Consider the following 115,343-nt stretch of genomic DNA (forward strand, 5'->3'; position numbering starts at 1 on the left):
CAGCCGTGCTCGCTCGCGCCAGTTGGCCGTATCGGTCCCCGCGTGCAGCACTGGTTCTGTGGCAGGCGATTGCGCTGGCCGCCGTGCTCTCGGCATTCAGCTCAGGTCTCGCCATCGGCGGACTGCTCCTGGTTCCCGGCCCGGACGGTCGTCCCACCACAGCACCCACCGACGAGATCGACGCGCTCGGCCTTCCCCTGTGGATTCTGTACGTGGTCGTACTCGCGATCACGCTCGGCATCGGTGCCAAGTTGATGTTCTCGGTTGTTCAGGTGGCGGTCCGAACCCGACGTCGCCGCTCTCGGCACCGCATGCTCGTCGATCTACTGGATCGAAACAACTTGAACGAGAACCCCTTTCGTAGTCTGCGCGATGCGGATATTCGCGTGCTCGACGCTGCCGAGCCGATCGCGTATTGCCTGCCGGGTCTGCGTCAGAGGGTGGTGCTGAGTCGGGGAACACTCGCCAACCTCTGCGAGGCAGAGATCACCGCCATCCTCAGCCACGAACGGTCGCACCTTCGTGCCCGCCACGACTTGGTCCTCGAAGCATTCACCGCGGTCAACGAGGCATTCCCGAGAATCGTGCGAAGCAAGTCGGCCCTGGGCAGCGTGCAATTGCTGGTCGAGCTGTTGGCCGACGACTCGGCGGTCAAGGTCACCGGACCCACCCCGCTGGCTCGGGCGCTGGTCGCGTGCGCCGGGTCCACCGCCCCGCGAGGTGCCATGGCGGCAGGCGGACCACACACCCTCATCCGAGTTCAACGGTTGAGCGGCCCCGGGAGCGACGTCCGCATCGCAGCGGTTGCCTACGCGACCGCTGTGGTGATCCTCGTACTTCCGACGATCTATGTGGCGATGCCGTGGCTCGAGGAACTGAGCAAGCTGGTCGGGTGAGCGTGTGTGCGATCAGGGTCGCACAGGTCACATCGAGTCGGGGTGAACATTTCGGGGTTCGTCACGTACAGTAGAGCTCGGTCGCCATCGCGACCTAGCAATCGAAATGGCACAAACAGCCCCACTTTATGCAGTTCTTATCTGCATTCTGATGGCCAGGTGACAGTGCCCTGGCTCGTATCAATGTGTTCTGGCTGTTCTTCGTGTTCCCCGGCTCGTTCGGGTGCTCTCAGCTTCGGGCTTATTGGCGTGCCCGTAATCCGGAGAGGCTTTACTGCGTGACCCACGCTGTTTCCAACACACCCGTTTCCACCACTTCCGACACCACGGCAGTCCCGACGCCCGTAGCGGCACCGGCCTTCACCTTCGCCGAGCTCGGGCTGCCCGAGGCCGTCGTCGCCGCTTTGGCTCGCAACTCGATCACGGTGCCCTCCCCCATCCAGGAGAAGGCACTTCCCGACGCCATCGCCGGCAAGAACGTTCTCGGTCGCGCGCAGACAGGCTCGGGCAAGACCCTTGCCTTCGGCCTGCCGATTCTGCAGCGCCTCTCGCTGCACACCGATCGACCGGCCGCCAAGCGCCCGCGTTCGCTCGTACTGGTTCCGACCCGCGAACTCGCTTTCCAGGTCGTCGAATCTCTCGCTCCCTACGCCAACGCGCAGGGCCTTCGGGTCATGCCGGCCGTCGGCGGCACGCCGTTCAACAAGCAGGTCGAGCAGCTCCGACGCGGAGTCGACGTACTCGTCGCCACGCCCGGCCGCCTCGCCGATCACCTTCGTCAGGGCACCTGCATCCTCGATTCCATCGAGATCACCGCACTCGACGAGGCAGACCAGATGGCCGACATGGGCTTCCTGCCCGAGGTGCGTGCCGTCCTCGCCGGCACTCCGGCAGACGGACAGCGCATGCTGTTCTCGGCAACCCTCGACCGCGAGGTTCAGTCGCTGGTCCGCCAGTTCCTGCCCGACCACGTCGAGCACTCCACCCAGGACGGTAAGGCCAGCGTTCGGACCATGGACCATTACGTCCTCATGGTCGACCGGGGTCAGAAGGATCTGGTGCTCTCCGAGATCGGTGCCCGCGAAGGCGGTCGCACCATCATGTTCGCGCGTACAAAGCTGGGCTGCGACGGAATCACCGATCGCCTGCGTGCGCTCGGTATCGCCGCGGAGTCACTGCACGGTGGCAAGGCACAGAATCAGCGCACCCGCGTTCTCGAGCGCTTCAAGAACGGCCGCACCCCCGTCCTCGTCGCTACCGACGTTGCCGCTCGCGGAATCCATGTCGACGGTATCGACCTGGTCGTTCACGTCGATCCGCCCGCAGACCACAAGGACTACCTGCACCGCGCAGGACGTACGGCACGCGCTGGAGAAAAGGGCACCGTCGTCGCGATCGTGCTCCCCAACCAGCGTCGTCAGGTTCTGCGTCTGACCGGTATGGCCGGCGTCAAGGCCACTGCCGTCAACGTCTCGCCCGGTTCGGCCGAGCTGAACAGCATCACCGGCGCGAAGAAGCCCACCGGTGAGCCGTTGCGCGCCGAGTCCGCTCCGCGCGACCGTAACAGCCGTCCCGGCTACCAGGGCTCCAATCCCCGCAGTGGCGGCGGATACCAGGGCTCCAACCCGCGTTCCACCGGCGGATACCAGGGCTCCAATCCCCGCAGCAGCGGCGGATACCAGGGTTCGAACCCCCGTAGTGAAGGCGGCTACCAAGGTGACCGCCCCCGCACCGGCTACCAGGGCTCCAACCCGCGCAGCGAGGGCGGCTACCAGGGTGACCGCCCGCGTCGCACCGATTCGAGCTCGTACCGCGGCTCCGAGGGCCGTGGCTACGAAGGTCGCGGTGCCGACAACCGAGGCTCGGACAACCGTCGCCCGGCATCCGCTCCCCGCCAGGACGAGCACCGGTCGGGTGGCTTCCGCAGCCGCACGGACCGTCGCTCGTACGACGGTTTCGAAGGTCCGGCTCGCAGCCACTGATCGTTTCGTAACCGTGCGGTCGTGAACCGACCGAAACATATTTCGACGACACGAGGTGTCGCATTCTTCGCGAATGCGACACCTCGTGTCGTTGTGTACCGGCATGTTTGGGACTTGCTCGGGGGTTGGCTCGCGCTACGTGGCCCGGCAGGGAAAGCTGTCTGTATGACCTCAGCAGCAGAACCGACAGAACTGGCTCAGATCGGAGTCACCGGACTCGCCGTCATGGGCTCCAATATCGCACGCAACTTCGCTCATCACGGGCACACCGTCGCGTTGCACAACCGCAGTGTCGCCAAGACCGATGCGTTGATCGCCGAGCACGGCAGCGAGGGCAACTTCATCCGTACCGAAACCATCGAGGAGTTCGTCGCTGCGCTCGCGAAGCCGCGCCGGGTCCTCATCATGGTCAAGGCGGGCGACCCGACGGACGCGGTGATCGAGGAACTCGCGGGCGCGATGGAAGAGGGCGACATCATCATCGATGGTGGCAACGCGCTCTACACCGACACCATCCGCCGTGAGGCTGCCATGAAGGAGCGCGGCCTGCTCTTCGTCGGTGCTGGAATCTCCGGAGGCGAGGAGGGCGCTCTCAACGGCCCGTCGATCATGCCGGGCGGCCCGGCCGAGTCCTACAAGGCACTCGGTCCGCTGCTCGAGTCCATTGCGGCACAGGTGGACGGCACGCCGTGCTGCACTCACATCGGACCCGACGGCTCCGGCCACTTCGTGAAGATGGTGCACAACGGAATCGAATACGCCGATATGCAACTCATCGGCGAGGCATACAACCTGTTCCGCGACGCCCTCGGTTACACCCCGGCGCAGGTAGCCGACGTCTTCACCGAGTGGAACAACGGCGATTTGGAGAGCTATCTGGTGGAGATCACCGCCGAGGTGCTCCGCCAGGTCGACGCCAAGACAGGTCAGCCGTTGGTGGACGTGATCGTCGACGCCGCCGAGCAGAAGGGCACCGGCCGCTGGACTGTCAAGGCCGCACTCGATCTGGGTGTTCCCGTCACCGGTATCGCCGAAGCCGTCTTCGCCCGGGCGCTGTCGGGGTCGCGGGCGCAGCGTAAGGCGGCCGTCGGGCTGGCCTCCGGTGCCCTTGCGGACAAGCCCACCGACGCGGAGCAGTTTACGCACGACATCAGCCGGGCGCTGTACGCATCGAAGATCGTTGCCTACGCACAGGGCTTCGATCAGATTGCGGCAGGCAGCGCCGAGTACGACTGGAACCTCCATCCCGGTGACCTCGCCACCATCTGGCGCGGCGGTTGCATCATCCGCGCACGGTTCCTCGACCGCATCAAGGACGCGTACGACGACAACGCCGAGCTGCCCAGTTTGATCCTGGCACCGTACTTCCGTGACGCCATCGAGAACGCCATCGACAGCTGGCGTCGCGTCGTCATCACCGCGGCCTCGCTGGGCATTCCGGTCCCCGCGTTCGCGTCGTCACTCTCGTACTACGACGCGTTGCGAGCAGAGCGTCTGCCTGCAGCGTTGACTCAAGGGCAGCGTGACTTCTTCGGTGCCCACACCTACGAGCGAACCGACTCGGAAGGAAAGTTCCACACCCTCTGGAGTGGCGATCGCTCCGAGGTCGAGGCCTGACCCACCCTCGTCCACCGGTGGCGCTGCGTGCTCTCACGCAGCGCCACTGGCGTGTGGACGACTGCAATCAGTAGGCCAACGGTCCGAGCACCGGTTGGACCACCGTCGAGGGAATGCCCTCCCACGGCAACGAACCCTCGCAGTCCTTCCACACGGCTTGAACGGCGCTGAAGCACCCCCTGCCGTACACGTCCGATGCCGCGTGGAGAATGTCTGCGCAATCGGGTACATCGATGGTGAAGAGCTCGAATCCTGCTGCCCAACAGCCGATTCCAGCTTCGACTTCCAAAAGCCCCGAAGCAACGGAAGTGCCGAGCGCATTCAGTATTCGCGAGGACTCGTTCGGGTCGCGACCCGTCACGACGATCTCCGGACTTCCGAACCCGGTGAGACCGACGGTGTAGCAGAACGCCGGATGGATACCGTCCCGGTCGACCTCCGATTCGACGTACTGCAAGGCCCAGCCGAATCGATCCATGGCGCTCTTCACCTCTCCGATGTACTCGTCGACGCTGTAGCCCTCACACATCCTGCACATAGCTCCCCCACTCGGCGAGCGGTCGCCCCCACGGCAACCGCGATGTCGAACGCATTCGAACGTGCGTTCTACGACGGAGTGTTGCGCGCGGCACCGACAAGAAGATTCCATGCGCGCTCGACGCGGCGGTAAGGTCTCAGTTATGCCGGGTCAATCACCGAAGGGGCGTTCCGCAGGCTCCACTCCACCCGCTTCATCGTTCGCAGACCTGGGGCTCCCGGTGGTTCTCGTACATTCGCTGAAGAATGCGGGTGTGTCCCACCCCTTTCCGATCCAGGTTGCTGCAGTCCCCGACGCACTTGCCGGTCGTGACGTACTCGGACGCGCCCCGACCGGATCGGGAAAGACGCTCGCGTTCGGACTTCCACTGCTCGTACGGCTGGCAGGTCGTCGAAGCGAGCCGGCAGCACCGCGTGGACTCGTGCTCGCTCCGACGCGGGAACTCGCACTCCAGATCCACGAGGTCCTCGACCTACACGGTGCCACCTTCGGCCTACGCAGCGTCGGTCTCGTGGGCGGTGTCCCCCTCGAACGAAATGTTCGCGAGATTCAGCGCGGTGTCGACATCGTGGTCGCCACCCCCGGTCGTCTCAACGACCTGCTCGAGCGCCGTTCCATCGCGCTGAATCGTGTCGAGATGACCGTGATCGACGAAGCGGACCGAATGGTGGACATGGGGTTTCTGCCCCAGATCGAATCGCTTATGGCCGCGACGCCACCCGACGGCCAGCGGTTGTTGTTCTCGGCAACCCTCGACAAGGACACCGACCGCCTGGTCGAGAGGTTCATGGACGATCCGGCGGAGCACTCCACTGCCGAATCGGTGAGCGTGCCCGACATTGCGCACTACGTGTTCGAGGTCGATGCCGCGCGCAAGACCGAAGTAGCTGCTGCACTCGCCAACAGAGACGGACGAACGCTGTTGTTCGTCCGTACCACCCACGCGGTCGATCGACTCACCGACGAGTGTCGCCGACTGGGCGTGCCCGTATCGTCGTTGCACGGCAACAAGACTCAGGCGCACCGCACGCGTTCGCTGGCCGCCTTCGCGGACGGCAGCTCGGCCGCGCTGATCGCAACCGACGTCGCGGCTCGTGGTGTTCACGTCGACGACGTCACACTGGTGGTGCACGTCGACCCACCGATGGATTCCAAGGACTACGTGCACCGTGCAGGCCGAACCGCGCGAGCCGGGGCCAGCGGAACCGTCGTGACCTTGGCTACCGACGATCAGTTGGCGCGGGTGCGCGCCATGGCAGACGAAGCGGGAATCTCGGCCACCGTCGTCGATACCGAAGCGGACCCCGTCTCGTGGCGCCGCATGACCGGAGCTCGCACCCCCATCGGCAGACCACTGTCGAATTCGGCCGACACACCGGGATCCGCCCGCGGTGATCTGCCGGAGCGAGGGCCGCGGCGGGGGGCCGCACCCGCGCGAAACGAACGACGGGGCAGAACCGGAGGCAGTCGGGGCACCAGCCGAGGACGACGCGGGTGACGTCGCCCTGGTTGTCCGTTGTACTCGCCCTTGTTTCGGCATTCCTGTTCGCGTGCGCGGCGGTGGCGCAGCAGAGCGCCGCGGCGTCCGTTCCGGAGGGAACGTCGCTGGTGTCGGCTCTCGTTCGCAGTCCCCGATGGTGGATGGGCGTGGTCGGAGACGGGGGTGGCTATGCGGTACAGATCGCCGCGCTCTGGGTCGGTTCGGTCCTCGTCGTGCAGCCACTGCTCGTCACCGCCCTGCTGTTCGCATTACCGATGTCGGCGAAATTCGCGCGCCGCTCCCTGCCTGGGTCGACCTGGGCCCTCGCGTTTCTCCTCGCCGCCGCGCTCGCGGTCTTCATCGTGGTGGGTGACCCGAGCGAAGGCACAACCGACGCTCCTCTCGCAGCGTGGGTCGTGCCTCTGATCGTTGCCGCTGTCGTGATCGGCGGCGCGGCAGTGAGCGGTCTGGTGCTGGCCTCCCCCGGCCTGCGGGCTCTGCTTCTCGGAGCTGCGGGAGGTCTGTTGTTCGGACTTGCTGCAGCGCTCACCAAATTCGTGACCGATCTCGTCGACGCCGATCCAATTGCAGCTCTGACAGCGTGGCAGACCTACACCCTGATCGGATCCGGCGTTGTCGGGTTCTACTTGCAACAACGCGCGTTCCAGGTGGGGCCGCTGTCTGCATCGATGCCGGCCGTCACGATCTGCGAACCCCTCGGTGCTGCGTTCATCGGAGTGACGGTCCTGGACGAGAGAATCAGAACCGAGGGCGCAGCCCTGGCGACGATCGTGGTGGCGGTGGCCGTCATGATTGTCACCACCGTCCTTCTGTCGCGTACTCAGGCGGCGAACACTGCCGATTCGACGGCGGCAGACCGGGCGTCGAACACAGGAACTTCATCCGACCGGTAGTCTCGATCAACGTGCAGTTCCTCGATGGTCACCAGCCGCCCTACGATCTCACCTACGACGATGTCTTCCTCGTCCCCAACCGAACCGATGTCACCTCGCGTTTCGACGTCGACCTGAGCACGGTGGACGGTTCGGGAACGACCATTCCGATCGTGGTGTCGAACATGACGGCAGTATCGGGTCGGCGGATGGCCGAGACCGTCGCTCGCCGTGGTGCCATCGCCGTCATCCCGCAGGACTTGCCGACCGAGGCCGTCGCCGACACCGTCGCATTCGTCAAGAGCCGTGACCTGATCGCGGATACACCAGTCGTGCTCGGGCCCAACGCGTCCGTGTCCGACGCTTTGGCGCTGGTACACAAACGAGCTCACGGATCGGTCGTGATCGTCGAGCACGGCAAGCCCATCGGAGTCGTCACCGAGAGCGCCTGCACCGACGTCGACCGCTTCGCCCGGCTCAGTTCCGTGGCGTCTGCCGACTTCGTGCGCGTTCCCCGCCATGCGTCGCCCAAGGAAGTGTTCGAGAAGATCGAGGCGGCACATGCTCACCTTGCTGTCGTCGTCGAGGACGACGGCTCGCTGGCGGGTGTCGTGACGAGAACCGGCGCGGTTCGGACGGGCATCTACGCCCCTGCCGTGGACGCATCGGGGCGCCTGCGAATCGCCGCGGCTGTCGGCATCAACGGCAACGTGGCGGAGAAGGCGACCGCACTCGTCGAGGCCGGTGCCGACGTTCTGGTGATGGACACGGCCCACGGACATCAGGAGAAGATGCTCGACGCGCTCGCTGCAGTACGCGCTCTCGATCTTGGAGTACCCCTTGCTGCCGGGAACGTGGTGTCTGCGCAAGGTACGCGCGATCTGGTGCGGGCCGGCGCGGACATCGTCAAGGTCGGTGTCGGTCCCGGCGCGATGTGTACGACGCGGATTATGACCGGCGTCGGGCGCCCTCAGTTCTCGGCGGTGGCCGACTGTTCCGCTGCCGCAGCCGAGCTCGGAGCCTCGGTGTGGGCCGACGGCGGCGTGCGGCACCCCCGTGACGTTGCGCTCGCCCTGGCTGCAGGAGCCGCGAACGTCATGATCGGCTCGTGGTTCGCCGGAACGTACGAGTCTCCCGGCGACTTACGAGTGGACGCGTCGGGCAATCGCTACAAGGAGAGCTTCGGCATGGCGTCCAAGCGGGCGGTTGCCGCACGTACCGCTACCGACGGTGCGTTCGATCGGGCTCGCAAGGCCTTGTTCGAGGAGGGCATTTCCAGTTCTCGGATGCGCCTGGATCCCGACCGCCCCGGCGTCGAAGACCTGATCGATCATATCTGTGCCGGAGTTCGGAGCACCTGCACCTACGCAGGGGCCCGCAGTCTCCCGGAGTTGGCCGAACGCGCAGTTCTGGGAGTTCAGTCCGCAGCTGGATTCGCCGAGGGGCGCCCCCTGCCGTCCGGGTGGTGACCCTCGTTCCCGGTTAGACTCTCCAACAGCAGTCACAGTTGTCCGCGCTCGCTGTGTGCCCGAGGCCGATCACTCGTGCCTGGGTGCCGTCGAATCGTAGGTCCCGCACGGGTGGGGTCACAGCGCGGACCATACAGAAGGGAATCAGGTGCCCGAGGCACCCACTATTTCGGTTGCCGGTCCGGCAACTGCAGAGCAGCACGACGAGAGTTCCACTTCGGAGGGATCCTCTATCGAGCCGGGAGAGAAACCCGGCGACACCGATTTCAGCAGCCGCGCGCAGTCCGGCGGTGCGATGCTCTTGTCCCAGCTTCGACGGCCCCGGCTCGGACGGAGTTGAGACATGGCGACTCTTCTCACCATCGTCAGTCTTCTCGGCTTCGTCGCCTTGACGGCCGGTACCGCTTTGTTCGTCGCGGCCGAGTTCTCCCTCACTGCCTTGGAACGCAGTGCGGTCGAGTCTCAGGCCGAGAACGGCGACATGCGTTCGCGCCAGGTTCTGCACGCCCACAAGACCCTGTCGTTCCAACTCTCCGGTGCTCAGCTGGGCATCACCATCACAACTCTGATCACCGGTTATCTCGCCGAACCGGTATTGGCCGGCTTCATCCGTCCGGTGGCCGATGCGCTCGGCGCGTCCGAGACGCTCGCGTCGGGCATCTCACTTGCCGTGGCGCTGATCCTGGCCACCTCGTTCTCGATGATCTTCGGTGAGTTGGTCCCGAAGAACATTGCCATCGCGAAACCGATGTCGACGGCCCGCGTCACCGCAGGCGCGATGGCCGGGTTCTCGCTGGTCTTCAAGTGGGCGATCAACGGGCTCAACGGCTCTGCCAACTGGCTCGTTCGACGACTCGGAATCGAGCCGGCCGAGGAACTCAGATCGGCGCGGTCGCCACAGGAGCTGGGTTCGCTCGTGCGGACGTCGGCACGGCAGGGATCTATCGACGAGAACACGGCTCGACTGGTGGATCGGTCGTTGCAGTTCGGCGATCGCACAGCCGAGGAGCTGATGACACCACGAGTCAAGATCGAGACACTCGCCACCGACTCGACCGTGGCAGATCTGATAGAAACTGCGGCGCGTACCGGCTTTTCACGCTTCCCTGTGGTCGACGGCGATCTGGACGACACGGTCGGCGTCGTCCACATCAAGCATGCGTTCACCGTCGCCGGAGCGCTCCGGCGTTCGACAACGGTCGAGTCCCTGGCACGTGATGTTCCCGTCGTACCGTCGAGCCTCGACGGCGACGCGGTGATGGAACGGGTGCGGGCCGACGGCATGCAGGTGGCGCTCGTCGTCGACGAGTACGGCGGTACCGCAGGCATGGTGACAATGGAAGATCTCATCGAGGAGATCGTCGGTGACGTGCGCGACGAACACGACGAGCCGGAACTCGATGTCTCGCGTTCCGGCGAGGGATGGGACTGCGCCGGCCTACTACGTATCGACGAAGTCGCTTCGGCTACCGGCTATTCCGCGCCGGAGGGTGAGTACGAAACCATCGGTGGCCTGGTTCTCTCCGAGTTGGCACGCATCCCGAGCGAGGGGGACGCGGTTCTCCTGCCGCCGCCGTCGAGCGAGGATCCGCTCGACGGAGACGGCGGCTGGGTGGCACGGGTGATCCGCATGGACGGTCGTCGGATAGATCGGGTGTTGCTCTTGCCCGTCGACGCCGCAACGGTGGCTCGAATGAGATCGGAGGGAGAGATCGATGGGTGACCTGTTCGGAGTCGGCCTCGCTGTTCTCCTGCTGGCCGGCAATGCATTCTTCGTCGGAGCCGAGTTCGCTTTGATCTCCGCTCGGCGCGATCGACTCGAAGCGCTGCTCGCGCAGGGTAAGAAACGCGCACAGAGTGTCATCGAGGCCGGTCAGAATCTGTCGCAGATGCTCGCCGCTGCCCAGCTCGGCATCACGATCTGCTCGATTCTTCTGGGCCGGGTAGCCGAGCCGGCGGTGGCCCACCTGATCGAGGTCCCCCTCGACGCCGTCGGAATCCCCGAATCGTTCCTGCACCCGATCGCCTTCGCCATCGCGTTGACTCTCGTGGTCGTACTGCACATCCTGATCGGCGAGATGGTTCCCAAGAACATCGCGATCGCGGGTCCGGAGAGCACCGCCATGATTCTGGTGCCGATCCACCTCGTGTTCATCAAGGTCGCGCTTCCGCTGATCTCGTTCTACAACCTGTGCGCCAATCTCACGCTCAGGATGCTGCGTATCGAGCCCAAGGACGAGCTGAGTTCCTCGGTCTCGGCGGTGGAGTTGTCGCAGATGATCGGCGAGTCACGATCCGAAGGACTGATCGACGCCGAGGAGCACCGCAGACTGCGGCAGGCGCTCGAGACGTCCGGTCGGACGGTCGGCGAGGTGTTGATCCCTTCCCATCAGGTTCGCAGCATCGAGTTGTCCGGGCCCGATCACAACCTCGGACCCACACTGGGCTCCGTCGAACGCGCCGTCATCGAGACCGGTTTCTCGCGCTACCCGGTCCGCGACGCGGCCGGCGCGCTGGTCGGCTATCTACACCTCAAGGACGTTCTCGACGACATGGCCGACGAGTCGGCCGGACCGGACACGGTCATCCCGCGAAGTGACGTTCGGGCACTACCCGTCGTCTCCATCGACACGGTGCTCGACGACGCACTGACCAAATTGCGACGCGCCAGTAGCCACCTCGGGGCCGTGCACGACGCGACGGGGGCCACTGTCGGGATCGTTGCACTCGAAGACTTGGTCGAGGAATTCGTCGGTACCGTTCGAGACGGCACGCACCGCGTGGCCGGACCTCGGCCGGGTCAATCTGCATCGAATTCGTCGAGCGCTCCCCAGCGGAACGCGTAAATGTCCGGCCCGGCGTCGCTGATCGAAGCGGAGTGGACAACCAGACGGGATGCGCACACGGCGCGGGTCGAGAACCTCGTCGGTGATTATTTGACCGGCCGAGGACGTGGCAACACCCATCCGGTGCTGGATTTCCTGTTCACCTACTACAGTCACCGACCTGGTCAACTGCGCCGGTGGAATCCGGGTCACGGCATCGTTCTGACCGGTGACCGTGCAGGAGAATACGCCGAGTTCGCGTCCTACGAACAGGTGCAGACCGACTGGGGCGTCGGTTACCGGGTGCGGTCCGATCTCGTCGAGCGCCGCCGCTCGAGTATCGAATTCATCCTCGGACTGCTGACCGCCACGGCCGAGCGAGCACCCCTGCTCGGCTGCTTCGGGTTGCACGAGTGGGCGATGGTCTACCGCGGAGGAATCTCGGCGCAGCGGCACGAGCAGGTGCCACTGCGCCTCGGCCGTGACGGAACCGATGCTGTGGTCGATTCGATGACGTTGCGGTGCACCCACTACGACGCCTTCCGGTTTTTCACCCCCGACGCCACACCGCGCAACGCGCTGACGCTCTCCCCGGAGTCGCGCCTTGGGTCCGAGCAGCCCGGTTGCATTCACGCCTCCATGGATCTGTACAAGTGGTGCTACAAGCTGGGTCCGTTGATCGATTCGGAGTTTCTGACCGACTGTTTCGAGCTGGCGCTGCACGCGCGCACGATCGATATGCGGGCGAGTCCCTACGATCTGAGCGACTACGACCTCGAACCCATTCGGATCGAGACCGCGGCCGGGCGAGCAGAATACGTGCGCGCGCAGGGGGAACTGTCGACCGAAGCGGCACCTCTACGCTCGGCGTTGATGGCTCGGTGCCAGAATTTACTGATCGGCGGCGAGTTCGGAGACGGACTTACTGCCGAGTAACATCGACATCGTTGTCGTGGGGACACCGTCATCGGTGTCCGAGACCGGAAAGAGTGAGGAATTCATGACCGATCGTGTGCAGGCTGGTGGACTTCAGGTCGCCAAGGTCCTATTCGATTTCGTCGAGAAGGAGGCGCTGCCGGGTACCGATGTAGATTCCGACGCCTTCTGGGCCGGTGCCGCGTCGGTGATCGCCGATCTCGCTCCCAAGAACAAGTCTCTGCTGGCGGTTCGCGACGAGATTCAGGGCAAGGTCGACGCCTGGCACGGCGAACACGCGGGCCCGAACTACGACCGCGCCGCATACAAAGCATTCCTCAAAGAGATCGGCTACCTGTTGGACGAGCCGGCAGACTTCCAGATCACCACGGCTGGAGTGGACACCGAAATCACCACCACAGCCGGTCCGCAGCTCGTGGTGCCGGTGCTCAATGCCCGGTTTGCGATCAACGCGTCCAACGCGCGCTGGGGATCGCTCTACGACGCCCTCTACGGAACCGACGCCATTCCTGAAGCCGACGGCGCCGAGAAGGGATCGAGCTACAACAAGGTTCGCGGCGACAAGGTAATCGCCTTCGCTCGTGACTTCCTGGACGAGGCACTGCCGTTGAGCTCCGGCTCGCACGTCGGCACCACCGGCTACGTCGTCGACGCCGCATCGTTGACGGTGACACTGACGGACGGAAGCACGGTCGGTCTGAAAGACCCTTCGCAGTTGCTCGGCTACCACGGTGCCGCCGACGCACCATCGGCAATCCTGTTCGTGCACAACGGCTTGCATTTCGAGATTCAGATCGACCCCGAGAGCCCGATCGGCAAGACCGACGGAGCGGGCGTCAAGGACGTGCTCCTCGAGTCGGCGGTCACCACGATCATGGACTTCGAGGATTCGGTCGCCGCAGTCGACGCCGACGACAAGGTTCTGGGTTACCGCAACTGGCTCGGACTGATGAAGGGCGATCTCACCGAAGAGGTCTCCAAGGGCGGCAAGACATTCACCCGCGCGCTGAACAAGGACCGCACGTACACCTCGGTCGACGGTTCCGAACTGACGCTGCACGGTCGCTCACTGTTGTTCGTCCGCAACGTCGGTCATCTGATGACGTCCGACGCGATCCTCGACGCCGACGGCAACGAGGTCCCCGAGGGCATCCTCGACGCGCTGTTCACCTCGCTCGCAGGTCTGCATTCGCTGACCGCGGACAACGTGCTGTCCAACTCGCGCACGGGTTCGCTGTACATCGTCAAGCCGAAGATGCACGGACCGGACGAGGTCGCCTTCACCGCGGAGTTGTTCGGCCGTGTCGAGCAAGTTCTGGGACTGCCGACCAACACGCTCAAGGTCGGAATCATGGACGAGGAACGCCGCACGACGGTCAACCTGAAGGCGTGCATCCAGGCGGCGTCCGAGCGCGTCGTGTTCATCAACACCGGATTCCTCGACCGCACCGGCGACGAGATCCACACCTCGATGGAGGCAGGCCCGGTCGTCCGCAAGGGCGCGATGAAGGGCGAGAAGTGGATCGCCGCCTACGAGGACTTCAATGTCGACACCGGCCTGGCCGCCGGCCTCGAAGGCAAGGCGCAGATCGGTAAGGGTATGTGGGCCATGCCGGATTTGATGCACGACATGCTCGAGCAGAAGATCGGTCACCCGAAGGCCGGCGCCAATACGGCGTGGGTCCCCTCCCCCACGGCCGCGACGCTGCACGCATTGCACTATCACAAGGTCGATGTGTTCGCCCGTCAGCACGAGATCGCTCAGGCCAAGCGCGCCACCGTCGACGACATTCTCGAAATTCCTCTGGCTCCGTCCACCGACTGGAGCGACGAGGAGAAGCAGAACGAACTCGACAACAACTCGCAGTCGATTCTGGGCTACGTCGTGCGGTGGATCGACCACGGCGTCGGGTGCTCCAAGGTTCCCGACATCCACGACATCGCACTAATGGAAGACCGTGCGACGCTTCGCATTTCGAGCCAATTCATCGCCAACTGGCTGCGGCACGGCATCGTCACCGAGGAACAGGTGCGCGAGTCGCTGAAGCGGATGGCCCCGGTGGTCGACCGTCAGAACGAATCGGATCCGACGTACAAGCCGTTGGCTCCCGACTTCGACACCAACATCGCATTCCAGGCCGCAAGCGATCTGATCTTCCAGGGCACGAGCCAGCCCAACGGATACACCGAGCCGATCCTGCACCGCCGCCGACGGGAGTACAAGGCCGTCAACGCCTGACGGACTTGTCGATCACGTGGGTGAACATCGGAACACAGGGCGCGGGCGGTCCATAGCAGCGGGACCCGTGATCGTCGTGATCGCGATCGCGGTGATCGTCGCGGCCGTGTTCGGTTGGTTTCAGCTGCGAGATCGAATTTCCGATCAAGGTGTCGAAGCTGCGAGCCAGTGTGTGGAGGGGTCGGCGGTGCTCACTGTGGCCGCCGATCCCGACGTCTCCGGGCCTGTCGAACAATTGGCCGAGCGGTTCAACGCAACCGCTCCGGTGGTACGGGATCACTGTGTGAGAGTGCAGGTTCGAGCAACGGCCTCGGACGTGGTGCGGTCAGCTCTCAATTCCGGTATCGACTCCTGGGATGTCGGTGCGCTCGGTGACCGACCGGGCCTGTGGATACCTCAGTCCACGGCCGACGTCGAGGCCGTGACCGCGCGCGGATCCATCGACGGCACTCCGCGGTCGCTGGCGTCCAGCCCGGTGGTACTCGCGGCCCCGACCGCCGTAGCCGACGCCGTCACCGCTGCAGGCTCGAGCTGGGCCGACCTGGTCCGGCTGCAACGCGACCCACAGGCTCTCGGATTGGGTGAATGGGGCGGGCTCCGTCTCGCTGTCCCGACGGGTTCCGACACCGGCGCAACCACTCTCGCGGTAGCTGCGATCGCAGCCGGCATTCGGGGCGACCCGACCACGCCGCTGACCGTCGAGCAGGTGTCATCGAGAGAGCTGGTTTCGGCGATGTCGGAGCTGGCCGTCACCGATACGAAAGCCGCCGCGCTGTCCACGTCGACGACGTACGACGCCCTGGCGAGCCTCGAGAACGCGGCGGGCCCCGACGCCGCCGTCCATGCGGTTCCGGTGACCGAACAGCAACTGGCGTCGACCGATTCGTCGACATTGACCGCGGTTCGACCGCAGGGTCCGACGCCTGTCGCCGATCATCCAGCCGTCGTCCTCAGCGGCGACGAGACGTCCACCCGAGCCGCTGCGACATTCGTCGACTTCGTACGTCAGGCGGATGGCGCGCAGACACTCCGAGACGCCGGGTTCGACGTCGACGAGTCCGAGTACGCGGGGGTTGTCGCCCCACCTTCGGGACCAGTTGCCGATGCACTGCTCGCCGTGCTGCGCAATCCTGTCCTGCCACGACGCGCCACCGTTCTGCTCGACGTCTCCGAGTCGATGGGTACGGCAGAAGGCGGCGCGACAAGACTGCAGAACACCGTTCGCGCACTGGGCGAGCAGTTCGAGCGCGTGCCCGACTCCACCGAGCTGGGTCTGTGGAGCTTCAGCGAAAATCTGAACAACTCGCTGCCTTTCCGAGTGGACGTTCCGACCGGACCGATGGCGGTTCCGGTTGGAACGACTCCCAGACGTGCTGCACTCGATTCCACCGCGGCGGCGTTGACGCCGGCAACCGGGTCGTTCACGTATGCGTCCCTACTGGTCGCGTATCTGGACGCCGTGGCCGGATACGTTCCCGGCCGCGTCAATTCCGTCGTACTGATAACCGACGGATCGGATGACTCGTCCTTGTCCAAGGAGGAGTTGCTCACCGACCTGACCTCCGCGGCCGATCCGGCGCGTCCGGTGGCGGTGAACATCGTGCGTATCGGAGACAACTCCGATACCTCCTCGTTCGACGACATCGCAGCCCGCACCGGCGGCACTGTGGAAGCAGTGTCGACATCGGATTCACCCGACCTCATCGATCGACTCGGAAAGTTGCTGTACTAGAACATGTCTCGTGTAATTTTTGTCGGCGTCTTCCTGCTTCTCGTCACCCTCTTTCTGCATTGGCGGTTCCTGTACGTCACCAGGGCACCGACTCGGCTGAAGCGACCGGCGGATGTGGTGTTGCTACTGCTGTGGCTGTGTGCGCTGATCGGGTTCGGTAGCGGTGTCGTGTTCGATCCGTCCTGGGCTCGTGGCCCGGCGTTCGTCGGCCTCACCTGGCTCGCCGTGGTGCTGTATCTGTTCCTCGGAACGGTGCTCGTCGGGCTAGTCTGCACCGTCGTTCGAGTTGTCTTCGCGATGATGCGCCGCGATTCGGCCGCTGCACGGTTGCGGGTGTCGAGGGTCGGTTCAGCGATCACTGCGCTCGTCAGCGTCGTCGCAGTGGGGTATGGACTTGTCGAGGCCGCGACCCCGCGCGTGACGAACACCGACGTTGCGCTCGAGAGGCTACCGGCCGAATTCGACGGCGTGCGAGTGGCATTGGTGTCCGACATCCATGCCGGGCCCTCCCGCGGTGCGGACTTCGTGCGCAAGGTCGTCGATTCGGTCAACGCCCAGAAACCGGATCTCGTTCTGCTCGACGGCGATCTCATCGACGGCACAGTCGAGCTGGTCGGGCCCGATCTCGAACCCCTGCGCGACCTCGATGCCCCGTTGGGTGTGTTCGCGGTCAGCGGCAATCACGAGTTCTACGCGGGAGACGGCGGTGAATGGCTCGATCTGTGGTCGACGCTCGGAATCGACGTCCTACGCAACGAGCGCACAACCCTCACTCGCGGCGACGCCGCGATCGATCTCGCCGGCATCAACGACGCCACTGCCCCTGCGCCGTACGAACCAGATCTCGGTGCGGCATTGGAGGGGATCGATCCCGACCGCTTCGTGTTGCTGATGGCCCACCAGCCGTTGCAGGCGGTGGAGGCATCGGACTTCGGAGTCGACATGCAGGTCTCCGGGCATACACACGGGGGTCAGATATGGCCGATCCGGTACCTGGTGCCGCTACAGCAGCCGAGTGTCGAGGGCCTGGACACGATCGACAACACCACGTTGTACACCACCAGGGGTGCGGGCGCGTGGGGTCCTCCGGTCCGCGTCGCTGCTCCGCCCGAGATCGCGATGCTCGAACTCACCCGGGGCTGAACAATCGGGAGCGGACACAACAGAGCCCGCCACGGCGACGTGACGGGCTCTGTTCTCGGCTCAGGCGAACGCCTCGATCGGTGGGCACGAGCACACCAGATTGCGGTCACCGTGGGCACCGTCGATGCGTCGCACCGCGGGCCATACCTTCGGACGGTCGTAGCCCGCCGGGTAGGCAGCGAGTTCCCGTGAATACGGGTGATCCCACTCGGCAACCAGACTCCGAGCGGTGTGCGGTGCGCCTCGCAGCGGGTTGTCCTCGGCCGTCCATTCGCCCGATCCGACGCGATCGATCTCTCCCCTGATGGCGATCATCGCATCGCAGAACGCATCGATCTCCTCGAGGTTCTCGCTCTCGGTGGGTTCGACCATCAGAGTTCCCGGCACCGGGAAACTCATCGTAGGCGCATGGAACCCGTAGTCTGCCAACCGCTTCGCGACATCGTCGACGGTGACGCCGGTGTCCTTGGTCAGACCTCGCAGATCCAGAATGCACTCGTGCGCAACCATCCCGTTGTCGCCGGTGTAGAGCACCGGAAAGTACTCGTCGAGGCGGCGCGCGATGTAGTTGGCCGAGGCGATCGCCGTCAACGTCGCCTGCCGGAGGCCCGTCGCACCCATCATCGCGATGTAAGCCCAGGTGATCGTCAGGATCGATGCGCTGCCGTACGGAGCGCCGGACACCGTCGGTCCCGACCCGAGCTGAGGTGCCAACGGGTGTCCCGGCAAATGTGGCTGCAGGTGCGATCGAACACCGATGGGCCCGACCCCGGGACCGCCGCCGCCGTGCGGTATGCAGAACGTCTTGTGCAGGTTCAAATGGCTGACATCGCCGCCGAATCGGCCCGGGCGCGCGAGTCCGACGAGAGCGTTGAGGTTGGCACCGTCGACGTACACCTGGCCGCCGGCGTCGTGCACCGCCGCACAGATCTCGGAGATCTCGTGCTCGTAGACGCCGTGCGTGGACGGGTAGGTGATCATGATCGCGGCGAGGGTATCGGCGTGCTCTGCGATCTTGGCTCGAAGATCATCGACATCGACGTCGCCGTTGGGGCGGCAGGCAACGACCACGACGCGCATGCCCACCATCACGGCCGAGGCCGCGTTGGTGCCGTGGGCGCTCGACGGGATCAGACACACGACACGCTCGGCGTCGCCATTGGCGAGGTGGTACCGACGAATGGCCAGCAGCCCCGCGTACTCGCCCTGACTTCCCGCGTTCGGTTGCAGACTCACTGCGTCGTAGCCGGTGATGTCGACGAGCCACCGTTCGAGGTCGTCGATCACGCGCAGTAGGCCGGGCACGTCCGAAGACGGAGCGAAGGGGTGCTGGCGGGCGAACTGCGGCCAGGTGATCGATTCCATCTCTGCGGTAGCGTTCAGCTTCATCGTGCACGAGCCCAGCGGGATCATGCTTCGGTCGAGGGCAATGTCCTTGTCGGACAGTGCGCGCAGGTAACGAAGCATCGCCGTCTCGGTGCGGTACCGAGTGAAGGCCGGATGCGTGAGGTATTCCGACGTGCGAGCCAAGTTCGCCGGCACCGACTCGGCACCGGAGCCGGCGGGCTCGGCACCGAACGCAGAGAGCACGCGCGAGATCGCGTCGGACGACGTCGCCTCGTCGCACGCGACTGCGACGTGATCGGCATCGACCATTCGCACATTGATCCCGCGCTGCTTGGCATCGTCGGTGACGGCCTGCGCGCGACCGGGAACCGCCGCGAGGACGGTATCGAAGAAGTCGGTGTGCACCACCTCGACGCCTGCCTCCTGCAGGCCGGCGGCCAGGGATCGAGCGTGCATATTGACCCGAGTTGCTATGGCGCGCAATCCGTCTGCGCCGTGATAACTGGCGTACATTGCGGCGACAATGGCCAGCAGGACCTGAGCGGTACAGATGTTCGATGTCGCCTTCTCGCGGCGGATGTGTTGCTCACGGGTCTGCAGCGCCAATCGGTAGGCCCGGTGGCCGTCCGCGTCGAGCGACACCCCGACGAGTCGTCCGGGAAGCTGACGGGAATGACCGGAACGCACCGCCAGGTACCCGGCGTGCGGCCCGCCGTATCCCATCGGAACCCCGAACCTCTGGGTGGTGCCGAAGCAGACGTCCGCGCCGATCTCACCGGGTGGAGTCACCATGGTGGCTGCCAGCAGATCCACGCCGACGGCAACCAAGGCACCCCGCTCGTGCGCCGCCTCGATGGTGGCCGTGTGGTCGACCAGTCGGCCGGACGCACCGGGCAGCTGCGTCAACACCCCGAAGAACTCTCCGTCCGGCAGGCCGTCGGCGAGATCGGCGTAGACCAGCTCGATGCCCAGCGGATCGGCGCGAGTGGCGAGAACAGCGGCCGTCTGCGGGAAGATATCGGAATCGACGAGCAGCTGCGGCGACTTCGACGCTCTGTTCGCGCGTCGCATCAGAGTCATGGATTCGGCTGCCGCAGTGGACTCGTCGAGCATCGACGCATTGGCCACATCCATGCCCGTGAGATCGGCGACCATGGTCTGGAAGTTCAGCAACGCCTCGAGCCGGCCCTGGCTGATTTCGGGTTGGTACGGCGTGTACGCGGTGTACCAGGCAGGATTCTCCAAGATTCCTCGGGTCAACACCGGCGGAGTGAGTGTGTCGTAGTAACCCAGGCCGATCATGGACGTCGCGACGGTGTTCTGCCCGGCGAGGTCAGCCAACGCAGCCAGTACCTCGTGCTCACTCAGAGCCGGCGGGAGCGTCGCCAATCCGTCGGGCACGCCGTCGACCACGGTGTCGAGGATCGAGGAAGGCACTGCTTTGCGGGCCAGTTCGTCCAGGTTGTCGACGCCGATGGTGTGGAGGATGCGAACCAGTTCGGTCGCGTCGGGCCCGATGTGTCGATCGACGAAAGTGTGTGCGGACGAGGCAGTTCGGTAGGTCACGATGTTCTCCCAGGTGCCGAAAAGACGAGGCGTCGGACGACCGAGGCATACGCGCCGGCCGCTCCTCCCCCTCTGTCGTGTGCCCGCTGACGCGTGCGCCTGAGAGATTCGGTTGGACACGGCGCGTTTTTACGACTGCGCCGGCACCTTTCCCCTTGGGCGGGTGGGTACTCCCACCACTTTCCAGAGTTGTCGAAGCCCACACGGTCCGTGTGCCTGAGAGATTGACGGGGAGGTATTGCTCCTTCGGCGTCCGAGACTGGCTGCCTCGGAACTCTCCCGCACGGGCGCGACGAGGAAAGTCTAGCCGGTCTTGCGGCTCGCGCGATTCTTGCGGCGCGAGGCCAGCTCGTCTTCGGGACTCGGCTGGCTTTCACCGCCATCGGCTCGTTCGGCTGGGAAGTCGGCGATGGTGCCGGTGAGCTCGCGCATCGCGCCGTTCACCGCAATACCGAACACGCCCTGACCGCCCTGAAGTAGGTCGACCACCTCTTCGGCGGACGTGCACTCGTACACGGTCGTGCCGTCCGAGAACAGGGTGATGTTGGCGAGATCGCCTACTCCGCGCTGGCGTAGGTGATCGACGGCGACGCGGATGTTCTGCAACGAGATACCGGTATCGAGCAGCCGCTTGACGATCTTGAGAACCAGCATGTCCTTGAAGGAGTACAGCCGCTGACTGCCTGAGCCTGCTGCACCGCGAATGGACGGGACGACCAGCCCGGTGCGGGCCCAGTAGTCGAGCTGGCGGTAGGTGATGCCGGCGATCTGGCAGGCACTGGGCACTCGGTAACCCACGAGCTCGTCGGGTACCGAATCATCGGGGAACAATCCCGGCTGAAAGTCCTGAGGTGTGTCGACCCGGACGTTCGACGCCTGGTCGGGGGTGTCGACCCGAGCATCGGAGACGGACGCGTCCTCGGTCCGGCCTGCGGCTTCGGACTCTCGACTGCCGTCGTGCTGCTGCGGCTGATCTCCCACTGACTGCTCCCTCTCGGATGTCTCACTGCGTTCGGATCGAGTCAGTACTGCGATCCGTCCGGGGCACGTGAACGCCTCGGTGTACTCGCGTGAAGTCATACCGTGTACCAGGCCAGAGTACGCCTCGCCAGGTGCGCGAGAGGCGCGAAACTGCACCGAATCCGACCAGCGGCGGCGATGAACTTCACTGGCACGAACGTTATGGGGACGATCGCGCAGATTCAACGCAACGCGCCGTAAACCTGAACCTAAAGTTGAGGTTGAGACTCTTCTGTTACCCGTCGGTGGCCTTGAAGTCGTCCGGCGACACCGAATCGAGGAACTCCTTGAATTTCTCGACCTCGTCCTCACGCTCGTCGGGCATGATCAGGCCGGCCTCGGCCAGCACGGGTTCTTCGGCATAGATCGGTACCCCGGCGCGCAGTGCGATGGCGACGGAATCCGACGGCCGAGCAGACACTCGGACATCTTTGTCGAACACGAGATCGGCGTAGAAGGTGCCCTCTTGAAGGTCGACGATGCGCACTTCCTTGAGCTCGCGACCCAATGCCGAGATCAAATTCTTGACGAGATCATGGGTGAGCGGACGGGCAGGCTGGACACCTTGTTGCTCCAAAGCGATTGCAGCAGCCTCGGTTTGACCGATCCAGATCGGCAGGTACCTGTCACCATCGGCCTCACGCAGCAGCAGCACGGGCTGATTCTGCGGCTGTTCGACACGAATACCGACCACACGCATCTCACTCATCGTGTCTGCCTCTCACCTCATGAAATCCGGGCTGCACTTCGTTCGTTCAGCTCGTCGCAGCCGAGTCTATTGGAAGTCGGACAGACGCGAGCGAGCGTCACCGGTCGAGTGCACCGCGCACCGCCGCTTTGACCAGACAGGTGTGCAACGTCAACGATAACGCCGCGAGCTCTCGAATCATTTCTTCCGCGCGATCACGCGCACCGGCGTCGCGGCCCTTGGCGACCGGTCCGGCTATCTGTGCAACCAGACCCGCCTCGCGGTCCGCCGCGAGTTTGAAGGCACGGAGGTGGCGCACTTCGAGACCGAACTGCAACATCGCGTGTGCCGTACGTGCCAGCGTCACGGCACCGTCGTCGTAGAAGCCGGCCTGCCCGGGAGTGATCAACCCGCTCCGCAACAGCTCGGTCAGGAACGCATCGTCGATACCGGCCTGGGCCAGAAGGTCGGCCTTGCTGATCCGCACCTCACGGTCCGGCAAGAACTCCTCGGGCGACACCTCACCCGCGGCGAGCGTCAGAGACCGCGGCCGTTTGACCGATGCGTCGGCCCGCTCGACAGTTGCAACACCGTGATCGATAGCTTCGAGTTGCTCTTTGATCACCTTGAGCGGCAGGTACTGGTCGCGCTGGGCGGTCAGAACGAATCGCAGCCGTTCGCAGTCTGCAATGGAAAACCGTCGGTAGCCCGACGGAGTGCGTTCCGGGGAGATCAGACCCTCGGCTTCGAGGAATCTGATCTTCGAGATCGTCACATCCGGAAAGTCGGGCCGAAGTCGATCGAGGACGGAGCCAATCGACATCCCCCCGTTGGACTGCTGCCCGACGGCGGTCACTGGCTTCCTGCACCCGCAGACGTGTCGCCGACCTGAGATCCGTTGCCGCCCCGCGGTCCGGTCAGGAACACCAACCGGAACTTACCGATCTGCACCTCGTCGCCGTTGGCCAGAACTGCGGAGTCGACCGGCTCCCGATTGACGTAGGTGCCGTTGAGGCTGCCGACGTCGACGACCTGGAAATCGTCCTCGTCCTGCCGGAACTCGGCGTGCCGACGACTGACGGTGACGTCGTCCAGGAAGATGTCGCTGTCGGGATGCCGTCCGGCGGAGGTGGTCGGCTGGTCGAGCAGAAACCGCGATCCTGCATTGGGGCCGCGCTTGACGACGAGCAGAGCGGCACCGACAGGCAGCCCCTCGACACCCGAGACCGGAGCTTCGGTGCTCTGGGCGGCCGCGGAGTTGTCCAGCTCCTGGAGGAAATCTGCGCGGAAGACCGAGGTGGTCTCTGCCGGCGACTCCCCGTAGTTGCTGTCGTTGTCGTTCTGGCTCACCGTTACTCCTTCTCAGTCCGTTCACCCGGGCAGTACACGCCGCGGGTAACGCAGTACATGGTCTTCACATCTGGTGTTGCGTTGCGCCTGGTTCTATTTACGTCTGTACAGCTTGCTGGACCTTCGCCCCGACAGGGTATTCGCTCGGTGTCGACCGTACCCTGCGCAGTGTGGACCGTGTGGCCGGTTGGCAGGTGTCGACAGCCGGCCGATCACTCGGCCGTGATGAGAGCATATCCGGCAGCATCGAGCATCTGCGCCAGTGCCGCGTCCAACTCCTCCGGCGACGAAACCTCAAGGTCGATCAGCCAGCCCCCGGTGTACGGTCCCGAATTCACCTTCTCCGGTTCGGCGTCCAAATCCTGGTTCACGCCAATCACTTTCGCAGTCAACGGGCTGAACACGTCGGACACACTCTTGGTCGACTCGACTTCTCCGAGAGACTCACCCGCGGTGACGGTGTCGCCGACAGCCGGAAGCTGAACGAACACCACGTCCCCCAACTGAGACTGCGCGAAATCGGTGATACCGATTCGCACTGCCGCCGGGCCCGTGCGCTGCACCCACTCGTGCTCGGGCGTGTAGTACAGATCAGCTGGTGTGTCGATGTCGCTCAACGCGGCATTCCCTTCGATCGTGGCCCGGGCGATCGGGCGGTCAGTTACCGGGCTGAGCGTATTGACGCGGGCGCGGATCCCGCAAGGCGGAGACCGTGACCTGGTCCGACTGCGTGATCTTCGAGGACGCCCCGTTGCGAGTGACGGTGTCCACCACGCCCCCGGGGATGTTCAGCGCCGACGCCAGCGTGGGTGAGTCTCCGATTGCCGTGAACGTGTACGGGGCTCGCAATTCGCGGCCGTCGACCACCACCCGACCGGCAGGCCCCGCGATCCACGAATCGACGCCGATGCGGACGGCACTGTCGCCACCCTCGATCTGGAGAGCCTCGGCACCGGCGACACGCAACTCCTGCATGGCGTCGAGCAATACCTCGGACCCGACGCCCGAATTCGGGTCATCGACGACCACGGTCACACCCGGGCCCTGAGCAGCGACCGTACCGACTTGAATCGACAACGCGGACAATCGTTCCTGTGCCTCTGCCACTGCTGCCTCCGATCCCGAGCCGGACTGGCGCAGAGTCGCCAACGTGGCTTGCAGTGTGCTGATCTCGTCGCGAATCGACGCCTCGCGCCGGGTGAGGGTGTCCAGCACGACCAACAGGTCCTCCGGCCGGGAACTCTCCACATTGTCGGAGGTACTCGTCTCTCGCACCTGAGTGGCGATACCGATTCCGAGGATGCACAACAGGGCGAGCGCAAGAATGCCGAACGCCGTTCCGCGCCTGCGTCGATCTGTATCCAGGGCTCGAGCGCGCCGGCCGTGCCGCCCGGTCCGAGCCGTCATCTCCTACGCGCCGAACAGACGGCGGCGAAGAGCCGCTGCATTGCCGAAGATACGAATTCCCAGAACGACGACGATGGCCGTCGACAACTGCGTTCCCACTCCGAGCTGATCACCGAGCCACACGATCAAGGCGGCGACGAGGACGTTGAAGACGAAGGAGACGACGAACACCTTGGCGTCGAAGATTCCGTCGAGAAACGCACGCAGACCACCGAATACCGCATCGATCGCAGCGACGACGGCGATCGGCAGATAGGGCGCGACTACTGCGGGCACCTGCGGTCCGGCAACCGTGCCGATGACCACTCCAGCGATCAGGGCGGCGAGAGCGGCAATGGCGTACGCGCCGTGAGTGGTGGTGATCGGGGATTCCACGGTAGTGCCGGCGTCTGTTGCCTCGTCGTCCTGCTCGGCCGGTACGGCCGTCGTCGGGTCGTGCTCCGTCATCGTGGGCCTGCCTCCTCTGCCTCGAACGACTCTCTCACAGCGGCGGGACCGAGTTCGAGATCGGAGGCCGGACGCACCGAGAACCCGACACCGTACAACTGCGCCACAGTGCTCATCCGGAGATACGCGTCGCTGACGACGAATTGAACTTGGATACGCTGAGGGGGTCCGATCGCCTCGATGTCGTAGGGCGAGTCGATCGGGCGGTTGTCCAGCAACATGGCCCCTCCGGCCTGCCTGATGGTCACGTTCGGGCCAACTCGAATGCCGTCCACCGACACCGCCTCGGCGCCGCTGGCCCACAGCGAGTTGACAATTGCGGCGATATCTCGGTCGAGCACTGCAGCGCCCGAGCCCGTGCGAGCCGACGAACCGTTCGCACTCGTCGGCTCCGTGACAACGACGGACAGTCCCGGACCCGTCACCGTGTCGATACCCGCTGCGGATTCGACGGCACTCAATCGGTCCAGCAGCGCACTGCCCGCGGCATCGGACTGCAGCGCTCGATCGCGTTCGGTCGATACCTCCTCGGCCAGTTCGTCTCTCGTCGATTCCAGGTCGCCGCTTCGGCCCTGGGCAGCTCTGACGGCGGCCGACGCGTCGGCACCTGCGCGGTCGACCGCGGCAGCACCGGATGCCAACTGGGAGAGAGCGACACCGAATATCAGACCGACCACGACGGCACCGGTCAGCAACCACAAGGCTGCAGGTACTCGCGGCTTACGGGTGTGTTGCGCCGTGCGTTCGGCTGCCGCGGCTGCGTATCCCGGATCGAGGTGGTCGGTCAGCAACGAGGTCAGCAGTGACGGGACAGGATTCCTCTTGACCCGAGCCCCGGGTCGTTCCGCCGGCTCCACTCCTGCCCCCGGTCGTTCCGCAGGCTCCACCGTCAGTTGCCGGCCGCTGTCGGATCGACTGCCCTGGCCACTGCGATGGCCTTGCCGAGGTAGAGCAGACCCGTCCAGGAGTACAACACGGTGCCCCAGATGAGTAAGGCGTACCCCAGTGGTCCTGCCGCGTCGGCCACCGAACTGGTGCCCGCAGAGACCAGCAGCACCGGCAGCGCGATCATGACGACGAAGGTTGCGGCCTTGCCGAGGTAGATGACGTCCGGAGGAGGTAGAGATCGACGTCGGTAGACGAACATCGTCAATCCGAGCACAGCATCGCGCCCGATCAGTATCGCTGCCACCCACCACGGAATGATGCCGCGCAGAACGAAGGCGACCAGGGTACTGACGACGTAGAGCCGATCGACCAACGGATCGAGAACGGCACCCAACTTCGATGCCTGCCCGAGCATGCGAGCGAGTTTGCCGTCCAGCCAATCGGTTCCGCCGCTGACGAGCAGAATGACCAACGCCCATCCGTCGGCTTCCGGGCCGAGCAGGAGATACAGGAACAGGGGAACGCCGGCGAGCCGGATGGCACTGAGCAGGTTCGGAACGGTCGCGATGCGATCGGATACTTCGAGCTCATGGTTGTCCGTCACCGAACCGTCACCTCCTGTCGCTTCTGCTCGTCGTGCGTTCGGGCCGAGTCTGCGGCCACGTTAGCGCCACGCGAACACGGGCTGTTCGAAGTCGGCGACTCGGGTGTGTCGACCGTGTAGCGCCACCTCGCGAAACTGATGGACGATTGCGCCGGTCGGAGCATGGATCGCTCCGGTTCGGTACGGCCATCGAATCACCGGGCGGGAGGATTCGGGAATCGATACGAACTGCGCGTCGACGTCGAGTTCGTCGACGGTCACCTCGAAAACCTCGGATACCTCGTCCTCGTTGGGGCGCAACGTGGACGAGTAGTCACCCACCCACACGACGAACGGGGTGATGACGTAACCGGATCGGGTGACGTAGTCGTCCAGCCTGCCCAGTACGTCGGCCGCAACAGCACGAATGCCCAGCTCCTCGTGCAATTCCCGCAAGCACGCCTGCATCGCGGATTCACCTGGATCCACGCCGCCGCCCGGCAAGGCGTACTGGCCCGGGTGTGCGCGCAATCGACTCGGCCGCTTCGTCAGCAGCATGCGCCGGTCCCCCGGCGCTCCGCCGAGTGCGACGGCCACCGCAGCGGCGCGCAGGCCGTCGGCCTCGGCGGTGCGGTGGGTGAAACGTGCGAGTTCGCGCGCGACGGAACGCCGATCGAGCAGGTCCTCGGCCGACTCAGCGGAAGTATCGTCACTCACAGCACGAACACTAGAGCCCTGGCGATGTCGGCGGGCGGCGGGCGGCGGGCGGAAGCAGGTCGTCGGCGGCAACCGGCCAGCCGAGCGGGTCGTCGGCCAGAATCGACAATTGTTCCACTTGTGTTCGACACCAGGGTGATACGTCGACGGTTCCGTCGAGCACGCCGGCAGAGAATTCCGGCCACGACACCCACAGGGTTTCGTCCACCTCGAGCGGGTCGGGGTCGAGCCCCGCGCTCTCGTCCACCCGCACGCGATAGACGGGACAGATCTCGTTCTCCACGATGCCGTTGTCCATAACGGCCCGATACCGAAAGTGCGGAAGAACCAGTTCGGCCGTGCTTGCGTGCAGGCCCAACTCCTCGCCGATCCGGCGCAGCACCGCATCGGCGAGTTCTTCCCCGGGGGCCGGGTGACCACAACACGTGTTGGTCAGCACGCCGGGCCAGGTCGTCTTGCTCGACGCCCTACGCGTGAGCAGTACCGCCCCGTCCGATCCGACCACATAGCTCGAGAACGCCAGATGCAGCGGCGTCTGCAGCGTGTGCACGGTCGTCTTGTCCTGTGTGCCGACAGCTCGGCCTTCGTCGTCGAGCAACACCACGTGCTGCGCCGGTGATCGATCCATCGTTCCATGGTCCCACGGTCGAATTCACGGTCTACTGTCGAACCATGGGACGCACAGAGAACGCCGGCGACGAGACACCGACCGTCGACAAGAAATCGACCACGCCTGATTCGCCGAAGGGCGGCCGACCCGGACCGGTGGACGGCGGGGGCGGCGGCGGGATGGCGACGCGGGAGAACGCACCGGAAATTGCCGAAGATTCCGCCTGAACCCCTCCGCGCTGTTTGAAGAACAGAGTTTGCGTCAATACCCCCGATGTTCTCGCGCCGCGCGGGCACACGAACCTCCACGACCGGAAGGACCTCGATGAGCATCAACGACGACGACATCACCACCACAGGCGGAACCGCAGGTGAAGGCCCCGCTGACGGCGGATCGAACCCCGGCGGTCACGACGGCGGAGCAGATGGCACCGCAGGAGCCGGCGAAGGCCCAGCCGACGGCGGATCGAACCCCGACGGCCATGACGGCGGAGCAGACGGCACCGCAGGAGCAGGCGAAGGCCCAGCCGACGGCGGTTCCAACCCCAATGGGCACGACGGCGGTGCGGACGGTACCGCTTGAGCACCGAGTCGAGCGGCGAGCGCGGATCGGGTCACCGGTCCGCGCTCCGTCGTCTCACCGGTATCGACCTCGGAACGTTCGCAGACCGGTTCTGGGGCGTTGCTCCCAAGCTGACCAGATCCGCCGATCTTTCCGACTCCTTCGACGATCTGATGACGCTCGACGCGGTCGACGAACTGATCTCCGAACGCGGAGTACGCGCCCCATTCGTGCGGATGGCCAAAGATGGTCAGCTGCTGGACAAGTCGCAGTTCACGGCGTCCGGCGGGTTCGGTGCCGAGGTGACGGACCAGGTCGACTCCGCAGCGGTGCTGGGAGCCTTCGCGGCCGGAAATACGCTGGTTCTTCAAGGCCTGCATCGACTGTGGCCTCCCCTGATTCATTTCGTCGGTGATCTCGTTCGTGAGCTGGGCCATCCAGTGCAGGTGAATTCGTATGTCACACCAGCTGCGTCGCAAGGCTTTTCGCCGCACTACGACGTGCACGATGTGTTCGTCGTACAGATCGCAGGGACCAAGCGGTGGAGCATTCACTCGCCGGTGCACGTGCATCCGCTGAACAATCAACCGTGGTCGGACCGACGGTCGGCCGTCGAAGACCACGCATCGAACACTCCCGACCTGGACATCGTTCTCGAGCCCGGTGATGTGCTGTACCTGCCGCGCGGGTGGATCCACTCGGCGCAAGCGCTCGGCGACACCACCGTGCACCTGACCATCGGCGTCGCGTCGTACAACGACTACGACCTCGCCCACCACGTGCTGAAGACGCTCGGCGACGTCGAGAGTCTGCGTGCTCCCCTGCCCGCCGGCCTCGACCACTCCGACCCGGAGTCCATCGTTCCGCATGTACACCGAGTTCTGGACGCCATGCGCGCCGCGCTCGACGAACTCGACCGAAACCCCGACGCGGTACGTCGACTCGCCGAACGCGTCGCAGATCGTCACGACGACCTCGTCCGACCGGACCCGGTGCGCCCCCTGGCAAGCATCGGCGCGATGGGAGCGTTGCGGGGCGAGGATTCGATTCGATTGCGGCCCGGCATCTTCGCGCGGATCGCGCACACGAAGGACGGCGTCTCGATGGTGCTTCGGAACAAAACGGTCACGTTGCCGTCTCAGTGCGCCGACGCGATCGAGAGCCTGATGAAGGGCTCTTCGTGCCGCCTCGATTCGATGCCGGGCCTCGACCCCGACGATGCGCTGGTGGTTGCGCGCAGACTCATCCGCGAGGGGATTGCGGTGGCGGTAGCGCCGTAGCAGCCGTCAGGTGATCGTGACTCCACCGTCGACTGCGATGGTCTGACCCGTCACGTATCCCCCGGCGTCGGAGGCGAGCCAGATCGCGGTGGCGGCCAGTTCCTCGGGGTCACCCTTGCGGCCCAGGATCATTCGTGGTGCCATCGAATCGAGATACCCGGGCTGAAAGCTGTCGGTCATCTCGCTCTGGAAGAAACCCGGCGCAATCGCGTTGACCCTGATCCCCTTTCGTGCGCCCCACTGCTGCGCGAGGTCGCGGGTGAGCCCGACGATTGCGGCCTTGCTTGCGCTGTAGGCGGCCTGCGGTAGGCCCGCAGTAGTCAGCCCGAGCACGCTGGAGATGTTCACGATCGAACTGCCGGGTGCCATTACCCGTCCGCACGCCTGGGCTGCCCAGTACGACCCGTTCAGGTTGATGTCGATCACCGAGCGAAACTGCTCGGGAGTCTCGCGGGTCGCTGGGAAGGCTGTGCCGACTCCGGCGTTGTTGATCAGCACGTCCACCTTGCCGAACTCTGCCACTGCGGCGTCGACCATCGCGGTGCACTGGTCGGGATCGACCACATCGGTTGCGACGGAGATCGAACGTCCTCCGACACTGTCGATCAGCTGTGCGGTCTGCGCCAACTTGTCCACGCGGCGTGCGGCGAGCACGACGTCCGCCCCGGCCTCGGCAACTGCTTTCGCGAAGGCAACGCCCAGACCGGAGGATGCGCCCGTGACGATGACGACTCGGCCGTCGAGGCGGAACTTGTCCAAGATCGACATGTACGTGAATCTCCTTGTAGGTTGTGGTCAGAACCAGGCGGGTGACATATCGAGGGTGGTGCGGTCCAGTCGCGCCAGCAGGTCGAGCTGAGCCTTCACCTTCGGCAACTCGTAGACGTAGAAATACTGCGCTGCAGAACGCTTTCCGTCGTAGAAGTCTCCGGACTTCGCGCCGACAGCCAGTAGCTGTTCGAGCCACATCCAGGCGATGACGATGTGCCCCATGGCTTCGAGGTAGGCAGTGGAGTTCGCCAAGGCCAGAGCTGCGTCACCGGTCCCCCACACTGCCGCGGTGACCTCGACGATTCTCGCGAATTGGGTCTGCAATTCTGCGCCGTAGGTGGCAGCGTGACCGCCGGCGGCGTCCGCCCGCGCGACCGTCTCCGAGATCTGTTCACCGAGTAGCGCCAACCCCGCGCCGCCCTGCATCACGACCTTGCGCCCCAGCAGGTCCAACCCCTGAATACCGTGCGTGCCTTCGTGAATCGGATTGAGCCGGTTGTCGCGGTAGTGCTGTTCGACGTCGTAGTCGCGGGTGTATCCGTAGCCGCCGTGCACCTGGATGGCCAAACTGTTGGCCTCGAGGCACCACTGCGACGGCCAGCTCTTGGCGATGGGAGTCAGGACGTCGAGCAACAGGGTCGAGCGCGCCGCTTCGGCGTCGTCTGTCGCCGAGTCCTGGAGGTCCACCAGACGGGAGCAGTAGAGTCCGAGCGCGAGCGCACCTTCGACATACGACTTCTGGGCCAACAACATTCGGCGAACATCGGCATGTTCGATCAGCGCGACCGGAGGTGCTGCTGGATCCTTTGCGCCGAGCGGTCGCCCCTGGGTGCGCGTCTTCGCGTACTCCACCGATTTCAGGTAGCCGACGTACCCGAGCGCGATGGCCAGGAACCCGACACCGATACGGGCCTCGTTCATCATGTGGAACATGTAGGACAGTCCGCGGTTCTCCTCGGCGACCAGGAAACCGACCGCCCCGGGTTGCCCTGCGGGAGAATGGGTTCCGTCGCCGAACGCCAGGAGGGTGTTGGTGGTCCCGCGGTTGCCCATCTTGTGATTGAGGCCGGTCAACACGATGTCGTTTCGCTCACCGATACCGCCGTCTTCGTTCGGGAGGAATTTGGGAACGATGAACAGCGAGATCCCTTTTACCCCGGGAGGACCTCCCGGAGTTTTCGCGAGCACCAGGTGGACGATGTTCTCGGTCAGTTCGTGATCACCGCCGGAGATCCACATCTTGGTACCTGTGATGCGGAAGCTGCCATCGTCCTGCGGTATCGCTTTGGTCGTGATGTCCGCCAGCGATGATCCGGCCTGCGGCTCCGACAGACACATGGTTCCGAACCACCGACCGTCGAGCATGGGCCCTACGTACTCACGCACCTGATCCGGCGTGCCGTACGTCGCGATCAAATTGGCGTTGGCCATCGTAAGGAACGGGTACGAGGAGGTCCCGGCGTTGGCAGCCTGGAAGAATGCCATCGCGGCCCGAGAGACGGTCGCAGGCAGCTGCATCCCGCCGATCGACTCGTCGAACTGCCCGGCGATCAGACCTGCCGAGGCATACACGTCGAGTGCTTCCTTGACCTCGGGGATCAGCTCCACCGACCCGTCCGGATTCATGGTCGGCTCGTGCGCATCGGCCTTCTTGTTGTGCGGCGCAAAGTGCTTGCGGGCGATATCCGCGCTGAGGTCGAGTACTGCGTCGAAGGTCTCGCGCGAGTGTTCGGCGAAGCGGGGACGGGTGGTCAGGCCGGCCACGTCCAACCACTCGTACAGCAGAAAATCCAGGTCGCGGCGCGAGAGGACGTCCGACATTCACTTCTCCGATCGCGAGGGGTGACACGTGCGCACTACGGTGACGAGCACTGTGACGCACATGACTGTGGATTCACCATACAAGTCGCGATCTCGGGCGTTCACCGAGTACCCACGCACGCTGTCACGGCAGATCTGCATTCGCTATCCGGGCTCCAAAAACGCAGCCAGGCAGACTTTTACGACTTATCGGACTATGAGGAGCGTCACGATTGACGTAGCCCTCGACGGCATATACTTACCTTTGATAACGATATGAAGCGGACAATCGCGAGACGCCCCGGACTACCGGTGCGTGTCGTCGGAGGGAGTCGAGCATGACGCACACACTGGCCGTCGACAGCCGACAGGATCGAGAGAGCAGGCAACACAGTCGATTCCAGGAGTTGCACGAGTCCGACCAGGAGTTTCGAGCCGCCGAACCGGAGAGCTCGGTGGCGGACGCCGCCCAAGAGTTGTCGCCCAACCTGGCCCGCGTGGTTGCCGAGATCATGACGCGCTACTCGGACCGGCCGGCCCTGGGCAGCCGGGCTCGAGAAATCGCCCGGCTCGACGACGCAAACACCCTTCGCCTGCTCCCGCGCTTCGACACCATCACCTACGGGCAAGCCTGGAACGACGCCGGAGCACTGGCCTCGGCTCTGACTCACGACGCATTCGGAATCGCTCCCGGTGACTTCTTCGCAACCCTGGGATTCGCGAGTGCCGAGTATGTCATCGCGGAATTGGCCACGATTCGACTCGGCGCAATCGCCGTTCCGTTGCAGGCCGGCGCCACCGCGGGCCAGCTCTCGTCCATCGCCGCCGAAGTCGAGCCCGTCGTCCTCGCTGCCGATGTCGACAATCTGTCCGTCGCGGTCCAGGTTGCCACGCAGTGCCGGTCCATTCGGCGAATCGTCGTCCTCGACTACGACGCTGCACTCGACGTACACGCACGGATCATGAAGTCCGCGCACGAAAATGCCGAACAGGTCGGGATAGTCATCCGGCCCCTCACCGAGCTGGTTCGCGACGGCGGGCAGCTACCGGAGGTTCCACTACCCGATGCCGAGGATCCCGACCGACTCGCGACACTGATCTACACCTCCGGCAGCACCGGAACCCCCAAAGGGGCGATGCACACCGAACGAATCGTGTGCGGAGCCTGGACCGGAGCCTGGCACCACACCGGAGCTTCCTCCGAATCCGTGGACCGGCCTGCTTTCCCCGTGATCACACTCGACTATCTTCCGATGAGTCACCTGGCCGGCCGTGGCCTCGTCTTCTCGGCGCTCGCTGCCGGCGGGACGGTGCACTTCGCCGGAGCCAGCGACCTGTCCACACTGTTCGAGGACTTCGCGCTCGCTCGGCCCACGATGGCACTGTTGATCCCCCGAGTGTGCGAAATGATTCGACACAACGTTCTCGCCGAGATCGACCGAGAGGTCGAGCGCTCCGCTGGCGAAGACGAAGACCGTGTACGGCGAGATGTTCTGGAGCGCTTCAGGAACGACCAATTCGGCGGCCGCATCCTGGCGGCGATGGTCGGCACCGCACCGATCGCGACGGAGGTCAAGGATTTCGTCACCGAGCTGCTCGATATCCAGGTCCGCGACAACTACGGCTCCACCGAAGCCGGAATGGTGCTGCACGACGGCGTCATCGCGCGCCCCCCGGTGATCGAGTACAAGCTCGACGACGTACCCGAGCTCGGCTACTTCTCCACCGACACACCGCATCCGCGCGGCGAACTCCTACTCAAGACGTCGTCCATCATTCCCGGGTACTACAAGCGCCCGGACGTCACCGCGGACGTGTTCGATTCCGAGGGCTTCTATCGCACCGGAGACGTCGTCGCCGAGATCGAGCCGGACCGACTTGCCTATGTCGACCGCCGCAAGAACGTTCTGAAGCTGGCCCAGGGTGAGTTCGTGGCCCTGGCCCGTCTCGAAGCAGTGTTCGGTACCAGCGAACTCGTCGACCAGATATTCCTCTACGGCAACAGCCAACGCGCATATCTCCTGGCTGTCGTCGTCCCGGCTCAGCCGGATACGACCACCGCCTCGATCATCGAATCGCTACAAGAAATCGCTCGTACGGAATCGCTGAACTCGTACGAGATCCCTCGTGACGTGACGATCGAGCACCAGCCGTTCATGCAGGACAACGGGCTGCTCTCCGGTGCCGGGAAGCAACTACGGCCGAAACTCGTCGAACGGTACGGTGCCGATCTCGAGCGTCGTTACGCCGAACTCGAGTCGGGTCAGAACGAACGCCTACGTGAGCTTCGACGCAGCGGTGCCGACGCTCCGGTGTTGACCACCGTCGGCGATGCCGCACAGGCACTGCTGGGTTGCGACGGATCCGATGTCCGGCCCGACGCCCATTTCAGTGATCTCGGTGGAGACTCGTTGTCGGCGTTGACGTTCTCGACGCTCCTGCGGGACATCTACGGTGTCGACGTGCCGGTGGGAGTGATCACCGGGCCGGCCATGGATTTGTCCGCCCTAGCCGACTACATCACCTCGGCCCGGGACAACGATTCCGACACAGCAACATTCGCCTCGGTACACGGACGCGACGCCACCGTCGCGCACGCCTCCGACCTGCGCCTGTCTGCATTCCTGGACGAGACATTCATCGATGCCGCTCATCACGTTTCGGGCCCTCGCACCCGAACCGAGACGGTGTTACTGACCGGAGCCAATGGATACCTCGGCCGCTTCCTCTGCATGGAATGGCTCGAGCGTATGGCCGAGGTCGGCGGGACGGTGGTGTGCTTGGTTCGCGGGCGCTCCGATTCCGACGCGCGTTCTCGACTCGATGCAGCGTTCGACAGTGGTGACGAAGAACTGTCCGCTCACTACCGAGCTCTGGCAGACTCTGCCCTCGAGGTCGTGGCAGGAGATCTCGGCTCGCCTCGATTCGGCTTGGACCACGACGAGTTCGCGGCTCTGGCCGAGCGGGTCGATCGCATTGTTCACCCTGCTGCGCTCGTCAATCATGCTCTTCCGTACGAGCACCTGTTCGGTCCCAATGTCGTCGGTACGGCCGAGGTGATCCGGCTCGCGATGACCGACCACGTCAAGCCGGTGACCTACCTGTCGACGGTCGCCGTCGCTGTGGGCGTCGACAATTTCCGGGAGAACGGCGACATCCGCACCGACAGTCCCTCGCGCGCTGTCGACGATTCGTACGCCAACGGCTACGGCAACTCCAAGTGGGCCGGCGAAGTGTTGTTGCGCAACGCATTCGACGAATTCGGCCTGCCGGTGTCGGTCTTTCGCTCCGATATGATCCTGGCGCACAGCAGGTGGTCGGGTCAGCTCAACGTACCGGATGTGTTCACGCGTCTGATTCTCTCGGTCGTGGCAACCGGCCTGGCTCCTCGGACGTTCTACGCCACAGGAATCGGTGCGCCGACGGACGAAAGTGGGCGTCCCCTGGCCCATTACGACGGGCTTCCCGCCGACTTCAGCGCCGGTGCCATCACGACGATTGCCGGCGCCGACGTCTCGGGCTACCGAACCTTCGACATTCTCAACCCGCACGACGACAACATCTCGCTCGACACGTTCGTCGATTGGATCCGTGAGGCGGGTCGCGACATCGAGATCGTCGAGAACTACGACGAATGGTTCGAGCGTTTCAGCGCTGCTGTCGAGGCTCTTCCGGAGAAGCAGCGCTCGCACTCGCTGCTTCCCTTGATTCAGTCGTACGCACAACCGCAGCAGCCGTCGTCGGGTGCGATGTTGCCGGCGGACGAGTTCGCTTCGGCCGTCGGGGAAATTCCACACCTCGGACGTGAACTGATCGAGAAGTATCTGTCCGATCTCGTGGTCCTCGGACTCGTCAGCAAGCGTTGAAGCATCTCCCGATGCGGGCCGAGCCGCCCGCATCGGGATGTGGCCACTCGGACGGTAGAGTCGACACTCTATGTGGATTGGATGGATAGAATTCGACTTTCTTCTCGGCGACGTGCACTCACTCAAGGAGAAACGCTCCGTTGTTCGGCCGGTGATCTCCGAGTTGCACCGTAAGTTCGCTGTCTCGGTCGCAGAGACGGAGCATCGAGAGCTGCACAGACGAGCAGGCATCGGTGCGTCGGTCGTGGCAGGCGATCTGGATCATGTCACCGACGTTCTCGACCGAATCGAGCGCGTTGCGGCGTCACGGCCCGAGCTTCAACTCGTATCGGTTCGCCGGCGCACCATCCGAAGCGACGACATCTGAGGCCTGCCCGACGGACTAACGGCGGACGTCGAACACCTGCTTCTGAATTCCGTTTCCATAGACCTCGTGTTCTACCAAGTCGAGATGCGTGGTGTCCTTGTCTGCTGCACTGAACAGGCGTTTTCCCGCGCCGAGCAGAAGCGGGAACACCAGTAGGTGATACCGATCGACCAGCCCTGCGTCGGCCAGACTCCGGCCCAGCGTGGCGCTCCCGTGCACGGAGATGGGGCCACCGTCGGTGTTCCGGAGCTCGGCGACTTCGTCGATACTGCGCAAAATGGTTGCAGGCCAACGTGAATCGTCTTGCTCCAGCGTTGTGGACACCACGTATCTCGGCATGGCGTTGTATTCGGCGAAATCCTCCATCGTCGGCCAGATCGGCGCGAATGCCTCGTACGAGGTACGGCCGAGTAGCAGCGCCGACGCCTCGCTCTGCTCGCGACCCTTGATTTCGTACGCCGCCGGGTCGAACTCGATGTCCTTGAACGTCCACCCGGAGTTGCGGTAACCCACTTCGCCGCCGGGTCCTTCCATCACGCCGTCGAGCGAAACGAACGCGGTCACGATCAGAGTGCGCATCGGTGGTCCTCACAGTCAAGGATGTCGGGTGCCGGAATCGTAAACCATGCAGCACCGGTCGACGGATACCATCGTCGGCATGATCGGCACCGTCCCCATCGACATGTCCCGTCCGGCGTGGGATGACGATTCTGCGGTGTCCGGTTGGCGGGGCTTACCCACGTTGGACGGCGACTGCGCTGCTGACGTGTGCGTCGTCGGTCTCGGCGGTTCGGGCCTGGCTGCTGTCGCTGATCTGCTCGGCCGTGGCCTCGATGTCGTCGGGATCGATGCAGGGCGAGTCGCAGCCGGCGCTGCAGGTCGAAACGGCGGCTTTCTGCTGGGTGGCCCCGCGACGTTTCTGCACACCGCACTGTCGATGTGGGGGCCGTGCGCCGTCGATCTCTATCGTGCGACCCTCGCCGAGATCGATTCGTTGGAAGCACTCCTCGGATCGTCCGTTGTCCGCCGCACCGGTTCCATCAGGCTTGCGGGCATCCCGGATACGCAGGCCGACCCCGCCGATGTGCGGGACTGCGCGGATTTAACGAAGTGCCTGCGCGAGAACAACATTGCCGTCGAAGAGTATTCGGGCGAGCTGGGACACGGCATCTTCCTACCCGACGATGCGGTGATGAATCCTGCCCGTCGTGCAGTGGGGACGGCGGCAGCGCTGGCCGGTCGCGCCAGGCTCCACGAGTACACACCCGCTGTTGGCATCGAGCCCGGAGCGGTGACCACGCCGACCGGGGTGATCCGCTGTGATCTGATACTGGTTGCCGTAGACGGTCGCCTCGAACGCGTACTCCCCCAGCTCGACGGTCGAGTTCGGACGGCGCGCCTCCAGATGCTCGCCACCGCTCCTGTCTCGGCCGGTCGGTTGCCGTGCCCTGTGTACGGACGGTGGGGATACGACTATGCCCAGCAGGACGCGTCGGGACGCATGTACGTCGGGGGTGGCCGTGACCTGTTCGCCGAGGAAGAGTGGACCTTTTCCGGCGAACCGACAGCCCGAGTGCAGAATTACCTCGGCTTGCTCGCCGAGTTGTTTGCCGGTGAACCCGTCTCCGTGAACGCACGGTGGGCGGCGTCGGTCGGGTTCACCGCGGACGGGCGGCCGCTGTGCTGCTACGTCGATGACGGAGTGATCGCGTTCGGTGGCTACAACGGAACCGGCAATCTCGTCGGGCCGGTGGCCGCTCGCGCTGCTGTGGCCCTCGGATTGGACGCAATCGAAGTTCCGAAGTACCTGAGCAGCTGACCCATGGCAGTGTGGAGTCATGGCCGACGAACCAGAACGAACCGAGGACGGTCACTACGTCGTCATCAAGGGGCGACGTTGGCGCGCAACGGATCCTGACATCCCGGAGGAGCGCAACGCAGAATTGCGATCGATCCTGATGGCGTGGCGCAGGGACGTCAAGCGCACGTCCGGTGCCCCAGAATCTCGCGCGGGTGTGCAGGCCACCAAAGTCGCGCTCGGAGAACGGGGAACACCGTGGTGGGAGCAGTCCGACGACGAACGACGGGCTCGATGGGAGGCGGAGGTATCTCGACCCGGACCGACCGACCCCGAGAACTGATCTCCTCGATATTGTTGCCGCAATGGAAACTATCCATTACAGTTTCCATTATGGAAAACATCGGAAGGCCCACCTCGTCCGAAGCATCAGCCGCTCTCGAAGACATAGACCGTGTACAGCGCGCGGTGCGCGATACCCCGTGGCCGGTATGGCTCTATCCGGTCAACGCCGTTCTACTCGGATCGATGGCGCTCACGCCGCTCCTCGCCGACGTCGGCCGCATCATCGCTCTATTGACTTTGGCGGCGGTGACTCTGGCCGTCAACATGATCACCGGCTATCGCATGGGCACACCGTGGGCGCTTCCCACCAGCCGGGGGTTCCTCGCCGCGGTCGCAGTTTCGGTCGCATTCATCGTAGTCGCGCTGGCATTCGCCCAGCCGTCCCTTCCTGCATGGGCGCTGATTTTGCTCGCGATCGCGGCAGCAACTACCTACTCGATCGGCTCGTTCGTCCACTACCGCAGCACTCGCCGATGACGGACGATCTCGATCCGATCATTCACCCCGCGCATCGATTGCGAATCTGTGCCCTGCTGGCCGCGGCGACACCCCTAGAGCTCGCGATCGTCAAGGAGCACAGTGGACTCAGCGCATCTGCGCTCAGCAAACAGGTAGCTGCTCTGGTCGATGCGGGGTACGTCGAGCAACAGCGATCACACACCGACTCGCGTCGAGTGTGGTTGTCGCTGACGAAGGACGGCAAGGGCGCCTACAGACGTCATGTCCGCGCTCTGCGCGCACTGCTCGCGGACACCGACGCCTCGATCTGATCCTCTTCGGTGACTTTTCGTCGTAGCGCCGGTCTACCGTTCGACGGATGCCGTCGGTGCACATCAGCGAAAAGGAGCCTGCCATGTCCATTCTCAATCCGTATCTTTCGTTTCGAGACAACGCCCGCGAGGCCATGGAGTTCTACCGGTCAGTCTTCGGGGGCGAGCTCACCGTCACCACGCTCGGCGAGGCCCACGCCAGCGAGGATCCCGCCGATGAGAACAAGATCATGCACGGCCAGTTGACCACTCCCAACGGATTCACCTTGATGGGTGCGGACACGCCGTCCTCGATGGAACACACTCCCGGTAGCGCGATGAGCGTCTCTCTCAGCGGCGACGAAGAGGACGAATTGACGGGCTACTGGAACAAGCTGGCCGTCGATGCGCAATTCACGATGGGCCTCGACAAGGCTCCGTGGGGCGATACGTTCGGGATGCTGACAGACAAGTTCGGTGTGCAGTGGATGGTGAACATCGCGGGATCCACGCCCGGTAGCTGAGCGCCGGCACAACCGTCCCTAGCCGGCGAAGGTCTTCGGAGGGATCACCTGCCGGAGACCTTCGGGGCCCCAACCCCGGTCGAGCGCGATAAGCAATGCTGCACAGCCGATTCCGGACAACACCAGGGCAGAACCGAACATCGCTGTGTAGCCGAACAGGTCTCCCACCACACCGGCTGCGATTCCTGCCGCTCCTTGCGCGAAGACGACCGCACAGGCCATCAACGTGTAATCGCTTCCTGCGAAACGCTTCTCCGACGCGTCCATCATCAAAGCGAACACCGCGACCGTGGCCGCCCCGCCGAGCACGTGCTCGGTGATGTTCGCCGTGATCAGTAGTGGAAATCCACCGATGCCGAGGGACGCGATGACGTACAGCGCGAGGCTCATGGTCTGGCTCACTCCGCCGACCAGCAGCGCCCGGCGACGTCCGTGCCGGAAGGTCATCCACGCTCCGAGGGCAGCACCCCCGAGCGCTGCCACCGAGGAGAGTCCGCCCTCGACCAGCGCGATCTGTGGCAGCGACAGTCCACTGTCCGACAGGAACGGCCCCACCAGTGCCGATCCCATCGAGTTTCCGAATTTGAACCCGATGATCAGCAGTATGAACGCCACCATGCCGGGCCTGCGAAGCCTGGACCACCAGGCAACCGCAAGCCGAGCCGGCGATTCCGACTCGGCGCGCCGATCGGATGCGGCATCCGCCGCGTCGAGTTGCCTGCGCATCCACCACACCGGGACAGTCGTCAATACGATGAGCAACGCCATGGCGACGAACAGCACCTGCCACCCGGCAAAGGTGAACAGCCACAACAGCAGTCCACCGCCACACACCATTCCGATTCGGTAGGCACCGACTTGGAGACCGTTGCCCAGCCCTCGCTGCGCCGCGGTGAGCGTTCTGACCGCAATGCCGTCGGTCGCGATATCCTGCGTGGCCGAGAGAGCGTTCATGACGAAGATGCCGACGAACAACCAGCGCAACGTCGACGACAGGTCGAGGAACGACAACGCCAGAGCCACCACTGCAGCCGAACACTGCAGCGACAGCAGCCACCGCCGTCTGGATCCGTAGCGATCGACGTACGGCGCCCAGAGAAATTTCAGCGCCCAGGGCAGAAACAGCACACCGGTGGCACTGATCTTCACCAATGAGAATCCCGACTCCCGCAGCACAACCGGGAGTGCCTGCGTGAAGAATCCGAACGGCAGTCCCTGCGCAAAGTAGAGAGCCCCGAGCAAGGTGAGGGTTCCGGCGGTGAACGAAGCCGGACGCACCGCATTGGTCATGTCGGCCATCGTGTCAGAGCGCCGTCGACCCTGCTGAACGCACGACCGGTTGACGGAGAACGGTGCGGAGTTTCGCGGGCTCGACCCGGCGCGGATCGCTCAGGTAGATCTCGTGGTGCCGGCCGGTCATCGTCAATCCGGAATCGGGGATGTACCGATCGTGAAGTTCGGCCAGCACCGGCGTCTCGTCGTCGTAGGACCCGATATGCAGTGTCTGCACGCAGAGTCCCTCGTCCAGGGTCTCCAAACGAACGCTGGTGGACGCCTCGGACTTGCCTTTCGCGCCGGCGGACGCCACTACCGCCTCGAACATCGCTCGATCGATCCAGTTGGGCACCATGATCATGACGGTCCAGTTCCACTCGGCCTTGTTGCGGTCTGTGGTGAACGACGCCATGTCGTCGGCCCACCACAGAGCCTCGAGCGGCGGGACGACATAGTCGCGGTCGAGGTTCTCCTTGCTGGCGAACTTCAGCGCGTACGCCACGGGGTAGAGAGCGGCGAGCGCGTCCGCATACTCGGGCGCGGTGTTCGGGTCTCCGTGCCCGTCGATCATCAGATAACTCAGCGGCGGCACAACGAGACTGCGAAAGACGTTGCGCCGCGCGGAGTACGCGTCGAGCGTCTTCTTGAAATCGATCTTCATGGCACCCGTTCCGATTCGACTCTCGAGCAAGCGTAACGATGGAGACCGTTCGGGTACATCAATAGGTTGGCCATTCGCCCTCAGAACAGTCCGACCGGCCGGTAGTATCGCCGGATGCGAAAACTGATCCTGGCCGTCGTTCTCGCTGCTGCGTGGTCGACGACCGCGATCGTTCCTGCAGCAGCAGCACCGTCGACGACCGACGCGTCCTGGACCGGCCTGTACACGCTGGAGCGATTCGCAGCGACCAAGTCCGGCTCCAGCCTGGCTGCACGCCAGTCGGAGCCGGACTTCTCCGACGACTACACGTTCGTCTCTACGTGTATGGGTGGTCCCTGCGTGGCAACCGTGATCGGTGGCCCTCCTCCGAAGAATCCGACACTCCCCCAGCCTCCCCAGTACACCTGGGACGGAACGAGCTGGGTCCACGTGTACGACTGGATGTGGGATTGCTACCAGGGCCCGAATGTTCCGCGCCCGTTGGCACCGGCACACTCCGTTGCGACATACACACCCCAGCCCGATGGCACGTTCTCCGGTGTGTGGCGCACCGTCATCGACAGCGGACCGTGTGTGGGCGACGTGGTGATGAACGTCGCGGCCTACCCGGTGCAGGCTGCTCCTCTGCCGTTCGGCAGCAGTTAGGCCGGTCGGACACAGCTCCGAAAACTGCCCGTCAGACGAGCCACGCCCGTTCGTCGTCACTGAATCGGTTGACGGCTCCGCGGGTCGACATCGCCTTGTCGTACATTGCGGCCAAAGCGTCCAGCAGTGGCCTGTTCTGCGAATCCAGTTCGTTCTGGCGCGTCACGATCTCGTCGAGGCGCTCGGCGAGTTCGGCCAGTACTGCCGAACGATCGATCGTGGTGACCCGTCCGCCCTCGACCACGATGCGTCCGGCCACGATCACCGTGTCGATCGACGATCCGTTCTCGGAGTACACCAGTTGCCGATCGAGCTTCTGCCGAGGGGTGAACGCCATGGTCTCGAGGTCGAAGATCACCAGATCTGCTTGCATCCCGACCTCGACCGAACCGACGGTGTCCTGAGGGAGTGCACTGCGGGCACCTCCGACCGTGGCCGCATGCAGCACCTCGTCCACTCTCGGCCAGGTGGCGAAGTCTGGACTGGTGACCTTGTGCAGAAGCGCAGCTGATTTCACGACGTCGAGCATCCGTGGAGAATCACTGCTCGAGCACCCGTCGGTTCCGAGTCCGAGGTTCACGCCGGCGTTATGCAGTGCACGCCACGGGGCGATTCCAGACCCGAGCTTGAGATTCGAGATCGGATTGTGCGAAATCGATGTGCCCGCCGAAGCGATCATCGACATGTCATCCTCGGTCAGCCAAATACCATGCGCCAAAGTAGTATTCGGCGACAGAGCACCGATCCTGTCCATGTACGCCACCAGAGAGCCGCCGTACATCTCGGTTCCTGTAACCAACTGCGTCTTGGTTTCGAGCACGTGTACGTGGCATTCGGCGTCGAATTCCTTCGCCAACTGCGTAGCACCGACCAGAAGATCCTCGCCGCACCGTTGCGGTGCCGAGGGCGCGACCATGTACCGCAGACGTCCGTTGCCTCGACCGTGATACTGCTCGAATGCCTGCCTGCTGAAGGCGAGATACTCCCCCGTCGTGGGAACGGGATGTGACAGGATCTCGGCGGTGATCTCCTTCGGTAGGTAGTCAACGACGAACGGCACGGTGTCGACGAAGGGCTTGCTGATCACGTGTCCGGAAATATTGGCTCTGATGCCGATCTGCTCGTACGCGTCGAACACCGCCGACAGCTGCGCCCAATCCTGAGTCGGGTTCTCCAGAACGTCGTCGACGATCGTGGTCACGCCCGCTTCGAGAGATTCGATCGCGAACAACGTGCTGCGGAGACGAACCAGATCGGGTTCGACGCGACTGTCGCCGAGAATCGGATAGGCCATGGCCATCCACATCTCGAGAGGCAAGTTGTCGTATCTGCCCTTGTAGAACGTCTCCCAGGAATGGGTATGTGCGTTGACGAAACCCGGTGTCACCAGCCGGTCGCGCCCGTCGATGATCGTGTCGCCCTCACGGGGTTCGAGATCGCCGGCTATTGCGGTGACGACGTCGTTCTCGATCCGGATGCTGCGAACGATCGGCTCGGATCCGGTGTGCGCGTCCATGGTGATGACGTGCGCGTTTCTGATGAAGATTCCCATGTCTCTTTCCTTGACTGCGCGATGCGATGACGGCGAGGAGCTATTCGACCGGCTGAGGTGCCGGAGCCTGCTCTTCGGGCTTTTGCTGACGAATCAACCACCCGATGTGACTTTCGTGCGAGAAGGTAGTAGGTCACCGCTGCAGCACTACCGCCGACGAGCCACGAGATGTCGAGACCTCCGAGCGCCTGCGAACCGAACCCTTGCAATGCCGGTACGAGGCCGTTGAGGAACATCCAGGTGCCGAAAATCCCCACCGCGAACGCCACGAGCGCACGCCAGTTGACGTCCTGGATCCTCTTCGAACCCACCTCGTCGAACAGATAGTCGTAGCTGGTACTGGCGCGCTCGAAGACGTAGTAGTGCACCAGCATGATCGCGCCCCAAGTCGCTACCCAGCCCACTACTCCGACCAGCCAGGCGTCGAGAGTCTCGGCCGCATCCTCCTGGAACACGAAGAACACACTGGCGGCCAAGGCGAGAACACCGACGCACAGGTTCAGCGTCCGCCGACTCAGTTTGATATCTAGGGCCTGCGCCGTGACACCGAAGCTGTAGACGTTGAGGACGTTCGTGGCGATAGGGCCGTGCAGAACCAACAGCAACACCGGTACAGCGAGTGCACCGAAGTTCTCGACGATGAGCTTGCCCGGATCGACAGAGCCGTTGGTGGTGGCCAGCGTCGCGCCGAGCACACCGAGCCAGACGACGGGGATGAACTGTCCCAACGCACTGACCAGGTACAGCTTGCGTCGCGGAACGCTGGTGCTCACGAACCGGGAGTAGTCCGCAGCATAGGTCAACCACGTCAGGCCCCATCCGATTCCGATGGCCGTCATCACGGCTGACATGGCGACGATGCGCTCGGTGCCGGCCAGGGCAACACCGTTCGGGCCGGAATAGCTCCAGTCGATGTCGAGGTAGAACCAGGCCACGATAGACATCAGAACCAGGACGATGACGGTGGGCGGAACCGTCCAGCGCTCGAACGCCGCGATCGCCCGGTACCCGGCCATGGAGATACCGACCTGAATTGACATGATGGCAGCAGCGACCAGGACCTTCCATCCGACGTTCGCTGCATCCGGATCGACCCAGCCGAGTTCGCCGAACAATGCCATCACCAGGTCGAGGACGATCCATGTGTTCACCGCGCACCAGCCGACGACCACCACGGCCTGGACGGCGGAGGGAACATAGTTGCCTCGACGACCGAAGACCGAACGGCCCAACAGCATTCCGGTCGTTCCCGTTCGTTGTCCGAGCAGAACGAAGAATCCGAAGATCGCCATTCCGATGACGTTTCCGAGGACGAGCACTGTCAGGGTATCGGCCAGGCCGAGGCCCATGCTGATGCCGAGCGCGCCGAGCACCCAGTTGATCGGTGCGATGTTCGCACCCGCCCATATCCAGAACTGACCGGACAGCGCGGTGGTTCTCTGGCTCTCGGGAATCGGTTGCAGCGAATCCTCGACATCGTGGGAATGTGTGGTCACCGTGAGCTCCTCGGGATGCGGTCGACCGGCAGTTCGGTCGGCCTGGTGAGAAGCCTGGTGCCCGTGTGTTTCCCGAACCCTTACGTAATGTAAGCCACTCGTAACAGCGGGTGGACAAAATGTCACCTATGAATGTGCTCGACGCCTTCGACGACGTCTATCTGTCCGCGGCGCGACCCGAACTCGTCGCGGGAAGGCGCTCTTCGACGCGGTCTCTGCGGTGGGTTCATGCCAGCGAGCAACTCGACATCGCACCGCTCTTGCGCGGCGGGGAGCTGATTCTGATGGAAGGTGTGTACTTCGGTGCGTGCTCCGACGCCGATCTGGTGACGTACCTCGAGTCGGTGAATGCCGCGGGAGTCGTCGGAATCGCGGTGGAGACGGGGGGAACCCTCGACGTGATTCCGCCGCTTCTGGTCGAGCATGCCGAACGGATCGGCTTTCCAGTGGTGCATCTCCGACGCCGTGTGCCGTTCGTACAGGTATGCGAGAGCATCAACAGCCAACTTGCCGACTCCGCTCTGCGTCGGCTGCAGATGGCAAACCGTATGTCTCGGTTGCTGTCGGCCTCGATCGAAACGGACGGAGCGGTGGACGCCGTTCTCGATGTGCTCGGCGTCGAGACTCGTTCGTCGGTGACGCTGCATTCGGCCTCGGGAGATCTGATCGGGCAATCCGGACTCGTCACCGAGCCATCGGATTTCACCACATTCGAGGTGCCCGTCACCAGTGGCGGTCGGGACGTCGCGGTGTTGACCGTGGCTCCAGGCCCCGATGCCGACATCTACTCGATTAACGCCGGCTTGGAGAGAGCTCCGGAAATCCTGTCGATCGCGTTGCTCAGCGCACGCCCGGCCAGGGTGGAAGACCGACTGCGTACCCGCTTCTTCTCACTGTTGTCAGCGATGAATTACCCTGCCTCCGATGTCACCGACCATCTCGACGGCGTCGCCGAGCGCATGGGTATGCCGGAGTACGACGCCTACCTGACAGTGTCGGTCGAATTCGACGACGACCCGGCCGCGGACACGTTGCAGCGCACGCTGGGGTCGGTGTCACCGAACAACTGGTGTCAGAAGATCGGCGACCGACACGTCGCGGTTCTCGGTTTCGCCGGCCAGGAGATGCTCGACGCTCAACGGCCGGTTGTGCTGTCGATGTTGCAGGCGACGCAGTTGCGTATTCGGCGAGCAGGTGTCGGTCCGGGAGCCTCCGACCGCCACGGTCTGCGCCGGTGTTTCAGCACGGCCACAGCAGTGCTCGCGCTGGACCTCGGCCCTCACGACCGCATCCGCGATGCGCGCAATTTCGCGCTTGCCCTACTGGTGGAGTCGATGTCGGGGGAATCCACTGTCGAGAAGTTCGTCCACGATCAGATCGGAACACTGCTCGCACACGATCGAGAACGGCACGGAGAGCTGTTTGCGACCTTGCTGGCCTACATCACCCACTGGGGTAGTAAGACCGAGACCGCGAAAAGCCTTCGTATACAAAGGCAGACGCTCTACAAGCGGCTCGAGAAGTTGTTCGACGTTCTCGGTCCGCTACCGGCGGGGTCCCCTCGCTTTGCCGGAATCGCCACAGCGGTGTTTCTCGAACAGGCCCGCCGCCAAGGCCGTGTCGGCCTCGGCAGCTGACCCGTCGAACTCGGGAACTTCAGACCTCGGCGTCGACCTTGTTCGGCTCGCCCCGCCGCATGGCCATGTAGTCGGACAGTTCACGCTTGACGACCGGCAACAGCAGGTACAGGCCCGTGATGTTGACCAGCGCCAGCAAGAACAGGGTGGCGTCGGCGAAGTCGAGGACCGATCCGAGCGAGAGCACCGTCCCGATGACGGTGAACACGCAGAACATGATGTTGAAGAAGCTGCGCGAGAGGCGACTACGCCCGAACAGCGACGTCCAGGCCTGCAGTCCGTAGTACGCCCAGGTGATCGCTGTCGACAGAGCGAACAGCGCCACCGCCAGGGTCAGCACGTACGGGAACCACGGCAGCACGGTCTCGAAGGCGTCCGAGGTGAGCGTCACTCCGCCTGCCGGCAGTTCGCCGGTCTCGGCGACGATGGCACGCTGATCCTGCCAGGAGACGGTGTTGGCGATGACGATGGTCAGTGCGGTAGCGGTACAGATGACGACGGTGTCGATGAAGGGCTCGAGCATCGCCACGAAGCCCTCGGTGACCGGATGCCTGGTCTTGACGGCCGAGTGCGCGATGGCCGCCGAACCCAGTCCGGCCTCGTTCGAGAACGCGGCGCGCTGGAATCCGATGATCATGACGCCGAGTACGCCGCCGGCCACACCCTCGGGCGAGAACGCACCTTCGAAAATGGCGGTGAACGCCGTGGGGACAGAACGGAAGTTGACGGCGATGACGACGCCGCACGCGACGATGTAGATCAGCGCCATGGACGGTACGAGCTTGGCGGTCACCGCCGAGATCGACTTCATTCCGCCGATGATGACCAGTCCGATGATCAGCGCGACGACGATACCGAACACGGCCTTGGCTCCGTCGGAGCCGAGGAATCCGTCCTCGCCGCCGGTGACCGAACGGACCTGTGCGTACGTCTGATTGGCCTGAAACATGTTGCCGCCGCTGATGGCGAAGAACGTGATGACGATGGCGTAGAAGACGGCCATGACCTTGCCGACCTTGGCCAGTCCCCGCTCTGCGAGACCCTTGGTCAGGTATTTCATGGGCCCACCGGAGACGGTGCCGTCCTCGTTGATGTCTCGGTACTTCACACCGAGCGTGCACTCGACGAACTTCGATGCCATGCCCAACAGGCCTGCGAGGATCATCCAGAGGGTGGCACCCGGTCCACCGAGCGTCACTGCGACGGCGACACCGGCGATGTTGCCGAGTCCGACGGTTCCGGACACCGCGGCGGTGAGAGCTCTGAAGTGGCTGACTTCACCGGGCGCGTCCGCCTCGTCCTCCTTGCCGCTGACGAGAATCAACGCTCTCTTGATTCCGCGGACCTGGATGAACTTGAACGCCACCGTGAAGACGACGGCACCGACGATGAGCCAGAGGACGATCAGTGGAACGGCGGCTCCACCGATATTCACGGTGAAGAAGACGACATTCGACACGGCAGCGGAGATCGGATCGAAGGCATTGTTGATCGCCGTCTCGATGGAGCTGATCGTGCCTCCGTCCGCGGCCAGCACATCGGTTGCGAGGGGGTGGAAGCTCATGGCTTCGAGTGAACAGCACGTGGACGGCAGAGGACGCGATTTACCGAATTTCGAGCAATAATTTACGTGATCTTGACCAGAAGCCCGCGGGCTCACACCGCAGTTCTGGCGGGTATTCGTCTCAAAAGCACTGTTGCAGCATCCAGTACGACATGACGGTCGTAGGTGAGGCGGTAGTCGTACTTCGGGGTGCCGTCCTCGGCCATGCCTCGCTCCACCGCGATGAGCGCCACGCTCGACATCGGAGCCACGATCACGATCGAACGTTCCAGCGCCAATGGCTCGTCCGCGCCCACGACCACAGTCCGGAAGCCGGGGGCAGACGGCGCGGCGTGCGAATCGAAGACAGCCGTCAACGCGGTACGTGCGGCAAGGTCTTCGAAGATCGCCTGGCGCGCAGGCGTCAGGCCGGTGGACGCGCTCACTGTCGCCAGTACGACAGTCGAGGAACCGGTGCCGTAGGCACTGTGCAGCAAACTGTTCTCGATGGCGTCGAGCAGTGCCGAATCCGCTTGCCGGCGGGCACCGAGCGAATGGGTGAGCCCGTACGGAGTGACTGCCACGGGGGCACGCACGGTCACCGTTCCATCCAGATCGAGCGAACGGACCGGCTCGAGCACCTCCCCGAAATCCGGGAGAGCCTCCGGTGCGCCGTAGAGGTATCCCTGCCCCAGAAGCGCGCCCATGGCTCGCGCAGAATACTCGTGGTTCTCGGTTTCGATTCCCTCGGCGAGGACCAGGGCACCGGTGCGTTCGGCCTCTGCGGCAACGGCAGCAACGATGGCGGCGGTCTCGTTGCTCGACCGCCCCTGCACGAGTGCCATGTCCAGCTTGATCACGTCGGGACGCAGCAGTGGGATCAGCGCCAGGCTGGAGGAATCTGCCCCCACATCGTCGATGGCGACTCGCCACCCCAGGTTTCGAGCGTGCTCGGCCGCCCTCAGCAGACCGGCCGGATCACCCATCAGGTCTCGCTCGGTGATTTCGACGATGATGGACAGCCGCGACGCGTTCGCAAGAATCGGTAGGTAGTCCCGAGGAGGCGGTGCATCGAGGGCGATGGGTTCGGCATTGACGAACAGTGCGAGCTGGTCGGGATAGCCGGACTCGACGGCACCGTGCAGGGCGCTCGCTCTGCACCGCCAGTCGAAGTCGGTAGTCACACCCTGCTCTCGTGCGGCGCGCAGAAGTTCCTGCGGAGCAATGGACGGACCGTCGCCGCTGGTCCGCACGAGGGCCTCGTACCCCACCACGGCGCGGTCGTCCAGAGAGACTATCGGCTGGTAGGCCGACGTGATATCGATCGACATCGGCGAGATCTGCGCATTCGTCGATTGGGGACGCATGGGTAGGACCTTCCTCGACGCTTGCACGATCTGTCCCCCACCCGGTAGATCATCATGCCCGACAGAACGCAGTATCGAGAACGCACTGCACTCCGAACGACAATTGGTTGGCTATAAGGTGCTCGGAGTAGTCGACGAACGGCGGTGAATCACGATGGACGAGGATGCCCGTTCTCGCGCTGCTCAGGATCGCCTGTTCGCGGGTCGATATCGACTGGGCGCAGTTCTCGGGCGCGGCGCGATGGCCGACGTCGTTCACGCAGAAGACCAGGTCCTCGGCAGGTCGGTGGCAGTGAAGATATTCCGCCACGTCGATCCGGTGGACACGGTCCACCGGATCGACGCAGAGATTCGCACCCTGGCGTCGCTGTCGCACCCGGGCCTGGTCACGTTGTACGACGCAGGGACTGCGCAGGACGCCAGAGGAATTCCGTCGCCCTACCTGGTGATGGAATTGATCGACGGGCCGACGCTGAACAGCTTTCGGCTGAACAGGCCGATGCCCGCCGTCCACGTCGCGCGCATCGGAAGCGAGATGGCCGAGGCGCTCGCGTACATCCACGACCGGGGTGTGGTGCACCGAGACATCAAACCAGCCAACATCCTGATCGCGCACGCCCCGGACTCAGGTGCGGGGCAGTGCGTCAAACTGGCCGATTTCGGCATCGCCCGCGTTGTCGACTCCGAGCGACTCACCGAGCACGGCACCACAGTCGGAACCGCGCACTATCTCAGCCCGGAACAGGCGACGGGTACGTCTGCGGGTCCACCCACCGACATCTACACGCTCGGCCTCGTTCTCATCGAGTGCCTCACCGGCACAATGGTATTCGAGGGCAGCGCGGTGGCCGCCGCGGTGGCGCGACTACACCGTGATCCCGCCGTTCCCGAGGAGCTCGGGCCGGAGTGGCACTCGCTGCTGACGGCTATGACGTCTCGGCAGGCGGAGGATCGTCCGGACGCAGCTGCGGTCGCGCACCGACTGCGCAGGATCGTCCGAAGTGCGACCCCACTCCCCCCGACTGCCGTGATACCTGTCGAGCGCACGAACGTAGTTGCGGCCGTTGATCCGGTTGGCACCGCACGCCATCCTCGGCGTCGACGGTGGATCGTTCCTGGAGCGGCCGCGCTCGTCCTTGCGCTCGCAGCGGGGATCATCTGGATCGCGTCCAGCGTGAGCGACGACCCGGGTCAGGTGCCTGCTTCGACACCGACACCGACACCGAACGAGTCGACGATCGCCGTGCCCACGACACAGGTGCCGGAGCCTTCGGCAACCACCTTCTCGAACCCATCCGACGCCGAGATCACACCATCGTCGAATCCGGTGCTGATCCAACCCGCCGCACCACAGCAGAACGAAAGCCCCGGGACCGGTAACGGCAACAAAGGCAACGGCAACGGCAACTCCGGCAACGGCAATTCGGGTCCGGGAAACCCCGGTCGAGGAAACTGAGCAGGCCCACCACGTGATCGGAGCAGCTATGACCCATTTCGACACGATCGTGGTGGGAGCAGGAATATCCGGTGCTACCGCAGCCAGGATTCTGCACCGTGCGGGTCGGCGAGTCGTCGTTCTCGAGGCTCGCGATCGCGTGGGCGGTCGTGTGTGGACCGTGCGCGGCGACGGCGACACCCTCGACGTCGGTGCGTCCTGGATTCACGGGATCGACAACAACCCCCTCGCCGACGCCGTGCGCGCTTTCGGCATACGGACAGCCGAGTTCACCGTGGGCAGCTATCAACCGGATGGTCGACCCATCGCGTACTACTCCCCCACCGGTGCCAGATTGAGCGAGTCCGCGGCCGCACGGTTTGCCGCCGACGTTCACGACTTCGACGGTCTGTTCGCCAGGACCGTTGCCGAGTCTCCTCCACGGACATCGTTCGGTGATGCAGTGGAAAGAACTCTGACTCGACTGAATTGGGACAGCGACCGCTTGGACCGAGTGCGCGAATTCCTCGGCCACCGAGCCGAGGAACAGCTGGGGGTCGACCGGGGGGATCTCGACGCACACGGTTTGGACGACGACGCCATCGACGGCGACGAGGTGGTGTTTCCCGACGGCTACGACGAACTCGCGGTCCGTCTCACCGAGGGACTGGACATTCGACTCGAGCACGAGGTCACGCAGGTCAGCTGGCGCGAAGACGGAGTCGTCGTGACAACCGCAGCAGGCTCCTTCTCGGCTGATCGCGCTGTGGTGACAGTGCCGATCGGGGTACTCAAGTCGCCGAATTTCGGCGTCGAACCGCCACTACCAGAACCTGTTTCGGGTGCGCTGGACCGGCTCGCAATGAACGCCTTCGAGAAAGTGTTCCTCCAGTTCCCGGTCAAGTTCTGGGACGAGAACGTCTACGCCATACGGCAGCAGGGCGAGGCCGGTCGCTGGTGGCACTCGTGGTACGACGTGACACAGCCGGATGGCAGGCCCACTCTTCTGACCTTCGCAGCGGGGCCGTGTGGACAGGAGACCCGACGCTGGTCGGACGAACGTATCGGGGACTCGATCGTCCACACGTTGCGTGGCATCTACGGCGACCGCGTCGTCGCGCCGGACAGTGTGTATGTCACTCGGTGGCAGGACGATCCGTTCTCGTATGGTTCGTACTCCTACATGACCGTCGGTTCGCAGACGCGCGATCATGACGATCTCGCCACGCCGATCGGCGGTGTGCTGCATCTCGCGGGTGAGGCCACCTGGACCGAAGACCCGGCAACAGTCACCGCCGCAATGAAGTCAGGACATCGCGCTGCAGAACGAATCCTGGGCAGTACCGTTCCGTTCAGCGACCTCTGGACCTTGTCGGACGCGTGAGACGTCGTGCAACGATCGGGCGTTATGGGTCGTGCGCACCGAGTTGTCGGCCATCGAGAACCGAGTTCGGCCGATTCCACCCCCGAAACCGTGCACCGGGATTAGCATAGCGATTTCATCCAGGCGGATGACCCGTTCCAAGCGCTCGCCGCCATCCCCTGGTCGGTGCTGATGCGGCGTTGTAGTCCGCCTCGGCGGGCACGGGGGTAGGGCCATGGTTTCGGACGTCATCGACTGCAAGGTTGTGTTCGCACACGACGTCGAGCAGGTATGCGAGGTCTTGAGCGCGGTCGAGTTGTTCCCACGCTACTTCCCCGGTCTCGAATACTGCACACTGCGTGAAACCGCCACCGGGTATCGATGCGGCGTCGGCGGCGCCGAGCACAATCTCGAGCTCGTGGTGAACCGGCGCAATCAACCGATCATCACCATCGAGCACACCCAATCCGGCGGTTTCGTCAGATTCACCCTCAGCAGGCGATCGGCCGGTGAGACGAAGATCGATGTCACTGTGTTCAAGGCGGGTCTCGGCGGGGCCTACGCACCCCAGCCCGAACACAACCGCGCGGTCGTCGACTGGGTCATGGGAGGTCTTCGCAGACTGGAGAATTCTCTTTCCGGCACCGCTGACTCCATTGTGTCGAACAGCGGCGACTCCCGGTCGCTGCAATTGGCGATCCTGAAGACGATGGTGGGAACAGGCGTCGTCCGTGCCGCACGTCCCGATCGCGCGTATCGGCAGTTGAACTCGCTGGCGAAGTGGGGCTTCACATTGGGAGGCGGATTCGCGGCCGCTACGGCGAAGTCACCGGACGAGATAGCCGTTGTCGACGACCGAGGGACCCGTACGTTCGCGGAGATCCACCACCGGTCACACCGCATCGCAGCAGGTCTCGATGCATCGGGGATTCGTCCCGGGAGCACGGTCGGAATTCTGGCCCGCAACCATTCGGCCATGATCGAATGCACTGTGGCGTGCGGCATGCTCGGAGTCGAGGTCGTGCTTCTCAACACCGGTCTCGCGGCGCGTCAGATCGAGGCGATTGCCGCCCGCCACCAGCTCCGAATGCTGTTCGTGGACGACGAATTCGACTCGATGGTTCGATACCTACCGGACGACGTCACCCGAGTCAGTCTCTCCTCTCGTACCGCCATTCCGCGTCGGCGCACCCTCGAACATTTCGTCGCACCCCCGTCTGCCACATTCGTGCGGCCGGATCGCCCTGGGTCGGTCGTCGTGTTGACATCTGGGACCAGCGGGTCGCCGAAGGGCGCGCTCCGTCCCACCCCGAGGGGCTTCGGCACCATCGCCGCCATGTTGTCTCGGATGCCTCTCAAGACGAACGAGCGGATGCTCATCGCAGCACCTATGTTTCATAGCTGGGGGCTCGCAGCCCTGCAGATCAGCACTTCCTTGCGAGCCACGGTGGTGCTCCAGGATCGATTCGATGCCGAAGACTGCCTGCGTGCAGTCGAGGATAATCGATGCACCTCGTTGATAGCTGTACCGATCATGCTGCAACGAATCCTCGATCTGCCAGAGTCGGTGCGATCCCGTTACGACACCTCCAGTCTGCGCGTCGTCGCCTGCAGCGGTTCCGCGTTGACCGGGTCGACAGTCAGCCGATTCATGAACGTCTTCGGCGATATTCTCTACAACTTCTACGGTTCCACCGAGGTCTCGTGGGCCACGATCGCCACCCCCGACGACCTACGCGCGTCACCTGGCACCGCAGGACGTCCGCCGCTCGGCACGACGATCGCGGTGCTCGACGCCGAGGGCACCCCAGTGCCGGTGGGAAGCCTCGGCCGCATTTTCGTCGGAAACGACATGTTGTTCGACGGCTACACCAACGCCGAACCCCCGCCCACCGCGTCGGCTCGTGGAGCCGCGTTGATGGACACCGGAGATCTCGGGTACATCGACTGCAACGGGCGGTTGTTCGTGTGCGGCAGGGACGACGAGATGATCATTTCCGGAGGCGAGAACGTATTTCCGGGACCAGTCGAGGATGCAATCGCCAATCTCCCTCAGGTCGGCGAGGTCGCAGTTGTCGGTGTGCCCGACAGCGAGTACGGGCAACGTCTTGCAGCGTTCGTCGTCGGCCGCGGTGCGGCAGGTCTCGATGCAGACATGGTGCGCGCCTACATTCGAAACCGGCTGAGCCGCTTCTGCGTTCCCCGAGACATCACGTTCCTCGACGAACTCCCCCGTACTGCGACCGGCAAGGTCATCAAAAGGATGCTGATCGAACCCCCGACCGCCGCCGGAATGTGAACCGGGCGTCGTCCCTCACTCGACAGCCCGAGCTGCGATGTCCCACAGGCGCTCGGCTGCATCGGGATCGAGAGCGTACGAGGCCACGGAGTTGACCAGTTCGGCGATGTCGGTGGGCCTACGATCGACCCGACTCGCCTCCTGATTGTCGTTGAAATAGCGTCCACCGATGCCCGCGAGGTGCGGGTCGGTAGCGAGCAACACCGACGTCGACGCACCTTGCGCTGGAGTCTTCTGCATCTCGACGGGTGTCGCGAGTTTTCCACCGACATGGCGTTGCAGAGACGTCGCGATCGCTCCCGGATTCAATGTGTTGACGGTGATTCCGTCGTTCTCCCACCGCGCGGATGCGGCCACTCCGAACAGAACCACGGCAGTCTTCGATTGACCATAGGCCTGCACGGGATCGTAGGTGCGGAAGCGGAAGTTGATGTCGTCGAACACCACTGGCGAGAACAGGTGTCCCGACGACGACACCGACACCACGCGCGCGCCGTTCGCACGCGCCAAGGCGTGATGGAGGCCGGTCGTGAGTGCGAAATGACCGAGAAAATTCGTCGCGAACTGCTTCTCCCAGCCGCCGCCGTCGATGGTCAGTCCCGGAACGGCCATGACACCCGCGTTGTTGACGAGCACGTCGAGAGGCTCGTCCCATTCGTCGACGAACGTCCTCACCGATGGAATATCGGTCAATTCGAGGCGACGAACGTCGATCCTGGAATTTCCGGTTTCAGCGGTGATCTCGGCGGCTACCTTGTTTCCGGTCGAGATGTCACGGACCGCGATGGTGACGGCGGCTCCTCGTCGAGCGAGCGTCCTACTTGTCTCGATCCCGATGCCCGACGCCCCTCCCGTGACGATCGCTCGAGTGCCCGTCAGATCGACGCCTTCGCTGACCTCGTCAGCCGTGGCGTCTGCACCGAATGGCGTGACAATTCTGTTGCTCATGGATGCTCCTTGTCGTTCGAGCACGCCTAGTGCGGCTCCATTCCAGAGTCGTGGATATCGCCGCCGAATCACGGGCCCGCCTTATCCTGGGACTTCGCGGGCTAGTCTTCGGGTAGCGCTCGGTTCTACGGTGGTGGGATGGACAACCACCAGGCACTCGGTGAGTACCTCAGGGCGCGGCGTGCGCAACTGGCACCGGAGGACGTCGGGATCATCGGCGGCGGCCGGCGGCGTGTTCGCGGACTGCGCCGGGAAGAAGTCGCGATCCTCGCCGGGATCAGCGCCGACTACTGCATCCGACTCGAGCAGGGACGCAACCAAACCCCGTCATCTCAGGTGCTCGACGCGCTGGCGGCTGTGCTGCGACTCGACGCCGACAGCACCGCATATCTGCACACTCTCGCCGGTCCCCCGATCTCGGCCCGCCGTCCGGTCGGAAAGACCGAGCGAGTGCCCGCCGGAACCTTGCAATTCCTCGATGCGTTACCGATGCCAGCGCTGATTCACGATCGTCGGTTCACGGTACTCGCGTCGAATCGAATGGGAAAAGCGCTCTCTCCCAACAATTATGCCGGCACCAACTTGCTTCGTGCAGTATTTCTCGACGCCGACGAACGCCAATTGCACCGCGATTGGAGTCGCGTCACAACCGATGCGGTGGCGGGAATTCGGGCCGCCTCGGCCGCACAGTTCGACGATGGGTTCCTCGAGGACCTGGTCCGCGAACTGTCGGTCGAAAGCGAGGCCTTCCGTCGACTGTGGGCACGCCATGACGTACATCTGAGAACGGGCGGCACCAGCCTTCTCGACCATCCCGAGGTCGGCCCCCTGGACCTCCGCCACGAGAAGCTGACCATCTCAGGAACCGATGGACAGACCCTGGTGGCGTACCACGCCGAACCGGGCAGCCCATCCGCTGATGCGTTGCAGCTTCTCGGCAACCTCGCCGCCGCCGAACAGCGGTAGTCGAACGTTCTCCTCGACGCTTGGGTACTATCTCAGTTGTTTGACTATTCAGAATCTGAGACTGTTTGCCGTCAGCAATGATCTGAGTTCTCCGCACAGCCGATACGGGAGGGACGCGAATCGCCATGATTCAGCAATCCGAAGAGCCTGACGGAAAGAAATCCACCCAGGAACGCCACGAACACTCGTCCTTTCTCCAGCTGTTCCTCGAAGCCACTCGCGGGGAACAACCACCCGGCGACTACGCGTCCACGCACAACGACGCATCGACCGGTGGTCGCTGATCGGATCGGCAGCGTTCTCGAACTCGACAGATCCATAGCTGTTTGACAGCGGCGCGATGATGTCCGACGGTAGGGAGTACGGACGAACAGGGAGAGCAACTGTGGACACAGTATTGGTGCTCGTCGCCGTCGTCGCGATTCTTGTTGTTTTCGTCGCGATAGCGCGCTTACTTCGCTCGAGGATGCGGAGCGGACGCTTTCACGGCATCGAAAGCTCGGTCGGCGGTTCGGCGTTCATGGGAGCTACACGCAAACCGGGGATCGCCCCGCCCGATCGTGGCGATACACGTACGGACACAGGTCGACCCGAGGCGTCGCCGGAGTAGGTCACCCCCACGGGACGGACATCGTCGCCAGGGCCGACCCGAGGACAGTGGATGCACAAACAACAAGTGTGCGAACACGTTTCATGAAAGCAGCCTCCATAACTCCATTGAGCAAGCGTGTTCGATACTCCCCATTCATCGATAGGACAAGGTTCGCGGCCGAAACGAGACCTCGCGGATCTGTGCCTGACATGATCTGACGGCACCGAGCAGACGAGAGGAAGCAGCATGACCGACAACGAGTTCACGACTGAGGACAGAGGTCCGCGCTTCCAGGACGGACTCCAAGTTCGACAAGACGTGATGGGCGAAGAATTCGTCGAGCGGGCCTTTGCCAATGCCGAGCACACCGACTCCGCTGCACTGCAGGATTTCGTCACCGACACCGTGTGGGGAGGTGTGTGGACGCGCCCCGGACTCGATCACCGCAGCCGCAGTCTGCTCAATCTCGGAATCCTCATCGCGCTGCGCGCACACGAGGAACTCGCAGGCCACGTACGAGGAGCGCTTCGCAACGGACTCACCAGAACGGAAATCACCGAAACCGTCATTCACACAGCGGGCTACTGCGGAGCACCGGCCGCGCTGGCGGCGATGCGCGTGGTGCAGAAGGTGCTCGACGCCGAACTCGGACCGCTCGACACGGCGGGCGAGTCGAACGACCGATAACGGCACGGCGAGCGGTTCTGCCGGGTACTCGATCCCTTCGGCAACCTGATCGGTTTGAGGCAACCAACGGCAGGCAGCGAAAACCGAAGTGACACGGCCGGAACATGAATTGGCTCATGCGTCGGGTCCGCTGAGAATCCGGATGGTCGCCGCTCTGTTCCATGCAACTCGCCGGATCCCGCGTTCATCTGGCCTGCCGATCGTGCGTGGTGCGTCACCACTGACGCATACTGCTGACGAATTGGGTACACCGGATGTATGCCCGAACTACCCGAAGTCGAAAACGCCCGGCAGGTCGTCGAGAAAGCTCTCGGTCGCGTCATAGTCGACATCGATGACACCGACACGTTCGAGTGTCGACCACACATGCCGGGCGATATTTCCCGCGCACTGACGGGCGGCAAGCTCACCGAGGCCTGCCGACGAGGGAAGGCGATGTGGTGCGAAACAGTCACGGCCGACGGATCGAGCGGGCCGACGCTGGGCATTCACCTCGGAATGGGCGGACGCATCATCGTCACCGCTCCCGACGGCGAGCGGACGTCACAGTACGGCGGAGGCGACCCTCACGTCGGTGAGCGTGCAACAGACAAGCCGGAGTGGACACGCTTCTCCATGACGTTCGAAGACGGCGGCCAGCTTCGGCTCTTCGACAAGCGCCGCCTCGGCCGGGTTCGACTCGAGCCCGACATCGAAGCTCTCGGCCCGGATGCCGCGGAGATCACGCGCGATGAGTTTCGGCACCGAATCGGTTCCAGCGGTGCACCTCTCAAGGCACGGCTGCTTGACCAAGGGGCGATAGCGGGGGTCGGAAATCTGCTGGCCGACGAGGTGCTGTGGCAGAGCGAGCAATCACCGTCCAGACGCGCCAAAACGCTGACGACAGAAGAACTCGACGAGCTTCGGGTGATTCTGCGTCGCGCGATCAGATCGGCGATCAAAAAGGGTGGCGTGCACACCGGAGAGATCATTCCGTTCCGCAAAGCGGACGCGGCATGTCCTCGGTGTGGTGCGCCCATGACTCGCGGAACAGTCGGCGGACGTACCACCTGGTGGTGCTCACGCGAGCAGGCCTGAGCGGCACATACAGAAGGCCGGCCCCGAGGGGCCGGCCTTCATAGTCGATCGATCTCTGTCTCAGTCGATCAGGACGTAGCTTCCACTGCGAGACGAGCGAGAGTGTCGTTCAGTTGATCCTCGGTGACCAGCGGGAACTTGATCTGCTCGAGCAGTTTCTTGTCCGTGACCTTGGACCAGTCGTAGGTATGGCGCACCAACGTCTCGTTGGGACCCTGCGACTCCAACTCCCACAACCACTCCCAGCCGGGAGGCTCGTTGCCGGCGGGTGCTGTCTTCCAGGCGAGCAGCTTGTCCTTGATGTAGCCGCTCACCACGTTGTCGGTCTGGTACTCGCCGCCCATGTGATCGCCCTGCATGTTCATCGTGAACTTCTCGCCGACCTTCTGAATACGATCGGCGTGGTCCACGCTGCGTACGAAGCCTGATCCATCGAGCGCCTGATGCCGCTCGGGATTGGACAGGACGTCGAATACTGCGTCGACGGGTGCCTCGATGGTGCGTTCGACTGTGACCTTGGCATTGTCTGTCATGCCTACCGGGTGCCCACTGTTCGCCGTCCTCAATCATGACGTTCGTATAGAACTCAAACGGGTTGAACCAGCTGGACCGCCAACTGCGTGATCGATGGGTCGGTTGTTCTGCATCCTCCCGCGGGGTACGCCAAGGACGCGACCTCGGCTGCATTGGGCGAGTACACGTCAATTCCGGACATCGACGTGGGCTGACACGCTTCGGTCGAATAGTTCTGTGACCCGGTTGCCTTCACCAAAGACTCGACCGACGTACCGGGGATCGACGCAACCGGGTTCGACTCGGATCCAGATCGGACCGCCGCCTGCCCCATTTGCGTGCCGCCCGGGCTCGACACACAGGAAACCTCCGGATTACCGTCCAGCGTGGGCGCTCGACCGAGCTGCCTCGCCGTGCTCGTCGCGTGCAAGACTACCGACTTTTGCGAGCTAGCAATCGGACGGAGACCGCGTCGCTGATGTCGTTCAGTCCATCAGCTCCGGGTGCTGCGCAACGATTCGGTCGTACATCGGCTGAAATTGGAACCACCCGGCGTACTCGAGACCCACCTGGTTGTACGTCAGTTTCGCCGTCACGTCATCCAACGGTTTCGGTTCACCCGCCGCCATAGCGATGAGCTGCGCCTGACTGGATCGCTCCATTGTGATGAACCACCACGCCGCGGAGTCCACGGTCTGACCGACCGTGAGCAGACCGTGGTTCGACAGCACAATCGCCTTGCGCTGACCGAGTGCGGCACCAATTCTTCTACCCTCCTCCAACTCGGCAACGACACCCGTGTAGTCGTCGAACACGGCGTGATCGTCGTAGAACGCGCAGGCGTCCTGAGTCAGAGGTGCAAGCCCCATCCGCAAGCTCGACAGTGCTTTGCCGTACAACGAATGTGCGTGTGCGGCCGCAACAACGTCCGGTCGAGCCGCGTGCACCTGGGAGTGGATGACGAAAGCAGCACGGTTGACCGGACGATTACCTTCGACGATCTGACCCTCGTGATCAACCAGGATCAGATCGCTCGATTTGATCATGCTGAAATGCATACCGAAGGGGTTGACCCAGAAGTGGTCGGTCTTCTCGGGGTCACGAGCGGTGATATGCCCCGCCACCCCTTCGTCGAAGCCGCACTGACTGAAGAGCCGGAAAGCGGCCGCAAGTCGTTGCTTTCGGTGCTGCCGTTCGTCGTCGACCGACTCGAAAACCGGCGGAGCGGGTACGTCGATTCCTGGGCGGGTCTGTGCCAGTTCGGACATCGTGTTCCTTCAAGTCGCAGGTGTCGTCTCGGCGCACTACCTCGGGGCACGGTCGACGCGTAGCGGACGGTCCGCATGACAACCCTCGCAGCGAAACATCACTGCTGGGTCATGCTTCAGTTCTACACCCGCGAGTCGCACATTCGATCGCGAAAGCCCACATGCAGTGCGATGTGCGTCTTGCTGTCGCCGGAGTGGTGGCCTTCGCTGCGCGTCGTGGCTTCTCGGTCGCAGTGACCACGGCGACGTCCGGTCAGCACTCGGCAATCGACCGATGAGATCACCCAGATACTGTCACGCCGGATTTCCATCGTTCCGCTTGTGCGCCAACAGTTTTGCCGCAACCGAACTGGGGTTTCTCACCGCCTCCGGGACGGAGTCGAACCACCGGCACAACAATCAGCAGGCCGCCGGATCATCGGCCGTCCACGACGCGGAGTTGTCCGAATGGTTCATTGCACCACCTGCAGCTCGCGTCGACGTAGTCGTGGCCGTCTTCACGTTCGCACTCATCCACTGCGCATCTGCTGCCACATGAGAGCATTTGTCCACACCGGCACCGCTCACTGTCGCACCCCGGGTGGTGAAGCGCTCCCGGCGGGGTGCCGCAGTCGTGACACTTTCTCCTCCCGTTGGGTATTCGACTGGGCCGCCAAGTGCAACCCACCGAATCGAGCATTTCCAGATCGCACGCCATACAGATCGCCATGGGGTGCAGAGTCGCACAGAGCACCGACACCCAAAGGTTGTTCACGCTCGAATTCATCGGCGCCCAGGTGCCGCCTGTGCGACGCCAACCGCCCCCGTGCGATCGACACACTTGGGCTCGACGAGATCAAGGCTTCGTCCTCGACGAAATAGACGAAAGCTTTCGCCATACGATCATTGGTTTGGTAGCTTCTCTTCCGGGCCGATCCGTGCCCTTCCGGGGGGAGAATCGTGAAGATCAGGCGCGTTCGTTCAGCCAACGGTGCGGTGTTGGCTGCCTGGGACCCGGAGTCCACGGCGTGGATCGACCTCGATGCCGCCGCGTCGAAATTCGATACCTCTCGACGAGGCCCCTGGACCATGGACCTACTGACCTTCCTCGCCAGTCGTGAGAGTGGCCGCGAGGCAGCCGAACGTCTGATGAGAGCCGCCGCCGCGGAGGATGTTGCGAGACTGGACGATCCGCCGCCCGGCATGCCATATCAACCCACGTCTCTCAGGTGCTTCATGGGTTGGGAGAAGCATTGGAGTCAGGCGGCACATCAGCTGGTTCGCAAGAATCTTCCGATACTGAGACCCGCGATCGCGGCGTACGAATCCGTCGTCCGCCGCGATTTTCGCGCACTGAGACCGGGGGCTTCGTTCGACGAGCATCCGGTGTACTACACCGGGAACCCCTTGAGCATTGTCGCTGACGGTGAGATTCTTCGATGGCCGGCGTACACCCGCCAACTCGATTTCGAGCTCGAGTTCGCGATGATCATCGACCGGCCTGTTCTGGACGCGACCGAGGACGAGGGTTCGGACGCGATCGGCGGATTTGTCGTGTTCAACGACATGAGTGCCCGTGACGTTCAGTGGGACGAGCAACGTAACGGCCCGTTCGGTCCCGTGGTCAAAACGAAAACGTTCGGGAGCTCGATGGGATCTGTCGTTGTCACGCCTGACGAGGTGCTCCCCCATCTCGGCAATCTCTCGGCTTCAGTGTCGGTCAATGGTGAAACATGGACAACGACGAGTACCAGCGGGCTCAGGTACAGCCCCGGTGAATCGATCGCCTACGCGAGTCGAGCCGAAAACCTCTACCCGGGAGAGCTTTTCAGTTCAGGAACGCTGCCGTCGGGATGCGGTTTGGAACTCGATCGGTGGATTCGTCCCGGTGACGCGTTGACACTGGAAATCGAAGCAATCGGATCGGTGACCAACGAGGTCGGCTTCCCCGGTCGATGAGGAGAGCTCGAACCATCGGTCATCTACGATCCGGAGAGTTGAGATCTGTTGAGATGCAACGTTACCGACCTCATCGAGACCCAACCCCCCACCTGAGTCGAAGGGTTGCCACAACCTCGACTGCAACTGAGTCCCAACACCTACGCACAAGAAGTCGCCACGCAGCTCCTAGCCAATCCCGGCTCGAAATATCTACGCACCGATAACGCGTGTGAGTCGCTTCGACAAGCCACACCCGACGGAAATGCCATCTATGCGGTCTACCGCATCGCTGGCACGACGGAGACAGAGGTGTGCGCCGCCGTCACAGCATCCGGCGGCGACTCGTACGGCAAATGGCTCGATACCACCACGGACCCGAGCTACATCATCCCGTGCTGAACCCGAGCGCCGGCCGCAGACGCCGCGAAAGAGGGTCTTTTCGCCTGAGTTCGGGCAGACACAAGCCCGACACTGTTTGTCGATGAGCTGCTGAGTTCAGAGGGGTTACTCAGACGAAAGAGACGGCCTCGGATCTCTCCGAGACCGCCTCCGACCTACATTGCGTCGGGCTGATAGGAATTGAACCTGCGACCCCTCGACCCCAGCTGGATCGACTGACTTTCAATGGTCCCACCCGTACCCACCGCACATCCCCTGAGCAGGCTTTATCGTCCACGGCCGTACATCCCGATCCACCGCCGGTTGCACCGAGTAGTGACACGCTCGCGGCACTCTCGAGTACCGGAGACACCGCGGGGAACCACTGACAACCACCCAGCACAAACGGTGTCCGACACCCTGTGCAGTCTGTCGTGTTTGGAGTCCACAACTTCGAGTTCGGCGAGCACCAAACGGGAACTGACGCTCCTACCGAGAGATGTTCTCGAAGACAGCAGCAAGGCCCTGCCCGCCGCCGATGCACATGGTTTCCAGCCCATAGCGAGCATCACGCCGCCGCATTTCGCGAAGGAGGGTCGCGAGAATCCGGCCACCTGTGGCACCGACCGGATGGCCGAGTGAGATGCTCGAGCCGTTCGGGTTCAGCCGATGATCGTCCGGCTCGATTCCCCACGTTCGCAGGACCGCCAAAGTCTGTGCGGCAAAGGCCTCGTTCAACTCGATGACGTCCATATCGGCCATGGTCAACCCTGCACGCCCGAGAGCCTTCTCGGACGCCGGGACGGGTCCGATTCCCATTGTCCGCGGCGATACACCCGCAACCGACCAACTCACCAATCGGGCGATCGGGCGTAGCCCGAGCTCGGCTGCACGCCCCGGAGTCGTCACGATCGCAAGCGCGGCACCGTCGTTTTGACCGCTGGCATTACCTGCCGTGACGGTCGAGGCCGGATCGATTTTCGCGCGCATCGGACGGAGCTTCGCCAGACTCTCGACAGTGGTGTCGGCGCGCGGATGTTCGTCGGTGTCGACCACGATCGGATCACCGCGCCGCTGCGAAACCGGCACTGCCACAATCTCTTCTGCGAACACTCCGTTTTTCTGCGCGGCCACGGCGCGCTGATGCGACTGGACGGCGAGCTCGTCTTGATCCTCACGGCTGATCGAATACTCTGCCCGCAGGTTGTCGGCAGTTTCGATCATTCCGCCAGGAACAGGAAAATTCATCCCGCCTGCAGTGATACGGGCTCGAGCCAGTCGATCGCTCAACGCCACCGACTCGGCCTTGATCCCCCATCGCATTCTGGTGGCGTAGAACTCGGCCTGACTCATACTTTCCACACCGCCGGCCAGCACCAGATCGCTACCGCCCGTTTGTACTTGCATGCACGCCTGTAGTAAGGCTTGCAGTCCGGACCCGCACCGACGGTCGACCTGTAGACCTGGAACCTCGATACCGAGACCTGCATCCAGTGCGGCGACCCGTCCGATAGCCGGTGCTTCGCCGTTCGGCGACGCCTGTCCCAAAATGACGTCGTCGATGACACCGCCTTCCAGTCCGGTACGGGCGCACAGTTCTTCGATCACGACGGCGGCGAGTTGCTGCGGTGAAACATCGCGGAGCACTCCCCCGAATCGTACGACAGGTGTGCGTAGCGGTTCACAGATGACGGCGTCTGGCATGAAGATTCCTTATCGAGACGGGATTGGTTACGAGAGATGGAATCGATTGCTACATGTAGCGTCCGCCGGTGACCTCGGAGACGGTGCCGGTCATGTAAGACGACAGATCGGACGCGTAGAACAACGCCACCGAGGCGACCTCACGCGGATCCCCGGCGCGCTGCATCGGTATTTCGGACATCTTCTGATCCCACGCCTTCTGCGGCATGGCTTCGGTCATGGCCGTCTTGATCAGTCCCGGCTGAATAACGTTGATCCGAACACCCAGGTGTGCAACCTCTTTCGCTGCAGCTTTGGACAGTCCCACAATTCCGGCCTTGGCCGCTGAGTAGTTGCTCTGCCCTACGAAGCCGACCTTCGCCGAGATCGACGACAGGTTGATGATCGATCCACCGCCGTTCTCACGCATGATGCCTGCTGCGATTCTCGTGCCGTTCCAGCAACCCTTGAGATGCACGTCGATCACCTGATCGAACTGCTCCTCTGTCATTTTCCGCATGGTCGCGTCGCGAGTGATTCCCGCGTTGTTGACCATGATGTCGACAGACCCGAACGATGTAACGGCGTTGTCCATCAGGGCCTGCACGTCGGAGGCGGACGTGACATTGCAGTGAACGCCGATTGCAGGGGTGGGCAAAGCGTCTGCGGCTTCCTTGGCCTTCGACTCGTCGAGATCACCGATGACGATGTTCGCGCCGTTCTCCGCGAACATCGTGGCGATGGCCAAACCAATGCCCTGAGCGCCACCGGTGATGACGGCTGTACGACCTGAAATCATGAAATGTCCTGTTCTGTGGTGGTGCCGACGGTCATCGGGCGAAGTCCGGATCGAAAGCTGAGTTCTGTACGGCAATCCCCTGCCGCAGCAGGCTGTCTGCTTCGTCGGAGTCTTTACCGGATTCCATTAGCAACGCGCGGGTGTGCTGGCCTAGCGCGGGAACATCGCCCATGGGCGCTTCGTGATCGGCGAACGTAGCCGGAGGCAGCAGCGCCTGTGCTGTGGCGTGTTCGGTGCCGACCGTGCGCCAGCGGTCACGTTCGACGAGTTGAGGATGGGCAACGACCTGATCCATCTGTTTGACCTGGGCCGCAGGGATACCGGCCGACGCCAGTTTCGCGTCCAGGTCGACTGTCGTGAAGAGCGATGTGCGGGCGGCGACGACAGCGTCGCATTCGGTACGGTTCTGCACGCGCAGCACGTTTGTCGCGAAGCGTAGGTCGTCCGCCAACTCGGGGATGCCCAGTACGTCCGAGACGAGCGTTCGCCAGCCACGGTCGTTCTGCACACCGATCAGGATTTGACCGTCGAGCGTCGGATAGGCGTCGTACGGCGCGATGGAACTGTGGCTCACACCCATACGCTGAGGTTGCGTGCCGGTGTACATCTGTGTGTACATTGCGTGGCCCATCCATTCCACGGTCGAATCGAGCATGGACACGTCGATGGTCGCGCCTTCGCCGGTTCGTCCGCGCCGCAGCAACGCCGCGAGAACCGATTGTGCGCAATACATTCCGGTGGCGATGTCGGCGGTGGGTATTCCGGTCTTGGCCGGCTCGTCCGGAGTTCCGGTGATGGAAATCAAGCCCGATTCGGCCTGGATCAGCATGTCGTAGGATTTCCGGTCCTGCATAGGACCACCTCTGCCGAATCCGGACATGTTCACCACTACCAGTTGCGGGTTGGCTGTGCGCAATTCGCCGGCACCGAAGCCGAGACGCTCTGCCGCACCAGGGGCAAGGTTCTGCACGAACACGTCGGCTCGGTCGATGAGTCCTCGAACGATCTGGCGTCCCTGCACCGACTTCAGATCTACCGCAAGTGATTCCTTGCCCCGGTTGAGCCACACGAAGTGCGCTCCGGTGCCGTGGACGGCATGGTCGTAACCCCGCGCCAGGTCTCCGCCGTCGGTGCGTTCGACCTTGATGACACGAGCACCCAGATCGGCGAGATTTCGGGTGGCGAGCGGTGCTGCGACGGCCTGCTCTATCGCGACGACGGTGAAGCCTTCGAGTGGTGCGTTCACGAGTTGCGTTTCTGTTCGGCCCTGATCAGGCCGCCACCGACGATCAACCGCTGAATCTCACTTGTCCCCTCGTACAGTCGGAGCAATCGCACATCCCGGTAGATGCGCTCGACCGGCACCTCACGCATGTATCCGGCACCGCCGTGGATCTGGACGGCGAGATCGGCGACCTTGCCGACCATCTCGGTACAGAACAGCTTCACCGCGGACGGAGCGATACGCCGATCGGTCTCCTGCACCCACGCACGGGCAGCCTCACGCACCATCGCCCGGCCCGCCATGACACCGACCTGCTGATCGGCGATCATCGCCTGCACCAACTGAAAGTTACCGATCGGCTCACCGCCCTGAGTGGACGCCGCGGCATACGACACCGACTCGTCCAACGCACGCTGCGCCTGACCGACGGCCAGCGCGGCAATGTGCACCCGCCCCCGCGCCAACGACGTCATCGCCGCCTTGTAGCCGATGTCGCCATCGCCGCCGACCAACGCGTCGGCCTCGACCCGCACGTCGGTGAAGTTCACATCGGCCGTACCGGAGCCCTGTTGACCCATCTTCGCGTCCTTGACTCCCACCTCGATCCCAGCGGTGTCGGCAGGAACCAGGAATACCGCAATCCCGTTGCCGCTCTGCGGTTTCGGGTCCAGCTTGGCGAAGACGACGAACATGTTCGCAATCGGAGCATTGGTGATGTACCGCTTGCTGCCGTTGATGACCCACCCGGTGCCATCGACCTTCGCGGTGGTCCGTAGCCCCGCTGGATTGGACCCAGCCCCGTCCTCGGTCAGCGCGAAGGACGCAACGATGTCGCCGGATGCCATGCCCGGCAACCATTTCGCTTTTTGCTCCTCGGTGCCGAAGCCCACGAGCACCTGGCCGGCGATCCCGTTGTTGGTGCCGAACATCGATCGCAACGACAGCGAGGTGTAGCCGAGCTCCATCGCGAACTCGACGTCCTGAATCAGGTTCAGACCGAGCCCGCCCCACTCCTGCGGGATCGCGTAGCCGAACAGTCCCATCTCGGCGGACTGTTTCCGTAGATCGTCGGGAATCGAATCGGTGTTCATGATCTCGAGTTCACGCGGCACCACACGTGAGCGCACGAAGTGGGAGATCTGCTTCAACACGTCCGCGAAGACGTCATCCGCTACATCGGGGTTCAGCGTATCCATGGGACAACTATCGGTTACTGCATTACCATCAGTCCAATACTTAATTGGTACTTCTGTTTTAACAATTTCGGCAATAAAGGAGCATGAGTGGACGTCGAACAGCTCCGCGCGTTCCTCGCTGTGGCCGAGGAGCTCCACTTCGGACGTGCGGCCGCGCGTCTGCACGTCGCGCAGCCGCCGTTGAGTCGCCAGCGGTCAGGCCTTGATAGATCCCGCCCGGGCAGTGCTCGAAGCGATGCGCACCGCTGAGAACGCAGTCGTGTCGGCCGACGGCGGCGAGACCGGACTCGTTCGGATCGCGTTCGCGGGTGTGTCGACACACCGCATGGTCGCGAGACTGGCTCGGCTCGTTCGGTCACAGCACCCGGGTATCGAACTCGAACTCTCGAGCCAGAACTTCGCCCAGCCGGCCATGAAGAGGCTTCTGGGCGGGGACACCGACATTGCGCTCGGTAGATGGGACGTAGTTCCGTCCACCGTCGAGTCCCAGGTCGTGATGCCCGACCACCTCGTCGTCGCGTTCGCCGACACACATCCTCTGGCCGATGCACGACACATCGGAATGGAACAGCTGGCGCAGGAACACTTCGTGTCGTTGCCATTGCACGAAGGATCGGTACTCCCCGATCGACTCCGCCGCTTGGCCGACGCGCACGGTTTCGTCCCCGACGTCGTTCAGATCGCTCCCGACACCCAGACCGCCCTCGCCCTGGTATCCGCAGAGGTGGGGTGCCACCTGACACTTTCTTCGGTAGCCAGCAACGTCACCGATCCGCACGTCGTGTTCGTTCCTTTGGACGACACCACAGCAGATGTAGATATGCGAGCTGCGTGGCGCCGAGACAACACCAACCCAGCGCTGCGCGTGGTACTGGACAAGGTTGTCGCTCTCGACGAGGGCGACTCGTGAGCGGCACCTACAGTGACGCCTCACCATCACCCAGCCCGAGCTGACGTAAACGGCGGTAGAGGGTCGTTCGGCCGATCCCGAGTAGCTCCGCCGCCACCGACTTGTTCCCACCAGCGCGGTCCAATGCCTCGACGATGGCATCGCGCTCCGCCGATTCCATCATCGTCATCTTTCGACGTGCGGGAGCCCGTTGCAGGTGCTCAGGAAGGTGGTGGCGCTCGATCACCGACGCAGTCACGCTCGAAGCCAGGGTGGTCACGGTCGCCGTCAATTCTGCGATATTGCCGGGCCAATCCCACTGCATCAACGACTGAAAAGCTGTCGGGGACATCGAATGCCGCCGCGTTGTGTCCACCTGATCGAGAATGCTGCGGACGAGCCCCGGGATGCGATCCGGTGAGTCGGAGAGGGCTTCCGTCCTGGCGTCGATGCCCCAATGCTTCACCAGCGCAGCGAATTCCGGTGAGGATGCGTCGACACAGGTGGTGATCAACAGCTGATTTCGCCTACCTGCGGCAACAGCCTCGCGGTGATCCTGCACCAGCGTTACGACCGGACCGGCTTCGTGATCCTGCACCGATTCCAGCCTTCGAATCAGGACGTCTCGGCCGCCGTCGAGGAGGTCCGCTACTGCGGACCAGGGCGTTGCGGTGTCTGTGGACAGAATGACGACCTCGAGTTCTCGACCTTCTCCCCGACCTGCCCGCACATCGAGTGCACGAGATGCGCGACCGGATCCACGCGGACCGTCGATCACCGTCACCGCTGCCTCGACTGCCTCCCGGGAAGCAGTGTCGACGTGCGTGCGCGGACCGATGGGGCCGGCCGTCGAAACCTCGTCACGAGGAACGGGAGCGAAGTGCAGCACGTAGTAGTCGCGGGCTCCCTCGACGACTCGACGAGCCGTCACCGCCACCGCGCCTGCATCGATATCCCAGCGAGCTGTGTTCACAAGCGCCCAATTGTGTGCGCTGAGGCGATCCCAGAGAACTACGTGCGAATCGACGCTCACATAAGGCAATCCGGGTGTATTCGCCAGCAGCGTCTCTCGGTCCATGATGACCGTGGGACGACGAGAGTTGGCGTAGCGCATGAACGACATTGCCAACGCGAGGTCCTGCGGTCGTGCTGCCGCCTTCAATCGTTCTTCGATCTGCTGACCAATTTCCTTGGTCAGGGTGACCATCAGCGAACTCGCAATGGCCAACGGTCCCCCGAGCGACACCGATCCGATCACCAGGCCCGACGGGGTGTAGACCGGAACGGCGGCACAGGCCAGCACGGACAGCGACTCGTTGAAGTGCTGGCTGCCTTCGATGTACACCGCCCGGCCTTCGACCATCGAGGTACCGAGACCGTTGGTCCCGATCGAGTCTTCCGAATAGTCGAACCCTTCGGCCGCATTCACCCGATCCAGTTTTCGCTGCAACCCACGATCGCTCGCGCGCCTGGCCACGATGCTGCCAGCCCGGTCACTGAGGAACAACGTCGTGCCGGTGTCCACGAGCTGGTCCTGCCAGCGGTCGAGTACCGGATCTGCAGCGCGGCGCAGAATCGAGTCGGTATCGATCTCGTCGAACTTCTGCGACGGCATCGTAGCGTCAGCGCTGCTGCCGATCGAGCGACGCCAGCTCCGCAGGATCAGGTCCGGAACAACCCCCTCGTCGGGAGCACCGGACAGCAAGCCGGCGCGCATCAGATGCCGCTTTGCCTCGCGCACCGCATCGCTCATAGGTTCTCGCCCTCTAACCGTTCGTTCATCCGCAACCCGAACACTCACAGGGCGCAACAATCATCATACTATTACTACTAAACAAGCATAACTGCAGCTCAACGCCCCCATATCCGGGTGTTCCAGATTGGCACACACCAGACACCTGTGCCCCACCTCACCATTGTGACCAGAGGAAGTGAACTACACCACATAGGTCGCGAGACCGGAGGAGCAATCAGATGGCGTCACACGAACCCGATCAGATCCGTGAGATCGACGCACTTGTCGTCGGATGCGGCTTCGGCGGGATATACATGCTTTACAAGCTACGGCGTGAACTCGGCCTGACCGCCATCGCGATCGACAAGGCTTCCGGTGTCGGCGGCACCTGGTTCTGGAACAAGTATCCCGGCGCGCTGTCGGACTCGGAGAGCTTCGTCTACCAGTATTCGTTCGACCGCGACCTGTACGACCAGACCACCTGGAACACCAAGTTCGTACGTCAGCCCCAGATCTTGGAGTACCTCAACGGTGTCGTCGACCGCTACTCACTGCGCCAGGACGTAGCGCTCGAGACCACCATGACCGCGGCCCGCTTCGACGATGTCGCCGGCATCTGGACCGTGACCACCGACCGCGGAGTCACCTACAAGGCCAAGTACCTCGTCAACGGCCTCGGACTCCTGTCGGCAACGAACGTGCCGAACTTCCCCGGCATCGAGAACTTCGAGGGTCGGTTGGTGCACACCGGCGCATGGCCCGAGGATCTGGATTTGACCGGCAAGCGAGTCGGTGTCATCGGCAACGGATCGACAGGCGGGCAGGTGATCACTGCGGTCGCACCGATCGCCGGGCATCTCACCTCGTTCCAGCGCACCCCTCAGTACAGCGTCCCCGCGGGCAACCGGGTGCTGTCCAACGAAGAGTTGGCCCGCCAGAAGGAGAACTTCGAGGCCAACTGGGATCAGGTTCGCAACTCCAGTGTTGCAATGGGATTCGTCGAAAGTGAGGTCGAGACGTTCAGCGTCTCCGACGAGGAGCGCCAGCGGATCTTTCAGCGGACATGGGACGAGGGTGGTGGCTTCCGTTTCATGTTCGAGACGTTCTGCGACATCGCTACCAATCCAGAAGCGAACGAGGAAGCGGCGAAGTTCATTCGGGGCAAGATCGCAGAGATCGTCAAGGACCCGGAGACCCGCCGCAAGCTGACACCCACCGATCTCTACGCCCGCCGGCCCCTGTGCGATTCGGGACTGTACGAGACGTTCAACCGAGACAACGTCTCTCTCGTGCACGTGGGCGAGAACCCCATTCGCGAACTGACGGCCAACGGCATTGTCACCGAAGACGGGGTCCTCCACGAGCTGGACGTACTGATCTGCGCCACCGGCTTCGACGCCGTCGACGGCAACTACGTCAAGGTCGACATCCGGGGACGCAACAACGAAAGCCTTAAAGAGCACTGGCAGGACGGGCCGACCAGCTACCTCGGAATGGCCACCACCGGCTTCCCGAACATGTTCATGATCCTCGGCCCCAACGGACCGTTCACGAACCTGCCGCCGTCGATCGAGACACAGGTCGAGTGGATCTCCGACACCATCGGGGCCATCGAGAAAGACGCCATGGGCTGGATCGAGGCCAAGCCGGACATCGAAACAGAATGGACCGATATCTGCGCCGACATCGCCGACCAGACGTTGTTCCCGAAAGCTGCGTCGTGGATCTTCGGCGCCAACATCCCCGGCAAGAAGCGCACGGTCATGTTCTACCTCGGCGGCATCAAGGAATATCGCTCGGTGCTCGACAACGAGAAGGCATCGGGCTACCCGAGCTTCCTGACGCAATCGGACGCGCTCGAGCCTGCCTGACCCTTCACTCGACGACACTGCATCGACCACGCCGGCCGGGTGACCCACTCCGGTCTTCCGGCCGGCGTCCTGCAACGAAAGACATGCCGATGAGCAAGTACGCAAGCACCGATCCCACTACGGGCACCGTCGTGGCGAAGTTCGAGACCGAGTCGGACGAGCAGGTAATGGCACCGCTCTCCGCCGCCGACGCCGCGTACCGAACATGGCGAACCACCGAAGTGGCCGAACGCGCTTCGGTTCTCCAACGGGTCGCCGATCTGCATCGCGAACGCGAAACCGAACTCGCCGAGTTGATGACGCTCGAGATGGGCAAACCGATCGCGCAGGCCCGCGGCGAAGTGAAACTTTCTGCGTCGATCTTCGAGTACTACGCGACCAAGGGTCAGGACCTGCTCGCGGACGAGGAGCTCGACATTGCCGGTTCTGGACGGGCACTGGTGCGTACGGCACCTATCGGAGCACTCGTCGGCGTCATGCCATGGAATTTTCCCTATTACCAGGTTGCGCGATTCGTAGCACCGAACCTGTTGCTGGGCAACACGATTCTGCTCAAGCATGCCAGCAACTGCCCGCAGCAGGCGTTGGCCATCGAGGCGATGCTGCGTGATGCAGGAAGCCCAGAGGGTGTGTACCGGAACATTTTTCCCTCCAGCGACCAGATCGCCGATCTCATCGCCGACCCCCGAATTCAGGGCGTATCGCTCACCGGATCGGAGCGCGCGGGCAGCATCATCGGACAGCTCGCCGGCAAGCACATGAAAAAGGCGGTACTCGAACTCGGCGGCTCGGACCCATTCATCGTGCTCGCCGGTGCCGACCTCGGTGATGCTGTCGCCGCGGCCGTCCCCGGTCGGTTCGGCAACGCAGGCCAAGCATGCACCTCGTCCAAGCGAATGATTGTCGACGCCTCGGTGTGGGACGAGTTCCTCGATGGGTTCGTTTCGGCGGCGCAGTCGTGGTCGATGGGTGACCCGACGGATCCAGCTACGCGACTGGGTCCGATGTCGTCCGTCCGCGGACGCGACGAAATCGCAGAGCAGGTCGCGGACGCCGTCTCGAAGGGTGCCACGGTGCACCTCGGTGGATCCGTCCCCGATGGCGACGGCGCGTATTACCCCGCGACAGTGCTTTCCGGTGTCACCCCGGATATGCGGGCATACCGGGAGGAGCTGTTCGGACCGGTTGCAGTGCTGCACAAAGTCGACTCGACCGACGCCGCAATCGATCTCGCCAACGATTCCCCGTTCGGCCTCGGTAGTGCCGTGTTCACCACGGACGACACCGAAGCTGCGTACGTCGCCGACCGGCTCGACGTAGGCATGGTCGGCATCAACACCACCATCAAGAGCGCGCCCGACATGCCGTTCGGCGGAGTCAAGACTTCCGGCATCGGCCGAGAGCTCGGTCGATTCGGGCTCGACGAATTCGCGAACAAGAAACTCGTTCGCACCCTCTGACTCGTCCCGGCTGTTCCACTCTCACCTCAGGAGATCAACCATGCGCGCAGCTGTCTACTACGGCAACCACAAGGTAGAAATCGAAGACGTTTCCGAGCCCGAAGCCGGTCCGGGACAGGTCAAGATCCGCGTGTCCCGAAACGGCATCTGCGGCACCGACCTTCACGAGTTCTACGACGGTCCGATCTTCATCCCGCCATCCGACCCGCACCCACTGACCCACAAGGCAATGCCGGTGGTTCTCGGTCACGAGTTCTCGGGGATCGTCACTGCCGTCGGTGCCGGCGTCGACGACGTGGCCGAAGGCGACGCAGTCACCATCGAACCGATCTATCGGTGCGGCGAATGCCGCCCGTGCCGCAGTGGCCAGTACAACCTCTGCAAGTCGATCGGCTTCCACGGTTTGATGGCCGACGGCGGCATGGCCGAGTACACCGTCGTTCCCCGCAACCAGGTTCACAAGCTTCCGGACAGCATTCCGGTCGAGATGGGCGCGCTGGTCGAGCCCATGTCGGTCGCGTATCACGCAGCGGTACTGGGCGAAGTCGGCGACCAGAGCCGAGCACTCGTCTACGGCGCGGGTCCGATCGGAATCGGCATCTGGTTTGCGTTGCGTGGCATGGGACTGACCGAGATCGACGTGGTCGAACCGTCGGAGACGCGGCGTAAGTCCATCGAGGCTCTCGGGGCTCGCACCCTCGATCCGATGTCCGTCGACGTTCCCGCCCTCATCGCCGATCGCACCGACGGCGATGGCGTCGACGCTGCGTTCGACGCACCAGGCGTGGCTCCCGCAGTCGAGTCGGCGCTGGAATGCGTCGGCGAGCGTCGCCCGCTGATCAGTGTGGCGATCTACGACAAGCCTCTCTCGACACCGCTGATCAACCTCGTTCTTCGCGAGCGGCGCATTCAGGGAACCATCTGCTACACCAGCGACGACTACCGCGCGGTCATCGACCTGATGGCCAAGGGCCACTACGACACCACAGGTTGGGTCGACACGATCGCCCTCCGAGACGTCGTCGACGGAGGGTTCGAGGAACTGCGGGCCGGGCGCAAAATGAAGCTCCTCGTCGATCCGACAGCCTGACATCCGCCACTTCACAGTTCACACAACACGATTCAGGAGACGACCATGACCGTCGCACACATAACCGGCTCGGCACGCGGAATAGGCAAAGCCATCGCGCTCCGCCTCGCACAGGACGGACATGACATCGCGCTGTCCGACCTGCCTTCGATGTCGGATGAGCTGGAGAAAACTCGGAGCGAGGTCGCCACACACGGAGTCAAGACCGTCGCGCTGACCGGCGATGTCAGCGATCCAGATTCGGTGCGGGCGCTCATGACCGACACCGCCGAACAGCTGGGATCGCTCGACATACTGGTCGCCAACGCCGGGATCGCCCAGACGAAGGCACTTCTCGACGTGACGCCGGAGGAGTACGACCGTCTCCACGCGGTCAACGGCCGCGGAATCTTCCTCTGCTACACCGAAGCAGCGCGTCAGATGATCAAGCAGGGGCACGGCGGAAAGATCATCGGAGCGTCGTCCATCGCAGGCCACAAGGGATTCGCGGTGCTCGGCATCTACAGCTCGACCAAGTTCGGTGTACGCGCCCTGACCCAGGCAGCGGCACAGGAGTGGGCGGAACACGGCATCACCGTCAACGCCTATTGCCCCGGCATCGTGGATACGAACATGTGGGTCGAGGTGGACCGCGATCTCGGTGCCATCAACGGTGTCGGGAAGGGCGAGTCGATGAAGGCAATGGCTGCCGGCATCACCCTTGGACGCGTCTCGACCGGCGACGACGTCGCAGCGTACGTCTCGTACTTGGCCGGACCCGACTCGAACTACATGACAGGACAATCCGCCCTCATCGACGGCGGCATGCTTTTCGTTTGATGTTCGCCTTACTCAACGTGGAGGAATGATGAACTCGCTCAACCCGTCTGCATCGCACTACCAGGTTCCGACCTTCGGTCTGTGGTACGACTTCCGCAATCCGGAACAATGGCGAAAACCTCTGGGTTCTCTCTATCGAGAATCGGTGGACCAAGTTGTCTGGGCCGAATCGCTCGGCTTCGGGTCGGCATGGTTGAGCGAGCATCATTTCGCCGAGGACGATTATGCGTCGTCTCCCCTGGTCGTTGCCGCGGCGATCGGTGCTCGGACCAAGACCATGCGCATCGGTACCAACATCATCGTGGCGGGACTACACGAACCGATGCGTCTGGCCGAGGATGCGGCAGCTCTGTCGTTCCTCACCGACAACCGTTTCGAGCTGGGACTCGGCCTCGGCTACCACGAGAAGGAATTCGCGGCGTTCGGGCGAAAGGTCAAACAGCGCCCCAGTCTTCTCGAGGATGCAATTGCTGTGATTCGGCATGCCTGGGCCGGCACCGGTGAGGCCTACGAGGGCAAACGATTCTCGGTACCTGCGTTGCCGGTGACTCCGCTACCCGAGACGGCCCCGAGAATTCTGATCGGCGCACAGTCCCCGGTGGGAATCGATCGCGCCGCACGTCTCGCAGACGGCGTCATCACGCTGCAGAACGCCCACTTCACGGACTACCAGCAGTCGATCGAGCGGCACGGGAAGAACGTGGACGATGCCCGCATCTACGCGAGCCAATGGACTGTGGTGGCCGACGATCCGGAACGCACGTGGGCCGAGGTCGGCGAACACGCGCTCTACCAGATGAACAAGTACATCGAATGGGGCTCGTTCGAGGGCCCCGATCAGCCGTCGTCGTTCGACAGCCCTCAACATCTACTCGATGCCGGTGCCTACAAACTCCTGGACGCCTCGATGGCGGTCGACGAACTGGTGACCATGGCCACCGAGTTTCCCCAGATCCGCGACTTCCACTACTGGGCTCAGCTTCCGGGTGAGTCCGTCGAATCCGGTTCCGCTCGAATCCAATACATCGCCGACAAAGTCATACCTGAGGTCACCCGCAAGCTCGGTGGTTGATCACTACGACGGCATTTTGGCTTGTGTTCCTTGTGTTCCTTGTGTGCCTGTATCTGGAGCTGCGGATGGCAGGCTGGTGTTGGTTGATCATCGTGGCATTGATCGGCGTGACCATCAATTATTGCTGGTGGTCGGTGGGGCGCGGGCAGCTTAGATTTCGTTTGGTCTTCCCGGCGGTACTCGGTGGATCGACCCTGCTGGTCTCGGCGGCTGCCGGTTGGCTCGTCCTACACACGATCTCCGTGCCCCTCGACAGCGTCGGAAACAGACGAGCAGTCTGTGGCACGATGCTCAATCCTCTTCCTGCGGAACAGTTGCGCGCGACGTGGTCCCGATCGGGCGAGCCCATTCTCGACGCAGATCCGGCGTCCACCATCAGATTGCAGCAGAGCTGCGACCGATGAATCCGTTACGAGGCCGGTGACGTGCCCGGAATCCTCAGCGTCGCGCTTCTACTGGGTTGCCGGGCAGCGGGCCATCTGACGGCGCGGCCACCGGCTCGAGATCAATGGAGAGTCGCACCCGCATCTTGGGCTGCATCACAGGTGGTGCTGCCGCCTCGACCGCGGCCGCGACGTGGCCCGGTTCGCCGCCGCCGGACTCCGTTAGCTACTTGACAGCGAACCAGCTGAATCAAGTGGCTCCGTCCGCTCGGGTCCATTCGATCGACGCACGCAGATCGCCGGACACCAGTGGATACCCCTGGACACCGACTCGGCGCCGAGTTCGACCGTGTAAGTACCGAGTAGTGACACGCTCGCGGCACGCGGACAGAAAAGACGGCTCCGGATTTCTCCGAAACCGCCTCTGACCTGCATCTATGTGTCGGGCTGACAGGAATTGAACCTGCGACCCCTTGACCCCCAGCTAGATTGGCCATACTTGGATGGTCCCACCCGGACACACCGCACAGACCTTGACCAGGCGATTTCGTCCGAACCGGTTCACGTCGATCCACACCCGTTTGAACCAAGTAGTGACACTCTCGCGGCACGCTCGAACACCGATTGCTCCACGCGGATCCACCTCGATTCACAAACAATCATGTGGGTCCACGAGTCTGCTAAGCAACAGATTTGTCTACTTTCAAAGCAACCCAACCTCAACACGTGAACACACGTAACTCGTTCCGAAGCTACGCCGCCGATCGACGGACCATCACCTAGAACTCTTCTGCAACAACTCGAACGCCTTCTGCCGTCGTGCAATGAGCTTCGCATGCGTTGCGCCAACCCATTTCGACGAGTCCCCCGCATGCGCCAGCCACCGATCGACAACGGCGATTTCCCCACGCAGGTCACCGAGCTTCCGGTAGACGATGGCCGCATTGTGTGTCCAGCCCGGCGGCGTCTCACGGACCACTATCTCCTCGACCGACCGGCCGAAGTACGCCGCTCTCACGGGCGCATTCGCGTACTCCCGCGCCTGCTCTCGCTCTGTTGCCGCGATCACCTCAAGCATCATCTCCAACGCTTCGACGAGACAACCTTCCCTCTTCAGTCTCGCAACTTCCTCACCCCACTTCAGGAAGTGCGTGCCTCTGACCAACCCCGCCTCGTACTCGACCGCGTGAAGCTCCTCGTACTCGTTCAGAGACTCCCCTGCACGCTTCTTCCGCCACGCGGCCTCGCCCGACCCGATCGGATCCCCAGCGAACTGGTCGGGAACTACGATCATCGACACCGCTACGCTCCCCGCCTGGCCACGATCGACTCTCGTGTCAGCGTCCGAGTCGACCTCGATCCCGTACGACTCCACAGACGCAGACACCCCATCCGACCATCCTTGAGAGACCGCCCGAAGCTTCCATCGCTCCCCGGCGCGATACACCTCGACGAGCACAACGCATCTCTCCGACGTCAGCCCACCGAGCTGGTGAATTGCGTCGAACCCCTCGGCGGAACGAACCGACACGACGCCACCGTCAAAGCACGCCCGTCCCGCACTGCTTCCACCATCCGCAACCGACACCACTACTCTCGCCACGTCCACGGACAAGCGATCCAGCCTCAACTCGATCCGCCGAGCCCCCGCAAGCACAACACCTTGACAAGGAGAGCTCACTCGATTGAACAACACCAAATCCTCGTCGGACCTCGCTCGGAAGTCACGACCTACCAACACGGCCATCAACTCGGCATCGAAAACCCCCTCCTGATTTGTGAATTCGATGCTCAGGTGATTGCCACTCACCACGCAGTTTTGGCCCATCTGCAACTGCTGCATGTTCCGACCCTTCGTGATTCGCGTGCGTAACTACTGGTGCAGCAGCCTAGCGACTGCGCAGGACCCATCCGGCGGCATACAGATGTTCCCCCGAACGCAGCAGCGTGTTCGTTCTTGAATCGGGCGGCGCAATCGCGAACATTTCCTGATCGACCTACAAATTTCGGGCCACGAGACTGGTAAAGCTGAGGCGTGATCGCTTGTGAAAGCCGGACGCGCCCTGACCGTCTGTGGCGGACCCCGCGGGTAGCCTGCGCTCGTGGACGAATCGTTTGTCGTATCCGCAGATAGTTTCAAGTACTGGCACGTCGACTACCAGACCGGCACCTTGCGAATCGTGTACCAAAGCGGGGAGGTTCACGACGCCGAACTCGACACCGAATACCGGCCAACCAACTCCCCGGTTGCGACCTCGACATTCGATTGGGAAAAGTGGTGGATCCTGTCGACCACGACCAGGAACGACCTCATCATTACAGAGGGATTCAACCCGACATCCCCACCCGCTCTGAAAGGCCGACCATCCGTCTATCTGGACCAAAATCGATGGCGAACCGTCGCTGACGCTATGAACGACCCGCTACGCGTGGAAAACATCGACGAACGACACGCGGCTGAGGAGCTCATATTTCTTGCCTGCGACGCCGGCATAGTCTTGCCCCTCTCAACTGGACACCTCCTCGAAACGGCTGGGCTGCAAGGCGAACTACGCTATGAGATTGGTCTGGCCATGGCACGCCTCGCCGGCGGATGGCAAATCAGGCACCCGCTCGACCTGTGGAAGCACGAGGTCGACCGCTCCATCCGACTGCACTTGGGACTCACCAAGGACTCACCCGTCCTACACCCCATCGTTACCGAACCCGGCGCGTTATTCGGAAGGGACACGTCCCTCAGCATCACCGACGAAACACCCAACATCGACAAGTTCATGGCGATGCTGACCATGCCGAGCGTCATTCTGAGTCAACTCATCGACCCCAAGACAATTGAAAAAGACCCGGTCACAAATTGGGTACGCCACCACGAAACCATCACCGCGCAAATCCGCGCGACGCGTCTACCGAAAGAACAACGCCGCCAACTCGCACGACGCCGCTACTGGAACGAAAACATCGGCTTCTACACCACTGCCTACCGCCGGCTAACCAAATCCAACGACTTCCCCACCTTCAGTGACACCGATTTGACGCGAATGTTCGCTGACTCGCCCATGGTTGGGCTTGTCTCCGAACTGTTCGTTCGGCGTTTCATCGACCACAGAAATAAATGGCGACGCAACGACCTAGTCGACATGTTTCACCTGTCCAGCGCCGCCGGCTACGCAGACTACGTCTGCGCCGAAACTCATACCGGCACACAACTCCGAGAGGCCCAACGCACACTCGGACGACCCGAGAACGTCTTCACGACCCTGAGCCAGCTGGTCACGGCTCTGCGCGCCGACGGTGTGCAGGCCGACTCCGAGCGAGCCACTTCGAACTGAACGTCCGCGCGCGTTGCGCAACGGCAATCCCTCAAAACTGCGCGTTGTCCAGCACCAGATGCGCCAATGGCTCGCGTTGGTGGTGAAATTACACCGGTGTCGTCACTGGAAGCCCACGAGTGGAAGCGGCTAGTCGGAGAACAACAGTGCATCAGGTACAACCTCAAGCCTGCTTGCGCGGAAACACAGATCGTGGAATTTGCCGGCGAACACTGTCAACACATGACGTTCGTATGGCGCGGCGGCCGTGGAACCTTGACGGTAACGTTAGATGCCTTGACATCGATTGTCTCAACCGTGCCGCGATTCAGTTGTTGCTCGGATTCAATCTGGCCAACTTGCTGGCTGATCGCGAAGTGTGTCGGTACCACCAAGTATTTTCGCCGTATGCGAGGACATTGGTCAGGATCTGCACGCGGTCGATACTTCAGAGGTGATAGTTGTCGTGCATGCGTGGGCGACCAGCCGCGGTCCTCACGTCTGGAAACGCAGATTTTCGACTTGCTGAATTTTGTTCTCGGAGGCGGCGAGCAAGATTTGAAGCTACCGAGCGACGGGAGAATGCACTTGGACATGCGTTTCCGCACGGCGGGCGGTGACACGATCGGACTGGAGTACGACGGAGCGTACTGGCACGCAGGCAACGAAGCCGCAGACCAAAGAAAGGCCCACAGAGTCGTCGCAGACGGGATCGCGGATCTGGTCGTGCGTATACGCGAAGACCCGCTTGCCGCACTGTCTCCCTACGATGTCGTGATTCGGCACAAGGAATCGGCACCGACAGTAGTCATCGCTACACTTCTGCACCTAGTTCACATGGCTGTGGTGGACGCGCAAACCGCGCACCGTATCTCTGCAATATTGGTGGCGTCTAGTACGGCACCGTCCATCGAGAGCATTACGTGTGACGAGTGCTGGCTGCTCGATGGTTCGATCCGGCATGCCGAATACGAGTATCGTTGGAATGAAATTAAGCGGCGACGCCGCGCAGCCCGTCGACCTGCCGGGAAAACAGTCCGCCGAGCAAGCCAACGGCACCAAGTATTTGACAAAGATTGACGGTCATGGGAGACGACGCGGTTCTATGCCGGCCCGACACTGGTCGGTATCGACGAACTCGGCTACGTTCCACAACCGGGAGAATCAGCCTCAGCCATGTTTCAAGTTGTCTCGCAACGGTGAATGAAGACATCGATCGTGATTGCCGGTAATCGTGGTGTCGGTTCGTGGGGAACGGTTCTCGGTGATGACACCGTCGCAGCAGCCGTGCCCAATCTCCTCTTACATCGATCGGTAGTCCTCGACATGTCCGGTGGTTGCTACCGGCTCCGTGAACACCACGCACGATCGGAGCAACTCCGGAAACCGTCACCGGGACCCGTCAACCGCTATAGTGAAGACCGCTCACGAGTAGGGAATCTCAGTGAGCGCGGTTGGGGAATTTCGCTGAGCCTCGTCATGCCAGCGTCTGAACCCATCGTTGAGCACGCTCATTCTTGATTTAGTGGGCCACTAGATCGTTGTCTCAGACCGACTGCGCCATTCAGGGTCCGTTCACGCACCCCCCAACAGTAAGTTTTTGAGATCCCTGCGAATAGGGAAATGTGCCCGCTGACCGTCCGTCTTGCGGGGAGGGTATTTCACGTTCCGTCGATGCGTGCGCGGTAGACGCGACTCAGCAGTTCGCATAGGTGCGAGTACTCGGCCGAGCTGAGTGGCGAGAAGAAGTCGGATTTTTCCGACCGTAGCCGATCCGTGATCGTTTCCATCAGACTCGTCCCCTTGCTGCTGATGCGAAGCATCTTCGCTCGGGCGTCACCTATGTCCGGTTCGACCAGTAACAGACCACGACCGGTCAGACCTGAAACGGTGGGCACGGCGTTTCGTGCGTCGATCGCCGCTCTGCCCGCCACGTCACGTTGCCTCAGACGGGCCCCCTCGCTGAGCACCGTGAGGATCGTGAACTCCGCCTGAGTGAGGCCCACCTCGGTAATGACTATCTTCCAATTGCCTTCCGCCATTGCGCCCAAGCGTGCGAGCAAGAACCCGCCGCCGTGTTCATAACCAGGCGTGCCGTCCTTGCGCTGCGGGAGACCCGCACTCCGTATGGTAGACATGATTTATGTGTACCAGACTCCACCACACTCGAGTCCCTATCTCCGATGGAACTATCCATGTGGTCGAGTCCGGCCCGGTTTCCGCGGACCCGATCGTCTTTTTGCACGGCTGGCCCGAGGACTGGTCTGCTTGGACCCAGATCATGGAACTGGCCGGTGATAAGTACCGGTGCATCGCCCTCGATCTGCCAGGCGTCGGCGGCTCACGCCTGGTTGCCCCACGAGGTGACAAGTTCTACCTAGCTGGCTTGATCCACGAACTCATCACTGCACTCGACCTGCAGAACGTCACACTCGTCGGACACGACGCCGGCGGTATGGTCACCTTCGCCTACCTGAAACAATTCCTGACACTTCGCAGCGCCATCATCATGGACACCGTCATCCCCGGCATCCCACCCTGGGAGAGCGCGCTGACGAACCCCTACATCTGGCACTTCGCCTTCCACTCCATACCGGCGCTACCCGAGAAACTCGTGCAAAACAACGTTCGGTCCTACTTCGATTACTTCTACGACGCCATCTCCGCCAATCCGGAGGCCATACCGGAGCCGGCACGTAACCGGTACGCGGCGAGCTACACCGACCCGGGGGCCCTAACGCAGGGATTCGAGTTCTACCGCGCTTTCCGCACAGACGCAGACGACAACAACCGCTCTACCGATGAGATCTCCACGCCAACCCTCTACCTGCGCGGCAGCAGCGAAGGTGGGAACCTCGCCGACTACGCGACCGGATTCCGCAACGCTGGCCTGACGAACTTGAACACGGGCACCATCGAAAGCGCGGGACACTTCGCGCCCGAGGAAGCACCCGAGCAAGTCTGGAAAGCAATTACCTCGCACCTCGCCCAACTATGAGCGACCCGGCACCGCACACCTCGCAAATGGATCGGCCGACACCCTCGTGCGTTTGCGGTTGGGATTGCGGGCAGTTGGGGCTCCATTCAGCTCGAATCGATAAATTCTGGCGTCTCGTAACCTGTGTGTCGGCTCCGGCCCCAGAACCGTCGGGTCTAGTAATTCCTGCGACTCATTTCCAGATCCATCGCGATGAGTCGGATTAGGGATGATTATTGTGCGTCGAATCGTTGCTACTACGCGGTCAGTTAGTGCAGCCAAGGCGTTTCGTCACCCAGCTCTCATGTTCCTCGATTACGTCCAACTAGTTCCGAATCAGACAAACAACATCAAAGATTTTTGCCAACGCTTCACTAGTCCTAGTTTACCGGTAACGCGACGTATCTGACTGCGACCAATTGGCCTAAATCTCGTTCCGATGCGCACGCGTGGATGACGTCGAGGAGAGAGCCAAGGGCGCTAGTAGGGCTGCCAACCCCGCCGCCAGGAGGACAACGCCGGCTTGCTCCAACACCGCGGACCAACGTACTGGCACGCTGCCTACATTCGCACGACAGATCGCCGCCTGATGATCCAGTGCTCTGGAATTGATCGCGGTGAGCTTCCACCAGTAACCAAAGCCGTTGTGCCACAATCGGATATCGGGAAGTAGATTTCTGCAGTTCAGGTGTGGGGTCACAGCTCGTCTTGTGGAAGTTGCACTGCGGTGGTCTTGGGATCGAGCATGTGCTGTCGTTGGGCCCGTAATCACACTGTCAGGCAAGCGATTCGGAGCCGGTAACGTAGATTATGTCTCGGGCTTCTGTGAAGCCGTCCGCTGTTTCCGCTGGTGACGCGAGTCTGCGTGATCGCACCGTCCCCGAACCGTTCCCACACCGATCGTTGATCGGAACTCAAGGTTGTTGGGTAAACGCGACCCAGTGCGTCAGCGGGTCCCACCGTAGGCCGCGGGGACGAGGTCTTTCTGGGGCGCACCGCTGTGAATCAGCTCGAGGATGGCGTCGGCGACCTGTTCGGGGGTATCGAAGGCCGCGCCAGCGGTCATGGCTTCGGCGTCTGCGCGGCCCGCGCGGATCGAGAGTATGAACTCGGTGCTCGTGGCGAAGGGGATCATCGCGGAGACGGTCACCCCCGTCCCCTCGAGCTCGTTTCGGGCAATCGCGGTCAGGCGCTCGAGGGCGATCTTCGAGGCTACGTAGCCGCCCGTGCCCGGCACGTCGGCGAAGGTCGTCCCGGAGCTGACGTTGACGATGCTGCCCGAATTTTGTCGCCGCATGGTCGGCAGCACGGCTTGCATCACAGCCAGCGGGGCCACCAGGTTCAGCTCGAGCACCGCACGGAAGTCGTCGAGGGAGAGCTGCTCCAACTCGGCCTGCAGGCCCTGGCCGGCGTTGTTGACTAGCACGTCGATACGCCCGAACGCGTCGAGTGCGGCCTGTGCCAGCGCAGTCACCTGCGCCTGGTCGGTGACGTCGCACCGCACCGCGATCGCGCCGTCGAGCTCCGCCGCCAGCGCCCGCACTCGGTCCTCCCGGCGGGCGGCGAGGACCACGCGGGCACCGGCCGCTGCCGCCGCGCGCGCCGTCGCCGCCCCAATGCCGGAGGACGCACCCGTGATCACAACAACCGAACCTTTGATATCCAAAACCGCTCCTCGCTCCAGCGAACATTAACGCTACCGATTCGTAGTGTAACCCCGCGCGTGGCCTACGGTGGGCTGGTGCAGACCCCCAATCTCGGGTCGCGTGGCAACGCCAGGCCCGGCCGGCCGTTCGACCACTCGACCGACGCGCTGATCCTGACGACCACCCTGGACCTGCTCTCCGAACGGCCCTACGAACGCGTCACCCTCGACGGCGTCGCCGCCCGCACTGGCAAGGCCAAGACAACGCTCTACCGCCGGTGGGCGACGAAAGACGATCTTGTCGTGGCCGCGATTAACTCCATCGGAGCACCCCCCGAAATCGACCATCCGCCGGACCGGGGATCCCTGCGCTCAGACCTGCTGTCCGTCATCGACTCCCCGTGGCTCGGTGGCCCCGACCGACGGCTCACGATCCTCACCGGCCTAGCCGCCGCTGCACGAAGCTCGCAGCCCGTCGCCGATGCCGTGCGGTCGAAGGTCGCGACGCCCTATCTGGAGATCTACCGCAGCATCCTCGAGCGCGCGGTCGACCGTGGACAGGTCCCCCGCGAGCGGGCCCCGGCATTCCCGCTCCTCGCCGAGGTGATCCCCGCGATGAGCACCCACCGCCTGAACACCGGCCAGGGACCGGTCAACCGGGCGTTCTTCGCCGCCCTTATCGACGACGTCATGCTCCCCGCGCTCCGCTAGCTGAGCTCCCCTTCCCCAGACCGGGCGGTGTAGGCGCGGTGCCATGACGTGCCTCCGGTCGGCCAGATCCCGTACGGCGAACGGCGGATCCTTGCGGTCATCGCAACAGGAGTAGTCCGATCTTCTCGATCGGCTTGGCGAAATCTAGCCGGTTGCGGGGTCGGTCCAGCGTGGCGGCAACGATGTCGAGGTGCTCGGCGGTGTGGACTGACAGGTCGGTTCCCTTGGCGAAGTACTGGCGCACCAAGCCATCGGTGTTCTCGTTGGTGCCGCGCTGCCAGAGGCTGTGGGTCGCAGAAGTAGACGTCGATGTCGGTGGCCATCGCGACGCTCTTTCAATCGCGCATCTCCACGCCCTGGTCCCATGTCAGCGACCCCCGAAGCAGGGGCGGCAACGTGAGGAAACACGTGTGCGCGAACCGCTTTCGCACACGAGGCATTTACCGGTAACGGATATTATGGCATTTATGCTGCTTAGCGCATCAAATTTGACGATAGGTCGCTAGCTCGTCGCTCGCCACCCACCGGAACCTAAGAGCACCGGAACCTAAGAGCGCTTACCCGGCTTGCCGGCCTCGCGAACCTTCGAGACGCGGCTCGCCGCCACCGGTGCTTCGGTGCCGAGCTCTTTCCTCGCTTTGGCATGCAGTCGCTGTATCTGCTCCGGCGTCTTCTTGACTCGCCGAAGGTCCAGACGATCGTTCGTCAAAGCCGACACGTCATTCACCATCCTCGCTGGTCAGGAGGCCTTGTAAGACCCAGAGCTCGTTCTCCGTGTCCCAACTTACGCCGGTCACGAACACTTCGCGAGCGTCCACGATAAGCATCTCCCGCTCATGGTCGGACGCCCTGGTGAGCGCCTCAGACAAGTAGAGAGCCGGGACACCTGCCGTGACGTATAGATCAAGCCACACCGGAACCTTGCGCTCGACTATCCGAGGAGGGCGGCGCAGTCCGCTCACCGATAGAAATCCAAGCTCCTGTACGACCTCTCCCACCAGACTCGCGGGTGTCTGACCAGGCTCAAGGCCGAAGTCGGCAAGCTCAGTCTCGCGCGAAACTCGCCACGTGCTCTCAAGTGGAAACTTCGACAACGCCGACCTCAGAAGGTCGACTTTCGCTTGGGTCTCATCCGTCATAGCGCGCCGCCCGCGCAGCGCCTCGTTTATTTCTAGGTACGACCCAAGGGTGTAGTCAGCCACGACGTCGCGCTCGGCGTCGGTCAACAAACCAAAATCCTGAACCAGCGTGTACTCGCTCGGGAAAGGATGGTCGTTCTTCTGTTCAGGACTTGATGGCTGCACAACTCGAATCTTGACGACTGACTCCGAGTACGGCCACCAGGCGCGCCCAGGCCGTGCGCTGCAATCGGGATCACAGCAAAGGGCACCTCTGCGGCGCGTTCTTCTGTGGACGCGAATCTCGACGCCACCGGCTGGGCGGACGGCCTCAACGACTCGTCTACCATTCGTCGATGATCGGACGTAGCGGAAGCTCAGACAGCGAGCGAAGTCTGCCCGAAGAGCAAACGTTTCGAGCGGTCCTTCTCGGCGTCTGCTTAAGCGTTCTTCTATTTGCTGTTGCCTTTGGAGTTCTCACCATTGTCAAAGCCATATACGACGCAGATGACATCACCTCGAACTGGTTTATCGCGTGGGGCACCTGGGCCGGAGGCCTCGGGACGGCGGCGGCCTTCCTCATCGCTGCCGCTAGCATCTCCGTTTCCAGTGCACACACCCGATTCGACCGCCGCGAAGCGGGCCGGCTCCGCCAGGACGACGAGATGGCGCAAGCGCGGCTTCTGACGATCTACAAAGTGGAGGGCGAGCTCTCGCTTGAGTCTCTACCCACCTACCGGATCGAGAACCGCAGTAAGGACACGTTCTTTGATGTTTCCGTGCCATTCGTTGAGGCACCCAACGGAGCAGACGGCGAGGTCGAACACCGGACGGCCGAGCTCGTCGCCAAAGACAACCGCCTGCACGAGTTCATCCCAAGCGGCGAGGAGCTCACCCCGTACCGCGATCACACCGAGGACCACCTTTGGTTCACTCTCGTGACAGTCCACACCACCGGCGCTGACGGCGTTCAGTTCGTAGTCGAGTACACCGACGCCAGTGGGAGGCGCTGGCGTCAAAAGCTGGGCGGGGCCATTGAGCGCATCACTACCAGCGAGGCCGTTAAAATCCGTACACCTGACAGGTTTCAGCCCCCACAGCAGATTCGACGAATGACGAACCTTGAGGCGCAACGTCATGGCTTCACCAGAGGCCTCGAGCCTCTGCAGACCGACGCCGAATTCCTCGAAGTCCTCGAGGCCCGCACCGTCAGGACCTGGAAGCGAATTGAGCGCGTAAGCGACGTAAGGGTCGTGCCGAATGACTTCGATGTCCCCTCAGAAGGGCTGATCGCCGAAGTGACATATCGACCAGCACCTCCACCGTTCTGGGCGGACCATTTCCACGCGAAACTTGCAGAATCAGACCTCCATATGGGGTCCAGCAACTCGCAGTACGACCGCACCGACAAGTTCCGGTTGTCGCCCGGCACCGATACCGACGCTGCGTTTATCGCCGAGATAGTCGACGTTGCACTCGAATACGCCAACGACTCCTTCGAGCAACACGAACTTGCAGCCGCTCGGCGCGCCCTGGAAGCGCGTTCAAGATGAAGCAGGCCTGCGGCCGACCCACTCGCATGCTCGCTCAGACCCGGCCCTTGGCTCGCCGATCCCCTCGGCGAGCCGTTAACTATGCAGCACTCATGGGCATCGGTCTTGTTGCGGGCAAGATGTTTTTGGACCAGCGGAAGGTTGACCAGGTGGCGGCCGAGGAGGCGAAGAAGCGGTTGGTATCCGAGTTTAGCGATGACGGCTCGCAGTCGGGGGAACCGACGACCCCGCCGGCTACCGCGTGACGTGACAGTCGACGACGCAGCCGCCCAAGGAGGACTCCACCCTCTTCCGCGACTCGGTCGGCTCATTCGTGATGCTGTGCCTCGCCGCATCGCTCCTGTTGGCACTGCTTTTCGTCATGTTCCGCAAAAGCCGCCCGGCCGACCGGCGCGGCGAGACGGCAGGCCTAATTCATAACGATAATTTACCGGTAACGCGACGTATTAGATGGTGACGAGTCCTACTGGTCGCGAGACATTTTGATGTAGGGACGAGTTGTCTTTCAGGTAGGGCGCTTTCTGGAGGAGGATTACTCGTTCGTCGCTTCGATTGGCGGCGTTCGGAGATCGTGGTGGCGTGGTCACCTCGCCAGTAGTCGTCTGATTCCGTTTGTGACTGCATCGGAGGCTTCCTCGGGTAGGAAATGTCCGCAGGAAATGACGTCGGTGTCCAGGTCGGTAGCCCAGGCCGCCCAGATAGTCGCCGGGTCGAACGGTAGTTGGATGTCGCCCGGGTCCTGCCACGCAGCATAGGCAGGCATCGTCAGACGCCTCCCTGCCTGTTGATCGGCGAGGTCGTCGGCAGTGTCGAGGAATGCGCTTGCTCGGTAGTCGTCGCATATCGCGTGGATGGCGTCAGACGATCGAGTGTGTGCGAGGTAGTGCTCCCGGGTGTCCTGGGGGATCGAGTCGGCGACTGTGGTCCAGTGGTCTAGGAAGTGTCCGAAGAAGGTGTCGGGGTCTGCACCGATCATGCGTTCGGGTAGGTCGGTGGGTTGGGCGAGTAGGTAGAGGTGGAAGGCGAAAACACCGCCCGGACCGGCCAGCGCTGCCCAGTTGTCGATGGTCGGAATGATGTCGAGAACACCGAGGTGGGTGATTGTATCGGGGTGATCCATAGCCGCGCGAAACGCGATCAGCGCCCCACGGTCGTGACCTACAACCGCGAACCGGTCATGGCCCAATTCAGCCATGAAATCCACGAGATGGTTTGCCACTTTTCGCTTCACGAATCCGTCTGCGCCCTCACCGAGTCGTTCGCTCGTGCCGTACCCGGGAAGGTCCGCAGCGATGACGTGGTGGTCTGCTGCGAGTGCGGGCAGCACCGCGCGCCAAGCTCGTCGTGTCTGGGGAAATCCGTGCAGCAAAAGAACTGAGGGTCCTTCGCCGGCTACGTCGTAGCCGATGGTGTGTCCGCCGACGCTCAGCGCGGCAGAGGTCGCCTGGGGCGCGGATAGTAGCGGTGTCACTTGATTGGTCATGGCGCAATCGCACCAGCCGAATAGGTCGGATCCTGTCCGCAATAGCTAAAAACCTGCACTGCTTTTCACTGCGCGTTCGACGCGGCGGGTTAGGAGCTTGGTCACGCCTCGGCCGATGTAGGCCCTGCCGATGGGTTTCGCACCTGTGGCGATCCCATTGCGCGGAAGCACCTCGGGCGCTGGAAATTCTCGTATGGCTCCACATACGCACCCTCCGTCAAACCGGCCGTTTCGTGGGCCTTCTCGCCGCGTCGACCGCAATGTCGCTCCGAAGCGAGGGACGGAACGCATCACTCCTGACGGATACCCCATGCTCTCCGTGCTCCAACGTGTCGTTCTGCTCGCGTCGAGAACACGACCGGCGAGTTCTCGACCGTTGGTACGGAATTCGAGGACTGCGAACACTCACAGCATGGCCCGATAGGCGAACCAAACTAGGGTGACTGGGCACCCCCGGCAAACATCCACCGAATCTGCGAAGGGTCTCACTGATGAAAAGTCTGTTCGATCTGGCGATGACCGATTGGCCGCAGGAGCGGGACGCTCTGCATGTTTATGCACTTCCGACGGTGGACGAGTCCATTCTCAGTCCGGTCCAGAACGCGATATGCGAAACGGGCGTTTGCTCGGTGCAGCCCACCGGTTTCCTACACGCCACGGTCAGCCGCATTCCTGCATTCCGCAACACCGTTTCCCTCGACACTCTGACCGGACTGCAATCGGCGTTGAGCCGAACCACAGCGCAGATCTCACCTTTCGACGTCCGCCTGACCGGGCCTCACGTCTTGTCGGAGTCGGTCGGACTGGAGGGGACACGAACCGCAGAGTGGGATCACCTTGTGGGGTCGATACAGCGTTGCGTTTCGGCCGTCCTCGTCGGTGCGGTGATGCCGCCGCCTCCCCACGCGCCGCACGTTTCGTTGGGCTACGGCATCAGCGAAACGCCGTCGGCCCCTCTGATCGAAGCGTTCGATCGACTGGACTCAGCTCGCGAACACCCACTCACACTGTCCGTGCACATCCATGAGGTGCACTTGCTTGCCGTTCATCAGAACTCGACGGCAGGGGTATACACCTGGGATTCGATCAGCAGCCACAGTCTCAGCGGTCAACGCGTCGGAACGCCCAGTCCAAGTGGGTAGCGACGGGCCGTGGCTGCCGGCCCGAAACGCGCTCCAGCAGTGTCGAGTCGGGTTCGTGATATCCAAAACCCCGATACAGCTCGTGACCGTCGGTCGTGTGCAACACCCACCGAAACGACCGCCCCGGTCCGCCCTCGATCGTCGCTGACACGAGCCGCTTCCCCAGCAGCCTCAGACGCCGGTGCGGTTGCAGCACAAAACCTTCGACGAGACACGCGAAGTTCACTCCATCCGAGATCGCCCAAGCAGGGTTCGCGACCTGGTTGCGCGCGGAGCACCAAATCCCGGAGAACTACGTGGTCGCGCAGGGCACTGCACTCAACCGAGGCGCGCCTTCGTCGACGACGACGGCGATCGGATTTGGATCGGTAGCGTCAGTGTGGCCACCATCGCCCGATCAGTGTTCCTGTAAGCCGCAAGCCACATCTGCGACCGCTTCTTTCGGAGGCGTCGACGAGACTTAGTCAGTCTTGATCCGCAGGGTTACCAGTAACCACTGCATGTGTTGTGCGGCACATTGTTCGCTCGTGCCCTGCTTTGAACGAAGGCCGTCACGACCGGTAGTCACGCGGTTGGGGTTGAGTGTCGTTCGGCCAGGACTGTGGCGAGCTGACTGATGCGTACGCGTGCTGCGTCTGGGGCGAGTATCTCGATGTGGTCGCCGAACTGCAGGAGCTGACGTACTGACTCGACATCGGGGTAGCGGACGACGACGGTGCACCAGCCGTTCTCGGCGTCGGAGACGTCGTGGATGCGGTTGCCGAGTATGCGTCGCGCCAGGTCGAGGCCATTTTCTGGCAGGCGGACGGTCACGCTCACGCGACCTTGACTTTCGGTGCGTTCCTTCACCGTCGCCCATCTGGTGCGGAGGGTTTCGCCGGACCGGAGAGCAGCTGGTGCATCGAGTTGTTCGTAGGCCGAGAGTCGTTCCAGAGCGAACAGCCGACCGTCCCCCTGGTCGTCGGCGACGAGATACCAGCGGCCTGATTTCGCCACGATCCCGTACGGGTCGACCACCCGCGTCGAGGCCATACCTTCGGCGCTGCGCCGGTACTGGATTCGCAGTCGACGTCGGTATCGAAGTGTCGCGGCCAGATCCGATACATCGATCGCTGTCTCCGAGTCGCCGAACCACGCGGTGCTGTCGACCAGCACCAAGTCCGCCAGCGCCAGCATGTCCGGCGACTCAGGTGCTGCAGCTTGCCGGGCGGCGATCTTGCGCGCGGCCGATCCCCACACCGCAGACAGGCCCAACCTTTCGAGGTGTGCGCTGTCCAAACCGGCTATCGAGAGGGCTTCCATCTCTGGGGGTTCGAGATGGGATGCGTTGAGCCGTGCACCGGGGAGCAAGACGATCCCCCCATTGCGCCCGCGTTCGGCGTAGACAGGCACACCTGCCGTCGAGAGAGCCTCGACATCCCGCAGCACGGTCCGTCGAGACACTTCCAGACGCTCGGCGAGTTCGGTGGTGGTGATGCGCTGACGGGCCTGCAGGAGCAGCAAGAGATGCAGCAGCCTCGAAGCCTTCATGTTGCCCAATCTTCGCAGAAAAGGTGACAGGTTCTGTCGCGATGAAGCGATCAGATGCACGGGTACCGAAAATCATCGAGTTGAGGAGCCCTCCATGCCTGCACCGAACCTGTTCCTGATCGGCGTCCGCGATATACAGACCACAACCGCCTTCTATTGCGACTTGTTCGAGATCGAACCGACCTTCACCAGTCCCCACTACGTTGCCTTCGAGGTTGCCCCCGGCGTTCTGTTTGCGTTGTGGACGGGTTACAGCGAGCACGCTGTTCCGAGTACCCCTCGCACGAGCGAGGTCGGACTGATGGTGCCCGGACCCTCGGAGAGGATCGACGAGATTTTCACCAATTGGGTATCGAAGGGAGTGCCCGTCGTGCGGGAGCCGCACGACGCTGTCTTCGGCCGGACGTTCGTGATCGCGGACCCCGACGGCAACCTCGTCCGGGTTTCCCCAATCGACTGAGTAGCACGCCCGGACTCTGTTCGAGTTCGAGAAAGGCCACCATAAGCAGGCCTCAGTGACGAGACGGCGTCTGACCTCGGCTAGAGCTTCTGTCTGACCGACGCGTACCGGGTCCAGTCGGCACCGGAACGCTCTGCGTGCAGCATTGCAGTTGTGGCGGATAGTCTGTGCCACAATGCTGTTCGGCTGTATATGTTCCTCGACTTCATTGGGGGGATACGCCCACAGTCCCCGCCCCTCGGTCGTACGTGAGAGCCCGGGCTGGCTGCTGTCGAAGCCCGCTACCGCATCTCAGCAGCAAGTTTCTTGCAGGGGACGACTTTGCCTGCCACCGGCGTCCGGCCAGTGGCGGTGCCGCTCAATCTGTGTCGCAAGAGCGTAAACGAGGCGACAGTCAGCCCGGCTGCTGCGAGCCCGAAGGTGCAGGCCACGACATCTGTGCGACTGAGCCCCGTAGCGATCATCGCTTCGGTGATCGCTTTGCCTCCGCTGACCAGCACCGCGCTCCATAAACACGCCCCTGCGAAAGAGAACGGAACAACGTTCCGTAGAGGAGGCGCTGCGAGACACCCGAGCGCCGACGGTGCGATTGTGCGAAGGACTGGAACGAAGCGGGTGACGACAAGTATTGCTGCACCGTAGCGATTGATCCCTGAAACAAGTTTTGGGACACGCTGCCGCACCGTGTTGACGATGCTTTCGGGAGCTCTGCGGCCTAAGAATACTGCGACACTGTGACCTATCACCGCTCCGAAAACAATTGCGGCCCAAACGAAGGCCAAGGATTGTGACGGTACCGCCGCTGTCACGATGCCGATTGTTGATGCGGTAGGGAACACGAGACCGAATGGCGTTCCGGTTTCTTGAAACCCGATAGCCGCACAGGCCACGAGGATCAGGACGAGGGTGAGGACACTGATCTCCATTTGCTACAGCTCTTTCGTCCAGCGCCAGACCCGCGCAGGTGGGACGTTCAGCATGATCCGGTGTGTGGGCGTATCGCTAAGTTCGGCCAGCATGGATGCGACTTCGTTCCGGTTGCGTCGTTTCTCGGGCGTGAGTGCAAAATCGATCACACGTTTGCCGTAGTAGCCGAACCAGGTGAAGGACCCGCCGGGCCTCAAGCTCGAAACGACCGCACTGAGCAGGTCGCGTACGTACTCGGCGGGCATCGCCATGAAGGGCAAGCCGCTGACCACGTTGCTTGATGATTCGTACCTGCTCATGGTGTCGAGCGCGTCTCCGCACACGACTTCGATCTGTGGGAAGCGACTGCGGAGACGCACGGTGAACTGCCGGTTCGACTCAACCAGGACGGTGTCTCGACTTCTACGAAGGAGCGCACTACTGACTGCGCCTGTTCCAGCGCCCAATTCGACTGTCGGTGCATTGGGACTGGGAATCAGCGTGCAGTTCGTGGCCAACGCACGCGAAAGCTGGCGACCGCTGGGAGCGACCGCTCCTGTGATGAGCGGTTCGTTCAAAGCGCGTCGTGCAAAAACGAATGGTGCGTTCGGGGCCGGTGTCGATGAGCGGCGCGGTTTAGGACTTGTTGTCATACTTCGATGCTTGTGTGGCCGGCGCGATGCGGTAATACACGAATGGGTCCGCTGACCTACTACTTTTGTATTACTTCATGCCGGATTCTCTGGGATACGGTCAAACGGTGACGATGTCGGCGTGGGTACGTGGTCGCACGGAGGCGTGGTCTACCGCGAGTCTCAGAACGAAGCGGGCGTTTGAGGACACGGTCGTCACGGTGCTCTTGTTGTTCGTCACCTGGGCGTACTGGCCGAACGGCTGGGAAGGTACCGGGACTCAGTGGATTGCCGTCGGTGCGTGTCTCGCTCAGTTGGTAAAACGCCGTATGCCAATTGTCTCCGTCCTGATCGCTGGTACCGCTGCGGCCGTGTCTTTCGCTTTGTGGCCGTTGGTCTTCTTGGCTTGGTGGTTGGTCCGAACTCAGCGGTGGGTGCTAACGGCACTGTTGGCGGCGTTACCGCTGGCCTTGGCTGCCTACGGTTGGTTGCGGAGATCGGATTCGTTTGGCGCTTTCGTCGAGCCTCGTCCTATCGGACCGCTCTTGCTTGCCGTCGCTGCAGCGATGTTGGGGGCTTGGATGGCGGAGCGTCACCGCGTGCAACAGCTGTTGACTGAGAGAATCGACTTTGCCGAGCAGTCTCGGGAAAGTCTCGAACGCGACATTCGTACCAGCGAGCGTCTGCAGCTGGCCAGCGAGCTGCACGATATTGTCGCGCACCGGTTGTCGATCGTTGCGTTGCATGCCGCGGTTCTCGCGCGAAGGACCACCAGCGATCCTGACTTGAGTGACCGGCTCAAGATGCTCGAGAACAACTCCGTGATGGGCGTGCGGGAACTCGGAGATGTGTTACTCGCACTCCGCAGCCCGAATGGAGATGAGGCTGCGGAACCGACTGAGCTGAGGGTCGATGAGCTGTTGCGCGATGCCGAATCGACCGGGTTGAGTGTGCGTGGTGTCGACGAGTTCGATGCTGCCGGGCATTCGTCGGCGCAACTACTGTCGATCAAGCGCATTCTGCGGGAAGGGTTGACCAATGCACGCAAGTACTCGTCCGATGCGGTGGTATCGGTGGACGTAGTGTCATCGGCAACGGAGACGTCGATCAAAATCGGTAATGACTTCGATGCCAGGTCTCTCGAGTCGGGAACCGGAACCGGTCTGGGCTTGATCGGGTTGCGAGAACGAATTCGATTGGTGGGAGGCAATGTTGGCAGTCATGTGGTCGGAGAGCGCTATACCTTGAGTGCCACGGTGCCTCGTTCGGGTGGCAGCGACCGGACCGAGCGGTGATCAGGGTTGGTGTCGTCGACGACGACCCGATGGTTCGACTCGGTGTCGGGGAACTTCTGTCAGTGGAGCCGGGCATAACGGTGGTTCGGGAGGGTTCCACCGGTCGTGAGGCGGTCGCTATCGCAGACGCAGTCGATGTGCTTCTGGTCGACATCCGAATGCCAGAGTCGGACGGTATCGATGCAGCGCGCGCGGTCCGGACTAAGGCCGATCGTCCACGCATCGTGGTGATGACAGTTTTCGGTTCCGACAAGAACATCTACCGGGCGTTATCTGCAGGAGCGGACGGTTTTTTGTTGAAGAGCTCCATTCCGGCTCTGCTGGTCGGCGCGATCGAGACCGTCTTCAATGGTGGGGTCGTGCTCGACCCTGGGGCGACCCGTTCGGTGATCCAGCACTTCAGGATGGACCGGGGTCCAAGCTCGATGGATCTCGAGGAACTCGGCAAGCCGCTGACGCCGCGCGAAATCGACGTCCTGGCCTGCGTCAGCAGGGGCTTGTCGAACTCTGAAATTGCGCTCGAACTTGGAATGCGAGAGAACACCGTGAAGGTCCATGTGAGTCGCATCCTGGCAGCACTTCATCAGCGCAACAGGGTGCAGCTCGCGCTATACGCGCGTGACGTCGGGTTGGGCCGCTGACATGGGCATGCGAGACCGCTTCCGCACCGAACTCTGAACAACACTCGACCCACCAACGTGCGTGTGGGAGCCCCTGCCCCGAGCCTTCGACGGAGACGACCTAGCGTTTTCACACGTCAGCTTGCGGGATGCGGAGCAGTACGACCAGTTCTGATATGCAGGGATACCAGCAGACCTCTGCATATGTTGTGCTGCAGTGTCTTTCGCTCGCGATTGCAGTTCAGCTGTCACCGCGTATCGACGCCCCGGTCTATGCATCCTCGAAAGCCAGCCGTTGAACGAATTAGGGCGCAGCGTTGGTTCGAGACGCTGTTTCGATATCCGCGAGCAAGGGATGAGGATGCCGCTCCGATGCCTGGGGGTCAATTGGTGCAGTTCAAAGAATTCGCAGTCGCGGCAGAACTGTTGGCAGGTGGCGGCGACCAGTATCGGTGAGGTATAGCGCTCGTCCAGTACGCCGGACCAGCCACTGATGCTGTAGGCAGGCGTCGGCTATCGCGGCCCCGAGCGCGCCGGCGAGGTGGAAGCGGCGCTCGCTCCAGTCCAGGCATAGCCGTATCTGAGGTCGCCGCGTCGGTGTGAGGGTAATGCCGATCAGATCGACTTCGAGGGCTGAAAAAACGTGTTCTGCGTTGGGGCCCAAGCGGACCGCGCCGGATGATCCGCCGGCCGCAGATCCGGCGAGCGGGTCCTCGAAGACGACCGCACCGTTGTCGCGGAGAGCATCGGTGAGGGCGACACCCAACCGTCCCGCCAGGTGGTCGTAACAGGTTCGCGCCTCGCGCAGTGCTGCGGCGGCGGTGCTTGCGCTCAATGAAGTGATGGATCGTGTGGGTGCGAGGGCAGCGAGTGCTTCGACCATGTTCGCGACGTCGGGCCCGGCGAGGGAATGGAAACGGAACCGGCCCTCCTGCTCCACACGGATCAGGCCACCGTCGGCGAGCTGGTTCAGGTGGCTCGTCGTCGCAGAGCGCGACAGACCTGCAGCAGCAGCCAACTCCGATGCCGGGCGCGCGCGGCCATCAGCCAACGCCAGGAGAATCTCTGCCCGTCGCGGGTCGCCGATCAACCGGGCGATCGACCCGATATCGACGTCACCTCTTCGCGCAGGCTCACACGTGTGCGCTGATGCCATGCAGACATCGTGTCACGACAACAGTTCAGGGCAGCGTGAAGCGTTCCGAGGCCAGACTGGTGCCCACAACCGACCCCTACCGGGAGGAAAGACGCTGTGGGTGCCACGCACGATCAAGCCGAGTTTGTTTTCACCGAGTGGCACGACCGAATTCGCAGACGCGACGCGACTGCGCTATCGGCGCTCTACACCGATGACGCAGTACTCGAGAGCCCGCTGGTGTGCCGGGTCCTGGACACGCCACGCGGCACTGTGGCTGGTCGCGACGAACTCGACCGATTTCTGGCAGAGATCGCCAGACGCCGCCCGAGCGAGGACGAGCTCCCGGCGTTGTACCGCACCGGGACATACCTATTCGATGGCGAGACCCTCATCTGGGAGTACCCGCGCATGACCGGCGGTGGTGTCGACCAGCTCGATTTGGTCGAGGTCATGGAACTCGACGGACCACTCATCCGACGCCACCGGATCTACTGGGGTTGGCGTGGCACCGAACACGTGATCGCCAACGCCGTCGGCAAGGCCGCACCGGACGTCGGCGCCGGGCAATACGACAAGTTTTGATATGCAGGGTTACCGGTAAACCTCTGCATATACTGTGCCACAGCGTCTTTCGCTTGCGATTGCAGTTCAGCTGTCACCGCGCAACTACGCCCCGGTTTATGCAGTACTCGAAAGCCAGCCGTCGAACGAATCAGGGCGCAGCGTTAGTTGGAGTCGAGGTTTGGGCTGGTCAGACGATGCCGGCCAGCTCTCCCATGCGCATCGTGCAACCGTTCCTGTCCTTCCACATTGCGACACCGTCGACGAGTCGGACGCTCATGAATCCACCGCCGTCACCCCACGGCCATGCGGTACCGAGGTCGGCCACAACGTCCTGGACCGAATCGGCCATCGCCGACAGCGCGAATTCTTCGTCCGAGTCGACGCGGGTACCGATCCAGCTACCACCGAACTTACCCGGATTGACGCCGGCAACCGTCACCGCGCTCAGCAGGAACACCCCGTCGATCTCCGGGTCGGAGTCGATCTCCCAATCGACGTGTTCAATACCGTTGCCGTACTGGCGCACACGCAGGTCGCGGCCCAATCGAGACAGCGCCGACGTCCAAGGCTCAGGCAAGTCCGAGTGCACCACCCGAACCCCCGGTGAGGGAGACCACTTGGCACTCATCAATCGCTTTGACAAATCGTGGTGGCGCACCGAGTCAGTCTGTCAGGCCAGTGGTCGCGGGGCTTGTGATCAGCGGAGCACCGCCGCTTGAGCGTGCTCTGCACTGGTGTGGGCGGGGTTAGTCTGAAAGCGTGAGTAGTTATCTAGCCGAGGCGGGTTTGAGTGAGTGCGCGAGCGCTGGCGACGCCTGCAACTTTGGATTTGGGCTCTTTTTCTTGAAGCTGGGTATCGGTTTGCTTCTGGTGCTCCTGTGGTTCGGTCTCGCTGCGTACGTGTCAGAGGCTGCTGGGCCACCCTTGAACGCGCAGCGTACGGCGATTTCCATTCTTGCAGTGTGGCTTTTGCCGATCATTGGTTCGGCGTTCTTCTTCTGGTACCGAGAGGATGCGCGTGAGGAAAACTGGACGCCACCTATTGGCGTAGACCCGCGGAAATAGTTGCACGTCGGGTATCCACTATCGCCTGTCTCAGGCTGTCTATCGGTAATTCTTCCGTTGATCGCAAGACCTGGACTGTCTCGCGACCATTCGATCGCAAAGTATCCGACGACTCCACCGACTGACGTCGGCCCGCTGTCACCCAGTGCTCGACAGAGCGGTGACGATATTCGGCGATGCGGCGAGTGGGGTGAATCCGTTCCCGAGTATGCGGCGGCAGCCGTCGAGCTCGACGGCGATGGTCACCGGTCGCCAATCGTCCGTCGCGGAGTCGGTGACGGCAACGGCGACGACCGAGGTGGCGGTTTCGGTGCATGGGCTTGCTGCCGGTGGATCTGCTAGTACCTCTTCGCTCAGAACAGGATCGGTGCTGTTCCAGATCCGGGCACCGGTGAAAGCAGGTATCGGTCCGGTGGTGTCGAATCGGCAGATCCCTGAGGGGAAGATCGAGAGGTCGAGCAGGGGCCGTGGTCCCGGTGTCGGCAGGGCTGGCAGCGCGGATGGGCAGTTGAAGAGCAGTTCGATAGCGGCTGGATCCAGTTGTGCATGATGCTCGACTGTGAAGATCTCGGGCAGGGATTGGATCTCGTACAGTCCGAGCGTGTTGTCGAATCCGCAGCCACTGATCGGATACGTCGGCTCCATTGCGCGGCCGTCGGCGTCGATCAGCCACATGTCTGTCAGCGGCGGCATGCTGTCGTCGGTGGTCCCGCAGAAGATTGGCCAGGCTGGTCGTGCCGAGGGCGCATTCAGGGCTTCGAGTACCGGTCCGAAGTCGCCGATGTAGTGCCGTTCGAGGTAGCTGACGGTGCCGTCGGCTGCGACCGTGTCGCCGGTGAAGGTGTCGCAGACGACCGCCGAGGTCGGGGTGAAGGTGGTCGGGACGGTGCCGGGAGCCGGCCTCGGTGGAACCGCAATCCTGTTCGCCGTAGTCGGTATGTCGGCGGATCCGCTCACGTTCTGCGGTAGCGGGCAGACGAACGAGTCCGCTGACCCGATGTGTGCTGCGGTGCGGGGTTGCGGGGTAGTTGCGACTCCGTACGCAGTGAGGGCAACCAGCACGGCCACGAACAGAGTCAGCCCTGCCTCTCGTCCGTTCACTGTCGCAGCATAGAACCACTTCGGGGCGACGGTGGGCGGGGCGCTACCGGTCGATGATGAACTGCGCTGTGCGGGGCATTGCTTGGTTTGTCCGCCGGCTGGGCTGCCGGATTGCCCCCCTGTGCGGCAACTGTCGCGTCGCGACAGACGTCTGTGCGGCAACTGTCGCGTCGCGACAGACGTCGTCGCGCGTCCAGTCGTCAGAGCCATCGGTCGAGAACTTCGGTTCCGGTGTTACAGAGTTCGGTGCGGCGCGAGCGTGCTCCGGACCTCGATGTCACCGGGGTGGGTGCGGCCGAGCCATTCCGCGAGGGACCTGTCGATGTACAAGCAGTCGATAGTCAGAGTGTCGCTGCCGTAGTCCTCGCGCTGGGAACCTGAAGCGACAATCGGGTCGTCCGTCGAATGAAGGTCGCTGTGTTCTGTGGCAGCAACCTCTTCGGCGAGTGTCCACCCCGTGCCGTTCGGGTTTGTGACGCGCACTGTCGTTTCGCTCGGGAAATTGGGTCTGTCAATTCGGTCGACCGAATCGACATCGACACATCCGTTACCCCAGCGTCCGGTAAACGTGACCCACACCCCATCCCATTCGCGATCGAAGACGCTGTAGCGCAGGGGAATTGTTCGTGACACATTCCGCGGATCCGGAAACGGCGTGTTCGGTGCGAGATGGGCGGCACCGGAGGCGTCGATGATGACGACGCCTGTGCCGACGACGTCGCATCCTTCGTGCACGACGTACGTCAGCAGATCCATGAACGGAGTCTGCCCGCTCCCGAGGAGCTGCGTCAACGACTCGGAAGGCTTCTGACGCACCTCGAAAGCCCGCTACCTGGTTCCCACAGCCGCCTGCAACGTTGCGTCCTTCTCAATCTTGTACCTATCTATTGGTACGAATTGTGCTAATTTCTTGGTACAAACTATCGAAGGAGAATCCTCGTGGACAGAAGCAACTCCGAACTCGCACTTGCTCTCACGCTCAGTCCAATCGGAGCGGTCGTCATCGCTGCCATGGTCTGGCTGGCAACAATATTGGTGACGAAAAAGTCCGTCAGCGTTCCCAGCGTCAGTCGCGGCTTCCACCAGCTCGCCGGTGCAATCGGAGGGCTGCTGGTCCTCTCGGGGTGGGCGCTCGGCGTTCTTGCGCCTCGGTGGTCGGAGCCTTTCGACGCAGTGTGGTGGAGGTTCGCAGCTCCCCTCGCGGGAGCGGCCACTGCGGCGGCGGCTCTGGCACTGTGGGCGGTTCGACACCCTGTGCTCGTCGAGGAACCGGTGGTACCCGTCGTTCGCCGAACGTGGACGTCGTTCGTGAACGTTCGACAGCTTCGCACCCTCCTTGTCTCGGCCGCACTATTGCTGGCATTGTCGGTCGTGTGCGGCCTCGCATCCGAACCGGGTGTCGCCGGATCGGCGAACATCACCTTCATCGGGCCGAGCGGTGGGTACGGCACGGTCTACGGCTGGACAGCCGGCCTTCCCGTTGTCCTCATGATCATCGCTCTGGTCGGATCGAATTGGTGCGCATTGCATCTCGACGCTGCACGACCGTTCGCCCGAATCGACACGGTGGACAGCGAGAGTCGTACGCGAACGGCAGCCGCATCGCTGTTGCTGACCGTGACCATCGGTGCTGTGCTTCTGAGCTTGGGTGCTGTAGTCGAAAGCCTCGGCTACTCGGCGGGACACGTCGGCTTCCAGGTGCCGGGCTCCGACCCGTACATGTGGAGCACGGGCTTTTCCTCGATTGCGCCGCCGATGAGATACCTCGGTTGGGTCCTGCAGGTGGCCGGTGTCGTGTACGTCCTGCAGGCGATGGCACGTCCGTACCGACGCCGATCGAGCAGCGCTGCCTCGGATGCCCCTGTTGTGGCGCAACGATGAGCGATCGCCTCGCGGGTGTAGGGCAGTCGACGTCGATCTACGATCATTACCGGGGTCTGATCGTCTCGGGGCGTCTGGGACGCGGCGAGAGATTGCCTACCGTCCGTCAGACAGCCCGCGATCTGGGGGTGTCCCCCGGAACAACGGCACGGGCCTACAAGCAACTCGAGCAGGACGGCTTGGTCGTGACACGTACCGGTGCCGGTACCAGGGTGTCCGACACCGCGTCCCCGCTGCCCGCAGAGATCGTCGAGCTCGTTCGATCACTTGCTCGGACTACGGCGCGCATTGGAGTCGACCAGCACGACGTGATGACCTCGCTTCGAGCGGAACTGGATTCGTCGGTGACAGCAATCGTCGACGACGAGTGAGACTCGACGCGCAAGCGCGGTCAGCGCGACCAATAATTGGATCACGGTCCAGTTCTTCGCCCACCCAAATAGGGACCTGGAGGATGATCTTTCTCGGTGTAGTTATCTCAGAGTCCGCCAAGATGCGTGCGTTTGCTGCCTCTTCTAGCCCGGCTTGGGTCTCGGTGTGGCTGCCATAGGGACTGGTAGTTGAAGGATCACGACTCAATCTGGTCTCCTCAACGAGGTCTTGTCGCCAAACATGGCCACGGTCAATATATTTCGTAGCTCGGACGGCGATCGCGTCCCTCGCCGGCCACCATCGTGGGCGGTTGGCCGAATTGGACCAGCCGAACCGAACTAACAAATTTTTTCCAAAGCGTAGATAAAGTTCAACCCATACCGCTCGGTTTAATACCGAGCGCCCCGCTTTCAGGGTGGCCCATCGATCCGTTCACGAAAACGCATGAATCGGCACGTCGACGAGAGGCAGACCAGAGTGAGTAAAACGCCACAAGTATTGCGTAAGCGGTCATTTCGCCTCGGCAAGCGACTCGCTACGGGACTCGCCGTCGTGGGGGTCACAGTCGCTCTGGGAGGCGGTTCTGCCGGTGCGGAAACCCTGACGGGATGGACGGGACCGACGCCTTTCGTTGGAGGGAATCTTTACTTGCACGATTCGACCATCACCAACGATCCTCGAATCATTGCCTCGAGCAACATCCGCACCGTGAACGGCGTGTCCGTGACCAAGACGTACATGGGGGTCATGGCCCGACTGTTCAAGAGCGGAATCCTCTGCGAAGCAACCCCGTACATCTACAACTACGGGCCGACACCCGAGCTGACAGTTGCCTCGTATCAGGAGTGCGGCGGTGGGTCGTACAACAGCCACGGGTTCGTACGGGCTTGGAACGGAACAGCCTTCAACACCTACGTTACCTTTCCCAGCAACCCACTGTTCACCATCAACGGCCCGACTGCACGAGGAGCCGTGGACGAACCTGAGATTGCCGAGAAGACCCTCGACGATGGGCGGACCATCGGTTCAGGCGCGCAAGCGGAGTCCGAGGCCGACCTGCCGGATCTGATGGCTGCCTAAGGCACCGATGGCCAACTGTGCTACGTGCAGACGAGCGATCTCGACGAGGCACCGCAGGCACCGCTGGACGATGTCGCCGCTCTGCCGACTGCGAGCACAACAGACGGTGTCGAGGTCTACACCGAAGCAAAACGGGAAGTGCCCCTGTACGCAGAAGACGGCACGACCACGATCGGCGTCTTCGCCATTGGATGACCCGCGCCACAACTATCGATCCCTCGAACTCCGAAAGAAGAGCCGTGAGAACAACATTCAAGCGCATTGCCGCGTCGGGATTTGCAGCTGCTGCTCTGTCTATGACGTCAATGTCCGGTACCGCTACAGCAGAACCGGCACCGTGGTGAACACCGAGGTCGGTGCGGGTGACTGCATAAACAGTGTGGCCATGGTCGCATCCGGTGATTACCTCAGTCTCCCTGCGGCACCGCTCTATGCGAAGTCGGGCACGTCGTTCTGCACCCGTGCGAACAACTCTGCCACAGACGGAGTGTGGACTCCCTACGCGTGCATCAACATCAGGGGCTGAGCTCGCTTCAGCCCACAGTCTGAAAACACAGACCCGGCCGGGGGCACTCCTCCGGCCGGGTCTTTTCCGCTGTGTTCGGTCGCTGCAAAGATGAAGATTAAGATGGGCGGCCAACGCTACTGTGAACGCCTCTTCTTGAGCCGATCCAGCCATACTGCGAGCGCCCCGAAAGCGATCGCTGCCACGACGTAAGGCACGCCATGAACAGGGTTGCCGGCCCGGAAGAGCATGGCAAAGACCGTCACGATCGACACAATGCACATCAGGGACGCGATGATGGATCCCACCGACAGTAGAAGTGGTGCAACCCCGCCAGATCGTTGCGCCACGTCAGCTCACCTCGCTCGATTGCATTGACTGCCAACGTATCACCGATTTGTGCGACTCATAGTTTCTTGTCCAGGTGAGGCCTCGGTGGGAAGCCATCAGCTCGAGAACATCGCGTTCACGAGGCGTGAGTCGTTCGAGGGGATTCGATCGGGTCGTGCGAGACAACAGCTGCCGCACTACTTCCGGGTCGAAGGCAGTCCCGCCGCCGGCCACCCTGTTCAATGCGTCCAAGAATTCTTCGACCTGCGCGACGCGGTCCTTGAGCAGGTAGCCGACCTTGCCGCCGGATCCGCTGATCAGCTCTGCTGCGTAACGGTTTTCGACGTACTGGGAGAGTACGAGTACCGCCACCTCCGGCCATCTATCGCGAATGGTCAAGGCCGCTCGCAGTCCCTCGTCGCTGTGACCCGGAGGCATGCGGACGTCTGTGACGACGATGTCGGGACGATTCAGTTCCACGGCAACCAGGAGCGCGTCGGCGTCGCCCACGGACGCGATCACGTCGTGGCCTTCGTCGACGAGCAGACGTACCAGACCCTCACGCAGCAGCGTCGAGTCCTCGGCAACGATCACCCGCACGGGACGCTCGCCCTCACGACGGTCGGACCGCCGACCGGGCTGTCCACAGTCAGGGTGCCATCCAGGGCAGCGACGCGGCGGGCCAGTCCGGACAATCCAGTGCCGGACGGATCGGCGCCACCGGGCCCGTCGTCGGTGATGGTTGCCAGTACACGATCGAACTTCTGGTGAGTGACGTTGACCTCCAACAGTTTCGGGGAGGCGTGCTTGGCTGCGTTGGTTACCGCCTCCGAGATGACGAAGTAGACAACCGTCTCCTCAGCGGGGCGCAACCTCTCTGTCAATTCGTACGAGAGTCGGACTGGAACACTGGCCCGCTCGGCCAGCGTCTCGAGAGCTGCGCGCAGGCCATCCTTGTCGAGCGCGATGGGATACACCCGGTTGGCAACCTCGCGCAGCTCGTCGATCGCTCCCTGCGATGCGACCTGTGCTTGGGTGAGGAGTTCGTGCACCTTCTCTGGATCGTCAGCGCGGCGAGCCCGGCCGACGAGCATCCCCAGCGCAACCAGGTGTTGCTGAACTCCGTCGTGGAGGTCGCGCTCGATGCGGCGGCGTTCGTCGTCGATGGCATCGACAACGTGATCGCGGCTGCTCGTCAATTCGGCAACCCGCTGGTGCAGCAACCGATCCGACTGTCGGCCGAGCACCTGGACGCAGAACCAACGGTCCAGCGAACCCACCGCGGCCACCCCGACGATCGCGACGAAGATCAAGAGGATCCCGGGCAGAGCCGCCATCGCGATGAGTCCACCGTCGACCCGGTCGGAGTTCTCGATCAAGCCCCAGCCGCCGCCGAGGATCCATGCCGAGACCATCGAGCCGGCCACGACGAGACAGAGCATCAGTAGAAGGACCACGCCGAGTCCGAGTAGTCCGATAGACCAGCGCATCCCGAGATACCAGCGGCAACGTCGAGGGGTCGCCGCATCCGTATGGAGCATGCCGTGGAAGCGGGTGATACGACGAATCTCCAACTCGGACAAAGCCAGTGCGCTCCCATCGACTGCCCTCCGAAGTGGCGTTGCCCACCGGCCGGGGATGCGCGCCAGAGTGAGGGCGAGCACTGCCGCCGGCGAGAACAGCAGTGCCGCGATCGCCGTGAGGCTACCGAGCAGAACGCCGGCCAGCGCACCGAGCCACCGCCGAAGAAGTGAGCTGAAGGCAATGCGATCCGCCAGGTCGGATCGTCGCACGACATGGTCCACCAGCACTCGAGCAGCCTAACCGAGCACCCGCCCCCGCGTATTGCGGTAAACCACAGGGTTCCGTCCAGAAAGTCCCATGACTGTCGACGGCTTCCTCGATGGCCGCCATTTGGGAAGTTCCTAACGTTTTCAGCGACCTTCCTGACGAGCGACATCAAAGAACTGGGGAATTATCATGTCCGACTTGGTATTTACTGCAGCGGCTGAAACCGAGACACTCGACGGCCTGGCCGGATGGGCGGTCGGCGTCATGGATGCGCTCGGCGGCCCCGGTGCCGCTGTCGTCGTCGGTGCCGACAATCTGTTCCCTCCGATCCCGAGCGAACTCGTTCTGCCCCTTGCCGGTTCCTCGGCCAGTCAAGGAGTGTTCTCCTTCGGCGCGGCGCTCTTCTGGACAACGCTCGGCTCGGTACTGGGCGCGACTATCGTCTACGCGGTCGGTGCGCTCATCGGACGCGAGCGCACGCGAGCACTGGTGGCGCGAATCCCGCTGATCAAAGCCACCGACTTCGACCGCTCGGAGGCGTGGTTCGCCAAGCACAGGTCGACGGCAGTGCTGTTGGGCCGCATGGTCCCGCTGTTTCGCAGCTTCATCTCCCTGCCCGCCGGAATCGAGCGGATGGGAATGATGAAGTTCCTCGTACTCACCACAATCGGAAGTCTGATCTGGAACACCATATTCGTCACCGCGGGATATCAGCTGGGCGAGAACTGGCACCTGGTCGACGCGTATGCCGACATTCTGCAGAAGATCGTCGTCGCGACGGTCGCCATTTCCTTCGTCGTCTTCGTGGCCTCGCGGTTGCGATCTCGCCGTCAGACGGGGAAGACCGATCCAGACGGACACTGAGCATGATAAGGACGTCGGACGGTGAACCGAAACAACCTCGCGCCCTGCGCCGATCGTCATTTTCGCATCGGTCGACACGAATCGGCGAGTGCTCGATTTATTGCGGTTTTCCGCAATGAGGGTGTACGAGCTTCCGCGTACCGAAGGCTCGGCCGCTGCGCTTGGCTAGAGAACATGGACAACAGCATCGATCGGACCACCAGTGAGCAGCCTGCGGTGCGTGTGCGTGCCGCGCGTCGCCGATACGACCTGGGCGACGAGACCGTCTACGCCCTGAATGATCTCAGCGTGGATTTTCATCGCAGAACTTTCACTGCGGTGATGGGTCCATCAGGATCGGGCAAATCGACTCTGTTGCAGTGCGCTGCGGGGCTCGACAGATTGGACGGCGGGGAGACCTTCATAGGCGACGTGGAGGTGGGATCCCTCAGCGAGCAGGCACGGACCCTCCTGCGCCGATCCAAGGTGGGTTTCGTTTTTCAGTCCTACAACCTCATCGACTCGCTGACAGCGATCCAGAATCTCGAGCTGCCTCTACGGCTTGCCGGACGCAAGCCTGAGCGTTCCAGAATCACCGCAGGACTGACAAGGGTCGGGCTGGGGGATCGAATGCATCATCGGCCGTCTCAGCTGTCCGGCGGCCAGCAGCAACGGGTCGCCGTCGCTCGAGCCCTGGTGTCCGAGCCCGAAGTGGTGTTCGCGGACGAGCCCACGGGCGCATTGGACTCTGCCGGCTCGCGGTCAGTCCTGGCGCTACTGCGAAGCGTCGTAGATCACGAGGGCCAGACCGTGGTGATGGTGACCCACGACCCGACCGCGGCTTCGTTCGCCGATCGAGTCCTGTTTCTCCGTGACGGGAAAGTGGTCGACGATCTACAGCACCGCCGGGGCCTCCCGGGCGACAACCGGACCGCCGCCCAGATCGCAGCTCGGATGGCCGAGGTCAGAGCATGATCACCTGGGCAATGGCGTCTTTCCGACGCCGGATCACGGCCGCGCTGGGGGTACTGCTGGCGGTGTTCGTCGGCGTTCTGATCACCACCGCCACTGCACAAGTCATGGCAGCAGCAGGACCGCAGCCACCCGAGCGGCTACAAGGGACGTCGTTGGTGGTCGCCGGCGAGCGAGCAACGAACGTGCTGGGACAGGCCGGTGACCGCAGCGCGTGGGGCGGAGACCGGCTCGCCCAACTGACGCAGCAGATCCGCTCAATCCCGGGTATCACGCATGTTGTGGCGGACCGTAGCTTCCTTGCGCAGATCGTTACCCCGTCCGGAGCGCTGCCGAGTGCAGATCCACAAGTCGCCGGGCATGGGTGGTCGAGCACGTCGCTGGCTCCCTACCGACTGATTTCCGGAGAGCAACCGCAGCAGGCGTCAGAGATCGCGCTCGGGCCGGAGTTCGGTGCCTCCGTTGGCGAACGGGTCACTCTTCGGACCGCACAGGGCGATATCGAGGTGAAAGTCGCCGGTACCGCCGACGGTCCTGGCGTCTATTTCGACGACGCTACCGCCGCGCAGTTGGCCCCCGCCGCCAGTCTTCTCGGTATCGAGGTCACCGATCAGTCGGCAGAAGCCTCGGTGCAGTCGGTCGCGGCGCAGTTCGGTGGCGAGGTGGTGACCGATCGCAGTGCCCTACAGGATGACTCGATCGCCAAAAGCCGCTACTTGAGCAGTCAGTTTCTGACGGCGCTGGCCCTCGCGTCATTGGTTGTGAGTCTCTTCGTCGTCGCGGTCACCTCGAAGTTCGCCGTCGACGAGCGCACCCAGGAATTCGGCCTCCTTCGCGCAACCGGAGCGCTGCCGAAGCAGTTGCGCCGCGTAGTGCTGCTGGAAGCCGTGCTGCTGGGAACGGTGGGATCGGTCACGGGAGCTGCGGCCGGGGTGCTGGCGACTGTGCCGTTGGCCGCAATGTTGCGATCGTGGGGAATTCTGCCTGCCGAGCTCAGCGTGACGGTCGACTGGCCCACTGTCTTGGCAACGACCCTGGGAGGTATCGCCATCGCCGTGATCGGAGCCGCCATCTCGGCGGTGAGCGCTTCGCGGGTGAGCCCACTGGCCGCAATGCGTCCCGAGTCGACTCGTCCACGCAAGGGCCACGGGCGCTTACGAACAATCAGCGGAACCGCATTGGCCGCACTCGTCGTGATCGAGGTGATAGCTGGCCGCACGGTGCCGGGTCTGGACTCGGTGTTGATGGCGATCGTCATCGCTCTCACTGCTGCTATCGCTGCCGCATGTCTCGCACCGGTACTGGTGCCTAGACTCGCACGCATCTTGCTGTGGCTGCCCTGGAGGATCCGGCCGTCCGCCCCCCTCATGGTCGGCAGCGCCGAGGTCACTACAAACCCGCGCCGCTCTGCCTCGATCGCTGCGCCGGCGATCATCGCGGCGGCTCTCGCCATCCTGACCAGTGGATTTATTCCTACGATGCGAATCGCCTACCCTGCGGAAACCGCAAATCAGATCCAGGGCCAGTCGGTGGTGGTTTCCGATGGCGATTACCTGACGGCTGACCAAGTATCCCAAGCGTTCGAGAAGTACGACGTCATCGAGGTCGAGATATCCAGTCGAGCTCGACTTGTCGTTCCGGGGTCCACCGTGGCGCTTCCCGTCACGGCACTTCCGAGCGCGGCCGAGCCCTCTGCCTTCGAGGTGCCCCGATACATGGCCGAGGAGAACGGCTGGCAGACAGGCGACTCAGTTGCGCTGGTGATGTCGGATGGGACAGACCTCAACCCGACCATCACGTCGATCGTGGACGAACCGAGGGGCGAGCATCCTGGCGTGGCCCTGTCCGAAGGCATCATTCGTCTCCATGACCCCTCGGCCGTGGCGGACGAGGTGTTCGTGCGCTCGTCATCTATTCAGGCCTCCGTCGAGCCCCCCGCAGGCACCCGCGTCACGGATGCGATCACCTGGTCTTCGACGCGCTACGACAAGGACCTGACTCTGCTCAATCGCTACGTCATGACCTTCATCGCAGTCGCTGTCAGCTACGCCGTACTGGCAGCCGCCATCACAATCGCGATGTCCATGCTGCATCGGCAGACCCAAGTGCGCACACTGGCGCGCTCCGGTGCCACCAAACGGCAAATTAGCGGAGTGGTCGTCATAGAGGCTGTAGTCGCCGGCGCGTGCGGCGTGCTGCTCGGTGCGCTCTGTACCGTCGTGCCACTACACGAGATGGCAGCCGGTCTGTCGAACACCACAGGCAGCCCAGTAGGTGTTCACCTCGACTGGGCACAGGCCGTTCTGGTGCCGCTGGGAATCGCATGCATGATGGGCGTGACGGCAGCTGTGGTCAGCTTCCGGCGTGGGTCAGCCAGTGTCCAGTGAACCCCGCCTAATTCGGGGGCTTCTATCAACTTCGCGATGGTCGAGCACACAGAAAGCGAGATTGGCGCGCGCAGTCGTAGCCGTTGAACCCTCCGCTCGGCTGCGAAAATGACGGCGTGGATCGAGGTACTGACTGCTCTGACAGATGCACCAAACCGACCTGTTCGCTGCACGATCGAAGAGCTGCGGGTCGAGGAGACGGTGCCGAGACCGCCGACCACATCTGAAACCTGTACCGGCCCTGCGGTCGTCGGGTTCGGATGCGGACTGTACGGACCAGGTTGCAACGGTGCAGCAACGGCGTCGGCCCACCGGCAGTACGCGGATCTAGCTTCGGGAGTGCTGAACACCTCACCTCAGGTGGGTATGGCGATAGGGGGGCGTCGCCGTCTTAGGGGGTTGCCTGTTGCTGGCCGATCCGGTTATCGGGATGCGGTGTGGGGACCATCCCCACACCGCAGTAGCTTTCGACGTAATCGCGGTCCTGTCCTATCGGTACGTCCCTTCGCGGTAGTGTCACGCGCGCATAGGTGTTACTGACCGGGCGAGTCCTGCGGGAACTCCACCTACGACGAGTGCCCTCGAACTGGAATCCGGCTTTACCTGCATGTGATGCAGCACCAATGATTTCGTAATATTCTAGTTCCGCTGCTCATCAATTGATGACGGGCCTGGGATCTTCCGGCGGTCTACGGAGCAGCTGAGGTCCTGGCGAGAACTGCACGGTGCCTTTACCGTGGTCGGTATGGCAACCTTCGCAGACGATCCCGTCGGTACCTACGCCCGGTACATTGCCGCCTGCAACAAACGCCGGTTCGGCGATCTCGACGAGTTCATCGCCACCGATGTCGAAGGTGTCCGCAGCGGTGTCGAAGGCTACCGCGACGGCCTTCAAGACATCACCGTCGCGTTCCCAGACTTCAACTGGCGCATCGAAGATTTGATTGTCGAGGGCCGGTCGATGGCGGCCCGGCTGACAGACACCGGCACCCACCAGGGTGAGTTCGACGGGATCCCTGCCACCGGGCGGCATGTGCAGATTCGAGAGCTCGCGGTGTACCGGATCGATGACGACGGAAAAATTGTGCGGTGCTGGGGAGACCTGGAAGTTGCATTGCGCAGTGAGCTGCTCACCGGCGGAAAATAGCAGCTCATATGCGAATGCAGTGGCAATGCGTGTGAGTCCGACGCTTTGCCTCAAAGTAAGGCCGCCTCCGGCCAAACGGGCGTGTACACAGGACACCGCGTCGATCATCCCGCTGACATGACACGAACAAGAAGACCATCGAAGACGTGCACTGGGCCGGTGTTACCAGGACAGGCGAAGGCTCTTCAGTTCCTTCGATTCGACGATGCGGCCGTCCCATACGAATCGGTCGTCGGGTATTCCGGTGTGTGCGGTCAGATTTTCGGGGTGTAGCGACTGGCTGTGATCGCGGCTGCTCAGGTGGGCGATGACCCCGGTTTCGTCGTCGATCACAATCGTGGTGGTGAGTCCGGTGGGCGACGTCAGATCGGTCGACCATGCCGGGCGGCCATCGTGGTCGAGTGCCGTCGGGGCCTGCGTGACGTACTGGGCGGGTGTGCGTCGTGTAAGGAGTGATCGCGGGCCGAAGAGATCTCGCGGGGTGAACAGCGCGCCGAGCCGGATTAGGCTGGTGGTGCGTTGGTGGACCATCTGTCCATCGATGCGGGCGACGGGCACAATGTCGGTCGAGCTCGACGACGCGTATACGACTTCGCCGTTGCGTTCGACCCGCCAGCGATCACCGCGGCCGTAGCGGAATTCGAAGTGGTCGTCGACGAAGCCTGTGTCGGTTGCACCGACGACGTGCAGCGAGCCTGACAGGTTGAGGTCGGTCGCCGCAGTGTTGCACGCTGTGAGCTGTTGCCACGTCGGTGCAATCACCGTATTAGATTTACACCTGCTCTCATTGCACTTCGTCGTCCTTGATGGGGATGCAAGTCTTCCGACCGGCCAGCGCTCCCAACCCAGACGCTCGATCGATAACCCCGCCCATTCCTCTCGAGCGCGGATCAATACGACCAGTCTTGATATGCAGGGTTACCTGTAGACGCCTCCATGTGTTGTGCCGCAGTATATCTGGATTCGTGCCGCCATTAAGGGGCTCATCGGGTGCACCACCACGATGTGGCCGAGGGCGATATCGCCAGCCCACAACCCTGGTTCAGCTCCTAGGTGGGCGTGGCAACACGGTTCCCCAACCGGCGCGGTGCGCAGACGAAAGGTGGGACCCTTGCGAGCATGATCGGTCGACGTGTGGGACTGACGATATTCCTGGTGGTGACGGCGGCCCTCGCGTCCTACGGTGTGCTCTCCACCCCGGAGTCGAGGTCGGTCGCCGAGATCGGCTCCGCTGATCAGTTCGTGTGCGCACTGCCCCAGGACGTCGGCGGCTACCTCGCCGCTCCTCCGCAACAGCAGGCCTTCTTGCCACGTCCTGCGCCGGGCACGGTGCCCGAAGAGTTCGAACCGGTGACGGCCGTGGTGTGCGACATCGGCATCGGCGACCACGTCGCTGCGGACGGAACCGTCACCTACGTCGAACGCCGCTATGCCGGTGACTTCGACGCCGCTGTGCGGGAACTGAACAGGCCGCCCACTCGCCGCTCGATCTTCGACGCCCACTGCCTGGCATCCGTTCTCGCGGCGGCACCGGTCGACATGTGGCTCCTCGACGCCGACGGCCGAGCCGTGCAGCCCTCGTATCCACGTGGCGACTGCGGACTGGACAACACCCTCGGACTCGCCGAGATCCTCGAACTCCCAGAAGTGGGCACCACCGAACACCAGGTCCGTCTCGACACCGCAGGAATCGCCTACTTCTTCTCATGCTCGCCCGTCGTCTCGACACCGACACCCGGGCTGCGGTCGCTACTCGACCTGACGCTGACACCGTCCGGGTTCTGTCACTTCGACAACGCCGGAGCCAGTCCGGAGTTCGCCGGCGCGGATCGATACGCGCCCGAGCCGTATCTCGACTGGAACGCCACTCTCACCGACCTCGAGCCCGCCGGCCCCTGCAATCAGCAAGCAACATCGCTGGCTACCACCTCCACGCAGTCCAATATCGGGGACGAGTACGTCACCATCGATATCCACATCGAACTCGACGGATGCCGACGCATCCTGGCGGACGGCTTCACACCGTTGGCGGCACCCGCCGCCTACATCGACTCGATCAACAGCGCCACTCACTGACTCGACCCTGATCAACATTCAGACTTCCCGCTGACACCGCGCATCGGACAGAGCGCACCGAATGCCGGCGTGAAACGTGCCGAGTCCCGAATCGCTGGCGTCGACGGCCATGGAGTGCGGGCGAATCGACTCAGCTGTGTCACAGCGTCGCTGTGGTGAATTCCATCAGGCACGTTCTCGCGCGAATCACGGCCTCGCTCAACGGATCCACGATGGCACCTTGACGGGGCCAGAGGGTGAACGACTGCGCTTCTCCGTTGATCGAGATGATGGACTCCGAAGCTCCGTCGGCCAAAACATCCACGGACACCGTCCCACCTTCTGGACCGGACCCGTTCCTACCCAACTCCCAAACACCCTCGAGCATCGACCCGTCCGTAGTGGAGAACTGCATGGCGATCACGTAATAGTGCTCGTACGCCCCCGCCTCACC

Annotated in this window: 111 protein-coding genes, 2 pseudogenes and 1 riboswitch (2 of these 114 cut by a window edge); of the genes and pseudogenes, 63 read left to right on the plus strand and 50 right to left on the minus strand. The window is 63.0% G+C overall.

Features of this window, described 5'->3' with window-relative positions; all coding sequences use genetic code 11:
* The 3 genes from QM797_RS16785 to gnd form a co-directional block, all read left to right on the plus strand.
* Window positions 1-896, plus strand: the 3' portion of a protein-coding gene (locus QM797_RS16785; RefSeq protein WP_283276786.1) for a M56 family metallopeptidase. Its footprint begins 61 nt before the window's first position; 896 of the gene's 957 nt are visible here — the last part of the coding sequence; its start codon lies off the left edge, out of view; it ends in the stop codon at window positions 894-896.
* A gap of 278 nt (window positions 897-1,174) precedes the next feature.
* The gene (locus QM797_RS16790) at window positions 1,175-2,878 is read left to right on the plus strand and encodes a DEAD/DEAH box helicase (protein WP_502942352.1); all 1,704 of its coding nucleotides are present in this window, start codon (window positions 1,175-1,177) and stop codon (window positions 2,876-2,878) included.
* 165 nt (window positions 2,879-3,043) lie between these two features.
* Window positions 3,044-4,495, plus strand: coding sequence for an NADP-dependent phosphogluconate dehydrogenase (gnd, locus tag QM797_RS16795; RefSeq protein WP_283276787.1), 1,452 nt, complete (start codon window positions 3,044-3,046; stop codon window positions 4,493-4,495).
* Window positions 4,496-4,562: 67 nt separating this feature from the next.
* Here the strand turns inward: gnd and QM797_RS16800 are convergent, their stop codons facing one another.
* Entirely contained in the window at window positions 4,563-5,024 is a 462-nt protein-coding gene (locus QM797_RS16800) for a DUF4262 domain-containing protein (protein ID WP_283276788.1), read from the minus strand.
* A gap of 151 nt (window positions 5,025-5,175) precedes the next feature.
* On the opposite strand from QM797_RS16800, the gene QM797_RS16805 reads away from it, so the two are divergent.
* From QM797_RS16805 to QM797_RS16845, 9 genes are all read left to right on the plus strand, one after another.
* Window positions 5,176-6,531 (plus strand): DEAD/DEAH box helicase, encoded by a 1,356-nt coding sequence (locus tag QM797_RS16805; RefSeq protein WP_502942353.1) that lies wholly within the window; start codon window positions 5,176-5,178, stop codon window positions 6,529-6,531.
* Window positions 6,528-7,427 carry a DMT family transporter gene (locus QM797_RS16810; RefSeq protein WP_283276790.1) on the plus strand — a complete coding sequence of 300 codons (900 nt, stop codon included), beginning with the start codon at window positions 6,528-6,530 and terminating at the stop codon, window positions 7,425-7,427. The genes QM797_RS16805 and QM797_RS16810 overlap by 4 nt, the downstream gene beginning before the upstream one ends.
* An 11-nt stretch (window positions 7,428-7,438) precedes the next feature.
* Window positions 7,439-8,875, plus strand: coding sequence for a GMP reductase (gene guaB1, locus QM797_RS16815; protein ID WP_283276791.1), 1,437 nt, complete (start codon window positions 7,439-7,441; stop codon window positions 8,873-8,875).
* A gap of 343 nt (window positions 8,876-9,218) precedes the next feature.
* Entirely contained in the window at window positions 9,219-10,598 is a 1,380-nt protein-coding gene (locus QM797_RS16820) for a hemolysin family protein (RefSeq protein WP_283276792.1), read from the plus strand.
* On the plus strand, window positions 10,591-11,721 hold the full coding sequence (locus tag QM797_RS16825) for a hemolysin family protein (protein WP_283276793.1): 1,131 nt from the start codon (window positions 10,591-10,593) through the stop codon (window positions 11,719-11,721). Before QM797_RS16820 ends, QM797_RS16825 begins: the two co-directional genes overlap by 8 nt.
* The gene (locus QM797_RS16830; RefSeq protein ID WP_283276794.1) at window positions 11,722-12,636 is read left to right on the plus strand and encodes a 3-methyladenine DNA glycosylase; all 915 of its coding nucleotides are present in this window, start codon (window positions 11,722-11,724) and stop codon (window positions 12,634-12,636) included. It abuts the gene before it with no gap.
* Between the two features lie 64 nt (window positions 12,637-12,700).
* The gene (locus tag QM797_RS16835; protein ID WP_283276795.1) at window positions 12,701-14,875 is read left to right on the plus strand and encodes a malate synthase G; all 2,175 of its coding nucleotides are present in this window, start codon (window positions 12,701-12,703) and stop codon (window positions 14,873-14,875) included.
* A 67-nt stretch (window positions 14,876-14,942) separates the two neighbouring features.
* Window positions 14,943-16,607, plus strand: a complete 1,665-nt coding sequence (locus tag QM797_RS16840; protein WP_283276796.1) for a substrate-binding and VWA domain-containing protein — start codon at window positions 14,943-14,945, stop codon at window positions 16,605-16,607.
* Between the two features lie 3 nt (window positions 16,608-16,610).
* The gene (locus QM797_RS16845; protein WP_283276797.1) at window positions 16,611-17,750 is read left to right on the plus strand and encodes a metallophosphoesterase; all 1,140 of its coding nucleotides are present in this window, start codon (window positions 16,611-16,613) and stop codon (window positions 17,748-17,750) included.
* 60 nt (window positions 17,751-17,810) lie between these two features.
* Here QM797_RS16845 and gcvP read toward each other — a convergent pair whose 3' ends face one another.
* The 12 genes from gcvP to idi all read right to left on the minus strand — a co-directional run bounded on the left by gcvP (window position 17,811) and on the right by idi (window position 28,391).
* The gene (gcvP, locus tag QM797_RS16850) at window positions 17,811-20,663 is read right to left on the minus strand and encodes an aminomethyl-transferring glycine dehydrogenase (RefSeq protein ID WP_283276798.1); all 2,853 of its coding nucleotides are present in this window, start codon (window positions 20,661-20,663) and stop codon (window positions 17,811-17,813) included.
* Window positions 20,664-20,857: 194 nt separating this feature from the next.
* A riboswitch (glycine riboswitch) is annotated at window positions 20,858-20,955 on the minus strand.
* Between the two features lie 11 nt (window positions 20,956-20,966).
* Complete coding sequence (locus tag QM797_RS16855; RefSeq protein ID WP_283276939.1) at window positions 20,967-21,644, minus strand: MerR family transcriptional regulator; 678 nt, start codon at window positions 21,642-21,644, stop codon at window positions 20,967-20,969.
* 274 nt (window positions 21,645-21,918) lie between these two features.
* Window positions 21,919-22,392, minus strand: a complete 474-nt coding sequence (locus QM797_RS16860; RefSeq protein WP_283276799.1) for a bifunctional nuclease family protein — start codon at window positions 22,390-22,392, stop codon at window positions 21,919-21,921.
* Between the two features lie 97 nt (window positions 22,393-22,489).
* A complete protein-coding gene (ftsR, locus tag QM797_RS16865) occupies window positions 22,490-23,227 on the minus strand; it encodes a transcriptional regulator FtsR (RefSeq protein ID WP_032377954.1) in 738 nt (245 codons plus the stop codon).
* Entirely contained in the window at window positions 23,224-23,721 is a 498-nt protein-coding gene (gene odhI, locus QM797_RS16870; RefSeq protein ID WP_057479400.1) for an oxoglutarate dehydrogenase inhibitor Odhl, read from the minus strand. The genes ftsR and odhI overlap by 4 nt, the downstream gene beginning before the upstream one ends.
* Before the next feature lie 212 nt (window positions 23,722-23,933).
* Window positions 23,934-24,338: a glycine cleavage system protein GcvH gene (gcvH, locus tag QM797_RS16875; RefSeq protein WP_283276802.1), complete on the minus strand. Its 405-nt coding sequence runs from the start codon at window positions 24,336-24,338 to the stop codon at window positions 23,934-23,936.
* A 40-nt stretch (window positions 24,339-24,378) separates the two neighbouring features.
* Window positions 24,379-25,128, minus strand: a complete 750-nt coding sequence (locus QM797_RS16880; RefSeq protein WP_283276803.1) for a DUF881 domain-containing protein — start codon at window positions 25,126-25,128, stop codon at window positions 24,379-24,381.
* Window positions 25,129-25,131: 3 nt separating this feature from the next.
* On the minus strand, window positions 25,132-25,491 hold the full coding sequence (locus QM797_RS16885; protein WP_037174229.1) for a small basic family protein: 360 nt from the start codon (window positions 25,489-25,491) through the stop codon (window positions 25,132-25,134).
* An 80-nt stretch (window positions 25,492-25,571) separates the two neighbouring features.
* Window positions 25,572-26,432 (minus strand): DUF881 domain-containing protein, encoded by an 861-nt coding sequence (locus tag QM797_RS16890; RefSeq protein ID WP_283276805.1) that lies wholly within the window; start codon window positions 26,430-26,432, stop codon window positions 25,572-25,574.
* A 32-nt stretch (window positions 26,433-26,464) separates the two neighbouring features.
* Window positions 26,465-27,067: a CDP-alcohol phosphatidyltransferase family protein gene (locus tag QM797_RS16895; protein ID WP_283276807.1), complete on the minus strand. Its 603-nt coding sequence runs from the start codon at window positions 27,065-27,067 to the stop codon at window positions 26,465-26,467.
* Window positions 27,068-27,127: 60 nt separating this feature from the next.
* Window positions 27,128-27,763, minus strand: a complete 636-nt coding sequence (locus tag QM797_RS16900; protein ID WP_283276808.1) for an NUDIX hydrolase — start codon at window positions 27,761-27,763, stop codon at window positions 27,128-27,130.
* Window positions 27,764-27,773: 10 nt separating this feature from the next.
* Window positions 27,774-28,391: an isopentenyl-diphosphate Delta-isomerase gene (idi, locus tag QM797_RS16905; RefSeq protein WP_283276809.1), complete on the minus strand. Its 618-nt coding sequence runs from the start codon at window positions 28,389-28,391 to the stop codon at window positions 27,774-27,776.
* A gap of 44 nt (window positions 28,392-28,435) precedes the next feature.
* On the opposite strand from idi, the gene QM797_RS16910 reads away from it, so the two are divergent.
* From QM797_RS16910 to QM797_RS16920, 3 genes are all read left to right on the plus strand, one after another.
* On the plus strand, window positions 28,436-28,600 hold the full coding sequence (locus tag QM797_RS16910) for a hypothetical protein (protein WP_283276810.1): 165 nt from the start codon (window positions 28,436-28,438) through the stop codon (window positions 28,598-28,600).
* Between the two features lie 97 nt (window positions 28,601-28,697).
* Window positions 28,698-28,955 carry a BatC protein gene (locus tag QM797_RS16915; protein WP_283276811.1) on the plus strand — a complete coding sequence of 86 codons (258 nt, stop codon included), beginning with the start codon at window positions 28,698-28,700 and terminating at the stop codon, window positions 28,953-28,955.
* Window positions 28,952-30,214, plus strand: coding sequence for a cupin domain-containing protein (locus QM797_RS16920; RefSeq protein WP_283276812.1), 1,263 nt, complete (start codon window positions 28,952-28,954; stop codon window positions 30,212-30,214). Before QM797_RS16915 ends, QM797_RS16920 begins: the two co-directional genes overlap by 4 nt.
* A 6-nt stretch (window positions 30,215-30,220) precedes the next feature.
* On the opposite strand, the gene QM797_RS16925 is transcribed toward QM797_RS16920, so the two are convergent.
* Window positions 30,221-30,982, minus strand: coding sequence for an SDR family NAD(P)-dependent oxidoreductase (locus QM797_RS16925; RefSeq protein ID WP_283276813.1), 762 nt, complete (start codon window positions 30,980-30,982; stop codon window positions 30,221-30,223).
* A 27-nt stretch (window positions 30,983-31,009) separates the two neighbouring features.
* Window positions 31,010-32,806 carry an acyl-CoA dehydrogenase gene (locus tag QM797_RS16930; protein ID WP_283276814.1) on the minus strand — a complete coding sequence of 599 codons (1,797 nt, stop codon included), beginning with the start codon at window positions 32,804-32,806 and terminating at the stop codon, window positions 31,010-31,012.
* Window positions 32,807-33,123: 317 nt separating this feature from the next.
* On the opposite strand from QM797_RS16930, the gene car reads away from it, so the two are divergent.
* Complete coding sequence (gene car, locus QM797_RS16935; RefSeq protein WP_283276815.1) at window positions 33,124-36,651, plus strand: carboxylic acid reductase; 3,528 nt, start codon at window positions 33,124-33,126, stop codon at window positions 36,649-36,651.
* 70 nt (window positions 36,652-36,721) lie between these two features.
* Complete coding sequence (locus tag QM797_RS16940) at window positions 36,722-37,018, plus strand: DUF503 domain-containing protein (RefSeq protein ID WP_283276816.1); 297 nt, start codon at window positions 36,722-36,724, stop codon at window positions 37,016-37,018.
* 15 nt (window positions 37,019-37,033) lie between these two features.
* Here the strand turns inward: QM797_RS16940 and QM797_RS16945 are convergent, their stop codons facing one another.
* Window positions 37,034-37,597: a dihydrofolate reductase family protein gene (locus QM797_RS16945; RefSeq protein ID WP_283276817.1), complete on the minus strand. Its 564-nt coding sequence runs from the start codon at window positions 37,595-37,597 to the stop codon at window positions 37,034-37,036.
* A 79-nt stretch (window positions 37,598-37,676) separates the two neighbouring features.
* Between QM797_RS16945 and QM797_RS16950 the strand changes: the two genes are divergently transcribed.
* From QM797_RS16950 to QM797_RS16970, 5 genes are all read left to right on the plus strand, one after another.
* Entirely contained in the window at window positions 37,677-38,837 is a 1,161-nt protein-coding gene (locus tag QM797_RS16950) for an NAD(P)/FAD-dependent oxidoreductase (RefSeq protein WP_283276818.1), read from the plus strand.
* A gap of 19 nt (window positions 38,838-38,856) precedes the next feature.
* A complete protein-coding gene (locus QM797_RS16955; RefSeq protein WP_283276819.1) occupies window positions 38,857-39,159 on the plus strand; it encodes a hypothetical protein in 303 nt (100 codons plus the stop codon).
* Between the two features lie 50 nt (window positions 39,160-39,209).
* Window positions 39,210-39,638 carry a hypothetical protein gene (locus tag QM797_RS16960; protein ID WP_283276820.1) on the plus strand — a complete coding sequence of 143 codons (429 nt, stop codon included), beginning with the start codon at window positions 39,210-39,212 and terminating at the stop codon, window positions 39,636-39,638.
* A complete protein-coding gene (locus tag QM797_RS16965) occupies window positions 39,635-39,931 on the plus strand; it encodes a transcriptional regulator (protein ID WP_283276821.1) in 297 nt (98 codons plus the stop codon). Before QM797_RS16960 ends, QM797_RS16965 begins: the two co-directional genes overlap by 4 nt.
* 83 nt (window positions 39,932-40,014) lie before the next feature.
* Window positions 40,015-40,434, plus strand: a complete 420-nt coding sequence (locus QM797_RS16970) for a VOC family protein (protein ID WP_283276822.1) — start codon at window positions 40,015-40,017, stop codon at window positions 40,432-40,434.
* A gap of 18 nt (window positions 40,435-40,452) precedes the next feature.
* Here the strand turns inward: QM797_RS16970 and QM797_RS16975 are convergent, their stop codons facing one another.
* Together QM797_RS16975 and QM797_RS16980 are read right to left on the minus strand one after the other, a co-directional pair.
* Window positions 40,453-41,724, minus strand: a complete 1,272-nt coding sequence (locus tag QM797_RS16975; protein ID WP_283276823.1) for an MFS transporter — start codon at window positions 41,722-41,724, stop codon at window positions 40,453-40,455.
* Between the two features lie 13 nt (window positions 41,725-41,737).
* Window positions 41,738-42,370, minus strand: coding sequence for a GyrI-like domain-containing protein (locus tag QM797_RS16980; protein WP_283276824.1), 633 nt, complete (start codon window positions 42,368-42,370; stop codon window positions 41,738-41,740).
* Window positions 42,371-42,484: 114 nt separating this feature from the next.
* Here QM797_RS16980 and QM797_RS16985 point away from each other — a divergent pair, with 114 nt between their 5' ends.
* Entirely contained in the window at window positions 42,485-43,015 is a 531-nt protein-coding gene (locus tag QM797_RS16985; protein WP_283276826.1) for an Rv2253 family sensor-like surface protein, read from the plus strand.
* 31 nt (window positions 43,016-43,046) lie between these two features.
* Here the strand turns inward: QM797_RS16985 and QM797_RS16990 are convergent, their stop codons facing one another.
* Both QM797_RS16990 and QM797_RS16995 read right to left on the minus strand, forming a co-directional pair.
* Window positions 43,047-44,567 (minus strand): amidohydrolase family protein, encoded by a 1,521-nt coding sequence (locus QM797_RS16990; protein WP_283276827.1) that lies wholly within the window; start codon window positions 44,565-44,567, stop codon window positions 43,047-43,049.
* Complete coding sequence (locus QM797_RS16995) at window positions 44,459-46,063, minus strand: purine-cytosine permease family protein (protein WP_283276829.1); 1,605 nt, start codon at window positions 46,061-46,063, stop codon at window positions 44,459-44,461. The genes QM797_RS16990 and QM797_RS16995 overlap by 109 nt, the downstream gene beginning before the upstream one ends.
* A 128-nt stretch (window positions 46,064-46,191) precedes the next feature.
* Between QM797_RS16995 and QM797_RS17000 the strand changes: the two genes are divergently transcribed.
* Window positions 46,192-47,700, plus strand: coding sequence for a PucR family transcriptional regulator (locus tag QM797_RS17000; protein WP_283276830.1), 1,509 nt, complete (start codon window positions 46,192-46,194; stop codon window positions 47,698-47,700).
* A gap of 19 nt (window positions 47,701-47,719) precedes the next feature.
* On the opposite strand, the gene QM797_RS17005 is transcribed toward QM797_RS17000, so the two are convergent.
* Together QM797_RS17005 and QM797_RS17010 are read right to left on the minus strand one after the other, a co-directional pair.
* Complete coding sequence (locus QM797_RS17005) at window positions 47,720-49,264, minus strand: alanine/glycine:cation symporter family protein (RefSeq protein ID WP_283276832.1); 1,545 nt, start codon at window positions 49,262-49,264, stop codon at window positions 47,720-47,722.
* A 92-nt stretch (window positions 49,265-49,356) separates the two neighbouring features.
* A complete protein-coding gene (locus QM797_RS17010) occupies window positions 49,357-50,610 on the minus strand; it encodes an EAL domain-containing protein (protein ID WP_283276833.1) in 1,254 nt (417 codons plus the stop codon).
* Window positions 50,611-50,764: 154 nt separating this feature from the next.
* Here QM797_RS17010 and QM797_RS17015 point away from each other — a divergent pair, with 154 nt between their 5' ends.
* From QM797_RS17015 to QM797_RS17025, 3 genes are all read left to right on the plus strand, one after another.
* Window positions 50,765-52,066 (plus strand): serine/threonine-protein kinase, encoded by a 1,302-nt coding sequence (locus QM797_RS17015; protein WP_283276834.1) that lies wholly within the window; start codon window positions 50,765-50,767, stop codon window positions 52,064-52,066.
* A 28-nt stretch (window positions 52,067-52,094) separates the two neighbouring features.
* Window positions 52,095-53,429 carry a flavin monoamine oxidase family protein gene (locus QM797_RS17020; protein ID WP_283276835.1) on the plus strand — a complete coding sequence of 445 codons (1,335 nt, stop codon included), beginning with the start codon at window positions 52,095-52,097 and terminating at the stop codon, window positions 53,427-53,429.
* Window positions 53,430-53,643: 214 nt separating this feature from the next.
* On the plus strand, window positions 53,644-55,707 hold the full coding sequence (locus QM797_RS17025; RefSeq protein ID WP_283276836.1) for an AMP-binding protein: 2,064 nt from the start codon (window positions 53,644-53,646) through the stop codon (window positions 55,705-55,707).
* Between the two features lie 15 nt (window positions 55,708-55,722).
* On the opposite strand, the gene QM797_RS17030 is transcribed toward QM797_RS17025, so the two are convergent.
* A complete protein-coding gene (locus QM797_RS17030; RefSeq protein WP_283276837.1) occupies window positions 55,723-56,655 on the minus strand; it encodes an SDR family NAD(P)-dependent oxidoreductase in 933 nt (310 codons plus the stop codon).
* Between the two features lie 138 nt (window positions 56,656-56,793).
* On the opposite strand from QM797_RS17030, the gene QM797_RS17035 reads away from it, so the two are divergent.
* From QM797_RS17035 to QM797_RS17050, 4 genes are all read left to right on the plus strand, one after another.
* Window positions 56,794-57,621, plus strand: a complete 828-nt coding sequence (locus tag QM797_RS17035; RefSeq protein ID WP_283276838.1) for a helix-turn-helix transcriptional regulator — start codon at window positions 56,794-56,796, stop codon at window positions 57,619-57,621.
* A gap of 125 nt (window positions 57,622-57,746) precedes the next feature.
* Entirely contained in the window at window positions 57,747-57,905 is a 159-nt protein-coding gene (locus QM797_RS17040) for a hypothetical protein (protein WP_283276839.1), read from the plus strand.
* Window positions 57,906-58,459: 554 nt separating this feature from the next.
* Entirely contained in the window at window positions 58,460-58,900 is a 441-nt protein-coding gene (locus QM797_RS17045) for a carboxymuconolactone decarboxylase family protein (protein ID WP_283276840.1), read from the plus strand.
* Window positions 58,901-59,158: 258 nt separating this feature from the next.
* Window positions 59,159-59,977 carry an Fpg/Nei family DNA glycosylase gene (locus tag QM797_RS17050; RefSeq protein ID WP_283276841.1) on the plus strand — a complete coding sequence of 273 codons (819 nt, stop codon included), beginning with the start codon at window positions 59,159-59,161 and terminating at the stop codon, window positions 59,975-59,977.
* Window positions 59,978-60,045: 68 nt separating this feature from the next.
* On the opposite strand, the gene QM797_RS17055 is transcribed toward QM797_RS17050, so the two are convergent.
* The 3 genes from QM797_RS17055 to QM797_RS17060 are packed head-to-tail and all read right to left on the minus strand — an operon-like array spanning window position 60,046 to window position 61,758.
* Window positions 60,046-60,510: an SRPBCC family protein gene (locus tag QM797_RS17055; protein WP_037173634.1), complete on the minus strand. Its 465-nt coding sequence runs from the start codon at window positions 60,508-60,510 to the stop codon at window positions 60,046-60,048.
* Between the two features lie 53 nt (window positions 60,511-60,563).
* Window positions 60,564-60,920, minus strand: a complete 357-nt coding sequence (locus QM797_RS26385) for a DUF4232 domain-containing protein (protein WP_502942354.1) — start codon at window positions 60,918-60,920, stop codon at window positions 60,564-60,566.
* 55 nt (window positions 60,921-60,975) lie between these two features.
* The gene (locus tag QM797_RS17060) at window positions 60,976-61,758 is read right to left on the minus strand and encodes a class II aldolase/adducin family protein (protein ID WP_283276843.1); all 783 of its coding nucleotides are present in this window, start codon (window positions 61,756-61,758) and stop codon (window positions 60,976-60,978) included.
* A 274-nt stretch (window positions 61,759-62,032) separates the two neighbouring features.
* Here QM797_RS17060 and QM797_RS17065 point away from each other — a divergent pair, with 274 nt between their 5' ends.
* Together QM797_RS17065 and QM797_RS17070 are read left to right on the plus strand one after the other, a co-directional pair.
* Complete coding sequence (locus QM797_RS17065) at window positions 62,033-62,296, plus strand: hypothetical protein (RefSeq protein WP_283276844.1); 264 nt, start codon at window positions 62,033-62,035, stop codon at window positions 62,294-62,296.
* A gap of 401 nt (window positions 62,297-62,697) precedes the next feature.
* Window positions 62,698-63,696 (plus strand): fumarylacetoacetate hydrolase family protein, encoded by a 999-nt coding sequence (locus tag QM797_RS17070; RefSeq protein ID WP_283276845.1) that lies wholly within the window; start codon window positions 62,698-62,700, stop codon window positions 63,694-63,696.
* A gap of 849 nt (window positions 63,697-64,545) precedes the next feature.
* Here QM797_RS17070 and QM797_RS17075 read toward each other — a convergent pair.
* From QM797_RS17075 to QM797_RS17090, 4 genes are read right to left on the minus strand one after another with little or no spacing between them, the layout of a single operon-like run.
* Entirely contained in the window at window positions 64,546-65,760 is a 1,215-nt protein-coding gene (locus tag QM797_RS17075) for an acetyl-CoA C-acetyltransferase (protein ID WP_283276846.1), read from the minus strand.
* Between the two features lie 49 nt (window positions 65,761-65,809).
* A complete protein-coding gene (fabG, locus tag QM797_RS17080) occupies window positions 65,810-66,538 on the minus strand; it encodes a 3-oxoacyl-ACP reductase FabG (protein WP_283276848.1) in 729 nt (242 codons plus the stop codon).
* 31 nt (window positions 66,539-66,569) lie between these two features.
* Window positions 66,570-67,784 (minus strand): CaiB/BaiF CoA transferase family protein, encoded by a 1,215-nt coding sequence (locus QM797_RS17085; protein WP_283276849.1) that lies wholly within the window; start codon window positions 67,782-67,784, stop codon window positions 66,570-66,572.
* Window positions 67,781-68,959 (minus strand): acyl-CoA dehydrogenase family protein, encoded by a 1,179-nt coding sequence (locus QM797_RS17090; RefSeq protein ID WP_283276850.1) that lies wholly within the window; start codon window positions 68,957-68,959, stop codon window positions 67,781-67,783. Before QM797_RS17090 ends, QM797_RS17085 begins: the two co-directional genes overlap by 4 nt.
* Window positions 68,960-69,079: 120 nt before the next feature.
* Between QM797_RS17090 and QM797_RS26265 the strand changes: the two genes are divergently transcribed.
* Together QM797_RS26265 and QM797_RS17095 are read left to right on the plus strand one after the other, a co-directional pair.
* Complete coding sequence (locus QM797_RS26265; protein ID WP_349307209.1) at window positions 69,080-69,208, plus strand: hypothetical protein; 129 nt, start codon at window positions 69,080-69,082, stop codon at window positions 69,206-69,208.
* Window positions 69,162-69,869, plus strand: a complete 708-nt coding sequence (locus QM797_RS17095) for a LysR family substrate-binding domain-containing protein (RefSeq protein ID WP_349307207.1) — start codon at window positions 69,162-69,164, stop codon at window positions 69,867-69,869. Before QM797_RS26265 ends, QM797_RS17095 begins: the two co-directional genes overlap by 47 nt.
* 7 nt (window positions 69,870-69,876) lie before the next feature.
* Here QM797_RS17095 and QM797_RS17100 read toward each other — a convergent pair whose 3' ends face one another.
* A complete protein-coding gene (locus tag QM797_RS17100; RefSeq protein ID WP_283276851.1) occupies window positions 69,877-71,601 on the minus strand; it encodes a sigma-54-dependent Fis family transcriptional regulator in 1,725 nt (574 codons plus the stop codon).
* A 221-nt stretch (window positions 71,602-71,822) separates the two neighbouring features.
* Between QM797_RS17100 and QM797_RS17105 the strand changes: the two genes are divergently transcribed.
* From QM797_RS17105 to QM797_RS17130, 6 genes are all read left to right on the plus strand, one after another.
* The gene (locus QM797_RS17105; protein WP_283276852.1) at window positions 71,823-73,454 is read left to right on the plus strand and encodes a flavin-containing monooxygenase; all 1,632 of its coding nucleotides are present in this window, start codon (window positions 71,823-71,825) and stop codon (window positions 73,452-73,454) included.
* Window positions 73,455-73,543: 89 nt separating this feature from the next.
* Complete coding sequence (locus QM797_RS17110) at window positions 73,544-74,914, plus strand: NAD-dependent succinate-semialdehyde dehydrogenase (RefSeq protein WP_283276853.1); 1,371 nt, start codon at window positions 73,544-73,546, stop codon at window positions 74,912-74,914.
* A gap of 40 nt (window positions 74,915-74,954) precedes the next feature.
* Window positions 74,955-76,004, plus strand: coding sequence for a 2,3-butanediol dehydrogenase (locus tag QM797_RS17115; protein ID WP_283276854.1), 1,050 nt, complete (start codon window positions 74,955-74,957; stop codon window positions 76,002-76,004).
* Between the two features lie 45 nt (window positions 76,005-76,049).
* Window positions 76,050-76,823, plus strand: a complete 774-nt coding sequence (locus QM797_RS17120; protein WP_283276855.1) for an SDR family oxidoreductase — start codon at window positions 76,050-76,052, stop codon at window positions 76,821-76,823.
* Between the two features lie 28 nt (window positions 76,824-76,851).
* Entirely contained in the window at window positions 76,852-77,895 is a 1,044-nt protein-coding gene (locus QM797_RS17125) for an LLM class flavin-dependent oxidoreductase (RefSeq protein WP_283276856.1), read from the plus strand.
* A 65-nt stretch (window positions 77,896-77,960) separates the two neighbouring features.
* On the plus strand, window positions 77,961-78,299 hold the full coding sequence (locus QM797_RS17130; protein WP_283276858.1) for a hypothetical protein: 339 nt from the start codon (window positions 77,961-77,963) through the stop codon (window positions 78,297-78,299).
* Between the two features lie 754 nt (window positions 78,300-79,053).
* On the opposite strand, the gene QM797_RS17135 is transcribed toward QM797_RS17130, so the two are convergent.
* A complete protein-coding gene (locus tag QM797_RS17135) occupies window positions 79,054-80,121 on the minus strand; it encodes a TerD family protein (RefSeq protein ID WP_349307208.1) in 1,068 nt (355 codons plus the stop codon).
* Window positions 80,122-80,380: 259 nt separating this feature from the next.
* On the opposite strand from QM797_RS17135, the gene QM797_RS17140 reads away from it, so the two are divergent.
* From QM797_RS17140 to QM797_RS17150, 3 genes and pseudogenes are all read left to right on the plus strand, one after another.
* A complete protein-coding gene (locus QM797_RS17140) occupies window positions 80,381-81,607 on the plus strand; it encodes a hypothetical protein (RefSeq protein WP_283276859.1) in 1,227 nt (408 codons plus the stop codon).
* A gap of 453 nt (window positions 81,608-82,060) precedes the next feature.
* Window positions 82,061-82,666, plus strand: a complete 606-nt coding sequence (locus tag QM797_RS17145; protein ID WP_283276861.1) for a hypothetical protein — start codon at window positions 82,061-82,063, stop codon at window positions 82,664-82,666.
* A 6-nt stretch (window positions 82,667-82,672) separates the two neighbouring features.
* Window positions 82,673-83,001: pseudogene (locus QM797_RS17150) on the plus strand (ATP-binding protein); the annotation flags it as partial.
* 246 nt (window positions 83,002-83,247) lie between these two features.
* Here QM797_RS17150 and QM797_RS17155 read toward each other — a convergent pair.
* Window positions 83,248-83,724: a MarR family winged helix-turn-helix transcriptional regulator gene (locus tag QM797_RS17155; protein WP_283276862.1), complete on the minus strand. Its 477-nt coding sequence runs from the start codon at window positions 83,722-83,724 to the stop codon at window positions 83,248-83,250.
* Window positions 83,725-83,729: 5 nt separating this feature from the next.
* Between QM797_RS17155 and QM797_RS17160 the strand changes: the two genes are divergently transcribed.
* The gene (locus QM797_RS17160) at window positions 83,730-84,584 is read left to right on the plus strand and encodes an alpha/beta fold hydrolase (protein WP_283276863.1); all 855 of its coding nucleotides are present in this window, start codon (window positions 83,730-83,732) and stop codon (window positions 84,582-84,584) included.
* Window positions 84,585-85,509: 925 nt separating this feature from the next.
* Here QM797_RS17160 and QM797_RS17165 read toward each other — a convergent pair.
* Window positions 85,510-86,229, minus strand: a complete 720-nt coding sequence (locus QM797_RS17165; protein WP_283276864.1) for an SDR family oxidoreductase — start codon at window positions 86,227-86,229, stop codon at window positions 85,510-85,512.
* A gap of 75 nt (window positions 86,230-86,304) precedes the next feature.
* On the opposite strand from QM797_RS17165, the gene QM797_RS17170 reads away from it, so the two are divergent.
* Entirely contained in the window at window positions 86,305-86,919 is a 615-nt protein-coding gene (locus QM797_RS17170) for a TetR/AcrR family transcriptional regulator (RefSeq protein ID WP_283276865.1), read from the plus strand.
* 97 nt (window positions 86,920-87,016) lie between these two features.
* Here the strand turns inward: QM797_RS17170 and QM797_RS17175 are convergent.
* From QM797_RS17175 to QM797_RS17185, 3 genes and pseudogenes are all read right to left on the minus strand, one after another.
* Window positions 87,017-87,314: pseudogene (locus QM797_RS17175) on the minus strand (IS30 family transposase); the annotation flags it as partial.
* 152 nt (window positions 87,315-87,466) lie between these two features.
* Entirely contained in the window at window positions 87,467-87,637 is a 171-nt protein-coding gene (locus QM797_RS17180; RefSeq protein ID WP_176457510.1) for a hypothetical protein, read from the minus strand.
* A 1-nt stretch (window position 87,638) separates the two neighbouring features.
* The gene (locus QM797_RS17185) at window positions 87,639-88,145 is read right to left on the minus strand and encodes an ADP-ribosyltransferase (RefSeq protein WP_283276866.1); all 507 of its coding nucleotides are present in this window, start codon (window positions 88,143-88,145) and stop codon (window positions 87,639-87,641) included.
* A gap of 248 nt (window positions 88,146-88,393) precedes the next feature.
* On the opposite strand from QM797_RS17185, the gene QM797_RS17190 reads away from it, so the two are divergent.
* Entirely contained in the window at window positions 88,394-89,590 is a 1,197-nt protein-coding gene (locus QM797_RS17190) for a hypothetical protein (protein ID WP_283276867.1), read from the plus strand.
* A gap of 583 nt (window positions 89,591-90,173) precedes the next feature.
* Here the strand turns inward: QM797_RS17190 and QM797_RS17195 are convergent.
* The gene (locus QM797_RS17195; protein ID WP_283276868.1) at window positions 90,174-91,073 is read right to left on the minus strand and encodes an alpha/beta fold hydrolase; all 900 of its coding nucleotides are present in this window, start codon (window positions 91,071-91,073) and stop codon (window positions 90,174-90,176) included.
* 491 nt (window positions 91,074-91,564) lie between these two features.
* Between QM797_RS17195 and QM797_RS17200 the strand changes: the two genes are divergently transcribed.
* The gene (locus QM797_RS17200) at window positions 91,565-92,215 is read left to right on the plus strand and encodes a 2'-5' RNA ligase family protein (RefSeq protein ID WP_283276869.1); all 651 of its coding nucleotides are present in this window, start codon (window positions 91,565-91,567) and stop codon (window positions 92,213-92,215) included.
* 564 nt (window positions 92,216-92,779) lie between these two features.
* On the opposite strand, the gene QM797_RS17205 is transcribed toward QM797_RS17200, so the two are convergent.
* A complete protein-coding gene (locus QM797_RS17205; protein ID WP_283276870.1) occupies window positions 92,780-93,745 on the minus strand; it encodes a helix-turn-helix transcriptional regulator in 966 nt (321 codons plus the stop codon).
* Between the two features lie 94 nt (window positions 93,746-93,839).
* Between QM797_RS17205 and QM797_RS17210 the strand changes: the two genes are divergently transcribed.
* Window positions 93,840-94,205 (plus strand): VOC family protein, encoded by a 366-nt coding sequence (locus QM797_RS17210; RefSeq protein ID WP_283276872.1) that lies wholly within the window; start codon window positions 93,840-93,842, stop codon window positions 94,203-94,205.
* 281 nt (window positions 94,206-94,486) lie between these two features.
* Here the strand turns inward: QM797_RS17210 and QM797_RS17215 are convergent, their stop codons facing one another.
* Both QM797_RS17215 and QM797_RS17220 read right to left on the minus strand, forming a co-directional pair.
* A complete protein-coding gene (locus QM797_RS17215) occupies window positions 94,487-95,131 on the minus strand; it encodes a DedA family protein (RefSeq protein WP_283276874.1) in 645 nt (214 codons plus the stop codon).
* A gap of 3 nt (window positions 95,132-95,134) precedes the next feature.
* Window positions 95,135-95,764 (minus strand): class I SAM-dependent methyltransferase, encoded by a 630-nt coding sequence (locus QM797_RS17220; RefSeq protein ID WP_283276875.1) that lies wholly within the window; start codon window positions 95,762-95,764, stop codon window positions 95,135-95,137.
* Between the two features lie 77 nt (window positions 95,765-95,841).
* Between QM797_RS17220 and QM797_RS17225 the strand changes: the two genes are divergently transcribed.
* Together QM797_RS17225 and QM797_RS17230 are read left to right on the plus strand one after the other, a co-directional pair.
* Window positions 95,842-97,038 (plus strand): sensor histidine kinase, encoded by a 1,197-nt coding sequence (locus tag QM797_RS17225; RefSeq protein ID WP_283276876.1) that lies wholly within the window; start codon window positions 95,842-95,844, stop codon window positions 97,036-97,038.
* Window positions 97,035-97,679, plus strand: a complete 645-nt coding sequence (locus QM797_RS17230; protein ID WP_283276877.1) for a response regulator — start codon at window positions 97,035-97,037, stop codon at window positions 97,677-97,679. The genes QM797_RS17225 and QM797_RS17230 overlap by 4 nt, the downstream gene beginning before the upstream one ends.
* A 376-nt stretch (window positions 97,680-98,055) precedes the next feature.
* Here QM797_RS17230 and QM797_RS17235 read toward each other — a convergent pair whose 3' ends face one another.
* Window positions 98,056-98,814 carry an ArsR/SmtB family transcription factor gene (locus QM797_RS17235; RefSeq protein WP_283276878.1) on the minus strand — a complete coding sequence of 253 codons (759 nt, stop codon included), beginning with the start codon at window positions 98,812-98,814 and terminating at the stop codon, window positions 98,056-98,058.
* 96 nt (window positions 98,815-98,910) lie between these two features.
* Here QM797_RS17235 and QM797_RS17240 point away from each other — a divergent pair, with 96 nt between their 5' ends.
* A complete protein-coding gene (locus tag QM797_RS17240) occupies window positions 98,911-99,378 on the plus strand; it encodes a nuclear transport factor 2 family protein (protein ID WP_283276879.1) in 468 nt (155 codons plus the stop codon).
* Window positions 99,379-99,547: 169 nt separating this feature from the next.
* Here the strand turns inward: QM797_RS17240 and QM797_RS17245 are convergent, their stop codons facing one another.
* Window positions 99,548-99,937, minus strand: coding sequence for a hypothetical protein (locus QM797_RS17245; protein ID WP_283276881.1), 390 nt, complete (start codon window positions 99,935-99,937; stop codon window positions 99,548-99,550).
* A 182-nt stretch (window positions 99,938-100,119) separates the two neighbouring features.
* On the opposite strand from QM797_RS17245, the gene QM797_RS17250 reads away from it, so the two are divergent.
* Window positions 100,120-100,425, plus strand: a complete 306-nt coding sequence (locus QM797_RS17250; protein WP_283276882.1) for a hypothetical protein — start codon at window positions 100,120-100,122, stop codon at window positions 100,423-100,425.
* 138 nt (window positions 100,426-100,563) lie between these two features.
* On the opposite strand, the gene QM797_RS17255 is transcribed toward QM797_RS17250, so the two are convergent.
* Both QM797_RS17255 and QM797_RS17260 read right to left on the minus strand, forming a co-directional pair.
* Window positions 100,564-101,526, minus strand: a complete 963-nt coding sequence (locus QM797_RS17255; RefSeq protein ID WP_283276883.1) for a hypothetical protein — start codon at window positions 101,524-101,526, stop codon at window positions 100,564-100,566.
* Window positions 101,527-101,760: 234 nt separating this feature from the next.
* Window positions 101,761-102,282, minus strand: a complete 522-nt coding sequence (locus tag QM797_RS17260) for a hypothetical protein (protein ID WP_283276885.1) — start codon at window positions 102,280-102,282, stop codon at window positions 101,761-101,763.
* 183 nt (window positions 102,283-102,465) lie between these two features.
* Between QM797_RS17260 and QM797_RS17265 the strand changes: the two genes are divergently transcribed.
* From QM797_RS17265 to QM797_RS17285, 5 genes are all read left to right on the plus strand, one after another.
* On the plus strand, window positions 102,466-103,407 hold the full coding sequence (locus tag QM797_RS17265; protein WP_283276887.1) for a hypothetical protein: 942 nt from the start codon (window positions 102,466-102,468) through the stop codon (window positions 103,405-103,407).
* A complete protein-coding gene (locus QM797_RS17270) occupies window positions 103,404-103,778 on the plus strand; it encodes a GntR family transcriptional regulator (protein ID WP_283276889.1) in 375 nt (124 codons plus the stop codon). The genes QM797_RS17265 and QM797_RS17270 overlap by 4 nt, the downstream gene beginning before the upstream one ends.
* 649 nt (window positions 103,779-104,427) lie before the next feature.
* Entirely contained in the window at window positions 104,428-104,859 is a 432-nt protein-coding gene (locus QM797_RS17275; protein ID WP_283276892.1) for a hypothetical protein, read from the plus strand.
* 24 nt (window positions 104,860-104,883) lie between these two features.
* Window positions 104,884-105,054 (plus strand): hypothetical protein, encoded by a 171-nt coding sequence (locus QM797_RS17280; protein WP_283276893.1) that lies wholly within the window; start codon window positions 104,884-104,886, stop codon window positions 105,052-105,054.
* Window positions 105,055-105,244: 190 nt separating this feature from the next.
* Window positions 105,245-105,385, plus strand: a complete 141-nt coding sequence (locus QM797_RS17285; protein WP_283276894.1) for a hypothetical protein — start codon at window positions 105,245-105,247, stop codon at window positions 105,383-105,385.
* A gap of 116 nt (window positions 105,386-105,501) precedes the next feature.
* On the opposite strand, the gene QM797_RS17290 is transcribed toward QM797_RS17285, so the two are convergent.
* The 3 genes from QM797_RS17290 to QM797_RS17300 are packed head-to-tail and all read right to left on the minus strand — an operon-like array spanning window position 105,502 to window position 107,487.
* Window positions 105,502-105,714, minus strand: coding sequence for a hypothetical protein (locus QM797_RS17290; RefSeq protein ID WP_283276895.1), 213 nt, complete (start codon window positions 105,712-105,714; stop codon window positions 105,502-105,504).
* A gap of 1 nt (window position 105,715) precedes the next feature.
* Window positions 105,716-106,294, minus strand: a complete 579-nt coding sequence (locus QM797_RS17295) for a response regulator (protein ID WP_283276897.1) — start codon at window positions 106,292-106,294, stop codon at window positions 105,716-105,718.
* Window positions 106,285-107,487: a sensor histidine kinase gene (locus QM797_RS17300; RefSeq protein WP_283276898.1), complete on the minus strand. Its 1,203-nt coding sequence runs from the start codon at window positions 107,485-107,487 to the stop codon at window positions 106,285-106,287. The genes QM797_RS17295 and QM797_RS17300 overlap by 10 nt, the downstream gene beginning before the upstream one ends.
* Before the next feature lie 187 nt (window positions 107,488-107,674).
* On the opposite strand from QM797_RS17300, the gene QM797_RS17305 reads away from it, so the two are divergent.
* From QM797_RS17305 to QM797_RS17320, 4 genes are all read left to right on the plus strand, one after another.
* A complete protein-coding gene (locus QM797_RS17305; RefSeq protein ID WP_283276899.1) occupies window positions 107,675-108,349 on the plus strand; it encodes a DedA family protein in 675 nt (224 codons plus the stop codon).
* 174 nt (window positions 108,350-108,523) lie between these two features.
* Window positions 108,524-109,303 (plus strand): ABC transporter ATP-binding protein, encoded by a 780-nt coding sequence (locus QM797_RS17310; protein ID WP_502942355.1) that lies wholly within the window; start codon window positions 108,524-108,526, stop codon window positions 109,301-109,303.
* A complete protein-coding gene (locus QM797_RS17315) occupies window positions 109,300-111,687 on the plus strand; it encodes an ABC transporter permease (RefSeq protein ID WP_283276900.1) in 2,388 nt (795 codons plus the stop codon). Before QM797_RS17310 ends, QM797_RS17315 begins: the two co-directional genes overlap by 4 nt.
* 745 nt (window positions 111,688-112,432) lie before the next feature.
* Window positions 112,433-112,834, plus strand: a complete 402-nt coding sequence (locus tag QM797_RS17320) for an ester cyclase (RefSeq protein ID WP_283276901.1) — start codon at window positions 112,433-112,435, stop codon at window positions 112,832-112,834.
* 162 nt (window positions 112,835-112,996) lie between these two features.
* Here the strand turns inward: QM797_RS17320 and QM797_RS17325 are convergent, their stop codons facing one another.
* Entirely contained in the window at window positions 112,997-113,596 is a 600-nt protein-coding gene (locus tag QM797_RS17325) for a hypothetical protein (protein WP_283276902.1), read from the minus strand.
* 357 nt (window positions 113,597-113,953) lie between these two features.
* On the opposite strand from QM797_RS17325, the gene QM797_RS17330 reads away from it, so the two are divergent.
* Window positions 113,954-114,910 carry a hypothetical protein gene (locus QM797_RS17330; RefSeq protein WP_283276903.1) on the plus strand — a complete coding sequence of 319 codons (957 nt, stop codon included), beginning with the start codon at window positions 113,954-113,956 and terminating at the stop codon, window positions 114,908-114,910.
* A 139-nt stretch (window positions 114,911-115,049) separates the two neighbouring features.
* On the opposite strand, the gene QM797_RS17335 is transcribed toward QM797_RS17330, so the two are convergent.
* Window positions 115,050-115,343, minus strand: partial view of a hypothetical protein gene (locus tag QM797_RS17335; protein WP_283276904.1) — the 3' portion only. The gene runs 30 nt beyond the window's last position; only the last 294 of its 324 coding nucleotides appear in the window; its start codon lies beyond the right edge, outside the window; its stop codon occupies window positions 115,050-115,052.

Source organism: Rhodococcus sp. IEGM 1381 (genome assembly GCF_030056795.1).
Classification (GTDB): Bacteria; Actinomycetota; Actinomycetes; order Mycobacteriales; family Mycobacteriaceae; genus Rhodococcoides.

Excerpts from the sequence above, each read along its gene's own strand:
- QM797_RS17110 (WP_283276853.1), top strand. The coding sequence starts at position 73,544 with ATGAGCAAGTACGCAAGCACCGATCCCACTACGGGCACCGTCGTGGCG.
- QM797_RS17155 (WP_283276862.1), bottom strand. The coding sequence starts at position 83,724 with ATGTCTACCATACGGAGTGCGGGTCTCCCGCAGCGCAAGGACGGCACG.
- QM797_RS17090 (WP_283276850.1), bottom strand. The coding sequence starts at position 68,959 with ATGGATACGCTGAACCCCGATGTAGCGGATGACGTCTTCGCGGACGTG.
- QM797_RS16975 (WP_283276823.1), bottom strand. The coding sequence starts at position 41,724 with ATGACCAATGCGGTGCGTCCGGCTTCGTTCACCGCCGGAACCCTCACC.
- QM797_RS16970 (WP_283276822.1), top strand. The coding sequence starts at position 40,015 with ATGTCCATTCTCAATCCGTATCTTTCGTTTCGAGACAACGCCCGCGAG.
- QM797_RS17320 (WP_283276901.1), top strand. The coding sequence starts at position 112,433 with ATGGCAACCTTCGCAGACGATCCCGTCGGTACCTACGCCCGGTACATT.
- QM797_RS16825 (WP_283276793.1), top strand. The coding sequence starts at position 10,591 with ATGGGTGACCTGTTCGGAGTCGGCCTCGCTGTTCTCCTGCTGGCCGGC.
- QM797_RS16960 (WP_283276820.1), top strand. The coding sequence starts at position 39,210 with ATGGAAAACATCGGAAGGCCCACCTCGTCCGAAGCATCAGCCGCTCTC.
- QM797_RS17105 (WP_283276852.1), top strand. The coding sequence starts at position 71,823 with ATGGCGTCACACGAACCCGATCAGATCCGTGAGATCGACGCACTTGTC.
- QM797_RS17270 (WP_283276889.1), top strand. The coding sequence starts at position 103,404 with ATGAGCGATCGCCTCGCGGGTGTAGGGCAGTCGACGTCGATCTACGAT.
- QM797_RS16945 (WP_283276817.1), bottom strand. The coding sequence starts at position 37,597 with ATGCGCACTCTGATCGTGACCGCGTTCGTTTCGCTCGACGGCGTGATG.
- QM797_RS17315 (WP_283276900.1), top strand. The coding sequence starts at position 109,300 with ATGATCACCTGGGCAATGGCGTCTTTCCGACGCCGGATCACGGCCGCG.
- QM797_RS17025 (WP_283276836.1), top strand. The coding sequence starts at position 53,644 with ATGGTTTCGGACGTCATCGACTGCAAGGTTGTGTTCGCACACGACGTC.
- QM797_RS16910 (WP_283276810.1), top strand. The coding sequence starts at position 28,436 with ATGGGACGCACAGAGAACGCCGGCGACGAGACACCGACCGTCGACAAG.
- QM797_RS17045 (WP_283276840.1), top strand. The coding sequence starts at position 58,460 with ATGACCGACAACGAGTTCACGACTGAGGACAGAGGTCCGCGCTTCCAG.
- QM797_RS17235 (WP_283276878.1), bottom strand. The coding sequence starts at position 98,814 with ATGGCATCAGCGCACACGTGTGAGCCTGCGCGAAGAGGTGACGTCGAT.
- QM797_RS16980 (WP_283276824.1), bottom strand. The coding sequence starts at position 42,370 with ATGAAGATCGATTTCAAGAAGACGCTCGACGCGTACTCCGCGCGGCGC.
- QM797_RS17030 (WP_283276837.1), bottom strand. The coding sequence starts at position 56,655 with ATGAGCAACAGAATTGTCACGCCATTCGGTGCAGACGCCACGGCTGAC.
- QM797_RS17285 (WP_283276894.1), top strand. The coding sequence starts at position 105,245 with ATGGTCGCATCCGGTGATTACCTCAGTCTCCCTGCGGCACCGCTCTAT.
- QM797_RS17260 (WP_283276885.1), bottom strand. The coding sequence starts at position 102,282 with ATGGATCTGCTGACGTACGTCGTGCACGAAGGATGCGACGTCGTCGGC.
- QM797_RS16930 (WP_283276814.1), bottom strand. The coding sequence starts at position 32,806 with ATGTCGGACGTCCTCTCGCGCCGCGACCTGGATTTTCTGCTGTACGAG.
- QM797_RS17220 (WP_283276875.1), bottom strand. The coding sequence starts at position 95,764 with ATGACAACAAGTCCTAAACCGCGCCGCTCATCGACACCGGCCCCGAAC.
- QM797_RS16915 (WP_283276811.1), top strand. The coding sequence starts at position 28,698 with ATGAGCATCAACGACGACGACATCACCACCACAGGCGGAACCGCAGGT.
- fabG (WP_283276848.1), bottom strand. The coding sequence starts at position 66,538 with ATGATTTCAGGTCGTACAGCCGTCATCACCGGTGGCGCTCAGGGCATT.
- QM797_RS17035 (WP_283276838.1), top strand. The coding sequence starts at position 56,794 with ATGGACAACCACCAGGCACTCGGTGAGTACCTCAGGGCGCGGCGTGCG.
- QM797_RS17215 (WP_283276874.1), bottom strand. The coding sequence starts at position 95,131 with ATGGAGATCAGTGTCCTCACCCTCGTCCTGATCCTCGTGGCCTGTGCG.
- QM797_RS17160 (WP_283276863.1), top strand. The coding sequence starts at position 83,730 with ATGTGTACCAGACTCCACCACACTCGAGTCCCTATCTCCGATGGAACT.
- QM797_RS17120 (WP_283276855.1), top strand. The coding sequence starts at position 76,050 with ATGACCGTCGCACACATAACCGGCTCGGCACGCGGAATAGGCAAAGCC.
- QM797_RS17210 (WP_283276872.1), top strand. The coding sequence starts at position 93,840 with ATGCCTGCACCGAACCTGTTCCTGATCGGCGTCCGCGATATACAGACC.
- QM797_RS17000 (WP_283276830.1), top strand. The coding sequence starts at position 46,192 with ATGAATGTGCTCGACGCCTTCGACGACGTCTATCTGTCCGCGGCGCGA.
- QM797_RS17005 (WP_283276832.1), bottom strand. The coding sequence starts at position 49,264 with ATGAGCTTCCACCCCCTCGCAACCGATGTGCTGGCCGCGGACGGAGGC.
- QM797_RS17310 (WP_502942355.1), top strand. The coding sequence starts at position 108,524 with ATGGACAACAGCATCGATCGGACCACCAGTGAGCAGCCTGCGGTGCGT.
- QM797_RS16990 (WP_283276827.1), bottom strand. The coding sequence starts at position 44,567 with ATGGGAATCTTCATCAGAAACGCGCACGTCATCACCATGGACGCGCAC.
- QM797_RS17065 (WP_283276844.1), top strand. The coding sequence starts at position 62,033 with ATGAGATCACCCAGATACTGTCACGCCGGATTTCCATCGTTCCGCTTG.
- QM797_RS16845 (WP_283276797.1), top strand. The coding sequence starts at position 16,611 with ATGTCTCGTGTAATTTTTGTCGGCGTCTTCCTGCTTCTCGTCACCCTC.
- QM797_RS17100 (WP_283276851.1), bottom strand. The coding sequence starts at position 71,601 with ATGAGCGATGCGGTGCGCGAGGCAAAGCGGCATCTGATGCGCGCCGGC.
- QM797_RS17115 (WP_283276854.1), top strand. The coding sequence starts at position 74,955 with ATGCGCGCAGCTGTCTACTACGGCAACCACAAGGTAGAAATCGAAGAC.
- QM797_RS17125 (WP_283276856.1), top strand. The coding sequence starts at position 76,852 with ATGAACTCGCTCAACCCGTCTGCATCGCACTACCAGGTTCCGACCTTC.
- QM797_RS16830 (WP_283276794.1), top strand. The coding sequence starts at position 11,722 with ATGTCCGGCCCGGCGTCGCTGATCGAAGCGGAGTGGACAACCAGACGG.
- QM797_RS16820 (WP_283276792.1), top strand. The coding sequence starts at position 9,219 with ATGGCGACTCTTCTCACCATCGTCAGTCTTCTCGGCTTCGTCGCCTTG.
- QM797_RS17330 (WP_283276903.1), top strand. The coding sequence starts at position 113,954 with ATGATCGGTCGACGTGTGGGACTGACGATATTCCTGGTGGTGACGGCG.
- QM797_RS17190 (WP_283276867.1), top strand. The coding sequence starts at position 88,394 with ATGATCGGACGTAGCGGAAGCTCAGACAGCGAGCGAAGTCTGCCCGAA.
- QM797_RS16940 (WP_283276816.1), top strand. The coding sequence starts at position 36,722 with ATGTGGATTGGATGGATAGAATTCGACTTTCTTCTCGGCGACGTGCAC.
- gnd (WP_283276787.1), top strand. The coding sequence starts at position 3,044 with ATGACCTCAGCAGCAGAACCGACAGAACTGGCTCAGATCGGAGTCACC.
- car (WP_283276815.1), top strand. The coding sequence starts at position 33,124 with ATGACGCACACACTGGCCGTCGACAGCCGACAGGATCGAGAGAGCAGG.
- QM797_RS16965 (WP_283276821.1), top strand. The coding sequence starts at position 39,635 with ATGACGGACGATCTCGATCCGATCATTCACCCCGCGCATCGATTGCGA.
- QM797_RS17135 (WP_349307208.1), bottom strand. The coding sequence starts at position 80,121 with ATGCAGCAGTTGCAGATGGGCCAAAACTGCGTGGTGAGTGGCAATCAC.
- QM797_RS16925 (WP_283276813.1), bottom strand. The coding sequence starts at position 30,982 with ATGTCGATCTTGGACAAGTTCCGCCTCGACGGCCGAGTCGTCATCGTC.
- QM797_RS17040 (WP_283276839.1), top strand. The coding sequence starts at position 57,747 with ATGATTCAGCAATCCGAAGAGCCTGACGGAAAGAAATCCACCCAGGAA.
- QM797_RS17225 (WP_283276876.1), top strand. The coding sequence starts at position 95,842 with ATGCCGGATTCTCTGGGATACGGTCAAACGGTGACGATGTCGGCGTGG.
- QM797_RS17075 (WP_283276846.1), bottom strand. The coding sequence starts at position 65,760 with ATGCCAGACGCCGTCATCTGTGAACCGCTACGCACACCTGTCGTACGA.
- QM797_RS17205 (WP_283276870.1), bottom strand. The coding sequence starts at position 93,745 with ATGAAGGCTTCGAGGCTGCTGCATCTCTTGCTGCTCCTGCAGGCCCGT.
- QM797_RS16985 (WP_283276826.1), top strand. The coding sequence starts at position 42,485 with ATGCGAAAACTGATCCTGGCCGTCGTTCTCGCTGCTGCGTGGTCGACG.
- QM797_RS16950 (WP_283276818.1), top strand. The coding sequence starts at position 37,677 with ATGATCGGCACCGTCCCCATCGACATGTCCCGTCCGGCGTGGGATGAC.
- QM797_RS16805 (WP_502942353.1), top strand. The coding sequence starts at position 5,176 with ATGCCGGGTCAATCACCGAAGGGGCGTTCCGCAGGCTCCACTCCACCC.
- QM797_RS17015 (WP_283276834.1), top strand. The coding sequence starts at position 50,765 with ATGGACGAGGATGCCCGTTCTCGCGCTGCTCAGGATCGCCTGTTCGCG.
- idi (WP_283276809.1), bottom strand. The coding sequence starts at position 28,391 with ATGGATCGATCACCGGCGCAGCACGTGGTGTTGCTCGACGACGAAGGC.
- QM797_RS16880 (WP_283276803.1), bottom strand. The coding sequence starts at position 25,128 with ATGACGGCTCGGACCGGGCGGCACGGCCGGCGCGCTCGAGCCCTGGAT.
- QM797_RS16860 (WP_283276799.1), bottom strand. The coding sequence starts at position 22,392 with ATGAGTGAGATGCGTGTGGTCGGTATTCGTGTCGAACAGCCGCAGAAT.
- QM797_RS17050 (WP_283276841.1), top strand. The coding sequence starts at position 59,159 with ATGCCCGAACTACCCGAAGTCGAAAACGCCCGGCAGGTCGTCGAGAAA.
- QM797_RS17200 (WP_283276869.1), top strand. The coding sequence starts at position 91,565 with ATGAAAAGTCTGTTCGATCTGGCGATGACCGATTGGCCGCAGGAGCGG.
- QM797_RS17020 (WP_283276835.1), top strand. The coding sequence starts at position 52,095 with ATGACCCATTTCGACACGATCGTGGTGGGAGCAGGAATATCCGGTGCT.
- QM797_RS17195 (WP_283276868.1), bottom strand. The coding sequence starts at position 91,073 with ATGACCAATCAAGTGACACCGCTACTATCCGCGCCCCAGGCGACCTCT.
- QM797_RS16835 (WP_283276795.1), top strand. The coding sequence starts at position 12,701 with ATGACCGATCGTGTGCAGGCTGGTGGACTTCAGGTCGCCAAGGTCCTA.
- QM797_RS16955 (WP_283276819.1), top strand. The coding sequence starts at position 38,857 with ATGGCCGACGAACCAGAACGAACCGAGGACGGTCACTACGTCGTCATC.
- QM797_RS17055 (WP_037173634.1), bottom strand. The coding sequence starts at position 60,510 with ATGACAGACAATGCCAAGGTCACAGTCGAACGCACCATCGAGGCACCC.
- QM797_RS17130 (WP_283276858.1), top strand. The coding sequence starts at position 77,961 with ATGGCAGGCTGGTGTTGGTTGATCATCGTGGCATTGATCGGCGTGACC.
- QM797_RS17010 (WP_283276833.1), bottom strand. The coding sequence starts at position 50,610 with ATGCGTCCCCAATCGACGAATGCGCAGATCTCGCCGATGTCGATCGAT.
- QM797_RS17305 (WP_283276899.1), top strand. The coding sequence starts at position 107,675 with ATGTCCGACTTGGTATTTACTGCAGCGGCTGAAACCGAGACACTCGAC.
- QM797_RS16800 (WP_283276788.1), bottom strand. The coding sequence starts at position 5,024 with ATGTGTGAGGGCTACAGCGTCGACGAGTACATCGGAGAGGTGAAGAGC.
- QM797_RS17060 (WP_283276843.1), bottom strand. The coding sequence starts at position 61,758 with ATGTCCGAACTGGCACAGACCCGCCCAGGAATCGACGTACCCGCTCCG.